Below are 88,110 nucleotides of genomic sequence, written 5' to 3'. Positions count from 1 at the left end.
TTTTTACACAGCCTCAGTCATGGACGGAACCGATAAGCTCCGCCAGCTGAACGCCATCCAGCTGGTTGTTGGCCACATAAGCCGCGACGATATCCGCCGTCAGCTCGATAAGATTCTGCGTTTGCGTGGAATCAACCATTGAATCGGTCCCCTGATCTACCTGGAAGCTAACTTGTGCAACAGAGATTGCAATAGTTATCTTCAATCGCCAAAATAACATCTGCCGGCCGCAGAAATACCTTAATCCTGCTGACCGGCTCGCCAAACCCGAAAAGACATCAAAAGGCCTGGCCGCTTCAGCCGACACTCCGGATACTTCGCGGAAACCACCCTCAGCTGCCGCTGCGATATCCAGCCCAAATAGCGCGCTGGCCTATAGTTAAGCTCACATGGATCGACAGACCCGTTTGTCAGCCGCATCGCCTGCCCGCTTCGTCAAACTGGATATAAGGCATGCCAATACGCAAAAACAATAACGTTTTAATTTTTTCTGAGTATAGATTTGCTTGAAGGCCATCTGTCCCTCGCCATCCGGTGCGGCTTTTTTGGGCAACCTTCATCACAATGAAGCTCGCGCCACCCTCAGCCGCTCTTCCCACAAGCTTGAGCGATCCTGCATCGCGAGATCATCGCAGTTCAAAATTAGCCGATACAATTCATGCGGTTAGTTTAAATCTCACGCGCAGATATTCACATTTGCTCCAGCCTGAAACGCCTGCTTTATGGTCACGTTCATGCTTGACTGAACCACCGCGACGTTCGCGCCGCCCAGGGGCCGTGACGATCATCAAAATTGCGTTGATACGTCGCACAATCTGCGCTTGTTGGGGCAATGAGACGGCTGCGGACAGTCTCGCAGCCCGCGACGCGATGGTTCTCCCAGTGATCCGGCAACGCCAGTGTCTGCGCTTCCCTGAAAAGCTGGCGAGCAACAGGCATTATCCTTCCGCCGGCGCAGTATCCCACGGTCCGGCGGCATACGAATAGTTGCTGGCGCAACATATCAATCTGGGCCCGGCCTGGCCTGGCCATTTTTAGCGCTTTCCATCGGGCCCAACATTGCAGGCTCGCCAGGGCGAGGCCGGAAGCGCTCTGCCGGAGAACAGACGCCGCCTGGCGCTGAAATGCTGGCTGATCCAATAAAACCTGTATTCCCGCAACTCCGATATTTGTAGCAGATCCTGCACCCGGCGATCTGGATTGGCTGCGTGATCCGGTCCGCCTGCCGCGTTGCCACGGCGTCTGGGGCGTTCCGGGGCGGCCCGGGTGGACATTTGCCCCGGCAGGAGCGCGACCCCGGGGACCAGGCTAAAGGCCCAGGCTGCAACAGGCGCGGATCACCGATTGAGGTCACAAAAAACAGCCCGGACGGAAGACCATCCGGGCTGTTTCAGGGCTCATCTCACGCAGCATGCGAGACTGCATGAGATGGCGTTTTCTTCAGCGACTGAGAAAGACGGAAATCCTGTCCAGATGAACCGGATTCTGCTTCAGCTACGCAGCTCAGGACCTGGCGAAGCCGGCAAGACGCTTGTTGATCAGGTCATCGGCCTGGATCATGATCCGGTCGATCAGCTCCTGGCAGGTCGGGATGTCGTTGATCAGACCCGCGACCATGCCGCAGCTCCATGCGCCGGCGTCCATCTCGCCATTCTGCATGATGCGCGGATACACGCCGGCCACTTCAGCAGCGATATCCTCGAACTTGATGTTGGCGCCGAGGGCCTTTTCCTTCTCCAGAAGGCGGTCGACAGCAGCGTTGCGCAGCACGCGCTCGGTATTGCGCAGCGGACGCATGACGAGGCGGGTGTCGGTTTCGGAAGCGGCGAGGATCGCCTGCTTGACGTTCTCGTGCACCGGCGCTTCCTTCGTGGCGATGAAGCGCGTGCCCATGTTCATGCCTTCGGCGCCCAGCGCCAGGGCAGCCACAAGGCTGCGGCCGTCGGCCATGCCGCCGGAGGCGACGAACGGCACCTTCAGTTCTTCCTCGGCGCGGGCCAGCAGGATGAAGTTCGGGATATCGTCTTCGCCCGGGTGACCGCCGCACTCGAAGCCGTCAACGCTCAGGGCGTCAACGCCGAGGGCCTGGGCCTTCAGCGAGTGGCGGATGGTGGTGCACTTGTGGATGACCTTGACGTCGGCGGCCTTGAGCATGTCGACCCACTTGCCGGGGTTGTTGCCGGCGGTTTCCACCGCCTTGACGCCGCCGTCGATGATCGCCTTGACATAGCCTGGATAGTCCGGGGCGTTCACCACCGGCAGGAAGGTCAGGTTCACGCCGATTGGCTTGTCGGTCAGCTTGCGGGCCTTCTCGATCTCGCGGGAGAGATCGTCCGGGGTCCGCTGGGTCAGCGCGGTAATGATGCCAAGGCCGCCGGCGTTGGAAACGGCGGCCGCCAGCTCGGCAAGACCAACAAAGTGCATGCCGCCCTGAATGATCGGGTGCTTGATGCCGAACAGCTCGGTAATGCGCGTCTTCATGGGTGTCTCATTCCTTCCCGCATTGTCCGGCGCGCGGTGTTTCGCCGCCGCCAGCATTCTGTGATCTTCTCTCCGGAGCGTCCCGCAGGCATGCCGCGCAGTCCCGCTTCCAGGCAGTCAGGGCAAGGCGACAGCCGTCTTGCCCAACATGTGTGTTCGCCCAACAAGCGTTCACGCCGGCTGGCGGCTCCCCGCCATCCGGCGCGAGGGCCAGATATCGACGACTACCAGGGTTCAGCCCATGGACGCAGATCCATCTCATGGGTCCAGGCGTCCCTTGGCTGCTGATAGAGCGCCCAATAGGCCTGCGCAACCGATTCCGGATGCATCAGTTGGTCTTCGCCCAGCGCGTCCAGCGCCGCGTCGCCGCCCCGGGCGCTAATGCGCTCGCGCACCCAGGCTGTGTCGACGCCGGAATCGATGACCAGATGGGCGACGTGAATGTTTTGCGGCCCCAGTTCGCGCGCGGCGGACTGGGCGACGGCGCGCAGGCCGAATTTGGCGCTGGCGAAAGCGGCGTAGCCGGCCCCGCCCCGCAAGCCGGCGGTGGCGCCGGTGAGGAAAATCGCCCCCCGCCCATGGCGCGTCAGGATGCGCGCGGCTTCGCGCGTCGCGAGAAAGCCGCTGTAACAGGCCATCTCCCATACCTTGCGGAACACCCGTTCAGTGGTGTCCAGCAGGGGGAAATTGACATTGGCGCCGACATTGAAAATGCAGATCTCCAGCGGGGCGATGGCGTCGGCCTCGGCCAGGAAGGCGGTGACGTCCTGCTCGTCGCGAGCGTCTAGCGAACGGCCGCTGGCGCGACCGCCAGCGGCGGCGATCTCCGCCACGAGGGGCTCAAGCTTCTCGCCATTGCGCCGGCCGGCATGAACGGCGAAGCCCTCGGCCGCGAACTTCCGGCAGATGGCCGCGCCGATGTAGTCGCCGGCGCCGATGACCGCCACGGACGCGTGACGCGGGGATGTGATGGCGGTCATGCGGCGCCCCCCCTGGCTGCGTTCTGGCGGCGGACGATCTCCTCCTCCACGTCGCGCAAACGGTCCTTGCCGAAGTACAGTTCATCGCCGACGAAGAAGCTCGGAATGCCGAAGACGCCGCGCTCCACCGCCTGATTTGTATTGGCCAGCAATTCGTCCTTCACGTCCTGATCGGCGGCGCGCTGCAGCAGACGTCCGGCGGGAAGCCCGGCATCGGCCAGAGCGGCGCGGAACACCTCCGGATCGTCCATCTTCCGCGGGTGTTCCCACATGGCGCTGAACACCGCCTCCACATAGGGCGCGAACACGCCTTCGCGCTGCGCCGCCACGGCGCCGCGCATCAGTTGCAGGGTGTTGACCGGGAAATGAGGATTGAAGCGGAAGCGCGTGATGCCGTGGCGACGGATGAAACGGTCCATCTCGCGGCGCTCATAGTCCATCTTGTTGCGGATGTTGGCGTATGCCTCCGCCGGCGAGCGGTTGCCCGTTGCCCGGAATATGCCGCCGAGCAGCGCGGGCGTGCGGGTGAACGTCACGCCGGTCCGCGCTTCGATATCCGGCAGGACCAAATGGGCCAGCCAGGCGTTCGGGCTGCCAAAGTCAAACAGAAATTCCGGATTGGTCATGGCGCATCCTCCCTGGAAACGCCCTGCGGAAGACATTGCGAGCTTTTCCGGCTCCGCAGGCGCTGACAAAGTTCCAAAAAGGAACTATCGTCAAACTAAGGACTGCGCCGGCGCTGTCAAGCACTCGGGCGCTGCGCCGCCCACGGCAGGGCATCTGGCGGCTGCCGCCACCAGTTTCGCTTCCGGGCGCGCCAGAAAATATGTCAGTGAGCGGGCCATAGGGCGCGCCAGGAGGGATGGCTGATGAAATGGAGAGCGCTGGACGCGGAGCCCTGCTCGATCGCCCGCACCCTGTCATTTGTCGGCGACAGGTGGAGCCTGCTGGTGCTGCGCGACTGCTTCCTGCGCGTGCGGCGGTTCGAGGAATTCCAGCGCCGCCTTGGCGTCACGCGGCATATTCTCGCCGACAGGCTGAAGCGTTTCGTTGATGCGGATATCCTCGCGCGCGTCGCCTACCAGACCAAACCGGAGCGGCATGAGTACGTACTCACCGAGAAGGGCCTCGCCCTCTACCCGGTGCTGATGGCGATGGCGCGCTGGGGCGACGCTTATATGGACGATGGCGCCGGCCCGCCGCTGCGCTATCGTCACCGCCCGTGCGGGCATCATTTCTCGCCGGTGATGTGCTGCTCGGAATGCGGCGAGGCGCTTGATCCGCGCGCTGTGATTGTTGAGCCCGGACCTGGCCTCGATGCTGACGCCACGCGACTTTTGCCGCCGACGCCCCAGAGCGCTCTCAGGAAGGGCGACGCCGTTTCGTGATGAGAACGGCGCGAACGAGCCTGATGCGCCAGGCCCGATGGGTGAGACGCCCTGCGCCAGGCGAAGAGGCGCGCTCTGCCTGCCTGGTTGGGCCCTGTTTTCACCAGGCAAGGCGTCTCCCACCTGGCCCGAAATACGCCAGGGCGCGATCCCAACCCGTGGAACCGGAAAACCGTTCCACGGATGAGGATCCAACCACCTGCAAAGATGTGACGCCCCCGGGACGCGTCGGCGCCCTGCGGCGGGCGTCAGATTACCAGCGGCGGTAGTAACGCGGCCCGTAATAACGCCGGTAGTATGGCCGCGGCGCGTAATAACGCGGACGATAATAGTAGCGGCGCGGCGCGTAATAGGGCCGGTAATAGGGCCGCGGCGCATAATAACGCGGGCCCGGACGGTAGACACAGCCATAGGGGCCGCAAACCGTATAAGCCCGCTCGAAAAGTCCGCCTGGCTCCGCGCCGGCTGCAACCGCAGCCTGAGGGCCCGTCACCGCGGCCTGGGCCTGCGGCCCCATCGCCATTACTCCAAGACCAAATCCGGCGAGCATCGCCAGACAGATCGCAAAACGCCTCATGACCAGTCCCCTTCTCCACACGGCGTCCCAGCCCCGACGCCATGCGTTTCACAGCATTCATTCTGTCGGGGCGAGTCTGCCGCAGTGCGAACGCAGGGGCAATTCATAACGTTCCATTGAAAAATTCAGTTCATGCGACGGAAAGCGGACCGACGACCGGAGCGACAAACCTGAAGACATGCCAGAGACTGGCGCGATCATTGGGATCGCCAACAGAATTCATCGCGCCAGCCAGCCAGTTGCGTCCGACGCTACGTCACGACAACGTGAGCCCGTCAGGCCGGGGTGAAGATGTTGCGGCCGTCCTCATGGCGCACCACGCCCGGCCGGCCGATGCCCTCGCGCGCCTGCAGGTCGCGCATCACCGCCAGGTCCTTCGGCGTGTTGGACAGGAAGCGTTCGCCAGTGGCGAGGCGACCGACGACGATGCCGAAATCCGGATCGGTCTTGCCGTACATGATGGTGTAGGTCTCGATGGTCGCCGGACCGTTGGCCACTTCCACCAGCGGCGCCTTCGGCAGCGCATCGAGCGCGTTCTGCAACTCCGACGGCTTCTGGCGGCGCCAGTGGCCTTCGGTCGGCGTGGTCGAATAGACGCCGAACGAATGCTTGGTGATGTAATTGCCGTTGGCGGTGACCAGACCGAAGCTCGCCGGCTTGCCGCGCACCCGGCGCATCATCTCCGAAATCGAATGCATCACATAGCTGTTGCCGGGGCCGCCGAAGAACGGCAGGCCACCGGTCACAGTCAGGCCGCGCGGGTCGTCTTCCGCAAGCCCCATCTCGGCGCAGGCGATTTCCACGGCGGAGGGGAAGCAGCTGTAGAGATCGAGGAAGTCCATGTCGGCAACGGTCTTGCCGGCCATGTCGAGGGCGATGCGCGAGCCGTTGCGGATCGCCGCCGAGCCAGCGATGACCTCACGCTCCGACAGATACCAGTGGTCGTGCCCGTCGGCGCAACCATGCAGATAGACCCATTTGCTTTCCGGGATGCCGAGTTCGCGCGCGGTCCCAACCGAGGTCATGACCACGGCGGCGGCCTGGTCAATATAGGCGTTGGCGTTCATGAAGCGCGGATAGGGGAAGCCGATCCAGCGATTGTCGCTGGTGATCGTGGAGAGCTGCTCCGCGCTGAAGCCCTCGCGCCGGGTGGCCAGCGGATTGTCCTTCGCCACGGCGGCGAAACCGGCGAACAGCTTGCCCATGGCTTTCAGGTGGGTTTCCGCGTCGCGCCCGCGCTTGCCGCGAATGGCGTTCTCGATCAGCGGATACATGGCGATGGCCGCGCGCATCAGGTGGCGCTCTTCGTAGTCGCTCCAGCCGCGACGCGGATCGCCGATTTCCTCGAAGGCGCCGCCGGGCTCCTCGGCCCAATTGGCCTTCACGTCGCCGCGCGTCGCGCCATACTGGGTGCGCAACGCCTCGCCGCCGACCAGCAGGGCCGCCCGCATTTCGCCGGCGGCGATCTGCTCGGCGAACATGTTGACCAGATACTGGGGCATGTTGCCGCCGTTCCACGTGTAGATGTGGCGGCTGGCGTTGACGCCGAGGCGCTGGGCCACGCTCTTCGGCGGGTTGGCGGAGCGGCCGAAGCTGGTGGCGAAACGCGGCGCCGTGTCGGCGAACATGCGCAGCATGGCCACGGTGTCCACCACCCCCGCCATGCCGGCGGCGCCCGTGTCATCCAGCGCCACGCGCCCGGCCCGGGCAATCAGATCGATGGGGGAGCGCGCGTCGGTAGCCGGCGTCGTCAGATCGGTCACATCGCCGCAACCGACGAGCACCGGGGTTGAAGGATCGATATTGCTGGTCGCCATCTGTTTCCTGCCCTGCAGCTGGACGCGTTTCGCGGGCCAGGCCAGCCTGGCCAGGCCGCGGCGCGCCCTGTTTTGTTGCGCCAGATCAGCCCGCCCTCTTCCAGAGGCGGACCAGATCATCTGACGCCTGTCCAGACGCGATTCCCCAATGGCGGCGAACCGGCCTGCGGCCTCATATGCAAAACTGCATAATCGCAATCCGGGCCCGAGGCGAGAGCGGCGCAGGCGATTGGCCGCATGTCCGGCGCGCATGGCGGCGAAATGTCGGGCTTCAACCAGAAATGTCAGGAAACGAAAGACTGGTGCCGCAGGGGAGGATTGAACTCCCGACCTCACCATTACCAATGGTGTGCTCTACCACTGAGCTACTGCGGCTTTCCGGGGAGCGGCGCGCTTGCGGCAGCCGCGTCCTTCGATGGGCGCTCCAATGCCACAGCGACCGGCGGGGCGCAAGCATGACGAGACGAATGTTTGTGGAATGCGACGTTTTCGCGCTTCCGTCCGTCGCGCCGCGACGTCCCCCGGACGCTGCCTGACGCCCTGCAAAGCCCGCCAGCCGCTGAAGAATCCGGCCTGACGGAACGCCGGCCGGGGCGCGGCGCGAAGCGTTTGTGGTTTTTTGCGAGGACCGGCGGCCCGCGCATGAAAAGGGCGCGACCCGCCCTGCGGATCGCGCCCCATGTCAAAGCACAAACTCAAAACGCGCCTTCACGGCGCGACCGCCGCCCGAAGCGTCTGGTCAGGCCGCCCGGCGCTCCCCCAGAGCAAGCCCCAGCTCGCGCCAGGTGGCGACCATGGCTTCCGTCAACTCGTCGATGAGCGCATCCGAATGATATGGCGTCGGGGTGATGCGCAGGCGCTCGGCTCCACGTGCCACTGTCGGATAGTTGATCGGCTGCACATAAATGCCGTGGCGTTCGATCAGCATGTCGCTGGCCGCCTTGGCGAGCTGGGCGTCGCCAACCATCACCGGCACGATATGGGTGTTGTTGGCCATCACCGGCAGGCCGGCGGCGGCAAGGCGCGCCTTGGTCTTCGCCACCTGGGCGCGCTGCTGGGCCCGCTCGGCGCCGCTGACCTTCAGGTGTTCGATGGCGGCGCGGGCGGCGGCGGCCACCGGCGGCGGCAGCGCCGTGGTGAAAATGAAGCCCGGGGCGTGAGAGCGGATGGCGTCGATCACGGATTCCTTGCCAGCCAGGTAACCGCCGAGGCCGCCAAAACCCTTGGCCAGCGTCGCCTCGATGACATCGAGGCGGTGCATCGCCCCCACCTCTTCGGCGTAGCCGCCGCCGCGCGGGCCATACAGGCCGACGGCGTGCACTTCGTCGAGGTAGGTCATGGCGTTGTAGCGTTCCGCCAGATCGCAGATGGCGTGGATCGGCGAGACGTCGCCATCCATCGAATACACGCTCTCGAAAATAATGATCTTGGCGCGATCAGGCCCCGCCGCCTTCAGCACTTCTTCCAGATGGGCAACGTCGTTATGGCGGAAAATCCGCTTCTCGCCGCCAGAGCGGCGCACGCCCTCGATCATGGAATTGTGGTTCATCTCATCGGAGATGAGCAGCGGCTCCGGCAACAGCTTGGCCAGGGTCGAGATGCCGGTTTCGTTCGATACGTAGCCGGAGGTAAAAACCAGCGAGGCTTCCTTGCCGTGCAGATCGGCCAGCGACGCCTCAAGATCAACGATGGGCTTGGAGGTGCCTGCGATATTGCGGGTGCCGCCGGCGCCGACGCCAAGCGTGCGTGCGCATTCGGCCATCGCCTCGGTGGTAACCTTGTGCCGGCCCATGCCGAGATAGTCGTTGGTGCACCACACTGTCACATCGCGTGCGCCCTGCGGTCCATGCCAGGTGGCGCGCGGAAAGCGCGTGACGTCATGCTCGATGGTTACGAACACCCGGTACCGGCGCTCATTTTTCAGGGCTGCCAGGGCATTCTCAAAATAGTGTTCGTAGTTCATCACGGTCCCGTTCCGCGCTGCCTGCGCGCCTCTGGCCTGCCTTGCGGATCTGGCCGGGCTGCGAATGGCCCTTTTTTGCCGCAAGCACGCCGCCATACAATATGTGACCTTCGGTTTTGAAGCATTCCAGACAAATAACGGCCACGCAAGCGCGACAATCGCCGCAGTCTGGCCAGTTTTCTCGCCTCACAAGCGACGTCGCGACCCGCGACGCCCCTGTCAGGGCACAATTGCCAGCGGGCGTTTGCCAGGAAGCGCTCAGAAGGGAGCGTTTGCAGGAGGGCGTTCGGAAGGAAGCATTACAGGCCCCGCGGGAACCCGGCGCTCCTGATTGTCGTAACGCGCCGGGTTTGACATCGGCCCCGCGCGGCGGGCTCCGGGCTCCGCCAGCGCGTGGAAGGCGCAGCCAGCAACATGAAAGACGCGCCTGGCCCCCGCCATGACTGCTGGCGCCAGCCGGCCAGATTTTGTATGAGGAGGCTGACGGGCGGCCTGGCCTCACCGTCATGATTCATGCATGAATCATGCGGTGTCCCGCGCTTTGCCGGAAGCGCCCGGATCAACCTGAACCTCAACCCGAATGCCAGGGCGCCAGTGAGTAGCGAAGCAGCGACACAACGACAGAAGCGGCTGGCGCAAGCGCTGCGGGCCAATCTGCGCAAGCGCAAGACCCAGACGCGGGAACGCGCCGCCGACTCCCCAAATCCCGCGCGCGATGACGACGCCCAGGCGCCGCAGATGGCGCCGCCATCGCCCGGCCCTCGCGGCGGCTCAGGCGACGCCGGCGCGGATGGCTGAAGCGACGTTGTCGCGCCGGTTGCTGCGCCCCCCGGTTGCCGCACTCCCCGTTTCAATGCGGTTTATCCCCCGTCTGCGCCTCCGGTTCGCGCGCAACGCGCCGCCATATGGCCAGGGGGATGACTGACGCGTCCGGCCGTTGATGTGGCTTTCCGGCGCTTGTGCCGGGGTGCGCCCTCTGCCAAAATTACCCACTCACCAGAATCATCCGGCTACGCGCGCCCGGGCAGAAGGCGCCGACCCGGCAAAAAAGACGCTGCTCTGGCAAGGCGCCCTCTCCGGAACGAGAGAACGCCGACCAGACTGGCCTCGCCCTGGCGGGCGGGGCGGGAAACGCGCCGGGGTCGAAGCCGGTTTTCCACGACGGCGGGACCGGCGCGGCGTTCCGGAGGATGTTCTGGAGACGATTTGCCGGAAACCCGTACGGACGTTTCTGCAACGCTGCCTCTTTTGGAAACGTCCCCATTGGAAACGTCTTCTGGAACCCACGTCCGGCGCCTGGCCGCGCAGCCCGGCGCCGTCACATTTTCGGCCTGTCTGACCTGACTTCAGACCCTGTTGATCACAAGAGGCGGCGTCCCGCCCGGAGCACATAGATGGATCGTATCCGCATTACCGGCGGCGCGACGCTGAATGGCGTCATCCCGATTTCCGGCGCCAAGAACGCCGCTTTGCCGCTAATGATCGCCAGCCTGCTGACGCCGGAGACGCTGGAGCTGCACAATGTGCCCCGCCTCGCGGACGTGCAGCAGTTGCTGCGCATTCTCGGCAATCACGGCGTCGACGCGGCCATCGCCGGCAAGCGGCCGGGCCAGACCTCCGAAACTGGCCAGAGCATCCGCCTGAAGGCGGCGTCGATCATCGACACCACCGCGCCCTACGAGCTGGTGTCCCGCATGCGCGCCAGCTTCTGGGTCATCGCGCCGCTGGTGGCGCGCGCCGGCCGCGCCCGGGTGTCCCTGCCCGGCGGTTGCGCCATTGGCACCCGCCCCGTCGACCTGTTGCTGATGGTGATGGAAAAGCTGGGAGCGAAGGTCGAGATCGAGGGCGGCTATGTGGTCGCCACCGCCCCGTCCGGCGGCCTGCGCGGCGCCCATATCGATTTCCCGAAAGTTACCGTTGGCGGCACCCACACGGCGCTGATGGCGGCGGTGCTCGCCGATGGCGAAACCATCATCGACAACGCCGCCCGCGAGCCGGAGGTGGTCGACCTCGCCAATTGCCTCAACGCCATGGGCGCGCGCATCAGCGGCGCCGGCCAGTCGCGCATCGTCATCCAGGGCGTCGGCAGCCTCGGCGGCGCCAGCCACACGGTGCTGCCGGACCGCATCGAGGCGGGCACCTACGCCATGGCGGTGGCCATGACCGGCGGCGAGGTGCTGCTGGAGGGCGCGCGGCCGGAACTGCTGCAGTCGGCGCTCGACATCATCGTCAAGACCGGCGCAGACATCACGGTCAGCAATGAAGGCATCCGGGTGCGCCGCAACGGCCACGGCATTGATCCGGTGGATGTGACCACCGAGCCCTTCCCCGGCTTCCCCACCGACCTGCAGGCCCAGTTGATGGCGCTGCTGACCCGGGCCAGGGGCACGAGCCGCATCCGCGAAACCATCTTCGAGAACCGCTTCATGCACGTGCAGGAACTGGCCCGCCTCGGCTCGCGCATCCGCCTCGATGGCGATGTGGCCTGGGTGGACGGCGTCGAGCGGCTGACCGGCGCGCCGGTGATGGCCACCGATCTGCGCGCCTCAGTCTCTCTGGTGATCGCCGCCCTTGCCGCCGACGGCGACACCACCGTCAACCGGGTCTACCATCTGGATCGCGGCTTCGAGGCGCTGGAGGCCAAGCTTGGCCGCTGCGGCGCCCAGGTGGAGCGCATCTCCGGCGACTGAAATTTCGCGCTTCTGCTCTTCAAAGAAAAAGGGCGGAGCCAGCGGCTCCGCCCTTTTTTGTTGCCATCAACCGGCCAGGACGCATCCGCGTCACAATGAAACGCGCCGGCAGCCCGGCAAAAACGCGTCGCACAACAACGCCCCGCATCTGAACGTGAGGCGGAAATCCGGATCCGTGCGAACGGATTTCCGCTCTCGCGATGGGGCTTTGCCGGTCAGTAGGCCACGGCGCCGCGCTTGACGCCGAAGCCAGGGATATTGCACTGGCACGGCGCGTTGCGGGGCAGCATCACGCCGGTGGGGCAACTGCCGCGCGACGTGACGCAAACACTGCCGCGCGGCCCGCCGCCGCGGGAATCCCGGCCCCGGTCATAGTCCCGGTCGCGACGGTCGTAATCGCGACCGCGCCTGTCATAGTCGCGATCCCAGTCACGCCGGTCGTAGCCGCGGTCGCGGCGGTCATAGTCCCGGTCGCGGCGATCATAATCGCGGTCGCGCCGGTCGTAGTCCCGACCCCGATCATAGGCAGGCGGCGGGGGCGGGGGCGGACGGAACCCCGGCGGCGGGGGCGGCGGACGGAAGCCGGGCGGCGGCGGACGACCATCATCAGGCGACTGGGCGGCCGCCGTATGCGGCAGCATCACCGCCATCGTCGCCGCCAGCATCACGGCCATCGTTACAGCCCTTGCCGTCATTCTTGCCGCGTGCGCCGCGCGCCCCGTCAACAAACGGAACCTCATGGACATTCTCCTGAACCCTGCCCGCCGCATGATCTGGCGCGGCCTTCCGGGCATCTCTCCTGGCGTTTCAAGCCAGATTGTGGCGCACCCCGGGTTTGCGGGAGGCGCCAGCATCCGCAAATGTTATCAGTCATGATATATGCACAGATCGTTACACGCCGCGCGCCCCCGAACGCCGTTCGCATAAATGTTTCCAGGGGCTGATGCAGACTTTCAACGCCAGCCCGGCAAGAGACCATGAGCCACCTCCCCCCAGACGACAGCATGCCCCTTGGCCTGATGGCGCTCGACGCCGAAGACCTGGCGGTGATTTCCGCCCACGTTCAGGACGCCGTGCTGCGGCCGGCTGACATTACCTGGCGTCCCGGCGATGGGCTGCTGGTGCTGACCTTGCGCCGTTTCGACTGGTCCTCGCCGGCGAAACGGCCGCAACGCCGGCTCAGCGCCCTGCATTTCGGCCGCGTCGCCCGCGTCGTCCACAAGGGCATGGATCCCGCTGCGGAGGCGCTGAATCTGCTGGCAATTTCCTTCGAACCAGGCGAAGCCCCATCTGGCGCCCTGCGGCTGGATTTTTCCGGCGGCGGCGCCATCCGCGCCGAGGTTGAATGCATCGAGGCGCAACTGAAGGATCTGGGGCCGGCGTGGGGAGCCATCCGGCGTCCCGCCCACGAAACCGACGGAGAGCTTTGACATGGTTGACACAGGCCCCACGGCGCTGCGACTGGACGCCCGCCAGGACGGGTTCCAGCATGCTTTCGCCCGCCTGCTCGGCCAGAAGCGCGAAACCTCGGTGGACGTGGACGAGAGCGCGCGCGCCATTCTCGCCGATGTGGCGGCGCGCGGCGACGCGGCTGTCATCGAGCTGACGGCCAGGTTCGACCGGCTGGACATCTCCGGCGGGCGGATGCGGGTGGGGGCCGACGAGATAGCCGCCGCCAAAGCGGCCTGCAAGCCGGAAGAACTGGCCGCCCTCGCCATCGCCCGCGACCGCATCGAGACGTACCACAGCCGGCAGAAGCCACAGGACGACAGCTTCACCGACGCCCTGGGCGTCACCATGGGCTGGCGCTGGACGGCCATCGACGCCGTAGGGCTTTACGTGCCGGGCGGCACGGCCAGCTATCCCTCCTCCGTGCTGATGAACGCCGTGCCCGCCCGCGTCGCCGGCGTGCCGCGCATCGTCATGGTGGCGCCGACGCCGGACGACGCCATGAACCCGCTGGTGCTGGCGGCGGCGGACCTTGCCGGCGTCGATGAGATTTACCGCATCGGCGGCGCCCAGGCGATCGGCGCCCTCGCCTATGGCACGGCCACCATCGCGCCGGTGGCCAAAATCGTCGGACCGGGCAACGCCTGGGTGGCCGCGGCCAAGCGCCGGGTGTTCGGCGCGGTTGGCATCGACATGATCGCCGGCCCGTCCGAAGTGCTGGTGATCGCCGACGACCACGCCAACCCGGACTGGATCGCCGCCGACCTGCTGGCCCAGGCCGAGCACGACGCGGCGGCGCAGTGCATTTTGATTACCAATAGCCCAGGCCTTGCGGACGCGGTGGAAGCCGCCGTGCAGCGCCAGCTGAAGACCTTGCCCCGCGCCGAAATCGCCGCCGCCAGCTGGCGCGACAATGGCGCCATCATCCTGGTCGGCGCCCTGGATGACGCCATTCCGCTGGCCAACGCCATCGCCGCCGAACACCTGGAAATCGAAACCGCCAACGCGGCTGAGCTGGCGGCGCAGGTGCGCAACGCCGGCGCGATCTTCCTCGGTTCGCACACCCCGGAAGCCATTGGCGACTATGTCGGCGGCCCCAATCACGTGCTGCCGACAGCGCGCTCGGCCCGGTTCTCCTCCGGCCTAGGCGTACTGGACTTCATGAAGCGCACGTCGATACTCTCGTGTTCGCCGGAGGCGCTGCGCCAGCTCGGGCCGTCCGCCATCAGCCTCGCAAACTCCGAAGGGTTGGGCGGGCACGCGCGCTCGGTGGCCATTCGCCTCAACCTGTAACGACCAGTGACCTGAGCCAGCAGAACCGGGAAGGAGCCGCGATGTCCGCAGGCGGAGATGCTTCAGGCGAGGTTTCGTCCCGGAACCGGCTGGCCTCGGTCATGCTGGATGAACAGTCGATCGGACGCGGCGCGCCCGAGCAGGAGCATGAGCGCAACGCCGCCATCTGGGACATCGTGGAGAACAACAGCTTCGCGGTGCCCAATGTCGATGCGGGACCCTACGCGCTGGAACTCGCCATGGTCGAGAAGCGGCTGGCGCTCACCGTGCGCCAGACGCCGGATGATGGCGAACCGGCCGGCAGCGGCGCGCTGGTGGCGGCGCATTATCTGTCGCTGACGCCGTTCCGGCGGGTGATCAAGGACTACGAACTGATCTGCAACAGCTATTTTGCCGCCGTGCGCTCCGCCTCGCCACAGCAGATCGAGGCGATCGACATGGGCCGTCGCGGCCTGCACGATGAGGCTGCGGCGCTGGTGCAGGAGCGGCTGGCCGGCAAGCTGACGCTGGATTTCAATACGGCCCGCCGCCTGTTTACACTCATCTTCGCCCTGCACTGGAAGGGCTGAGTTGACCACTGCCCTCCCGCCCGAGGCGCCGGGTCAGGCCGCGAAACCGCGCGTGCAGGCGGTGCTGTTCGTCTGCGCCCTCAACGCCGTGCGCTCGCCGATGGCCGAAGCGCTGGCCCGGCACTATTACGGCAAGAGCATCTATGTGCAGTCCGCCGGGGTGCGAAAAGACGACCTGGATCCGTTCGCCGTCGCGGTTCTGGAAGAGATGGGCGTGGACGCCAGCCGCCACCGGCCGCGAACCCTCGACGAACTTGAGGAATGCGAGGGGCTGAATTTCGATCTGATTGTCACCCTGTCGCCAGAAGCGCACCACGCGGCGCTCGAACTGACGCGCACGCTGGCGGTGGACGTGGAATACTGGCCGACGCCAGACGCCACGGCGGTGCAAGGCTCCCGCGACCAGGTGCTGCAGGCCTATCGCGAGGTGCGCGACCATCTGCAAAAGCGGATCATCGCCCGCTTCCGCGACCAGGTCTGACCGGAACGGCGGCAACGGCAAGGACGCGAAACCGCCGACCCGCCGGCTCAGATGCCGCCGCCGACATCCACTCCGGCGCGGGCCGCCCGCCGGCGTTGGGCCAGCCGGCGCGTCAGCCAGCCAAGGCCGAGCACCAGCAGCACGCCAATCGCCTCAGCCGGAAGTTTCCAGGTCGCGACGGCGTCAGCCCCAAGGGTCTTCACCATCCAGGGATCGGTAATCAGCATGCCGCCGGCCACCCAGCCGAGCAACGCCGCGCCGACCCAGATCAGGAACGGCAGGCGGTCGATGGCTTTCACCAGGATATTGGCGCCGAAAACGATCAGCGGGATCGACAGCGCAAGGCCGAAAATCAGCATGCCAACGTGATCCTGCGCCACGGCGGCGATGGCGATCACATTGTCGAGGCTCATCACGGCGTCGGCGACGACGATGGTCCAGACCGCGCCCCACAGCTTGCCCGACTCGCGGATTTCGCCGTGCTCGTCCTCCTGCCCCCTGGTCAGACCGACGGCGATGCGCAACAGCAGGAAGGCGCCGATGACCTTGAGGAACGGCACCTGCAGCAGCTGGATGACCAGCAAGGCAAAAATCACCCGCAGGATGATGGCGGCGCCGGCGCCGAGGATGATGCCCCATTTGCGCTGGTTGGCCGGCAGCCCCCTGCAGGCCAGGGCAATGACCACCGCATTGTCGCCCGACAGCACAAGATCGATCCAGATGATCTGGAGCGCGGCGATGATTTCAGGCCACCAGGCGGTCATGCAGTATCCTGACGTTGAACGAACCGCGAAATATCGGGATCGGACGCGGCGATGCGCGGGTTTACCCGCAGGAGCCCGGATGCGCAAATAGCGGGCGCGAAGCCAGTTTCGCGGGCATGGCGCCTATCATGGCGCCCATCATCGCGCCCATCGCGCCTTGCATCTGGCGGAAAGGCGCGCATCCGGCCAGGGGGACGTCCCCCCGGGCCTCTGGCGACGCCCCCGCCCTCCCGGGCGCGGCATGGCTGGGCCGCCGCGCCTGTCGCCAGGCGCCGCGGGCGTCAACGCCAGTCGCCAGCAGTCTTCAGTCGCCGAAGGCGCCATAAGCGAGGTTGCGGAAAAGGTGCCGGTACTCCTCCCGCTGGTTCGGGGGAACCTGGATCATCAGCAGTGCGAAGAATTCCTCCTCCGGGTCGATCCAGAAGGTGGTGCCGGCGATGCCGCTCCAGAAGAACTGGCCCGCCCCGCCCGGCGACGGCGCCAGGCCATCGTGGGTGCGCACGGCGAAGCCGAGGCCGAAGCCGTGTCCCGGCGGCAGAAGATCCGAGCCAACCGGCGTGCCTTCGGGCAGGTGGTTGGAGGCCATGAAACTCACGGTCTTGCGGCTCAACAGCCGCGTCGAACCGAGCACGCCGCCGTTCTGGATCATCTGGATGAAGCGGGCATAATCCATCGCCGACGACACCAGGCCGCCGCCGCCGGACTCGAACGGGAACGGCTTCGTCACGTCGAGCAGCTTCACCTCCTCGCCGGTGTCAGGGTCCCGGGACAGCGGTTCGGCCAGCCGGTGGAGCGAACCTTCCCGCACATGAAAGCCCGTGTCGTCCATGCCGAGCGGATCGAAGATGTGCTCGCGCAGGGCGTCGCCCAGGGACGAGCCGGTGACGACCTCAACGATGGTTCCCAGAATGTCGGTGGAGCGGCCGTAGTCCCACTGGGTTCCCGGCTGGCTGTTGAGCGGCAGCTGCGCCAGCGCCTCCGCGTGCTCCATGCTGGTCCAGTTGCGCCGGAAGATGCGGGCGTCGATGTACATCTGCTGCAATTCGGGCATGGCCAGGAATTCGTAGCTGAGGCCCGAGGTGTGGCGCAGCAGGTCCTGCACGGTCATCGGCCGCGCCTGCTCTTCCAGCGTCAGGACGCCGTCGCGCTTCACCGCCACCTTCGTATGGGCGAAGGCCGGGATGTATTTGGCGACAGGATCCGAGATCAGCAGCTGGCCGCGCTCCACCAGCATCATGATCATGGTGGAGACGATCGGCTTGGTCATGGAATAGCAGCGGAACAGGGCGTCGGTCTGCAAAGCCTCGCCCGTCGCCGGATCGCGCATGCCGACGGCGGAGAAGTGCGCCACCTTGCCGAAGCGGGACAGCATGGTCACCGCGCCGGCAAGCCGGCCCCGGTCGACATGATCGCGCAACACGGCGTTGATCCGCTCCAGGCGCTCGATAGAGAAGCCGGCTTCCTCAGGCCTGATGGTGGGCAAATTGCTCATAAACGCTGAAACTCCCGAATGTCCGGCGTCAGGCCGGAGCGATTTTTCACAAGACAACGAAGATTATTTCCAGGCGAAAACCGGCTGTTCCAGCTCATGCACGCGGGTGTCGCGGCCGGCGAGCACCTCGCGGAACTGGTAGATCACCGCCGCCGTCGGCGCATGAATGTGGTCATCGTCGATCCACAACCGGATGACCTGACGCGGGCTTTCCGGAATCGTGACAAAGCTGACGATGTCCTCCCGCGCCACATGCGCCAGGGGGATGAAATGAACCGAGGCCACCTCGGCGGGGTTGGGATTGATGGCGCGCGGATCGCCCGCCCACACCACCACCGGCGTCATGAGATAACCGGAGCGGGTGGGATAATCATCGAGGACGCCAAGCACCGCGTCGGCGCCGAGGGCAAGGCCGATTTCCTCCGACACCTCGCGCAGGGCGGCCTGGACGATGGTTTCGCCCGGATCGCAGCGGCCGCCAGGCAAAGCCCACTGGCCGCCGTGGGAGCGCAGCGTGCGGGCCCGCCGGGTCAGCACGAACGCCAGTTCACCGTCGCCGCGCGGATGCTCAACCACGGTGATCGCCACCGCCGCGCGCTTCAGCCCCGCATGGCCATCATCGTCAGCAAGCCGCTCAAAACCAGAAAACAGCCCGGTCATCCGGGCGCGGACTTCGTCAAAACTCTCTGTCACAGCAAAACTCTCAAATACGCCTGTCGCTTTTCATGACGGCGCGCCAGCCACGCCAAAGCATTTCCGGCAAAGTGAACGCACTTTGCCTGAGAAAACCGCGTCCGGTCGACCAATCAGGGAAAAAACCCTGTTCCGCGTGACCGGATGCTTCCCGGCTGGCGCGCCTGTTGCTCCCGCCGCCCGGCGCGTTTCCACCGGGATCAGACCTTCTCCGGTTCAGGCGCGAACTGGCCGCGCAGGGTTGGCTTGTGCACCTTGCCGGTGGCGTTGCGCGGCAGCGCCTCGACAAAAGCGACGTCGCGCGGGCATTTGAAGCGGGCGAGATGCGCCCGGCAATGTTCGTGAACCTGCAGTTCCGACAGTTGCTGCCCCGGTTTGACCACCACGACCGAAAGGCCGCTTTCGCCCCAGCGCTCATCCGGCACGCCGATGATCGCCGCCTCGGCAATCTGCGGCATCCGGTAGAGCGCGTCCTCCACCTCGGCCGGATAGACGTTCTCGCCGCCCGAGATGTACATGTCCTTCCAGCGATCAACGATATAGAAGAAGCCGTCAGCATCGACCCGGGTCGCATCGCCGGTGTGCAGCCAGCCGTCGGTGAAGGATGAGGCGTTGGCGTCCGGCCGGTTCCAGTATCCTGGCGTGACATTGGGGCCGCGCACCCACAATTCGCCGATCTCGCCCGCCGCCGCTTCGGTTCCATCTTCCCGCATCACGCAAACTTCGGTGTGCAGCACCGGCTTGCCGGCCGATCCGGCCCTGGCGGCCGCGTCCGCCTGGTCGAGCGCCAGCACGGCGGGGCTGGTTTCCGTCATGCCATAGCCCTGCTGCAGGGCGACGCCGCGCTGTTCCCAGATGCGCAGCAGCGGCACCGGCATCGGCGCCCCGCCGACGCCGCCAACCCTCAGGCCCGAGAAATCGGTCTTGTCGAAATCCGGGTGCTGACACAGGAACTGGTAGATCGACGGCACGCCGAACAACAGGTTCAACCCCCATGCCCGCTCATGGATCAGGCGCAAGGTCGCGCCCGGATCGAAGGCGCGCATGATCAGCACGACGCCGCCGGCGTGCAGGGTCGGATTGACGTAGCAGTTGAGCCCGCCGGTGTGGAACAGCGGCAGCACCAGCAATTGCACCGTCGTCTGGTTGACGCCGGCGACAGCGCCAAGGTTGACGCAATTGAAGAACGTCATGCCGTGGGTGATCATCGCCCCCTTGGGGCGCCCCGTGGTGCCGGAGGTGTACATGATGGTCGAGACGTCATCATGGGTGACCTCCGCCCACGCCTGACGGGGCAAGGGCTGGACCGCCGCCAGGGCCGCCTCGTAGCCGGCCTCGAACTGCAGGCTGGCCGGCGTCTGGCACGCGGCCGCGACCTCAAGCGCCGTGGGCGCGAGCTCCGCGTCATGGATCATGACGCGCGGCGCGGCGTCGCCGACAATGTAGGTCAGCTCGGAAACGGTGAGGCGGGTGTTCAGCGGAACGAAGATCGCCCCGAGACGGCCACAGGCGAACTGGACTTCCAGCGTCTCCGGCGCGTTGTGGGCCAGCACCGCGACGCGGTCGCCGGCGGTTACGCCCAAACTGGCGCACAGATACGCCGCCAGCCGGCCAATGCGATCATGCATCTGCGCGTAAGAAAACTCACGACCATCCGCCAGATTGACGACCGCCAGCCGCTCCGGCGTACGCATCGCGTGATGGGCGATCCAGTCGTAATAGCGAACCGTCATACAGCGTTCCTCCAGACCACGTCGGCCGCTCCATCTTGTTCGTTGCCGGGAGCGTGAACCAAGATTTCAACGAAATACATCGCCAGGCAAGGCCCGACGAAAGCCGCAGACTGGTGGCGGCGCAGGCGATGGCCAGCCAGCGACAGGCCATGCGGCGCCAGCCATGCCGCCAGCGCAATGTTCAGACGAAGAGCCCGCTCATGACGCATTTGTTATAACGTCTGGAAGGCTGCACAACTCGCGGGGAGCAACATCAGGTCCGGCGTTCATGCACCCCCAACCGTCCCGCAACAATCTGGCGCTGGTCACGCTTCTCGGCCTGATCTGGGGCCTGAACTGGCCGATCGTCAAATTCGCCATCATCGAATATGGCCCATGGACGACGCGGGCGCTGAGCCTCTCCGGCGCCGCGCTGGTGCTGGTTGTTGCGTCTCTCTGGCGCGGCCAGAGCCTGCGCATCAGCCCGCGCGCGTGGTGGCGCGTGCTGGTTCCCGCCATTTTCGGCATGGCGCTGGTCAATATCCTCAATGCCTGGGCGCAGATGGTGATGGAAACCGGGCGCGCGGCGATCATCGCGTTCTCGATGCCGGTCTGGGCCACGGCAATGGCGGTGTTCCTCCTCGGCGAGCGGCTTGACGCCCGCAAATCCGTCAGCCTGGCGCTGGGCGCCGCTGGCCTGCTGGCGCTGGCGTGGCCGGCGCTGGCCGCCGGCGGCCTCTCGCCCGGGCTGATGCTGGCCTTCGGCTCGGCGCTGTCCTGGGCCTGCGGCGCCGTTTTCATGAAGCGTTTTCCCATCGACGCCCCGCCGCTGACCGCCGCGACGTGGCAGATCGCCGCCGCCGCGGCCATCCTGACGACGGGTATGCTGGTCTTTGAGGGACCGGCAATTCCGTTCCACGGATTGACCAGCGGCTTTTTCGGGCTCGCCTACAATATCGTCGCCGCCCAGGCGATCGGCACGTGGATCTGGTTTGGCGTGTTGACGCGCTCACCAGCCTCCGTCGCCGCCATTGGCACACTGATGACGCCAGGCGCTGGCGTGATCGGCGCCATGCTGATGCTCGGCGAAACCCCCGCCCTCACCGACTGGCTGGGCCTGGCGCTGGTAGTCAGCGCCAGCGCCATCGTGCTGCTGCGCCGTCCGGTCAGCCTGTCCGCACCTGTGACAAAAACGCCACCGCCGCCCTGCCCCGCGCCGGGCGGAAACGCCCAGCTTCTGGCGCCCGCTCAAACCGCACGATAAGGTGCCCCGTCCAACGGTTGAGGCTGGGGGACGCCCCCCAAGCCCGACCGGCCGCCGCTGAGCCAAAAGGCGCGCCGCGTGGGGTGTGACCGCAGTTAACTGCGCCCGCTCTGGAGCTACGCCGCGTCATGCGCCGACTATACCTGCTAGCCGTAACCGCGATCGCCGCCGCTTTGCTGGCGGGGTGTAGCGGGCGCGCCCGGAACGTGCTGCAGCCGGAACAGGGGGCCATCTACCCAGGGGCGACGCCAGTCAGCATGCTGGTGGCCACCACGCGCAGCCCGGAGAATGCCCTCCCTGGCCAGATGTTCACGGGCGAGCGCTCCGATCTGCTCAATTTCGCCGATATCACCATCTCAGTGCCGCCGGCTGGCGCGCGCAAGGTTGGCGACGTGCAATGGCCGCGCCAGCTGCCGGCCAACCCTGCGACGGATTTCACCACCCTGTCCGCCAGGGTTCTGGACCAGTCCCAGGCGATGGCCGTATTCAATCAACGCTTGCGCAAGGAGCGCCAGCGCCGGGTGCTGGTTTTTGTCCACGGCTATAACACCAGCTTCGAGGACGCGGTTTACCGCTTCACCCAGATCGTCCATGATTCCGGGGCGCCGGCGATGCCGGTGCTGTTCACCTGGCCCTCACGCGGCCGCCTGCTCTCCTATGGTTTCGATCGCGAAAGCAGCAACTTCTCCCGCGACGCCCTGGAGAAGCTGCTCGCAGCCCTCAACAGCGATCCGCAGGTGGGCGAAATCGCTATTCTTGCCCATTCCATGGGTAACTGGGTGACGCTGGAAGCGTTGCGGCAGATGGCGATCCGCAACGGCCGCCTCGCGCCGAAGATCAACAGCGTGATGCTGGCCGCGCCAGACGTGGACTTCGACGTATTCCGCCGGCAGATCGCCGCCATTGGCCCGAAACGGCCGCCGTTCGTTATCTTTACCTCGCAGGACGACGAAGCCCTGGCGTTTTCGCGGCGGGTATGGGGACAGACGCGGCTGGGCGCCATCAACCCCCAGGCCGAACCCTATCGCTCTGAACTGAAGCGCGATGATATCATCCTGATTGACCTCACCGGGGTCCAGTCGTCGGATTCCATCAATCACGGCACCTTTGCCCAGTCACCCCAGGTGGTGCAGATGATCGGCAGCAGGCTTGTCGCAGGCCAGGCGCTCACCGACTCTGGCGCGGGGCTTGGCGACAAGCTGGGACGGATCGCGGTTGGCGCCGCATCCACCGTCGGCACAGCCGCCAGTATCGCGGTGTCGGCCCCAATCGCCATCATCGACCCCAAAACGCGCGAGGGGCTCGGCGACCAGTTCGAGATCCTCGGTTCAAACGTGGCGGATACCCTGCCTCTACCCCGTGGGCCATCCTACGCGCCCGCGAGTGCGGTCGCACGCTAACGCGCGGACCGTTCTGACGGGTGCGTCTGGTCGGCCAGCGTGCGCTGAAAACAGGAAATGCAGGGCCGTTGCCGATCCATATTGCCTGGCAACGGCTCTGGGGTATTGACGCGATCTGCCGCCCGGAGAGCTTGCTGGCCCGGCGGTTCGCGCCCCCTTCACCCGACGGCGTCCTTTCCCGGCAATGCCATGGCGACCGTGGCGCAAGGATGGGCTGGGGACCGTCGCGAAATCGCCATGCGGGGCTGGTCCGTTAAGCGTGTGGTAACGCGCGCGCCCCTGATGTGGCCGCATCCGGACGTGGAAGCAGCGTCCCGTTTTGCCGAACCGGGAGATCCGACATGGAAGCCACTATTGCCCGCCGCCAGCCGCGCCTGAAGCGCGCCGCGCGGATCACCGTGCGGTGCGGCGCACTGCTGGCCGTGGCCCTGTCACTGGCTGCCTGCGACAAATGTGGCCGCGCCACGCCGATCAACAAGCCGTGGAGTTCTGCCTGCGAGTCCGGCCCGTCAACCAACTGACGCCAGAGTGGGCGATGGCCCAGACCCCGTCGCGTCTTGTTCGCGCCGTACGGCATCCTGGCGTCTGATCCCGGCGTTTGGGAGTGCGGAAGCGCTAATGGCCGCGCTCTGGCATGAGCCGCTTTTCACCATTGGCGACGCCCAATAAAAAACGGCCCCGAAACGGGGCCGTTTCTTTTTTCGCGCGACGATCAGCGGCAGATGCGGCGCGGACCGTGCGGCGTGTGCTGCACGACGCAATGGGGCGCCCGGCGCGGCGCATGATAGTGGCGCGGCGGTGGCGGCGGCGGCCGGTGGGCATGTGGATGACGGGCGTGTGGACCAGCGACGCGGTAGCAGCGACCGCCCGGCCCCCGATACATGCCAGGGCCACATCCACCCGCAACAGTTGACACCATTGGCGCGCCGGCGGCGCCCGAAGCGCCTGCCAGTGAACCCGCGCCAGCGCCCCCAGGGGCAGCCAGTGCGCCCGACGCCGCCAGCATCGCGCCAGCGATTGCGGCAAGACCGGCGACGCGCGCGCCTGGCAACATTGCAAATGCAGTCTTCATACGAAATCTCTTGCTTGCAGGACCCCGGACCCGACAATTCGTCGCCTTTGCTGGCGAGCGGCCCGGCCCGGAGGCCATTACCCGGTTGGTTGTTGTTGCAGGAGCGCCCGCCAGAGCCCTTTCCGAGCCCAGTCCGGACAAAACAGCCCTGGACAAAACAGCTCTGGCCGGCAGCCCCGCAGGTCTGAAGAAGCCCTGGAGCAGCTCTTGATCAATCTGGATCGCAAACTGCTCCGGTTCTTCCTGTTCTGAGCGAATTCTGATCGATCAGCCGCTTCCGTCTGACCGGAAAGCGCCTTAACGGCAGACGCGGCGCGGGCCGTAAGGGGTATGCCTGACGAAGCAGCGCGGCGGGCCATAGTAGCGCGGCGGCGGCGCATAACGCGGCGGCGGCGCATAACCTGGGCGACCATAGGCGCAACGGCCAGACGGCGTGCGCCAGCCGCCAGGACCGCAGCCCTGCGCAACGTGGGTCACAAAGCCGTCCGCCTGCGCGGGCTGGGCCAGACCCGACGCGGCGGGCATGGCGAACGCTCCCGAGGCGAGCAGCATGGCGCCAGCAAAAGCGCTGGCGGTCAGGGCGAGTTTCATTGTCACTCCTCCGCAATCATTCCGGCAAGGGAAACGCTTGCCCCCTTGATTGGTTGCATCAGACCATCGATTTCCGGCGCAAACGTGGAAAATCGCGGGCTGCTACAGGCAATGACAGAAGCTGTGAATAATAGTTAACAAATTGCTTTCCCATTTTCCCGCAGACATTTGGGCGGGGCGACCGGATTCAGCGCGCACTCATCATGTCAAACCGGTGGCGAATTCTGCCCGACAGACCGCGCATGCCGGATGGAGCCGGACATGTTCGTCCGGTCTTTCACGCCGGCCTCGGAATAACGGACGGGTTGGCCCAGCAAACTCCCTGGCGAACCCACAAAAAACAACGCCGGGCTGGAAGTCAGCCCGGCGTAACAGCGTCCACACGCGAATGTCTCGCGGCAAATCCACGTCTTCGCTGGCGCAAGCCAGACTGGCGCCAGTTGTCAGCCGGCTTTCTTCGCCGCCAGCAGGTCGCGAATTTCAGCGAGCAACACGACGTCGGCCGGCGTTTCCGGCGGCGCTTCCTTCGCCTTCAGCCTGTTGATGCCGCGCACCACCAGAAACAGGATCCAGGCGACGATCATGAAGTTCACGGCCAGGGTGATGAACCGGCCGTAGCCAATGACGGCGCCCTGCTTCTGCGCCTCAGCATAGGATGCGGCGGTGACGTCCTTGCCCAACGCGATGAAGTGATTGGTAAAATCGAGACCACCGGTCACCCAGCCGATGATGGGCATGAAAATATCCGCCACCAGCGAATTGACGATGCCGCTGAACGCCGCGCCGATGATCACGCCGATGGCGAGGTCAACGACATTGCCGCGCATGGCGAATTTCTTGAATTCACTCAACATCCTGCTTTGCTCCTCAAAATCGGCGCGCGATGCCTGGCTGGTCCACGCCCAGCCTTCGGCCCCGCTGACGGCGAGCCCCCGGACCGCAGCATCCTTGCGCCTGCCGAAGTTTGGTCTCACCTTCTTTGCTGGATAACCTGGCAAAGGTTATTGATCGCTACACAAACGCGCGTGCAACCCTCACCTGAGCAGGATAGCCTGGAATTTCGCGTCGCCTGACGTAGCGGGCGCCGACACCCCGGACGACAGGAGTCCCATGCCCGACAGCTGGATGGTGATCGCCGCCGCGTTACTTTATCTGTGTGCGCTGTTTGGCGTCGCGTGGTTTTGCGACCGGCGCGCTGGCGGATGGCTCGACGGCCGGCTGCGGGTGTTCATCTACCCGCTCACCATCGCGGTCTATTGCACGTCATGGACCTTCTACGGCTCCGTTGGCTTTGCCGCCCGCTCCGGTCTCGACTTCCTGATGATCTATATCGGGCCGGCCCTGGCGCTGGTGCTCGGCTCGCGGCTGGTGATGCGCATCATCGCCCTCAGCCGGGCCCAGAACATCACCTCCGTCGCGGATTTCGTGGCGGCCCGCTATGGCAAGAGCCAGAAAGTCGCCGCCGTCGTCGCCCTGATCGCCGTCACCGGATCGGTGCCCTACATCGCCCTGCAGCTCAAGGCGGTTTCGGTTTCGCTCACTACGTTTCTCGCCGCCATCGACGGCAAGACCGCATCGTGGATGGAGTGGATCAGCGTCATGGCCGCCGTGGTGCTGGCGCTGTTCGCCGTGGCCTTCGGCACCCGGCGCGTCGACGCCACCGAGCACCAGCAGGGGCTTGTCGCCGCCATTGCCGTGGAGTCCATCGTCAAGCTGGCTGCCTTCCTCGCAGTCGGCCTGTTCATTACCTATGCGATGTTCGGCGGCGTGACCGACATCGTCGCCCGCGCCGACGCCACCTCGCCCACACGCTTTCTGGAAATGACCTCCAGCCCGCTCAATCTGGCGACGCTGGTGCTGCTGTCCGCCTGCGCCGCGCTGCTGTTGCCGCGCCAGTTCCACATGATGATCGTGGAGAACCGGCGGGTTGGCGACGCGCCGCGGATGGCGTGGATGTTCGCGGCCTATCTGGCGCTGATCAATCTGTTCGTCATTCCCATCGCCCTGGCCGGCATTTCGATGTTTCCCAACGCCGCCGACCGGGACATGACCCTGCTGCAACTGCCGCTGCAGGCTGGCGCTGGCTGGGTGGCGCTGCTGGCCTTCATCGGCGGCCTTTCCGCCGCCACCGCCATGGTGATTGTCGACTCCGTCGCCCTGGCGATCATGATCTCCAATGATCTGGTGATGCCGGTGTTGCTGCGCTGGCGCTCGGCCCGGGCGGCGCGCGGTCTGCACATCCGCTCCGGCATGGGCCCGGTGGTGCTGGGCATTCGCCGCTGCGCCATCGTGCTGGTGATGGCGCTGGCGTGGTTTTACAACGAGAACGCGGCGAATGCGGCCCTGGCGGCCACCGGCCTGCTGTCGTTCGCCGCCATCGCCCAGATCGCGCCGCCGTTCATCGGCGGCCTTGTCTGGCGGCGCGGCACGGCGCTGGGCGCCGTGGCCGGCCTCGGCGTCGGCTGGCTGGCGTGGGCCTGGATGCTGCTGCTGCCGGCCATCGCCGATCCGCAGAGCCTGGGCAGTTCCTTCCTCACCGGCCCCTTTGGCCTGCGCATCATCAACCCGGCGGTGTTGACCGGGGCGGGCCCGGAAAATATCACCCCCGGGGTCCTGTGGAGTCTTGGCCTCAACATTGTCTTCTATGTCACCTGTTCCCTGCTGCGCCCGGCGAGCGCCATCGAGCGTCTTCAGGCCCATGCTTTCCGCTCGCCGGAGCCGCGCATGAGCCAGAGCCCAATGCCGGTGCGCGGGGTCGCCACCTTTGATGACCTGTATGACGCCGTGGCGCGCTATCTGGGCGATGATCGCGCCCGCTCGGCCTTCGACGGGTTCAACGCCACCCGCCAGGAGCCAGCCAGGGGACCGGCCCCGGCGGACATCCAGACCATCCGCTTCGCGGAGCACCTGCTGGCCTCGGTGATTGGCGCCGCCTCGTCGCGGCTGATGCTGTCGCTGCTCAACAGCTCGGACAAGCTGTCGTCCAGCACGGCGATGGCGTTGCTGGACGACGCCTCCGCCGCCATCCAGTACAATCGCGACGTCCTGCAGAACGCCCTCGACCATGCCCAGCAGGGCATCACCATTCTCGATCATGACATGCGGATTCTGGCCTGGAACCAGGCCTTCGTGGACCTGTATGACCTGCCGCCGGATTTCGTCCGCGTTGGCGTCGGCCTCGACGCGGTCGTGACCTTCAACGCCAGCCGCGGGGCCTATGGCCCGGGCCATGTGGACGATCTGGTCGCCGACCGGCTCGCCAGCCTGCTCAACGACGGGCCGCCGGCGCGCGTCAAACTGTTTCCTGGCGAGAGCGTCATCGAGATCCGCTCCAACAAGCTGCCGGGCGGCGGCTTCGTGACGACCTATACCGAAGTGACCCGCGAGGTTGAGGCCGAGGAGGCGCTGGAGGCTGCCTATGCCACGCTGGAGAAGCGCGTGGAAGAGCGGACCCAGGAGCTGATGCGCCTGAATGTCGCGCTGACCAAAGCGAAGTCCGCCGCCGACGAGGCCAACCAGTCGAAAACCCGGTTCCTCGCCGCCGCCAGCCACGACATCCTGCAACCGCTGAACGCCGCCCGCCTCTACGCCGCCGCGCTGGTGGAGCGGCCGGAAGGCGCCGGCGAGGCGCGGCCGATGATCGACAACATTGTCGGCTCCCTCGATGCGGTGGAGGAAATCCTCACGGCGCTGCTCGACATTTCGCGCCTCGACGCCGGGCAGATGCGGGCGGAGTTCTCAATTTTCCCGATCGGCCCCCTGCTCGACCAGTTGCAACGGGAGTTCGCGCCCATGGCCCGCGAGAAGGGCCTGACGCTGAAGGTGTTGCCATCGTCGCTGCATGTGCGCTCGGACCGGCGGCTGCTGCGCCGGCTGTTGCAGAACCTGATTTCCAACGCCATCAAATACACGCCCTCCGGCAAGGTGCTGGTGGGCTGCCGCCGCCATGGCGACCGCCTGCGCGTTGCCGTGGCCGATACGGGGCTCGGCATTCCCGAATCAAAGCAGCGCCTCATTTTCCGGGAGTTCCAGCGGCTGGACCAGGGCATGCGCGAGGCGCGCGGCCTTGGCCTTGGCCTGTCCATCGTCGAGCGCATCGCCCATGTGCTGCACCACAAGGTGTCGCTCAGTTCGGCGCCCGGGCGCGGCTCGCTGTTCTCCGTCAGCATGCCGGTGCGCGAGCCGGTGGCGGCGCCGGAGGTCAACCGCCCCGCGCCTGCGCCGGCCACGCCGCTCACCGGCCTGCGCATTCTCGCCATCGACAATGAGCCGGCGATCCTGGAGGGCATGCGCGCCCTGCTGGAGGGGTGGGGCTGCCAGGTGGCGACCGGCGGCAGCCTTGATGAGGCCAACCGCGTCATCGGCGCGCGCCGCTTCGCGCCGGATATCGTCATTGCCGACTATCATCTGGATGAAGGCGACGGGCTGGAGGCGATCACCCGCCTGCGCTGGCGGCTGGGGCCGGGCCTGCACGCCGTGCTGCTGACCGCCGATCGCTCCCCGGAGGTGCGGGCGGAAGCGCAGAGGAAAAACGCCCACGTGCTGCACAAGCCATTGAAGCCGGCGGCGCTGCGCGCCCTGCTGACCCAGTGGCGGGCGCGGATGGACTGAGGCGGCGCGTCATGCGGCGCCGCCCGCCCCTGGCGCAACCTGTTGACGCCAGACGAGATCTGCCCCCCCGGTTTAGCGCGTTCCCAGGATCAGCGCGATCATGATGGCGGCGAAGCAGACCATCATGATCGCGCCAACGATGACGCTGACCAGCATGCGGGCTGTGATCCAGACGCCCGCGACATTGCCAGCCACGCCCGCGATGCCGGTCGCGCGATCGGGCCGCGCCGCGCCTTCACCGGCCATGGGGTAGCCGCAACCGGGACAGGCCAGCGCCCGGCTGGAAATCTGGCGGGCGCATTCCGGGCATGAAATCAGCGACATGAATCCTCCATTTCGCGCGAACTGACAGTCAGGACCCGGCGCCAATGATGATCTCCACGCGGCGGTTGCGCTGACGCCCCTCCGGGTCATCAGAACCATCCGGCCGGGTATTGGCCGCCGTGGGACGCGCTTCGCCGAAACCCGCGGTGCGCATGCGTTCGGCGTCAATGCCCCGGGCTCTCAGCCAGGCGCCGACGGACGCGGCGCGCTGGCGTGACAGGCCCAGATTGTAAATGTCCGAACCAATGGCGTCGGTGTGCCCCTCGATGCGCACCGGCGCGTCGCCATACGCCTTGAGCAGCTCCGTCACGCGCGCCAGCACCGGCCGGGCGTCAGCACGGATATCGGAGCTGTCAAAGGCGAACAGCACATCGCCTGGCACGGCGATGACGATGTCGCCCTGCTGCTCCCGCGCCCCCAGTTCGCTGAGCAATTGCCGGGCCCTCAGCCGGGTTTGCGGCGCCACCTCGCGGATGCGGAAGGACGAACCCTCCCCCCGGTTTGCCAGGGCAGACGGCTGCGCCCGTTCGCGCCACAGGCTGTGCAGCCCTTCGCGCGGACGCCATGTGCTGGCGCCGATGAACCGCTCGACAATGCGCCCGGCGCCGGCGCCGGACGCCCTGCCCCCACGGATGACGTCATAGTCGGCCAGCGCCGGACCGCAGGAGAAAACCATGGCGGCAACACAGGCCGGCAGGCGAATCCGTCCCCCCATGGGTCAGCGCGCTTCCGCAAGCGACAGGCGCAGCGTCACGCCGGGGGCGTTCAGATCGTCACCCTCATTGCCCGCGTTGAAACTCAGCGCCACCTGCTTCGTCCCATCCGGGATCCGCCCAGGAAACACCAGTTCCGCATCAATGGTCTGGCCATTGGCGATGGTGAGGTAGCGGTTGTCGTCCGGCTGGCGCAGTTGCAGGCGCTGGCCGTCGCCGAGATCAAGCGTGGCGTTGGCCTCATTGAGATTGACGCGGCTGGTGCGGCGACTGTCGAAGGACGCGACCAGATGGACAACGGTCGCGTCCTCGCCCACCACAATCTTCCGCACCTGAATGGTAACGCCGGCCGGAACGCTGGTCTGCCCGCCGGAAACCTTGAAGATCCTGTCGGATGCGGACCTGGCTGACGCGGCCTCCCCCGCAGGAGCCGCAGCGTCGGACTGGGGGCCGGACTGGGCGAGGGCAGAAGCGCCAGACATCGCGCAGGCCAGAGCAAGGACAAGGGTCAATGCACTGGCGGTGCGGGCGCATTTCCGGAGGCTGAAAGCACATGCGGCGGTTTGCCTGGCGACTGTCGGCATCGTCGCGAGCATCATGAAATCACCTTCCCTGTTTGTGCAGCCGGCGGCCGTCCGCCTGCGCCGCGGCGCCGCCGTTCTAACCCGGCCTGCCCCAGAGGCGGGATCAAAATTGCGCCATGGCAAGCGCATGCGCCGCATCCCCCGGACATTTGAACGCGCAACCGGCCGGGCCAAGGGACGAAACAGGCTTTTGTTGCAGGCTTTTATTGAAGCAGCGCGCCCGTCGGGGCGACGCGGCGGCGGCGCGAAAAACGGTTCGCCCCGCCCAGGCAGCGGCCCCTTTGCGGCCGCAAGCGGCGCCCCAGCAAAACACAACGTGATGCAGGCATCACAACCGGCATGTCGTATCGTCACGTCAATCATCACGCCATGGCGCGCCCCCTGCGGAAGCAATCATTACGCATTCAGGATATGGTATGAGGGATTATTTCCATGACATTCAAATATTATATCGATGATCCGCAATACGCATCTCTTGATGTGAGAAGAATTTATTATATTTATAATTACCTGATTCCCAGGTCAGAAGATGATGGATCAGGTGAAGTCGCCTATTATGGCGGCTCCATATACAGCGGACTCTACCAGACCGCCCTTTACATATGGCGCGCCGGGCAGGACAGCAGCCATATCATTGATGAAACGCATTATCTCCCGGATGGCGTCAGCGACTGGTCCGCGCGCTATGAACTGCGAAGCGGCCATGTGGTGCGCATGTCATTCGACCAGCCCCTCAACGATGGCGGGCATCTGGTTGGCAATGGCCTGGTCAACGACGCGAGATCAGCGCCTGACGCCCTTTGGGACTGGATAAACGACAGGGTCATGGCGCAGGTCCGGATCGCCAGCCTCCAGGCCTTCAACGCCGAGGGCGAGCTTGTTCTTCTGCAGACATTCGACGGCAAGGGGGCCCTGCTTTCCGGACGCTGCGACGCCGCGGCGCCGCGCACTGCCTGGCAGCCCGAAAACTATGAGGCCGCGTGCCAGCTCGAGACTGACAGGCCGGGCGTGACCATCGAGCGCGGCGCCTGGGGCCGGCAGAGGATCACCGGCTCCCCCCAGGATGACGAACTGTCTGGCGCCAGCGGTCGCGATGTCTTTGTTGTCGGGCCTGGCTCCGGTCACGACGTCATTCATGATTTTACGCCCAATCAGGACGTGCTCGAAATCGGCGGCGGCCAGATCAGCTTGTGGCGCGAACTGCCCGGGCTTCTGGAACAACGGGGCGACGACGTCGTGCTGACGTTGGCGGACAGCAGCGTCACCCTGAAAAACGTCGCGCTGGCAGACCTCGACGCGGACGATTTCAGCCTGTTTCCCTGACCTGCGACGCTGCATCAGGACGAAAAAAGCCGCGACGGATAACCGTCGCGGCGTCTGCGTTCGGGAGCGCCGAAAGCTGCCTGGCTGCACTGACCAGCCGTCCCGGAGAACCGGCGGCCCGCCTCAGGCAGCGGCCGCGAGCTTCGGATAGTAGGAGCCGCCATCTTTCGCCATCTGGCGAAGCTGGGCGTTGGCGGTGAACCGTTCGCCGTATTTCGCAGCGAGGCGGTCGCACAGGGCGACGAACGCCGCCGCGCCCATGCCGTCGATATAGGACAGCACGCCGCCGGTGAACGGCGCGAAACCGAAGCCGATGATCGAGCCGACGTCAGCCTCGCGCGGATCGGTGACGATGCCTTCCCCGAAGCTGCGCGCGGCTTCCAGCGCCTGGGCGACCAGCAACCGCTGCTTCAGTTCGGTCACGTCCAGCGTATCGGGATCGAGCTTCACCTTTTGCAATTTGGCCAGGCCGGGCCACAGCTGCTTCTGGCCATTTTCGGGATAGTCGTAGAAGCCCTTGCGGTTCTTGCGGCCAAGCCGCCCCTCACCTTCCACCATGGTTTCCAGCAGAGCCAGTTGGTCGGGATCGACCGCGTCGTCGCCGGCCTCCGCCTTCGTGGCGCGGGCGATGCGCAGGCCCAGATCCAGCGCCACCTCATCATTGAGCGACAGCGGCCCCACCGGCATGCCGGCCATGCGGCCGATATTCTCGATCATCGCCGGAGGAACGCCCTCCAGCAACATGCGGTGGCCTTCCTGGACATAGGCGCCGACGCAACGGTTGGCGAAGAAGCCGCGCGCATCGTTGACGACGATCGGCGTCTTGCGAATGGCGCGGACGTAGTCCATCGCCGTGGCCAGCGCCTTGTCGCCTGTCTGCTTGCCGACAATCAGTTCGACCAGCAGCATTTTCTCCACCGGCGAGAAGAAGTGGATGCCGATGAAACTGGCCGGACGCGACGAGGCTTTCGCCAGACCGCTGATCGGCAGGGTCGAGGTGTTGGAGGCGAAGATGACATCGTCGCCGATGACGCTCTCGACCTTCGCGATGACCTCAGCCTTAACCTTCGGATCCTCAAACACCGCCTCGATCACCAGATCACAGCCAGCCAGCGCGGCGTAGTCCGGCGTCGCGGTGATGCGGCCAAGCAAGGTGGCTTTGGCTTCAGCAGTGGCGCGACCCTTGCGCACCTGCGCGTCGATCTGCGCCTCGGCGTGGGCCTTGCCCTTGTCGGCGGCGGCCTGGTCGCGGTCGACCAGCACCACCTCCATGCCGGCCTGGGCGCTGACATAGGCAATGCCCGCCCCCATGAAGCCGGCGCCGACGACGCCGAGCTTGCGCAGCTTCGACTTCTCAACGCCTTTCGGCCGGCGGGCGCCCTTGTTCAGTTCACCCATGGAGATGAACAGCGAGCGGATCATCGCCGCCGCTTCCGGCGTGCGCAGAATGTGGGCGAAGTAACGGCTCTCGACCTGCAGGGCGAGATCCATCGGCAGTTGCAGGCCCTCGTAAACGCTGGCGAGAATCGCCTTCGCCGCCGGGTAATTGTCGTAGGTTTCCTTGCGGTAGATGGCATTTGCGGCCGGAAACACCTGCATGCCGACCGGCGAGAACACCTTGCCCGAAGGATTCCTGAAGCCCTTGACGTCCCAGGGCGCGACGCCCTTGCCGCCGCCAGTAATCCAGGCTTTGGCTTTGGCGATCACCTCGTCCGGAGCCGCAGTTTCGTTGACCAGGCCCATGGTTTTGGCCATCGACGGCTTGATCTGCTGGCCCTTGAACAGGAACTGCAACGCGTCAGGCGTCGCCAGCATGCGGGCGATGCGCTGGGTGCCGCCGCCGCCGGGGAACAGGCCGACCTGGATTTCCGGCAGGCCAACCTTCGTCGCGCCGTCATTGGCCATGACGCGGTAGTGGCAGGCCAGCGCCAGCTCGAAACCGCCGCCGAGGGCGAGGCCGCGAATGGCGGCCGCCACCGGCTTGCCGCAGGTTTCCAGGCGACGGTACAGCTGCGACAGGCGGCGCGTTTCATTGAAGAAGACGCGCATCGCCGCTTCGCTGTCGCCGCCAGAGGCCTGCCGCTCATATTCAAGACGGGCGCCCTGCAACATGTTGAGATCGGCGCCGGCGGAAAAATTGTCCTTGCCGGACGCAATCACCGCGCCCTTGATGGCGTCGTCGCCAGCGATGCGGTCAATCACCGCCGCCAGCTCCTCCATCATCGCCAGGGTGATGACGTTCATGGGGGCGCCGGGCTGGTCCCAGGTGACGAGCGCGACGCCATCTGCGTCGACGTCAATGTGGAATTCCTTGAGACTCATGGACTGTCTCCTGATGCGCTTTCCGGAGCCGGAGCGGGCTGCGACGGAAAGGAATGGCGAGCCGGGAAACTCAGACGCGCTCGATAATGGTGGCGGTGCCCATGCCGGCGCCGATGCACAGCGTCACCAGGGCGGTCTGCTTGCCGGTGCGCTCCAGCTCGTCCAGGGCCGTGCCGAGGATCATCGCGCCGGTGGCGCCGAGCGGGTGGCCCATGGCGATGGCGCCGCCGTTGGGGTTCATGATCGCCGGATCGATGTTGAAGACCTGGAGATAGCGCAGCACCACCGAGGCGAAGGCTTCGTTCAGCTCGAACAGGTCGATGTCGCCAATGCCCATGCCGGCATGGGCCAGCAGCTTCTTCGTCACGTCCACCGGGCCGGTGAGCATGATCGCCGGCTCCGAGCCGATGTTCGCGAAGGCGCGAATGCGGGCGCGCGGCTTCAGGCCAGCCTTTTCGCCGGCCTCCCTGTTGCCAATCAGCACGGCGGCGGCGCCGTCGACGATGCCGGAGGAATTGCCGGCATGGTGGACGTAATTGATGCGCTCGATTTCCGGGTGCGCCTGGATGGCGACGGAATCGAAGCCAGCCATGCCGGCGAGCTGGGCGAACGACGGTTGCAATTGCGCCAGCGACTGCATGTCGGCGTTCGGCCGCATGTGCTCGTCGCGGTCGAGAATGGTGACGCCGTTGAGGTCGCGCACCGGGGTCACCGATTTCGCGAAGCGGCCGTCGGCCCAGGCGGCGGCGGCGCGCTGCTGGCTCTGCACGGCGTAGGCATCCACGTCATCGCGGCTGAAGCCGTATTTGGTGGCGATGAGATCAGCCGAAACGCCCTGGGGCATGAAATAGGATTTGACGGCGATGGCCGGGTCCATCGGCCAGGCGCCGCCCGAGGCGCCCATGCCGACGCGGCTCATGGATTCGACGCCGCCGCCGATGGTCATGTCGTGCTGGCCGGCCATGACCTGGGCTGCGGCGAAGTTGACGGAATCGAGGCCAGAAGCGCAGAAACGGTTGATCTGCACGCCCGGCACGTGATGGCCATAGTCAGCCGCCAGCGCGGCGGCGCGGGCGATGTCGCTGCCCGCTTCGCCAACCGGATCGACGCAGCCCATCACCACGTCGTCAATCAGCCGCGTATCGAGGTTGTTGCGCTCGCGGATGGCGCCGAGCACCGTCGTCGCCAGCTTGAGGGTGGAGCACTCGTGCAGCGAGCCGTCCTTCTTGCCGCGACCACGCGGCGTGCGAACGGCGTCATAAATATAGGCTTCAGCCATGACTGGCCTCCGGAGATGAACCGCGACGCAGTTCCATGTGGCGCAGCCGCGCGACAGGACATGCGTCAGATCAAAACGGTCGGGGGCGCCGCATGGGCGGCGCCCGTGCTATTGCCTGCCTGCTCAGAACGCCTCGGCCGGCAACGCCATGATGGCGTCGGCGCCAGCGGAGATGCGGGCAAGCTGGGCGCCGGTTTCCGGCAGCATGCGCTGGGCGTAGAAATCGGCCAGCGTGAACTTGGCCTCCAGGGCCGGCGTCAGGGTCTCGCCCGCCGCCTTTTTCGCGTGCAGCGCCTTGAGGATTTTCGCCCACATGTAGCCGATGGCCACCAGACCGAGCATGTGCATGTAATCGGTGCTGCCGGCGCCGGCGTTGTCCGGGTTCTTCAACCCGTTCTGCATGAACCACATGGTGGCCTGCTGCAGGTGGCCGGCGGATTTGCCGAGCGCCTTCAGGAACGGGGCCAGGTTCTCATCAGCCTCGTTCTCGCTGACGAACTGCTGCAGTTCGCCGAAGAACGCCATGGCGGCGCGGCCACCGCCACGCGGCAGCTTGCGGCCCACCAGATCCAGCGCCTGGATGCCATTGGCGCCCTCGTAGATCATGGCAATGCGGGCATCGCGGACGAACTGCTCGGCGCCGGTTTCGACAATATAGCCATGACCGCCGAACATCTGCTGCGCCTTCACCGCATTGTCGAAGCCGATGTCGGTAAGCACGCCCTTCAGCACCGGCGTCATCAGGCCGAGCAATTCGTCTGCGGCCTCAGCCGTCGCCTTGTCCGGCGAGCGGTGGGCGACATCGGCCTTCAGCGCGTTCCACAACACGAAAGCGCGGGCGCCCTCGTTGAAAGCGCGGATGGAGAGCAGCGTGCGGCGCACGTCCGGATGGACGATGATCGGATCGGCGGGCTTGTCCGCGGCCTTGGTTCCGGTGAGGGCGCGGCCCTGCAGCCGCTCCTTCGCGTATTGGGCGGCGTTCTGGTAGGCGACCTCGGACTGGGCCAGCCCCTGGATGGCGACGCCGAGGCGAGCCTCGTTCATCATCACGAACATGGCGTTGAGGCCGCGATTTTCTTCGCCGACCAGCCAACCCGTCGCGCCGTCATAATTCATGACGCAGGTGGCGTTGCCGTGAATGCCCATCTTGTGTTCGATGGAGCCGCAGCTGACAGTATTGCGCGCCCCCGGCGTTCCGTCAGGGTTGAGCATGAGCTTCGGCGCGACAAACAGGGAAATGCCCTTGACGCCCTCTGGCGCGCCCTCGATGCGGGCCAGCACCAGGTGAACGATGTTGTCCGTCAGGTCATGCTCGCCGGCGGAGATGAAAATCTTCGTGCCAGTGATGCGGAAGCTGCCGTCCGGCTGGCGCACGGCCTTCGTCTTGAGCAGGCCGAGGTCCGTGCCGCAATGGGGCTCGGTGAGGTTCATGGTGCCGGTCCATTTGCCGGACAGCATGTTGGGCAGCCACGTCTGTTTCAGCTCGTCGGAGCCATGCACATACAGCGCGGCGGCGGCGCCCATGGTCAGACCCGGGTACATGGCGAACGCCATGTTGGCGGACGACGAAAATTCGTTGATGGCGGCGGCGACGGTGTGCGGCAGCCCCTGCCCGCCATATTCCGGGCTGGCGGCCAGACCCATCCAGCCGCCGGCGGCGAATTCGGCGTAGGCCTCCCTGAAGCCCTTCGGCGTGGCGACCGATCCGTCATCGGCGCGGCGGCAGCCCTCCTGGTCGCCGGAGGCGTTGAGCGGCTGCAGCACTTCTTCGCAAACCCGGGCGCCCTCGACCAGGATGGCCTCGACCAGTTCGGGCGAAGCGTCGGCGAAGCCGGGCAGATTGCCATACTGCTCGATGTTGAGCACATCCCGCAGCAGGAACATCACGTCATCAACGGGCGCCTTGTAGGTAGGCATGGGCAACTCCTGAGAGGCGAATGCGTCGCCAGAGCGTCATTGGGTCCGCCGGAACGGCGATACATCGCCCCGCGCCTGAACAGGAACGCCGGGTGCGAGAAGCAGATAGTTTACATATAAACCATCTGGAATTCACCTTAAAGGTTCATCACGACAAAAAGCCGGGGGAGCAGTGGCGGCGCGGGTCGCGCATCGCCGCGAACCACCATCATATATTTGATTAAAATGACCTTTTCCTGCTGACCCAGATTGTGATCCGGCCTCCCTGACTTTAGTCGCATATGATCGCGGTCGCCGTCTGGCGACCGGCAAAACCAGCCGCGCCCGCCCGCCGCGCCAGAAGGGCGCGCGAAACAGAAAAGGCCGCCCTCAGGCGACCCTTCGATCTGTTTCCGTCAAATGAGACAGCCATATGTCGCCGGACCGGGCGACAAACCTGATGTCCGGTCCGGAGGCATCGTCATTACAGCTTGAGGCGGGCGACATGGGCCCGGCTGGCCTCAAGTTCCGCGATTGCAGCTTCAATATCGCGCTTCTGCGTTTCGAGGTGCCGGATCTGCTCGCTGATCTGGTCAACCGACAGCCGCAGGGTCAGGCCATTGGACGCGGCGCCAAAGTCGGCCTCGTTGCGGTCGATCATCCCGGCGATCTCGCCGAGCGTGAAACCCAGTTGCTTGCCCTTGAGAATGATGGCGAGGCGCTCGCGATCCCGATCGCTGTAAAGGCGCACCGCGCCGCGCCGTCCAGGGCGCAGCAGCCCCTTGTCTTCATAGAAGCGCAAGGCGCGCAACGTCACGCCAAAGTCTCGCGCCAGATCGCCAATCAGATAATAACCGGCGGAGATTGCCGGATCCGCAGCATCGCCCGGAGGCTTGCGCGCCATGGATACAACGGAATGACCTGCATGCAGCTGATGAACTACTTCCTGGTTCACAATAATCCTCCCCCCACGGGATCGTGCGATTGATTATCGTTGCTCAAATTTCTGTGAACTGCAACCGCGACGTCATATTCAAGATTGGCTCATGATGAAGCGAGGTCGAGCGATCGTCGTTAACATTTCATTTACTGTCTTTGCAGATAGTGGGCTGGAGCGGCTCCGTATGTAGGCAACATTCTGGAACCCGCACTCAAGATATTGAATTTTCTCGCATTACAGGCGCGTGGCGCGAGCGTCGCACCAGCAGGATGGCGAACCATGACCAAAGCGGCCAGCCAAGCCTCCGCTCCCCGGCGCGACATGCGGCGCATTGACGCAACCATGGGTAGCGCCGACACCCCATCCTGCAACCCGACATCCGGGGACCGCATCGCGGCCCGGTTGGCGCGTTATGCTGATGGCATTTCACCTGTTTCCGGGCTCGCGGGCCGGCGGCCGTCGGCCGGGATTCCGTCTGGCGTTCGCGCCGCGCGCGCCCAGACATTGTCCGCCGAATCCCACCCCCTGCTCGCTGACGCCGAAACCGCCCTGCGCCGGGCCAGCGAGGACACCGCCCGCCGAATCGAGGCGTCGGTCGCCGCAACCCTGGGGGACGCGGTCTCCACCCTGCGCGGCGACATCGCGGCGCAGGCCGGCGGCGGCGAACATTTCGCCATGCTGCAGGCGCGCCTCGACGCTCTGGAAGCCGCAGGCCCCGAGATTGCGCGCTCCATCACCGAAATCATGAATGCGCGTCTTGACGCGGTTGACGACCACCTGGCGGACCTGACCCGCACCCTGACCCAGCACCCCGCCTGGGATCTCGAAACCGGATTTCAGCAGCTTCACGCCGATATTGGGGCGCTGGCGGAAACCGCCAGCCAGAATGCGATTCACCAGATTTCCGCCGACGCCATGCGGCAGATCGTCAGCGACGCCATGCGCGACATGCCGCAACCCGCGCGCCTGGATATCGAAGCCACCGTGACGCTGCCGGTGCTCACGGCGATTGAGGAAGCCGTTGGGCGTTTCATCGCAGCCAGCCCGCAGCATCACGCCGATTCGCCCGTATCGATGCCGCCGGTGAGCGACCTCTCCCTGGCCCACGTCATGCGCGATGAGCTGGCGGCGGCCCAGGCCGGGCACAGCCAGGACATCCGCAAGATGGAGACCCGGCTCGGCGCCTTGCAGGACAGCGTCGCAGCGCTCACCGAGCAATTGCGCGCGGCGCGCGAAGCCACCGAGCGGGCGGACCTCCTTGCCCACGCCAACGCGATGGCTGTCGCCGGCCCCCGCAACGACGTGAGCGCCGCGTCCCTTCAGGTCGCCGCCGCCCATACCGAAAGCCATGGCGCCTACGCGCCCCCGGAGCCGGCCGTTGCGCCAGTTCGCCAGACGTCAACCGGCCAGACCTCGCCCGTCCAGACCTCGCCCGTCCCCGCGTCGCCTGCCCTTGCGTCGCCCTCCGACGCGCCATCGCCGGCGGCAATCAAGTCGCGCCTGATCGCGGCCGCCCGGCGCGCCAACGCCGCCCCCCGCCAGCCCCGACGGGACGTCCGCACCGCGTCAGGCGGCGCAGGCGCCCCTGGCCGCGTCAACAAAACCATGCTTCGCTGGCTGCGCGGCAAGGGCCTGCTGTGGGCGGCGGCCGTCGTCATCGGCGCCGGGGCCATGCCGCTGCTGGCGCCGGCGTTGCGCGCGTTGCCGGATGCAATCCTGCCCCCGGCAGGCGAAGCCGCCCGTCTGCCCGCCGAGCGCGCTCCCGAGAAGATCGGCAGCCACCTGACCGCCTCCGCGCATCCGGCCTCGATTGTTGATGATCCGGCGGCGCTCTACGCCCTGGGCGACCGCATCGCCGAAGGCGCCGCCGTCGGCTCTCCCAAACTCGCCGCCAGCCTGCTCGAAAAAGCGGCCGAACGCGGCCAGGCGCCCGCCCAATACCGGATAGCGCGCCTGTATGAAAAAGGCGCCGGCGTGCCCAAGGACGCCCGCCGCGCCCGCGCCTGGTACGCGCGCGCCGCCGACCAGGGCAATGTGCGCGCCATGCACAATCTGGCTGTGATGTACGCGGATGGCTCGCTGGGGTCGACCGACTACAAGGCGGCCGCATCCTGGTTCCGCAAGGCGGCCGAGCGCGGCCTGGCCGACAGCCAGTATAATCTGGGCGTGTTGCTGGCCCGGGGGCTCGCCGGCGAGACCAACCCGACGGAGGCCTGGACGTGGTTTGACATCGGCGCGCGCTCCGGCGACCAGGAAGCGGCGGCGCGACGCAATGAGGTCGCCGCCGGCCTTGCGCCAGACGCCCTGCAATCCGCGCGCACCGCCGCCGCCGCATGGCGACCCGCGCCCATCAACACGCAGGCCAACGATCCGCCCCCGACCACGGCCAAAACCGGCTCCACGGCCGGCGCGGAGCCCGCAAAGGGCGAACGCCCGGTCTGAGGCCGCCCGCAGGCGCCCTGGCGCCAACGCCGCGCCTGTCAGGCCTTGACGCATGTTGGCGGCGACCAGATCCCTTCACGGCATGTACTGGCGACAATACGCCGGAGCGCGGCTGCGGCTGCGGCCGCGTCTTCGCGCTCCGCGGTCACCCGCAAAAACGGAGCGCCGTTGCCGTTGACATCAGCCGGCCCGTTTCAGGATATGCTGGCGAGAGGGACAACGCCCAGAGGATTGAACATGCCGCCGATCACGCCACGCGGGCTTGAGATCAACGCCGCCGCCGCACGCCCCCTTGACGCCATTGCCCTGGCGCGGACCATGCTGAGATCGGCGCGGGCCGCGGCGCTCGCGACCCTCGACCCCAGCGGCTATCCTTACAGCACCGCGACCAACCTCGCCGTCGATGACGCCGGCAAGCCGTTCATCTATATGGCCAACCTGTCGCTGCACGCCCGCAATATCGAGCTGGACCCGCGCGTTTCCATCACCATCGCCGATATGGACAGGGATTTGCTCACCACGCCGCGCCTCAGCCTGGTCGGGCGCGCCATGCGGGTCATGGATGCCGAATATGAGACGCTGAAGCAGCGCTACATGGAGCGTTTTCCCAAATCAAAGCTCTACCTCGCGCTGCCGGACAGCAGGATCTTCCATATAGAGATAGAGGCGGTGCAACTGAACGGTGGCCCGGCGCAGAACGCCAATTCCGTGACCCCGTTCGATCTGGTTGAAGATCTGGCGCCCACCACGGCTGCATGAGGCAAGCGGCAGCCGGATGCGGCGCAAGCCCCCGGGCAATACAGGACAATCAGGGCCAGCGCCTCCCGGGCGCTGACCGCCGCATAATTTGAGCGGCGGCGTATCGACCAGCCACATTATTCAATGGTTAACTGCCTGGCCCGGAGTTCACCGGTCGCACAGGAGCGCATCATGTCTGTATCCCGCCGCACGATACTTGCCTCTCTCGTCGTTGGCCCGCTGGTCGCCGGCCTGTCCGGCGCGCCAGCGCTGGCGCGCGCGCCAGACCGCACCATCGATGTGCGCGGCCTGGGCGGCGTTGTCGTCGACAGCTTCAATGTGCGCGTGTTGTCCGTTGATCTGCCAACGCGCACCGTGCAGGTGGAGCGCAGGGGACGTCAGTGGCGCGTTACCCTTCCGGAAGAATTCGGCAGCCTGGATGCGCTGCGCCGCCGCGACCGCCTGCAGATTAACCGGGTCGAGGCTGCGCTCGTTACCGTCGCGCCGGCGCAGCGGGGCGCACGGCCTGACATCACGTTCTCCGCCGCGCGCAATGATGGCCTGTTTGGCAACCTCCCGGCGCGCTGGGTTGTGCGCAATGTCACCGTTACGGCAAAATTCGTCAGCTTCGACGCCACCAGGGGGACGGTCAGCTATGAGGGGCCGGAAGGTCCACGCACGGTTCGCGTTGTCGATCCCGCCGTTGCCACGGCGCTCCAGCGGCTGAAGCGCGGCGACATGGTCAACCTGTCGTTCACCGAGGCCACCGAATTTGTTCTGACGCCGCGCCGCTGACGCGGAACGCCGGGAAGCGGCCTGCGCCGCCCTCCCCCGTTTGGCTGCCCATGCCAGGCGGGGGAATTTTCCGGTGAGGCCGGCGGCTGCCGGCGCGAACAAAAGCGGGCATTCATGCCGGGCCGCCAGGTACTGGCGCATCAACGACCTGAAAAGCTCAAACGCAGTCCTTCCCTGGGCATCAGGCGACGGGCTTCTGATCCACGCGGTTCAATATCAGCGACAACGCCGCCGCCGCGCAAACGCCCACGCCGGCAACGACGATCAGAGCCAGGCCAACGCCAACATGCGACATGATGAAGGAAAACGTGAACGGAGCCGCTGCGCTAACGATCAGCCGGACGGACATCACCCGCCCCTGAAGCGCGCCGTAGCCCTGGTGGCCAAACAGCTCCAGCGGCAGGGTTCCGCCAACAATGCTGAACAGGCCGCTGCCGAGGCCGAACAGGGTGGCGAACAACATGGCCACCCAGAATGACGGCGTCGCGATGGTCAGAACAGCCAGCGCAACCACAAGCATAATGGCCGAGGCGATGGCCAGATGCAGTTGCGCCAGGTTTTTCGCGAACACCATGTTGAGCAAACGACTTGCGACCTGCGCCGGCCCGAACAGCGTTCCGGCGGCAACGCCAGCCGCCCCCAGCCCCAACGCCGCGAGCATCGGCAACATATGGATGAGAACGGCGGAGCTGATGAAGCTCTGCAATGCAAAGGCTGTTGTCATCAGCACAAAGCCGGCATTGCGGTCCGCATCCCGCAACCGCCCGCGCTGCGGAACGGACGCCGGCGACGCGCGCCGCGCCGCCGCGCCGCTCTCCTGATCCGGTTTTCGGGACAGCAGAAGGTGGATCGGCAGGCAGACAAGCAGGTGCAGGCCGGCGAAGGCGAGATACACCTGGCGCCAGCCGAGAAAGCCGTGCATCCACGCCGTCAGCGGCCAGAATATCGTCGACGCGAAACCGGCGATCAGGGTGAGGTAAACGATATTACGCTGGGCTGTTTCTGGCTGACGCTGGACCAGAAGGGAAAAGGCCGCGCCATACTGGACAAAAGTGGCGGCGATCTGGGAGGCGACAAGCGCGGGAAGGAATGTCGTGGCCGAGCCGGTCGTCGCGCACGCGACCAGCGCCGCCGTCGCCGCGACTGAACCAAGGGCCATGATCCGGCCGGCGCCGAAGCGGTCCAGCCACCTGCCCGTCCACGGGGCGACGCCGCCGCTGGCGAGCAGGGCCACTGACAGGGCCCCGAAAATCCACTCGCTGGTCCAGCCAAAATCATGGGCCATGGACGGGGCAAGAACGCTGAAGCTGTAATAGAGCGTTCCGTAGCCAATGATCTGGGAAACACCAAGCGCTGCAACATCAACCCAGCGCTTCATGATCAGATGCTCCCGAGCGCGACCCTTGCAGCCAGCTTCTCCGCGGTTTCCTTCCGCTCGCTGTAGCGATCCGTCAAGTGGCCGGAGATATCGCGCGTCAGCAGCGTGAACTTGACCAGTTCCTCCATCACGTCCACCACGCGGTCATAATAAGAGGACGGTTTCATGCGGCCGGCCTCATCGAACTCCTGATACGCCTTGGCGACCGATGACTGGTTCGGAATGGTCACCATCCGCATCCAGCGGCCGAGCACGCGCATCTGGTTGACGGCGTTGAAGCTCTGGGAGCCGCCGCTCACCTGCATGACGGCGAGGGTTCGCCCCTGGGTTGGCCGCACGGACCCCACCGATAACGGAACCCAGTCAATCTGCGCCTTGAGCACGGCGCTCATGGCCCCGTGCCGCTCAGGACTGGTCCACACCTGGCCTTCCGACCACAGGCTCAGTTCCCGCAGCTCCTTAACCTTTGGGTGATCTTCCGGAGCGCCATCCGGCAAAGGCAGCCCCGCCGGGTCGAAGATGCGCGTTTCAGCGCCAAAATGCCTGAGCAGGCGCTCAGCCTCCAGCGTCAGAAACCGGCTGTATGAGCGTTCGCGCAGCGAGCCGTAGAGCAGCAGGATGCGCGGCGGATGCGATGACGGCGCGGCGCGCAGGCGTTCGATGTCGGGCAGATCGAGATTGTCGGCGGCGACATTTGGCATATTCAGCAGCATCAGCGGTTCGTCTTTGCAACAGGCGTGGTTTGGGGCGCGCGCTCGTACCAGCCTCTGGAGCGGTTCACGATCCAGACGACGGACAGCATCACGGGCACTTCGATCAGCACGCCGACAACGGTCGCCAGCGCCGCGCCCGACTGGAAGCCGAACAGGCTGATGGCGGCCGCAACGGCCAGTTCAAAGAAATTGGATGCGCCGATCAGGGCTGAGGGCCCGGCAACGCAATGTTGCTCGCCGGCCATCCGGTTGAGCAGATACGCCAGACCGGAGTTGAAATAGACCTGGATGAGGATCGGCACAGCGAGAAGGCCAATAACCAGCGGCTGGGAGATGATCTGCTCACCCTGGAACCCGAACAGCAGGACCAGCGTCGCGAGAAGGGCAACCAGGGACACCGGCCCAAGCCGCGCCAGCAAACGGTCCAGCGCCGCCTGGCCGCCAGATGACAAAAGTCGCCGCCTGACAACCTGCGCGATAACCACGGGGATGACAATGTAAAGCACGACCGACAGGACCAGCGTGCCCCAGGGAACCGTGATGGCCGAAAGCCCAAGCAACAGGCCCACGATTGGCGCGAACGCCACGATCATGATGGCGTCATTGAGCGCAACCTGGCTCAGGGTGAAATGCGGCTCCCCCTTCGTCAGGTTCGACCAGACGAAGACCATGGCCGTGCAGGGCGCGGCGGCAAGAATGATCAGCCCGGCAATGTAGCTTTCAATCTGGTCCGCCGGCAGCAGCGGGCGAAACAGCCAGCCAATGAACAGCCAGCCAAGCAGCGCCATGGAAAAGGGCTTCACCGCCCAGTTGATGAACAGGGTGACGCCGACCCACTCGCTGGTCCAACCTAAATCGCGGGCCATGGATGGGGCAAGAACGCTGAAGCTGTAATACAGCGTTCCGTAGCCAATGATCTGGGAGACACCAAGCGCCGCGACATCAACCCAGCGCTTCATGTTCAGATGCTCCCGAGCGCGACCCTTGCGGCCAGCTTCTCCGCAGTTTCCTTCCGTTCACTGTAGCGGTCCGTCAAATGCCCGGAGATATCGCGTGTCAGCAACGTGAACTTGACCAGCTCCTCCATCACGTCGACCACACGGTCATAATATGGGGACGGCTTCATACGGCCTGCTTCATCGAATTCCTGATACGCCTTGGCGACGGATGACTGGTTGGGGATTGTCACCATCCGCATCCAACGTCCGAGCACGCGCATCTGGTTAACCGCGTTGAAGCTCTGGGAACCCCCGCTAACCTGCATCACGGCCAGGGTCCGACCCTGCGTTGGTCGCACTGACCCAACTGACAGCGGTATCCAGTCAATCTGCGCCTTGAGCACGGCGCTCATGGCCCCATGGCGCTCGGGGCTGCTCCACACCTGCCCTTCAGACCACAGGCTCAGTTCTCGCAGTTCCTGAACCTTTGGATGATCTTCAGGAGCGCCATCCGGCAGAGGAAGCCCCGCAGGATCGAAAATGCGTGTTTCGGCCCCAAAATGCTTGAGCAATCGCTCGGCCTCCAGTGTCAGAAACCGGCTGTAGGAGCGTTCACGCAGAGATCCATAAAGCAGCAGGATACGCGGGGGATGGGATGACGGGGTGGCGCGCAATCGTTCGATATCGGGAAGGTCAAGATTTGCGGCGACGACGTTTGGCATATTGAGCAACATCAGTGGTTCGTCTCTACTGCAGGCGCGGTCTGGGGCGCGCGCTCGTACCAGCCTTTGGAACGGTTGACGATCCAGACGACGGACAGCATCACAGGGACTTCAATCAGCACCCCGACAACGGTCGCCAGCGCCGCGCCCGACTGGAAGCCGAACAGGCTGATGGCGGCGGCGACGGCCAGCTCAAAGAAATTGGATGCGCCGATCAGGGCTGAGGGACCGGCGACGCAATGTTGCTCGCCAGCGATCCGGTTGAGCAGATACGCCAGGCCGGAGTTGAAATAGACCTGTATCAGGATCGGCACGGCAAGAAGCCCGATGACCAGCGGCTGGGCAATGATTTGCTCACCCTGAAAACCGAACAGCAGGACCAGCGTCGCGAGAAGGGCGACGAGGGAAGCTGGGCCGAGCCGGGCCAGCAAGCGGTCAAGCGCCGCCTGGCCACCCGATGACAGGATCTGCCGCCTGACAATCTGCGCGATGATGACGGGGATGACGATGTAAAGAACCACCGACAGCACGAGCGTGCCCCATGGGACCGTGATAGCCGAAAGCCCGAGCAGCAAGCCAACAATCGGTGCGAACGCCACAACCATGATGGCGTCATTGAGAGCGACCTGGCTCAGGGTGAAGTGGGGCTCACCCCTGGTCAGATTGGACCAGACGAAGACCATCGCCGTGCAGGGTGCAGCTGCAAGAATGATCAGTCCGGCAATGTAGCTTTCAATCTGGTCCGCGGGGAGTAGCGGACGAAACAGCCAGCCAATGAACAGCCAGCCGAGCAGCGCCATGGAAAAGGGCTTCACCGCCCAGTTGATGAACAGGGTGACGCCGATGCCACGCCAGTGACGCCCCACCTCCCCAAGCGCCGCGAAATCAATCTTCAGCAGCATCGGAATGATCATCAACCAGATCAGCACAGCGACTGGCAGATTGACCTTTGCCACCTCCAGGGCGCCGATGGCGTGAAATGCGCCCGGTATGAAATGCCCCAGCGCAATGCCTGCGACGATACAAAGAGCGACCCACAGGGTCAGATAGCGTTCGAATGTGGACACTGGTTCTGCCTCAAGCTGTCGCCACGCGTCGGCCGCGCTCATCCACCACCCGCTCACCGTCCTCCTTGATGAATTCGCCCTGCTGGGGCGGGAGCAGATCCAGAACAGCTTCAGATGGGCGGCACAGCCTCACGCCTTTCGGGCTGACGACAACGGGACGGTTTATGAGAACCGGGTGCGCCATCATGGCGTCCATAAGCTGGTCGTCGGTCAGGTCCGGGTCGCCCAAACCGAGATCCGCATAGGGCGTGCCTTTCTCGCGCAGCAGCGCACGCGCGGAGATGCCCATGCGCCCAATGAGCTGGACAAGCATTTCCCGGGACGGCGGCGTCTTCAGATATTCGATGACATGGGGTTCAATCCCGGCGTTGCGGATCATGGCCAGCGTATTGCGGGACGTCCCACAAGCGGGGTTGTGATAGATGATGATGTCCATTGTCCGTCTCAGGCTGCGCTGTTCCGGGCCGACGTGGAGCCCTCAGACTGGCCGATTGCCGTCAGCTTTGCGCGCAGCGAAGCCTTGTCCAGGCTGGCAACAGGCAACGAAGAGAAAGCTGTAATGCGATTTTTGAGGTGCCGGAACGCGGTTACAAAAGCGGCTTCCTTCTGAAGGTCTGTCCCTTCAACGCCTGCAGGGTCTTCAATGCCCCAGTGAGCAGTCATGGGCTGCCCCGGCCAGACGGGGCACGCTTCACCAGCAGCGTTGTCACAGACCGTAAACACGAAATCCATGACTGGCGCATCGGCCGTTGCAAACTCCTCCCAGCTCTTGGACCGGAAACCGTCAATGGGATAGTCGAAGCTTTGCAACACCTTCAGAGCCAGTGGCTGCACCGCGCCCTTCGGCTGGCTTCCAGCGGAGAAGGCGTGGAAGCGGCCAGCGCCATCCTTCGACAGGATGCTTTCAGCCAAAATCGACCGCGCCGAATTTCCGGTGCACAGGAACAGAACGTTGAAGATGCGATTGGCTGGTTGAAGATCAGACATGAGCACTGTCCATGGCAGGTTCACAAATACAGGTAAGGGCGGCGACAGCCGGGGTGCACACCTCGGGATGGCCCTGACAGCAATCGCGCATCAGGAACTGGATGAGGCCTGAGAGCGCCGTGTATGACGCGCTGTATATGATCGAGCGACCTTCCCGGCGCGACTGAACCAGACCCGCATGCTCCAGATGGCTCAGGTGAAACGACATGCGCGAGGACGACGCTCCGTCCATCGCTTCACCGATTGCGCCCGCTGCCATTCCATCAGGACCGGCCTGAACAAGGAGGCGCACTATGCGGAGTCGAGTTTCCTGCGAGAGCGCGGAAAACGCATCCAGCGCCTGCTTGTCGTTCATCGAATCAATCCTTCAATAGATATTGAATAATTGATTACACGACGTCCGGGTGAAACGCTAGGGGAAAAACAGGCTAGATTCCGAGGTATCTTGCCGAGCTATCGTTGGGGCGAGCATGCAGATATTTGCCCGTGGTAGCGACGGACGCATGCCCCAATCGTGTCCTTTACCAAGTGAATGGGCGCGCCACGGTCCAGGCTGTGGCTGGCGTGGCAATGCCGTAACCAGTGGGCTGACGTCTCCGGCGGCAGGCCGGCGCGATCCGCCGCCTTCACGATGCGATGGACCTGCGTCACCATTAGGGGGGCCCGGCCTTTGCGAGATTCAAACACCGCGCCGTCTGGATCGGTGTCTGACGGGCGCGGCCCCTCCAGTTCGCGCCATGTCCGGCTGCTCAGAAGAACGACGCGCGTTTTCCCGCCCTTGCCGTGAACGGTTACTCGGGATTCTTTGGCAGATACGCACGAACTAGGGCCTCCCTCATCTCATCGAGCGGCTTGTTGTTACCAAATTTATTCTGCAAATCTTTCAACGTTTTATCCGAAATTGCACCACTGCCGCGCGCAGATGTCGCAAGAATAGCTACAATTCCCTTCATATAATCTAAGTTCGCATTCTGCGTTTCAATTATGTACTTAAGAGCATCAATTTCGCGCTCCAACGCAGCCTTCTGCATATCGCTCATTACTTCAAAGCTGGCATCAAGCCGGTCGATGATTTCCGCGTTAAGTGAGCGCTTGCTCTCAACAGCTGCAGCTTCCAGCCGCTGCTTCATCCCTTCCGGAACCCTAAACTTGAGCTGGTGATCATCGCGAGCCATACAATGCGTACCATAGTGGTTGATATTAAGTCCCACAGTGGTAAGATACCACGGTGGTTATGAGATAGGGATATCACGGGACCAATGATTCAGGAACCGGAGCACAGCGTGCAGATCCATGTGCGGATCCCGGTTGCGATTGCTGCGAGAATTCGCGAGCGCGCCACCCGCAACAGGAGGTCAATGAATGCTGAGATCCTGGTGATCTTCGAGCATGTCCTCGAAGCTGAAACCGCCAGTCGACACCTTGTTGATGAAGCTGCCGGCGGAGCAGGAAGTTCTCCGTCCAAATTAGACGCGACATGCCGCTGACCAATCTGGAGCCGTCCACATGACCACCGCTGCAGCGAGCCGCAAACCAACTCCAGCGCGACATGCCGCCCTGCCCCCGACCTTGCCCCCAAGAGGCCTCTCCCGTGACGAGGCCGCCGCCTACATCGGCATATCTTCCCGGATGTTTGACGACCTGGTGCGCGACGGGCGTATGCCAAAGGCCAAGCGGATCAATGCAAGGGCCGTCTGGGACAGGAAGCTTCTGGACCGTGCCTTTGACGAATTACCGGGATCTGGAGAACCTGCGTCAGACGACGGCTGGGACAACGTGGACTGACATCGGAGGCCCGGAATGGTGAGGAGGCTGCCGAAGTATTGCGTCGAGGATACCGATAGGTACGGGAATATCCGCATATACTTCCGTAAAGCCGGGCATCCGAAGACGCGCCTGACGGGCATTCCATGGACCGATGAGTTCATGGAGCAGTACAAGGCGGCCCTCCAGGTTCAGAGGCCGGATTGCATCGCGTCAGACCCTGCAAGGGGCCTGCCCCAACCGGGCACGTGGCGCTGGCTATGCGTCGAGTATTTCCGCCGGTGCGCGACCTATCTCCGCATGGACCAGACAACGCGTGAGGCATACCGCCGAATTCTCGAAGGTACGTTCGAAGAGCCAATAAGCACGCAAGGCAATGCCAGCGGCCTGAAGTTTGCCGGCCTCCCCGTTACCCGCATGACGACGAAACACGTCCGCGCACTGCGTGACCGCAAGATAGAGGCGCCCGAAGCTGCAAATTCCCGCGTGAAGACAATCCGGTCCGTATTCAAATGGGCGCTGGATGATGAGCTTGCCTCGACCAACCCCGCTGCCGCCGTAACTTATTTCAAATCCAGCAGCACCGGCCACCACACGTGGACAGTGGAAGAGGTTCGCAAGTTCGAAGAAACGCACCCTATCGGAACCAATGCCCGGCTGGCCATGGCGCTGATGCTCTATGCCGGGGTCAGGCGGTCGGATGCTGTGAGGCTTGGCAGGCAACACCTTGTGGATGGATGGCTGAGATTTACCGCCTTCAAGAACCGCAACCGCTCGCCGGTATCCATCGAGTTGCCGGTGCTCCCCGAGTTGCAGCGGGTGATTGATGGCAGCAAGACGGGGAACCTGACGTTCCTCATTACCCACCAGCACCGCCCCTACACAGCCAAGGGGTTCTCCGGGCAGTTCCGAAAATGGTGCGATGACGCGGGGCTAAATCACTGCTCCGCGCATGGGGTCCGCAAGGCCGGAGCGACCATCGCCGCAGAGAACGGCGCGACCGAAAAACAACTCATGGCCATCTTCGGCTGGTCCGAGGCAAAAATGGCTGCGCATTACACACAGAAAGCACAGCGCCGGAAGCTCGCGAAGGCCGCGATGGGCTTGATCCGGGTGGAAGAAAACTAGTACATGGAAGTCCCACTTTCCGGACGATTCCGGTTCGGTGGGACAATTCGGGCGAAAACAGCAATGTTTTCAATGCCGAATTTCGCGGGCGTAGTTCAGTGGTAGAACGACAGCTTCCCAAGCTGTATGTCGAGGGTTCGATTCCCTTCGCCCGCTCCAATTTTCTCAAGCGATGCAATTAGTTGTCGGCAGGGCCCTGGTAGTGGCGCTCCCGATCGCGCTCCCTGTATTCCGATCCCGTCTTGCTCCTGGCGCTCCAATGGGCAACGCGCAGGTTCAGCACCTTCCGTGATGTGCCGATGACGCCGCGCAAGTATCCCCCCGTTGTCGATACCTGTGCGTCCCTGCCGAACCTGCCGCGCACACCCGGGGCTTTGCCAAACCCGATGCGTCAGGAGCATTGGCCGGATGAAGCAACGGGTTCGTGAACGCAATTTCGCACGGCCATACGCTTGTGCTTGCTATTGGCAAGCAACCAGTTGCCTTTCTGGTAAACAACCGCGAATAGCGTCAATTATCTCAAAACTGCTGCCGCGCGTCTGTTCTTGTCTTGACCAACCCGACATTCAACTGCGTAAACTGGGTTTCCAGCCCCCTCACAGGGCGCGGCGCGGCGACACGCCGGATAGCCTCGGGCTTTTTCACCAACAACCATAAGGGGAACGTCCATGGATCTCGGCGCGCTCATCAAAAACCGGCATGTCTTCATCACCGGCGCCTCCGGCGGCCTTGGCGCGCATTTTGCCCGCCTGTACGCGTCATGCGGCGCGACGGTCACCGTCGCGGCGCGCAGCGTCGAGAAGCTCGCGGCCCTTGTCGACGAATTGCAATCACAGGGCGCGCGCGCGCACGCTGTGCCGCTTGATGTGACCAGCGAAGCCTCCATAGCCCAGGCGTTTGCCGCTGCGGAAGCGGCGCAGGGGCCAGTGGATGTAGTGATCAACAACGCCGGCATTGCCCGCCCGTCCATGGCCATGGATCTGTCGGCCGGGGATTTCGATGACGTCATGAACACCAATCTGCGCGGCGTCTGGCTGGTGTGCTCCGAGGCGGGGCGCCGCTGGAAGGCGGCTGGCCGCGGCGGCGCCATCGTCAACATCGCCTCTATTCTTGGCTTCCGCGTCACTCACGCCGTGCTGCCATATACGGTATCCAAGGCGGCGGTCGTGCAACTCACCAAGGCCCTCGCGCTGGAATGGGCGCGCCATGGCATCCGCGTCAACGCCCTGGCGCCGGGCTACATTCTCACCGACATCAACCGCGAATTCTTTGAAACAGAACCGGGACAGGCCATGATCCGGCGCGTGCCGATGCGTCGGCTGGGCAGGGAAGCCGAACTGGATGGCGCCGTTCTGCTGCTGTCCACGGACGCAGGAAGCTGGATGACCGGCGAGGTGATCGTTGTCGATGGCGGCCATCTGGTCTCACATCTTTGAGAGAAACGGGGGCAGGCCCCTGGCTCTTTGAGCCCGCATCAGCCCGCGCAGATCAGGCTGGCGCCTGGAGCCCTTCCCGATCAAAACGGATCGGAAGGGCGCCTGGGTCCTCTATTTTGGGCCGGTCCTGACCGATCAGACGCTTCCGTCTGATCGCAAAGCGCTCTGGCCAGCCTGCCCCCCTGGAATCCCTCCCGATCGGTCGAAGCTCCGCCGGCTTCGCCAGAATTGCCGCAGCGCGCCCATCAGGTTCACTCCCGGCCAGGCCAGGCCGTTGCGCAGCGCAGAACAGGCTGCGCCCGGGAAAGCCGCCGCGGCCACAGACTCCCTCTCCGCAGACCACGCCGACACACGCCAAATTCTGGCCGAACCCGCCTGCATCTGGACGCCGCCACTCCTACTCGTCGGAACCGACGATAGCGCAGGCTCCCCCGATCAGTAGACTTGTATTCGGGACTGCGCCTGACAGGGGCGAACAGCACTGTGCGTAAAGAAACCAGGAACGGCAATATGAGCGGTCACATGGGAGGAGATGTCGCGCGGATCCGTCGTATTTTGACGACCGAGAGCGGCATGCCAAAGACAAAACGGGCTTCAGAACTGGACCGTGAATCCCGTCTGCTGCTCCACGCCGTGAATGGAACCTTTCCGCTTGTCGGCCGGACCATCAACCGCGAGCGCGTCTCCTCGTTCCGTCGCGCCTGGGCGGCTCTGGCTTCGGCTTTCGGCCGTCGCATCCCCCTGGCTGGCCTGGATGAGCGTCAGATCCGCGGGCCGGACGGCAATGCCATTCCGCTGCGGATATATACGCCGGACGGCCCGCCCGGCCTGAAGCCGGCATTCCTGTGGTGTCATGGCGGCGGCTTTGTCGTCGGCGATCTCAACACCAGCGACGGCATCTGCCGGGCCATCGCGCGCGCCTCGGGCGCCATTGTCATCTCCGTGCGTTACCGGCTGGCGCCGGAGCATGATATTTATGCGGGCCGCGAAGATTTTCTGGCCGCCCTGAACTGGATTCACAAGAACGCCAAAGATCTCGGCATCGACGGCAACCGGCTTGGCGTGGGCGGCGACAGCGCCGGCGGCAACATCAGCGCCGCGGTCGCGCAGGAAAACATCCGCAGGGGCGGCCCCCGGCTCTGCCTGCAGGCGCTGGTCTACCCGGCAACCAACCTGGCGATGGATTTTGAATCCAAAGACGAGAACGCCAAAGGTTTTCTGCTCACCGCCAATTTCATGGACTCGCTGCGGCCATTGATCGAGCGCGGGGAAGACATGATGGATCCATGGCTCTCCCCAGCCCACGCCGACAGTCTGGCCGGGTTGCCGCCAGCGGTCGTCATTACCGCCGGCTTTGACCCGATCCGTGACGACGGCCTGCTTTATGCGGCGCAATTGCGCCGGGCTGGCGTTCCGGTTGAATTGCTACACTATTCTGGCCAGTTCCATGGCTTCTTCAACTTCGACGCGGTGCTGGGCGCGGCGCGCGACGCCCAGGAGCGTGTTGGCGTCGCCCTGCGCGATGTCTTCGCTGGTGAAGCTGCGCCGGACCGGACGATCGAAATTGCCGACAACCATCCGCGGTTTGATGCACGCCTGTCAAAAGACCTGATTACGGGGATGATGCTGGCCGGCCGTTCAATCCGGCAGTGGAACAGTTATGCGCTGCGCAGCCTGTCGCCGGAAACAGCCTACGCCGCCGCCAGCTTCCTGCGCCCCCTCTGGGCGCCAGCCGCCATGGCCCGTCGCAGCATCTCGGGCTGCATCAATGTTCTCAACGCCCAACAGAGCTACCCACCCCAGGCGGGCGCGCCGTCCGCCTGACTTTACGGAGACCAGGCAGCAATGAATACGACGACTCCTCCCCTCGATCCGTTCGAGATGTGGCGCCAGATCATCAATAAATTCGAGACCGGCATCAATTCGATGGCCAACAACAGCATGAATTCGGAGCAGTTCACGCGCGCCCTGCAGCAATTCAGCCAGGTCTCGACTGGCATGCAACAGACTTTTGAAAAGGCGCTGGACGGCTATTTCAAGGCCGTGCGCCTGCCAAGCCGCAGCGACGTTCTCGCGCTTGAAGAACGGTTGCAGCGCATTGAGGACAAGCTGGACGCGGCCCTGCCCGACAGCGCCGGAGCGGCCGAGTCCCGTCCGGATCGCACGCGCAAGCCAGGCGATGCGTCCGCCAGCGCCAGCAAACCCGGCTGATCTGAAGCGTTTTCCAGCCAGGCGGCAACGTCTGGTCGAACGGAAATCGCTCAGGACAGGGAAAGCAGGAGCCGTTGCCGGTCCAGACTGACCGGCAGCGGCTCCAGAACCGCCCTGTGTTTCTGACGTCAACACCGAAGACCCACGACGGCCCTGGCGCTCCCTCGCCAGGGCCGAACGGGAGCCTGCGCGCCATGGCCTTTCCTGCGCGGGTGATCCGCGCGGCCCGCGCCGCCTGTAAAACTGGAGACATATCGTGACCACCAAGCCTGTTCTGGACCCATTCGAGATGTGGCGCCAGATCATCAACAAGATCGAAGCCGGCGCGAATACGATTGCCAAAAACACGCCAAACTCAGAGCAGTTCGCGCGTGCATCGCAACAATTCACACAGGTTTCGTCCGGCATGCAGCAGAGTTTCGGAAAGGCGCTCGACAACTACTTCAAAGCCGTTCGCGTTCCGGGTCTCGCCGACTTCGTCGCGCTCGAAGAACAGATGCAGCGCCTCGAATCCAAGGTCGATGACCTCCTCGCCGCTGTGAACAGACAGGCCGGCGCCGCCAAACCTGCGGCGGACAGCGGCGCAGGCGCGACAACCCCGCCTCCCACAAACAAAGGAGCCTAGGCCATGACGGCGTCCCAGGCTGCACAAGCGGAAACCTCGTTCGCCGATCGCATGCGCGTGGAAATCGACCGGGCGATCCAGCGTAATCTGAAAGGGTTCGGCTATCTCGGCTCCCCGGCGCCTGCTGTGGGCCAGACGCCGAAAACCATCATCCATCGCCGGGGCACCCTGAGCCTTTACCACTACAAACCCATGGTGAAGGAAGTCTATCGTGTCCCGGTGCTTCTCGTCATGGCGCCGACCAACAAGGCCTTTGTGTTCGACCTTGCCCCGGGCCAGAGCCTGATCGAGTTTCTGCTCAAGCGGGGCCATGACGTCTATGTCATGGACTGGAACGCGCCGACCGGCGAAGAGCGTTATCTGAAGATCGACAATTACGTTCTGGACTTCATTCCGGACTGTATCCAGCACGTCCAGAAGCATTCGGGCGTCGACGAGATTTCGCTGGTGGGTTACTGCGCCGGCGGCGTGCTGGCGACAATCTACGCCGCGCTGCATCCGGATGGCCCGCTGAAGAACCTCGTCTGCTTCACCTGCCCGGTCGATACGCGCGGCATGACCCTGTTCCGCCAGTGGACCGATGCGCGGCACTTCGACATCGACCGGCTGGTGGACACCCTCGGCATCATTCCTTCGGAAATGATCACCGCCGGCTTCGACATGCTGCGTCCAGCCGCCCGCATCACCGGCCAGATCCGGCTGTGGGACAATTTGTGGAATGATGAATACGTCACCGCATTCCGCCGGATGGAGCGTTTCGGCAACGAAAGCCTGCCCCTGCCCGGCGAATACTTCCGCCAGTTCATCAAGGAGTTGATGCAAAGGAACGCGCTTGCAGAGGAAAAACTGGAAATTGGCGGCAAGCGCGTGCTGATCAGCAACATCAAGGTTCCGCTGCTGCACATCATGGCGCAGTATGATCACATCGTGCCGCCCGTCTGCGGAAAACCGCTGATGGAACAGGCCAGTTCAAAAGACAAGGAAGAGATCATCCTGCCAGGCGGCCATGTCAGCCTCATTGCGGGCGCAAACGCAGTCAAGCGCATGTGGCCGCGACTGGATCAATGGCTGGAAAGGCGAGCAACATGAACGATACGCCACGCACCTATCCGCGCACGGTGAACTGCAACGGCACGACCGTCGAGTTGCGCCTGATGCGGCCGGACGACGCGGACGCCCTGCGGGCGTTCGTGGCCACCCTGCCAGAGCACGACCTGCTGTTCCTCAACCGCGACATCACCCATCCCAAGGTCATCGACGCCTGGGGTGAAGCGATTGCGGCCGACCGGGTCAAGAGTCTGGTCGCGGTGGAAAACGGCGTCATCGTGGGCTGCACGGCCATTGTCGTCCATGACCTGTTCTGGTCGCGACACGTGGGCGAACTGCGCGTTCTCACGTCGCCGCGCCTGCGCGGCGTGGGCCTCGGCCGGCTGCTGATTCAGGAATGCTTTATCCAGGCGCTCGAGATGGGCCTCTCCAAGCTGTGCGTGCAGATGACCGTCGACCAGCAGGCGGCCGTCGCCAGCTTCGAGGGGCTTGGCTTCCGGGCCGAGGGCGTATTCCGCAACCATGTGCGGGACCGGAGCGGCGCCATGCATGATCTGGCCATCCTCAGCCACGACGTCGGCGAGGCCCAGGCGCGGATGGCGGCCTTCGGCATGATGGACCAGCTCAGCTGATCCCCGCCCCTCCCGCCCACGGCCGGGAGGGGCAGCCTTCTCTCAGGGAAACTGGGGCTTTCCCGGGAGTTCTGTTGCGGGATACGAGATTGGGGACGGCGCAAAGCGACCGGACCGGGAGGTAGCGCAAAGAGACTGTGCAGAGAGATCGCGCCGAGAGGCAGCGCACGACGCTGGCGCCTTGCCATGGAGCCAGGCTCACCTGTTGGCGCCGTGACCAGCGCGACAGGGCGCGCGCGACCAAGGCCCGCGCGACCGGAACGCGCCATTTTATTTGATCTGGCATCAATGCCCAGATCGTCATCGACCCCACCACTGCACCTACGTTTCGCGATTATCTTATGATCTGCAGCCGCCGCCCAATCGCGACGGCCTCTGTCCGGCTTCTGGCGTTAAATTTGCTGTTGACGTTACGCAGATGCGTGCGGACCGTGCTGTCCGAGATAACAAGTTTCTTTGAGATCGCCGAATTCGAATGGCCGTCGGCCACGAGTTGCAGCACCTTTATTTCCTTCTGGGTCAGAGCCTCCATGGGCGGCGCGCCGCCCGCCTCCGGCGCGGCGACGGGCCCGAATGCCCGCAGCAACCGCTGGACATACGACGCCAGGGCAGCGTCACAACTTCTCGCCGGCATGTCTTCCATTGACGCGTGAAACAACCCGACGAGTTGCGCCAGCCTGCGCCCCTCATCAAGCAGCAGGCGCATGAAGCCCTCACGGGCGGCGTGCTGGAGGACGCCCGCAAGCGTCTCCATCGCGGCCGGCAGGTCGCCGCTCCGCTGCAGCGCAAGACTTTTCAACGCGCGCAGGCGGGTTGCGCGCAGCAGGCGGCGCTGATTGAGCGCGGCGGCGATTTCCCGCTCCAGCGCCGGGAGCGCGCTGGTTGCATCGCCGAAATGGATCTCCCACCGGAGCCGCGCCAGCTCCAGATACTCAATTTCCTGGGCCGGCAAATGCTGGCGGCCGATACGCTCCCAAACCGGCAGGGCCGCGGCGCGCTCCAGTTCGCCAAACGCCGCCTGGGCGTCATCCTGCAACAGATGCAGCCGGCTGCGCTCCAGCTTGGCGCTGGCGACGAAGCGGGCGTTCTGGCGGCGGTGGCCAATATTTTCCAGGCCAGCAACGAGGTCGAACGCCCGCGGAATGTCATGCTGCATGAACGCGATCCGCGCGGCGATGACATGGCCAATAATGGTGTGATCCGGCAGGGCGAGCGTACTGATGAGGGGCAAATGCACGCCCAGCAACTGGTCCGCGCCCTCCAGATCATTCATCTCATAAAGCGCTGCGGCGTAAAGTGCGCCGGCCCAGACATTACCCTTCGCATAGCCGTGGGAGGGGGCGCCCGTTGTCTGCGCCGCGCTGCGAAACCGGATGACCGCCTCCTGCAGCCGGCCGCGCTGCAGGCAAAGCATGCCCTCAAGCGCCTCCGCGAACATGTGGTTGAAAATGCCGGCCCCCTGATGGCGGCGGGCCTCATCCAGCATGCGCTGCGCCTCCCTGTCCTCCCCGGCGAACATGAAAACATTGGCCATGACATTGCAGAGAATGGTGTCGGCGAAACGGTCGCCGGTGGGCATGCGCGCCAGCCCTTCCACCCCCGCGGCGCGGGCCTCGTCAAAACGGTCCTGCATCGCCAGGATGGTCGGATGCAGCGCATTGCGATGCGCCATGATGCTGGGCTCGTCCGCATCCGGGCGCGCTGACCTGGCCAGCTCATCCGCAGCAACCCAAGGACCGCGGGTGAACAGCGTGGCCCAGACGGACATGATCTCCAGTTCGGTGTGCTCGCGCAGCATTGACGGGGGAATGGCCCGGAACCAGCGGGCCAGCAGACCCATCCGGCCGTCTTCAAGCAACCGGCGCGCATTTGGCCGCAAAAGCGACATGGCGAGCGCATAATCGCCGCCCTCAATCGCATGATCGATGGCGGGGACAGGTCGCTGGCGCTCCGCATACCAGCGCGCGGCCGCCAGATGCAGCGTCGCGATGGTTTCAATACTTTCAAGTACGAGGCGGGACTGCAGGTAGTCAGCAAAAAGCGTGTGGTATCGCCACGCCTGCTCCTGACCTGTTGCGGGCAGCAGAAACAGTCCCTGCCTGTCCAGCGAGCGCAACATGGCCTGCGCATCAATATCCGGCAGCAGCGCCTGGCAGATTGAGACATCGAGCTGCTTCAGGATGCTGGTGTGAAGCAGGAACCGGCGCGCGTCCTCCGGCTGGCTCGCCAGCACCTCTTCCGTCAGGTAGTCGGCAATCGCCCAGGCCGAGCCGGAGAACCGCTCGACGAAATCCCCCCCATCGCCCTGCCGCTCGATGGAGATCGCCGCCAGGCACAGGGCGACAACCCAGCCTTCGGTCTTTTCGTGCAGACGCCGGACGGCGTCATGCGACAGTCCCGGCAGGCAGCGCAGGCGAAAATACTGCTCCGTCTCCTCACGGGTGAAGCGGATGTCATCGGCGTCCAGCTCGAGCAGCATCCCGAGTCCGCGCAACCTGGCAAGGCCGAGACGCGGGGCGGTGCGCGCGCCAATCACGATGCGGCCGCCGCGCGGCAACCGCTCAATGACCGAACGCAGCAGGGCCAGAATGGTCTCCTCGTCGATCAGGTCCATATTGTCGATGAAGATGGCGAACGGCACGCTGGAGCGGAGCAGCCATTCCAGCACCCGCGCCGAGAATGGCTCCCGCTCTCCAGCCGCGCTCAACTGGCGTACAGCCAGCTCCATGCACGCGACAAATTGCCCTGGTTGATTGTCGGATCGCTCCAGCGTAATCCACGCGGTGTTTACGCCTTGCGCCGCCAATGCCGCGCGGCATTGCAGCATGGCGGTGGTCTTGCCAAAGCCGACTGGCGCCTGGAACAGGACCAGGCGCGCATCGCTCGCAGCGCAAACCCGATCGCAGATCCGGTTGCGAACCACCTGTGTGGCGACAAGTGCGGGTGGCGTCATCTTGGCGGCTTGTGTAGCCGAGATGGGTCTGCCTGCAATTGCCTCCAGTTCCAGCTGTCGATTGACCAACGTCACGAAAGCCGCACTCCTCCCGCCTGACGTTCCCTGGCGGCTGGTCGTTCGCGCCAGCCTTTCCTGAAACGATACTCCAATAGCCAGCCGGCGCAATGGGCGGCAGTTGTCCGTCGCAACTGCGTCTGTGCATGGGGCTTTCATATCAGCCCGAACCAGACCCCGACGCTGCTGGCGCGCCCGCGCCCTGCAAAGTTCAAGCCGGCTTTACGCATGTCCCTGTGCGGCATGCCTTGCGTCGCGCGGGCCGCGACATAACCCATGCGCCTTGCGTGCTGGTGTTTTGCATGCTGGTGTCTTCGTGCTCGTGTCTTGCGTGCCGGCGCATCCGTCTCTCCGGCGCATCCGTCCCCCCGGCCTTTGGCGCCGTCACGCCAGCGTCATGCTCCTGCGCCACTTCCTGCGCCATCTTTTGCGCCACCAGGGATTGCCATGCATTTCCGGCTGGTGCGTTGTGAGCCTGCGGCCAACCTGGTGCCGCGCCGTTTCGCCCTCCCCGGATGCCATTACTCCCGGCCAACGCCGGCGCCTGTGTCCTTTCAACCAGGCGCGCCGCCATACGGATAGAGTCCTTGCGCTACGCCATCTACTTCACTCCGGCGCCCCAGAGCCTGCTGCACCAGCGGGGCAGCGCGCTGCTGGGCTACGACTGTTATTCCGGGATCAGGACGCCGCCAGAAGGCCCCGCCGGCATTCCCGCCGCCGAACTGGCCGCCAGCATTCAGGAGGCGTGGAAATATGGCTTCCACGCCACCATCAAGCCCCCATTCAGCCTGAGAAGCGGAACCGGCGCCGGACAGTTGCAGGCGCGGCTCGCCGATTGGGCGGCGGACACGGCGCCGGTCCACATCGGGGCCATGCGGGTTGCCGGCCCAGGCGACTTTGTCGCCCTGGAGCCGGAGACGCCGTCGCTGGCGCTGCAAATGTTCGCGGCGGAGACGGTGGCCTGGTTCGACGACTTCCGCGCCCCACTGACGCCCGCCGACCTCGCCAGGCGACCGCCGGACAGCCTGCCGCCGCGCCAGCGCGCCCTGCAGCAGCGCTGGGGCTATCCTTATGTCTTTGAAGCGTTCCGCTTTCACATGACGCTCAGCGACGCCCTCCCCGACGACCGGTTGGCGGCGTGGCGGACAGCCCTGGGCGCCTGGTTCGGCCCCCTGGACCTGACCATCGACGCCCTGACCCTGCTTGCGCAGAATGAACGCGGCGGCCCGTTCCGGGTCGTCTCACGCCATGAGTTGACCGGCTGAACGGCTGACCGGAAAGCTGGGGCAGGGCCGGCGCGGCGCGCGTTTCCGGGCCTGGCCATTCATTGCAGAAGCCGTCGCTGCAACGCGGGGTCGGGAATGGCGCACATGTCGCCGCGGCCAAACCAGGCATAACGGTTGCGGGCGAGGCGCTGGTATAGCCAGACGCGCCCCGGCCCCGGCAGCAGCGCAAAGACCCCCGCCAGCCGCGCCCAGCCGCCGAAGCGGCGGCCGGCGTGGATCACCGCGTCGAGATCGCGGTGGGCGAGACCGCCATCAATAAACAGCCAGGTGGACGGGTCGCGCGCATCCAGGCCGTAGTGCGCCAGCAGCGCCCCGCCGAGCGACGACTGGACCGCGCAGATGCGCACCTCGCCGCTACGGTCGAGACGGTTGATCATCCGGGCGCCCCAACTGCACAGGGCGCAACTGGCGTCCATCACCGCCAGCGGCCGGGAGGCGTCGAATTCCGGCACGGCTGGGTCATCAAGAAACGAAAAAGGCGCGCGCATGAGCTTCCCCTGAGCCGCTCCGGCGGCTTTCTCCAGAAGTTGCGTACGCGCAAGCATAGTGCCCCGGTCACAGGTTTCAAACGGAAACGGACAGCCGGGGCGACCAGGAGCGCCTCATATATCCCAGTCGCTCACCGGAACGATGCGCACGCGGCCGATGGAGCGCTTGTCGAGGTTCAGAACCTCCATGCGCAGACCGTCCGCCTCCAGGCTCTCGCCCGCCGCCGGCAAATGGCCGAGCCGGGTCAGGATATAGCCGCCGAGGGTGGAGTAGCGGTTGGATTCATCCACCAGATCGCGCTCCAGGGCGCCGCTGAGCTGGCGGATGTCGATGAAGCCGTCAACGATCCACGAGCCGTCGTCCTGGCGCTCCAGCACCGCCGCTTCCTCGTCCATGTCCGGGAATTCGCCGGCAATGGCCTCCAGCACGTCGGTGGGCGTGGCAATGCCCTCCAGCGAGCCATACTCGTCCACCACCATCACCATCTGCACCGGCGAGCGGCGCATCTGCTCCATCACCTTCAATACGTCGGTGGTCTCGGGAACCACGACCGGCTGGCGGGCCACGCGGGCCCAGTCGACGGGCCGGCCGTCCACCAGCAGATTGAGCAACTCGCGCGTGACGGCCACGCCGGCGAAGTCGTCGACGCCGCCGCGGGCCAGCACGACGCGGCTGTGGGTCAGCCGGCGGATGTCGGCGAGAAGCTGCGCGTCGCTCCGGTTCAGGTCCAGCCATTCCACTTCATTGCCCGGGGTCATGATGGAACTGACCGGCCGCTCGCCGAGGTCAAGCACGCCGCGGATCATCTCCTTCTCTTCCTGACGGAACAGATTGCCGCGGGCGGCCTGGCCGGCGATGACGTCGACGGTTTCGCCAAGCGGCTGCTCGCCGACGCGACCGCCCAGCATCCGCAGCACCGCTTCGGAGGTGCGCTCGCGCAGATCGCCGGTGGAGATCAGTTTCTCGCGATTATGGCGTCCGAGCTGGTTCGCCGCCTCGATAAGCACCGAGAAGCCGATGGCCGCATAAAGATAGCCCTTGGGGATATGGAAGCCGAAGCCCTCCACCACCAGGCTGAAACCGATCATCAGCAGGAAGCCAAGGCACAGGATCACCACCGTGGGATGTTTTGCGACGAATGCCATCAACGGGCCGGACGCCGCGATCATCACCGCCATGGCGATACACACGGCGACGATCATCACCCACAATTCATTGACCATGCCAACGGCGGTGATGACGCTGTCGAGCGAGAACACCGCGTCGAGCACGACGATCTGGACGATAACCTGCCAGAAAACCGCGTGTACGACCTTGCTGGCCCCGGTCTTGTGGTCGCCCTCCAGCCGTTCGTGCAGCTCCATGGTGCCCTTGGCGATCAGGAAGACGCCGCCAAGGATCAGGATCAGGTCCCGACCCGAGAACGAATACGCCCCCACCGAAAACAGCGGCGCCGTCAGCTTGACGATCCAGGAGATCGAAAACAGCAGGCCGATGCGCATGATCAGGGCGAGCGACAGGCCAACCAGCCTGGCGCGGCTGCGCTGCTCCGGCGGCAGCTTGTCGGCCAGAATGGCGATGAACACCAGGTTGTCGATGCCCAGAACGACTTCGAGAACGACAAGGGTTGTGAGGCCGACCCAGATATGTGGATCTGCGAGAAACTCCATGACCATACCCTGATTAAACGACTGTCGGGGACAGCGGGCGCGGCGATCCGCCCGGTGCGCCGCCGCTTCCCCATTCCCGCGCCCTGCCCGGCTGCTCAAACGGCGCGCCTGCGGCATCGCTGGCGCGGCGGAGCGTGAAGGCGGCGGGCATCATCCGCGCCGCATGCGCGTCCGGAGCCCCCAACACAACTCGGCGGCCTGACGCGCGGGCCAACGCACAAAAAGCCCCTGACCGGACATCCGGGGGGCGTCTTTGCGGGACTGGAAGATGTGTCGGGAAGAAAATGCTGGCTTCCGGCGTGGAGGCCAGCCCTGTTCGGTACGGACTTTCGCCTGTACTGTCGCCTTCATCTGGCATTGTGCGCGTTCATTCCCAACATTGATGGCTATTGCGGCGGCAATCTATCACGCCCTGCAATCTTGTGAAAGAATTCCCCAAGACCTGTGTTTTTCCCCAGGCCCGGCGTCGTGCTCCAGGCTCCGCGCCTTGCTCAAGCTTCCGCGTTTTCCGGCGCCGCCCCCTTCCCGACGCCATTGCATGGGGCGCCATGTTGACGACGTGATAAAAATGAATATTGGTTCATTATTCATTTTTATCCCCCGCCTGGCGTGGCGGGGCAAGCGGCCAACGCCCTTGTGGGGCGACGCCCGCCACAAACGACCGCGCAGGGATAACGGACAATAATGGATCAGTTCGCAGGAAACGCCCGGCTGGGCGACCATCTCAGGGACGGCGACATCCGCGTGCTGCTGATGGTGCTGTATCACATGACCGGCGACGATCGCTGGCTGAAGCCGCCATACGCGCCGCGCCGCGACGTGCGGCTGATTCCCGACCCTGACGCGGGCCTGCCGCCGGATATCCAGGACGAGATCCGCGCGGCGATCATCGACGCGTTCAGCCGGCCGGACGCCCGGCCCGCCATCCCGGCGCCGGACGACGCGACGCTGCTGAAGATGATGGACGCCACCCTGGGCGAGCGGGTATCGCCGGAATACGCGCCGCTGATGCAGGAAGAGATGGGCTTTGTCTCGCGCGACGTGACCTGGCGGGCGCAACCGGACGCGGAGACCCTGCGCCGCCGGCATGTGCTGATCGTCGGCGCCGGCGTTTGCGGCGTGGCGCTGGGCGTGACGCTGGGCCGGCTGGGCATTCCTTACACGATCATTGATCGCAACGCCGACATCGGCGGCGTCTGGTACATGAATCGCTATCCAGGTTGCGGCGTCGATACGCCGAACCACTCCTATTCGTTCTCCTTCGGCGCGGCCTATCCGTGGAGCCGCTATTTCGTCCAGCGCGACGAACTGTACGACTATATCACCGGCATCGCAGACGAATTCGGCGTGCGCCAGCATTTCCGTCCGCGCACCGGGCTGACCGGCGCGCGCTGGGATGAGGCGCGCCATGTCTGGATGGCGACGCTGGAAACGCCGGACGGCGAGGAGACCCTGGAAACGCCCTGTCTGGTCAGCGCCATCGGCCAGCTCAACGACCCGTCGCGGCCGCCGTTCAAAGGCGAGGAAGCCTTCCAGGGGCAGATCCTGCACTCCACCGCCTGGAGCGACGACCTGGACGTGACCGGCAAGCGCGTGGCGATCATTGGCACCGGCGCGACCACCATGCAGATGGCGCCCAGCATCGCCGGCAAGGTTGCGGCGCTCGACATTTACCAGCGCACGCCGCAATGGGTGCGGCCAGTCAAGGGCTACGCCGACCCGATCAGCGACGGCGCCCAATGGCTGCTGGCGCATCTGCCGTTTTACGCCAAATGGTTCCGGTTCAACATGTTCTGGCGTTATGGCGACGGGCTGCTGCCGTTCCTGAAGATCGACCCGGAGTGGCCGCACCCGGAGCGGGCGGTGAACAAAACCAACGACCGCCACCGCCAGGAACTGGCCGACTTCATCCAGGCCGAGCTGGCCGGCCGGCCCGACCTGATCGCCAAATGCACGCCAGACTATCCGCCCTATGGCAAGCGCATCCTGCTCGACAATGGCTGGTATCGCATGCTGACCCAGCCGAACGTGGCGCTGGTGACGGACGCCATCGACCATTTCGACGCCACCGGCGTCGTCACGGCTGACGGAACCTCGCGCCCGGCCGACGTCGTGGTGGTGTCCACCGGCTTCCGCGTCACGGAAATGGCGGCGAAGCTGAACCTCACCGGCCGCGACGGCGTGACGCTCAAATCATTGTGGGGCGAGGACAACCCGTCGGCCTACCTGGGCATCTCCGTGCCAGGCTTCCCCAACTTCTTCAACATGCTCGGCCCGAACACCGGCCCGGGTCATGGCGGCAGCGTCATCTTCCAGTCGGAATGCCAGAGCCGCTACATCGCCTCCTGCATCGTGCAGCAGACCGAAGCCGCCGCGACCGCAGCCGAAGTGCGCCAGCAGGCGCATGACGCCCACGTGCAGGAAATCGATGACCTGCACCGGGACATGATCTGGTCGCACCGGGGCATGACCACCTATTACCGCAACGCCGCCGGCCGCGTGGTGTCGGTGATGCCATACCGCTTTGTCGATTACTGGCGCATGACCCACGACATGGACCCCGACGCCTATGAGTTCGCGCGGACGGGTTGAGGAGGGGCCGCCTCGACGAACAGGCCGCCCATGCCGATGAGACGCAGATAGACGGAGACCATCCGCTCCGCGTCCACATCGCTGCCAGGCGACTGCAACAGCATGGCCATGTAGTCCTGCATCCCCATCAGCAGATAGCCGAGCACCGGGATGTCCTCCCGGGAAAACCGGCCCAGCTCGTTCAGGTTCAGGCTGCGGCCGAGCGCCTGGCCATAGCCGGCCAGATAGGCCTCCAGGTGCCGCGCATAGGCGCGCGGCGCATGGATCTCCGCCTCGTGAAAGATGCGGATGAAGCCGGGGTTGAGCCGCAGATAATCGAAGTAGGCGCAGATGCGCTGCCGCTCGCGCTCCAGCCCGGTGACGCCGTGGGCGACGTTGGCGCGCAGGTGGGCGATCAGCCGCTCGCCGGCAATAGGCAGCAACTGGTCGAACAGGTCCTGCCGGCTGTCGAAATAATTGTAGAATGTGCCGTTGGCCACATTGGCCAAAGCGGTGATTTTGGTGATCGACGCGGCGGCGTAGCCCTCATTGCCCACCACCTGGATGGCTGCGGAAACGAGGGCTTCCAGCGTGTCGCTCTGCTTTTCCCGCCGTGTCCGCTTCCGCGTCTCTCCGCTCAACTCACTCTCCGCCTGAAACCAGCGCGCGGGCCGGCGCTGGCCGAGTTATAGAGCGTTTTCCGGCCCCCTGGATACCGCTTCGCGTCAGATCCAGTGCGCGCGGAACGCCAGACGCACGGATTCACCGGAGCATGTGGAAGGCACGGCGCGGCCAGGCCCGGCGTTTCGCGCATTCATACCAGAATGCGAAGATGCTGACGCGTCCGCATTCTGATTTGCTCAAGCGCCGCACGGGCTTCCCCAGTGCCCGGTGAGTCAGGCTCACCGGGCACTGGTATCAGTCGCGCTCCGCCCGCCGGTCGTCTTCGGCCCTCCCAAGTCGCCAGTAAGCGGCGGCGATCATGTCGCGCCTGTCGAAGCCGAGCTCATCGCGCCAGAAGGCCCGGATGGCCCGGGCAGCTGTGTGCTCGGTCCCGGCCATGGCGTAGACGCGTCCGGAGCCGGCGGGTGGGCGAATGGCGCGCACGGCGTCGGTCAGCGCGGTCGTTTCACCAGCCGCGGCAGCCCCGCGATGCAGCCAGCGCAGCTCGATATCCGCCGCGTAATGCAGCGGCTGCTCCTCGCTGGCGTCGGCCACTTCGACAAGAGCGACGCCGCGCGTCGTCGCCGGCAGGTTTTCCAGCAGCCGCGAGATCACCGGCAGCGCCGTTTCATCGCCGGCCAGCAGCACCCAGTCAGCCTCGGGCGCGGCGCGGCCCACGGGACCACGCACGCCGATCAGGTCGCCGGGTCTTGCCCGCGCCGCCCAGCGCGAGCCGACGCTTTCCGCCGGATCGCCATGCAACACGAAATCAACGTCCAGGGTTCCAGCAACTGGATCGACCTGGCGCACGGTATAGGTGCGCAGCCGCGGGCGCCGCGCTTCCGGCGGCCACACCGGCAGGCCGTCGGGCCCCGGGGTTGGCCATTCCGGCTGCGCCAGCCCTTCGGGCGGGATCAGCAGATGCAGGTGCATGCCGCCGGCGGCAAACCGCCCCAGATCGCGCCCTGCAAGGGTGACGCGGCGCATGTGCGGCGTCACGTCGACGATGCGGCGCACGGTCATCTCGCGAAAATTGGGGAAGACGCGGGCGTCGGCGCCGTCTCCGGTCCAGACGATGGCGGGACGCTCATCCCCGGCAAGGGCGATGATCTGGCTGGCCATCAGGCTCTTGAGGGTCGACAGCGCGCCTTCGTCCGGCGCCCGCAGGGTAACGACCAGACCAGATGGGGTTTCGCGCAGCGCGGCTTCGCCGGAAAACAGACTGGCGGTGACCCCACCCTCGTCCCGGCGGACAGAGGCGGCGCGGCCATCAAACAGCGCGAAAACGCGATCGATCAACGCGCCAGGGGCAGAGACGCTGACGCGCGTCTGGGCCTCGCAGGCAAAGGCTGCGGGCAACTCCCGGGTTTGCAGGGACATGCTGGATCTCCGGATGTGCAGACATCAACGACGCCATGCGCCACAGAGCCGCCGGACAAATCCTGATGAACAGCATTGCCAGCGCTCCTTGCGCCAGCGGGGTAGCCAATCGGAGATAATGTTTCAAATACTATGTTTTTTATTCTTTCTCATTCCAGAATATAAACAAGAACCCTTACAAAAAACTTGCCTCATCCCCTTCCGATTGTTCGATGCGCTGACATTGCCGCGCGCAAAAATAGTTTCGCAAAAAATCCGGGAACAGCGCGCCTCCCTATCGCGGGAGCGTTGCGCCGGGACTTTCCCGGCCGCAACGCCGTATGTCAGGCCGCCGCTCAGGAGCCCCGGAACACCGGCTGGCGCTTTTCGACGAACGCCGCGGCCGCCTCGCGATGGTCGGCCGTGCCGCCGGAGCGGGTGTGATTGATCGCCTCATTGTCGAAGCAGGCTTCGAGCGATGCGGTTTCAGCCATGTTGATGTTGTGCTTGATGTAGCCGAGCGTGACGCGCGGGCCATGCGCCAGCTTCAGGGCGTAGGCCCGCGCCGCTTCGACGAATTCGGCGTCATCCACCACCTCGTTCACCAGGCCAAGGCGCAGGGCGTCATCAGCGGTCAGCAGCGGCGAGGTGAAGTAAAGCTCGCGGGCTCTGGCGCTGCCGACAAGGCGGGTCAGAAAATAGGTTCCGCCGAAATCGCCGGACAGGGCCACCTTGGCGAAGGCCGTGGTGATTTTCGCCGACCGCGTGGCGATGCGCAGATCGCAGGCCAGGGCCAGCGACAGGCCGGCGCCCGCCGCCGCGCCATTGATGCCGGCGATCGTGGGTTTGCGCATGTCGTGCAGCAGGCGCGACGCTTCCATCCAGCCGCGCAGGCTCCAGGCGCGATCATCGGTCGAAAGCTCCCGGCCCTGGCCGCTGGCCATGGCCTTGACGTCGCCGCCGACGCAGAACGCCGGCCCGGCGCCGGTCAGCAGCACCGCATGGGCGTCCACATTGGCGGCGGCGCGCGCGGTGGCGGCCACCAACCCTTCGCACAGGGCCGGATTCAGGGCATTGCGATTTTCGGGGCGGTTCATGGTCAACGTCAGCAGCCGGTCCTCAAGCTGCTCGATGACGACATCCGACATGGTGTTTCCTCCTGATGCTTTCCGCTGGTCCGGCGGCCCGCAAGGTCGTCGCGGTCGCGCCGCCCGTTATTGTCGCGGAACGTCATTGGTCCCGCGCCATGGCCGCCGCGTCAACCACCGCAGCCACGCCGCGCGGCGCGGGCGCCAGAAAGGATTTGCGCCCGCAACGGGCCGCTTGCCTTCCCGCCGGCGCCGCATCAGCATTGCGCCCCAGGCTTTCAGTGAGGGAATCCGGTGGACACGGAACAGGGCCTTCTGCGCCTTTCGACTGGCGTTACATTCATCGTCGCCGCGATCGGCATCATTTTCGGCCTGCTCTCTGGCTCCTATGCCGTGATTTTCGATGGCATGTACGCCCTGACAGACGCGATCATGACCATGGTCGCGCTCATCGTGGCCCGGCTGATCGCCACCTCGACGGCGTCGGAGCCGGGCAACAACAATCTGGTGAAGCATTTCACCATGGGTTTCTGGCACCTGGAGCCGATGGTGCTCGGCCTGAACGGCATCCTGCTGACCGGCGCGGCGATCTACGCCTTCATCAACGCCATCGGCAGCATCATCGACGGCGGGCGCGAACTCGCCTTTGGTCCCGCCATTGTTTACGCGGTCATCACCCTGCTGATCACGGTGTCGATGGCGCTTTTCGAACACCGGCGCAACCGGACGATCCAGTCCGACTTCGTCGCCCTCGACGTCAGGTCATGGCTCATGTCGTCGGCGCTCACGGCGGCGCTGCTGGTGGCGTTCACCATAGGCTTTTTCATCCAGGGCACAGCCATGGAATGGTTGACGCCATACGTCGACCCGGTGGTGCTGGCGCTGGTGTGTCTGGCGATCATCCCCGCCCCGGCGGGGACAATCCGGCAGGCGTTCTCGGAGATCCTGCTGGTGACGCCCACCGATCTGAAGCAGCATGTGGACACGGTTGCGGAAACAGTCGCGCGCCGCCACGGCTTCGTTTCCTGGCGCTCCTATGTCGCGAAGGTCGGGCGTGGACGGCAGATCGAGCTGTATTTCATTGTCCCGGCCAACGACCCGCCGCGCATGCTGCGGGAGTGGGATCGCATCCGCGATGAAGTCGGGACGATGATCGGCGACGACACGCCGGATCGCTGGCTGACCATCGCCTTCACCACCGACCCCGAATGGGCTGACTGACGCCCGGACCCCGCTGCTCAGGTGGCGAGGAAGGCGCGCTGGCCGCCCTGAACGACCAGTGCGGTGAGATGGCCACTCTTCACCGCCCCCGTATCGACGCCGATGCGGTTGGCGCGCACCACAGGCTGGGAGCTGATGGTGTGGCCGTGCACGATTACTTTCGCGTGAAGTTGTTCGGTCTTGAGGAAAGGCGCGCGGATCCACATCAGATCGTCCAGGCTCTGGCGATCAAGCGCCACGCCGGGGCGGACGCCCGCGTGACAGAAGAAGAAATCGCCAAAGCTGACGGAATGCGCCAGCCCTTCGAGAAGCTGCCGGTGGGCGTCGGGAAACGCCGCCCGCAGGCGGGCGTGATCCCGCGACAGGGCGTCCGGGTCATCGGCATAATCCCAGAAATTCATGTCAACGCCGTAGGATCTGGCCGTTTCGGCACCGCCGTGATTGGCGAACACGCCCCGCAGGTCTGGCTGGTCAAGAAATGCCAGAAACGCGGCGTCGTGATTGCCAGCCAGCATGATGCGGCGCGGATCCCCCCGCAGCGACGACAGAATGTCGAGCACGCCCCGGCTGTCGGGGCCACGATCGACATAGTCGCCAAGATAGATCACCCGCCAGTCGGCGGCGCCGGCGCGCCTGATGTCCTCATCGATCAGCGCATGCATCTGCTCCAGCAGGTCGCGGCGGCCGTGGATATCGCCGACGGCGTACAATCGCAGTCCGTCCGGGCCGCGCGCCTGTGGCAGCGACACTGTTCCGGCCGCGTCTTCGCTCTCACCGTTCAAGCAACTGGTCCTTTCATGCATCTGGTTCTTTCGTGCGTCTGGTCCTGCCATGCGTCTGGTCTGGCATCCGGTTTTCACGCCGCCTCCGGGACGGCGCGCGCCCTGTCGGGGGAACGGCGTTCGCCTGGCGTGATGCGCCCGTCGCCGTCGAAATTCCTCCCCAATGTGCGCGCCAGAATGCCGGCTGGACGGGAGACATGGCCATGATGCGCGAACCGGTCAGACCCTGGCGCCCACAAGGCAGACGGGCGGGGCATGCCGGCGGGACATGCTCACGCCGGTCCTTCATGCTGGCCGGCGCCGGCCTTGCATTGTGTGCAGCCAGTCCGCCCCTGGCCAGTCCCCCGCTGGCGATGGCGGGGACGATCTATCCGGTCAGCCTCAGCGACGCTGAATGGCGCAGGAAGCTGACGCCGCAACAGTATGACATCCTGCGCAAGTCCGGCACCGAACCGGCGTTTTCCAGCCCCCTGAACAATGAGCACCGCGCGGGCGTTTTCAGTTGCGCCGGCTGCGACCAGCCGCTGTTCGATTCCAGAACCAAATTTGACAGTGGAACGGGCTGGCCAAGCTTCTGGAAGCCGCGCGACCAGGCCGTCGGCGAGGAGCAGGACCGGTCATTCGGCATGGAGCGAACAGCGGTGCATTGCGCCCGTTGCGGCGGCCATCTGGGCCATGTCTTCAGCGACGGCCCGGCGCCGACGGGGCTGCGATATTGCATGAACGGGCTCGCCCTTGCCTTCCGTCCCACGACGTCCTGACCAGGCGGACACGGTGGAGTGCGCATCATGAAGCGGTTGTTTCATTGTGGTTTTGTCACGGGAGCGGCGGCGTTACTGGCTGTCGCGGCGGCGGCGCCGGCCGGGGCGCGGGAGGGCGTGGCCATTCCCCCGCCGGCGCTGGACGAACCGGCGCCAGCCAGCGACCGGATGGCGACCGCCGTGTTTGCCGGCGGCTGCTTCTGGGGCGTGCAGGGGGTGTTCCAGCATGTGCGCGGAGTGGCCAACGCCGTCTCCGGCTACGCGGGGGGCGGCGCCGCCAGCGCCAACTATGAGGCGGTGGGCAACGGCGACACCGGCCATGCCGAGGCGGTGCGCATTACCTACGACCCCAGGCAGATCAGCTATGGCAGGCTGTTGCAGATCTATTTCTCGGCGGCGCACGACCCGACCCAGAAAAACCGTCAGGGGCCGGACGTGGGCTCACAATACCGCTCCACGGTGTTCGCGCAGACCCCCGATCAGGCGCGGCTGGCGAAAGCCTATGTGGCGCAGCTGGACGGCGCCCGCGTTTACGGCGCGCCGCTGGCCACCACCATCGAGAGCGACAAACCGTTCTATCCGGCGGAGAAATATCATCAGGACTACATGACCCTGAATCCACGCGCGCCCTATATCGCCTATTATGACCTGCCAAAGCTTGACCAGTTGAAACGGCTGTTCCCTGATCGCTACCGGGAGCAGCCCGTGCTGACATCGCAAGCGGGCGTCCAGTGACAGGAACATACGGGAGTTGCGCCATGGAGCCAGGTTTCACCGTCAGCGGTCGCATCGCGCGCCCGGCCAGCGCCGTCTTCGAGGCCGTTGTCGATCCTGAGCAGCTTTCAGCCTATTTCACCACCGGCGGCGCGCGGGGGCGGCTGGAGCCCGGCGCGACCGTGACTTGGGATTTTCATGATTTCCCAGGCGCCTTTCCGGTGCATGTCATCGACGTCGACAGGGACCGCCGCATTGTGCTGCGCTGGGACGCGGCGGAAGGCGCCGCGACGCCCGACGCCTCTGGCGCGCGGCTGACAACGGTGACCATGACCTTCGAGCCGCTGGATGATGACCGCACCCTGGTGCGGATTGCCGAAACCGGATGGTCCGAAACGCCGGAGGGGGTCAGGGCGTCCTACGGCAATTGCGAAGGCTGGACCGGCATGCTGTGCGCCATGAAAGCCTGGCTTGAGCATGGCCTCCGGCTGCGCGAGGGGTTTTACCGTTGATCCCTGCTCAAACCGGAGCGCGCGCAATCGCTCCTGCGGCTTTTTCCGCCCGGGCGCGGATCACCTCCAGCACCACGCCGTGGAAATCGTTGAGAAAAATCTGCCCCCACCAGTCGCAGTAAGCGTTGATGGGCGTGGCGATGCGGTATTGGGTCGTCAGGGTCAGCCGGGTGCGGCCGCCGGGGAGCGGCTCCAGCCGGTACGCGCCATCGGCGATTTTCAGATAGGCGCGGTCCAGCCTGATGTGCGCCTCGATGGCGCGCGGGATCGATTCCGGGCCGAAGCGGAAGGTCCATGACAGGGCGCGGTTTTCCTCCCAGCCGGTGACGATTTCCTGGAACGTGACGCCGCCGCTCCAGCGCAAATGGCGCACGGCGCCAACCCCATGCCCCTCCAGCCGGGCGTCGACCGGCTGGGGAACGCCGGCGACGCTGTGGCTAAAGGTGCGTTTCAGCTCCTGCGGGGCGATCTGGGGGATTTCGACCGTATGGCGCCAGACCTCCTGGGGCGGCGCGGCGATCTCGATGACGCTGGTCACCCGCCCGTCCCGCTCCGGCGCCGGCAGCATCGGCTCGATCGGCAGGCCGATCAGCGGCAGCACCACCAGCAGGCTGGCCCCACGCGGCGAGCGCCAGGCCCGCAGCGCCAGCGTGGCCAGGGCCGAGCCCGCGGCCGAAGCCACCAGGAAAACCGGCATGGCCATGACGACGCAAATGCCGCCCTCCTGGAACAGCGCGACGGAGAGGAGAACCAGCGCGGCGATAATCGCCCAGCCGATGCAGATGTGACGCCAGATGCTGCCCTGCCCGCGCGGATCAGCCAGAACCGTCATGACGCTGGCGATGCCCATCGGCATCAGGATCAGGCCGGAGATGGCCGGCAACACCTCCCGGTCGCCTGACCAGACCAGAAGATAGATGATGAGGCCATAGACCAGCGCGCCGACGGCGGCGGGCGCCAGACGCTCGCGCAAACCAGGCGGAGTTGAAGATTCTGGCGGAACGGCAGGTTCAGGCGGCGCGGCGGGTTCGGACTGGGACACGAGGACTTTCCGGAACGACGGGATGAACAGGCGGCGCGGGAACAGGCATCCTGGCGTTTGGACCGCGCGTCATCGGCCGCGTCAACCCTGGGGCGCGCCATTCCCTTCCGGCGGAACATGCTCTATCGACAAGGTCGAACCCATTGGGCGGAACCCATTGGAGGCGGAACCAGATGGAGCGGCGCGCGCGTCCGTCATCCGTCCGGGCGCCCCAGGGGGCAACCCGCTTTTCACGAAATCACCCTGGAGCGGGATGCGTTCAGGCTGAACCGCATCTCCGCTCCAACGCTTTGGTTTCGCATGATTTCTCACGGACAGGCGACATCCGCCCGTCCGCATCATGCCCTATCGCTGGAACTGTTCCGGGCCCGCCATGACGGACACACCGCGCGACACGATCGCCACGCGCATCAGCAAGGCGCTGGCCGACCGCATCATCTCGGGCGAGCTGGCGCCAGGCGCGCGGCTGCGTCAGGACCATGTGGCGGAAGAATTTGGCGCCAGCCACGTGCCGGTGCGCGAGGCGTTTCGCCGGCTGGAGGCGCAGGGGCTGGCGGTGAGCGAACCCCGGCGCGGCGTGCGCGTCGCCGGCTTCACCGTCGATGAGGTGCGGGAAGTCGCCGAAATGCGCGCGGCGCTGGAGGTGCTGGCCCTGCGCCACGCCGCGCCCAACCTGACCCCAACGATTCTTGACGCCGCCGAGGAAGCCTCCCGCGCCGGCGACCGCGCCCCGGACATGCACGCCTGGGAAGAAGCCAATCGCAATTTCCACACGCTGATCCTGACGCCCTGCCGCATGCCGCGCCTGCTCGCAGCCATTGAGGATCTGCACCTGGCCAGCGCCCGCTTCCTGTTTTCCGGTTGGCGCTCGGAATGGGAGGCGCCGACCGACCGCGACCACCGGGCGATTCTTGCCGCCCTGCGCGCTGGCCACGTGGAGCTGGCCGCCGCCATTCTGGCGCGCCATGTGCAATGGGTCGGCCCACGCGGCGCCCGCGCCGCATTACCCCGCAAGGCGAAGCCCGGCGGCTCCGCCTCTGGCAGGTGATTTTGCCGGAAGCGCGAAACTTTACCGGAAGTGTTTCGACAGCTTCAGGCTCTGGCCCTGGTAATTGGAGCCGCCCTCGCCATAGAGGGTCGCCGGGCGCTGCTGCATGCGCTCATAGACCAGGCGACCGACGATCTGGCCGTCCTCGATAATGAACGGCACGTCGCGCGAGCGCACCTCCAGCACCGCCCGGGCGCCGACGCCGCCAGCGGCGCTGTGGCCAAAGCCCGGATCGAAGAAGCCGGCGTAGTGGACCCGGAACTCGCCGACCAGCGGATCGAAGGGCGTCATCTCGGCCGCAAAGTCAGGCGGAACGGTCACGGCCTCGCGCGAGGCGAGGATGTAGAACTGGCCGGGATCAAGGATCAGGGCGCCAGAGCCATCGGCGTGCAGGGGCTCCCAGTAATCGGCGACGGCGCAGGCGCCGATGCGGTCCACATCCACCAGGCCCGTGAAGCGCCGGGCGCGATAACCGATCAGCCCGTTGTCGCCAAAGCCCGAGAGATCGACGCTGACGGCGACGCCGTTCTGGAACGAGGCGGCGGCCTGGTCCACCACCGGCTCGCGCGCGTGCAGCGCCGCCAGCTCCGCGTCGGTGAGGCGCGAATTGCCGGAGCGGAAGCGCACCTGGCCCAGCCGCGAGCCGGCGCGCACCAGAACCGGAAAGGTGCGCGGCGAAATTTCCGCATACAGCGGGCCGTTGTAGCCGGCGGGGATAATGTCGAATTCCTCGCCCTGATCGGTGATCAGCCGGGTGAAGACATCAAGGCGGCCGGTGGAGCTTTTGGGGTTGGCCGAGGCGGACAGGCCAGGCGGCAGCGCCAGCCCCTCCTGAATTTCGGCGATATAGACGCAGCCGGTTTCCAGCACCGCGCCCTGCTCCAGGCTGAAGCGGTGCAGCGCCAGCTGCTCCAGCCGCTCACGCACCGGGCGGCGGCCCGGCAAAAAGCTGGCCCGCACCCGCCACACCGTGGCGCCCAGCCGCAAATCGAGGCTGGCCGGCTGGACCTGACCCGGATCAAGCGGCTGCTGGACGCGCACCACGCCGGCGTCGGCCAGTTCACGAATGGTCTGGGCCGGCAGGATGCCGACAGGCTGTTTGCTGTCCACTGTTGGCCGCCTCATCAGGATCGCCGCGGGCGCGGCTCTTCACAGGCGCATACCATGGGCGTATGCGCGCGTCACCCGCCAGCGAATCGGTCGCCGCGCCCATCACCCGGAGAAACCGCCATGACTGCGCCGCAACCGGCCCACGTATACAAGATTTGCCCGCGCGACGGCTGGGAGGCGGCGCAGGCGGCGGGCGTCTTCGCCGGCGCGGGCATTGATCTGGTCGACGGCTATATCCACCTGTCAACGGCGGAGCAGGTTCGCGAAACCGCCCGCCTGCACTTTCATGGCCAGCAAAACCTGGCGCTGCTGGAGGTGGAAACCGCTGCGCTGGGCGCGAACTTGCGCTATGAGGCGAGCCGGGGCGGCGCGCTGTTTCCGCATCTTTACGGCCCCCTGCCCGTCGTCGCCGTGCGCCGGACATGGTTTTTGACCAATGACGCCGCTGGCGCACCCCTGATACCGGAGCTTTGACGTGACGTTCGGACTGTTTGAAGAGCTGGCCCGCAAGGCGATGTTCAACCTCGACCCGGAAACGGCGCATGGGTTGACCATCCGGGCTCTCACGGCCCTGCCGCTCCGCGCGCCGCCGCCGAACGACTCGCGCCTCGCCGTTTCCGCCTTCGGGCTGGACTTTCCCAATCCGGTTGGCCTCGCCGCCGGTTTCGACAAGAACGCCGAAGTTCCAGACGCCATGCTGGGCTACGGCTTCGGCTTCGTGGAGGTCGGCACCATCACGCCGAAGCCGCAGCCGGGCAATCCAAAGCCGCGCATCTTTCGCCTGACGCAGGACCGCGCCGTCATCAACCGGCTTGGATTCAATAACGCAGGTCACGCGGCGGCCCGCGCCCGTCTGCTGGCCCGCGCCCGCGACGCCGCCGGGGCGCGCGGAATTGTTGGCGTCAATATCGGCGCCAACAAGGACGCGACGGACCGCGCCGCCGATTATGTCGCCGGCGTGCAGGCTTTTGCCGATGTCGCCAGCTATTTCACCGTCAACATCTCCTCGCCCAACACGCCCGGCCTGCGCGATTTGCAACATGAGGCGGCGCTGGACGACCTGCTCGGCCGGGTGCTGGAAGCGCGCGACGCCATCGCCGCCAGGGGCAAGGCGCGCCGGCCGGTGCTGCTGAAAATCGCCCCGGACCTGTCGCTGGACGAGCTGGATGGCATCGTCGCCGTCTGCCGCCGGCGCGGCGTCGACGGCATGATCATTTCCAACACCACCATCGCCCGGCCGGAAACCCTGCGTGATCGCGATGTGGCGACGCAGCAGGGCGGCCTCTCCGGCATGCCATTGCTTGGCCCCTCAACGCGCATGCTGGCCAACGCCTGGCTGCGGGTGGAGCGCGCCTTCCCGCTGGTCGGCGTCGGCGGCGTCGACAGCGCCGACAGCGCCCTCGCCAAAATCCGCGCCGGCGCCACCCTCGTGCAACTGTATACGGGGATGATCTACAAGGGGGCCCACGTCGCCACGGCGATCAATCGCGGCCTCGCCGACCGCCTCGGCCGCAGTGGCGAAACCCTCGCCGCCCAGGTCGGCGCCGACGCCGCGGACGTGGCGCGGGAAGCAGCCTGACCGGATGGAAAAAACAAACCCCGCATCCTTCACGGAAGCGGGGTTTTCATCATCGGCGAGCCAGCGCCGGAAGGCGCATTACGCAAGGCGCGTTACTTGCGGAAGTTCATGATCCGCAAGATCAGCCAGATCGGCGCCACGACCATGGCGCCGTAGACAAACCACATGCCCACGTCGCCAAGCACGGCAAAACCATTGGCGATCAGGCGGCGAACAAAGCGCGCCACGCTCTCATAGAGCCCAACTGGCGTGATATCGAGAAACGCCATCGCCGCGCCAACCAGCACGGACAGGAAGACGAGGCGCGCCAGCACCGATATGGGCGAGCCGCCCAGAAAACCCGAAACGCCGCCACGGCCTTCAGCCATTGATCTTTCCCTTCAAGCCTTTCCGCCAGCCCCGCGCCGAACCCCGGCCGTTACGCCGGCGCGCCGGTTGTCCATGGCGCGGCGGCCATGCGGGCGGCGACGATCACCGCCTGGGTGCGGCTTTCCACGCCCAGCTTCTGCAGGATCGCGGACACATGCGCCTTGATTGTGGCCTCGGAGACGTTGAGCTCGTAGGCGATCTGTTTGTTGAGCAACCCTTCCGACAACATCATCAGCACGCGCACCTGCTGCGGCGTCAGGCTGGTCAGGCGGCGGGCAAGATCGGCCGCCTCGCGATCTGGGGCGGATGACATGTCAACGTCCGGCGGCGTCCAGGTGCCGCCGGCCAGCACCGCCGCCAGCGCCTCGCCCATGGCGTCCACCGACAGCGATTTCGGCACGAAGCCGGAGGCGCCGAATTCCATGCACTTGCGAATAACGCCTGGATCGCCTGCGCCGGACACCACCACCACCGGCACGCCCGGATGCTGGGCCCGCAGGTACAGCAGGCCGGAAAACCCCTGGGCGCCGGGCATGGACAGATCCAGCAGCACCACATCCGGGTCGTCGCCGCCATTCATCGCCGCCGTGGTCGCAGCGAAATCACCTGCCTCGACGATCTCCGCCTGAGGCATTATCCGCGCGATCGCCTGCCGCAAAGCGCCCCGGAACAGGGGATGATCGTCGGCAATGACAATGCGTGACGTAGTCTGCTCGATCACGAAATGGCTCTTTAGGCTGGTCATCGCGGGCATACGGGCCTGGTCCATGCACTGGAAACAGACGCGCCTGATGTCTGTCTAGCACGACCGGGCGCCATCACGCCAACCCCTCGCGACAACGCCCGACAGCAGCAGCCGGCGCCGCCGGCTTGACCATCCGCGCCCCATGCGCCAGGGAAAGCGCGTTGCAATCTCCGGAGCCACGTCTCCGGCCCCGCGCCCCACCGCTGGCGGCCGCCGGGAAAAGTCCGGGACGGCCCGGCCCTTTTGACAGGAGGGGCCAATGGCCTGGGCGTATCTTTTTGTCGCCGGACTGCTTGAGATTGTATGGGCTTATGCCATGAAAGCCTCGCACGGCTTCAGCCGGCTCACCCCCAGCATCATCACCATCGTCGCCATGATCGCCAGCTTCACGCTGCTGGCCTGGGCCATGCGGACGCTGCCGCTTGGCACCGCCTATATGGTGTGGACCGGCATCGGCGCGGCGGGCGCCTTCATCGTCGGCGGGCTGTTTCTTGGCGAGAGCCTCACGCCGATGCGCCTGGTCGCCGCCGGGCTGGTGCTGTCCGGCCTGGTGCTGATGAAGCTGGCGGAAGGCTGAGGCGCCGGCGCCGGCCGGTATTCAGAACCGCGCCGGCTCATAGCCTTCATCCAGATATTACATACAAAAATTGGACAATACGCTGCGAACGTGGTTTGCCCTGCGCGAGGACGCCTTCCCGACGCGGTGGGCTGCAAGCAAACCGGAGGCCGCCATGTCAGGCGACGAATACGTTTATGATGAAGCAACGGGCGAATGGATCAGCCCTGACGAAGCGGCGGCGCGCCAGCCTGCCGGCGGCGGCCGGGTGGTGCGCGATTCCGCCGGCAATGAACTGTCTGACGGCGACAGCGTCATCCTCATCAAGGATCTGAAGGTCAAGGGCGCCAACCAGACCCTGCGCCGGGGCACGGTGATCAGGGCCATCCGCCTCACCAACGACGACCAGGAAATCGACTGCCGGTACGAGGGCATTCGCGGCCTGGTGCTGCGCGCAGAGTTCGTCAAGAAACGCTGACACCCTGCCAAACGCTGAACTGCCAGCAAACGCCGGCTTGCCGGCGTCCGTTTTGGCGCGAAAGCCGTTCAGGCGGCGCTGCGCCTTGCTCCAGCGCCCTGGCGCGACCTGACGCCGGGGGCTGGCGGCGCGTAACCCACTACCGCCGCAGGATGCTCCGCAACGCCGGTGGGCGGGACAATATTTCCGCCCGACACATTTCTGCCGGCCTGCAATCGCGTAGACATGCGCAAGAAGCATGGGCAGACAATTCGCACGCGCAAGAAACAGCTTCGTATGCACTGCGCGCAGCTTCTCGCCAGCCCCACCGCCTGTGCAGAAAATGCCTGACAGTTCCGTGTGTTGACGGGGTGTATGCACGTCTGTAGTCTGGAAATATTATATTAAATAACAAATAACTATCTGGGAGAGGAATCAATGATCCGGATACCGGCTCTGAAAGTGCTGGCGGCCGCCGCTGGCGCCTGCCTGATCGGCGCACTGGCCGCCCATGCCGCCGATGACTGGCCGCGCAAGGAAATCACCCTCATCAACAATTACCCGCCGGGCTCGGCCACCGAGCTGACGGCGCGCGCCATTGCCCGCAGCATCGAAAAGACCATTGGCAAGCCGGTGATCATCAAGGCGGTGCCGGGCGGCGCCGGCCAGCTCGGACCGGCGGAACTCGCCCGCAGCGCACCGGACGGCTACACCATCGGCCTCGTCGGCTCGTCGTCCTATCTGACCGCGCCGCACATGATGGACATGCCGTTTGACGCCTGGAAGTCGTTCGACCTGATCGCCCAGGTCGCCGAGCTGCGCTACGGCCTTGGCGTACGCAAGGATTCGCCGATCAAGAGCGTTCAGGACGTTATCGACCAGTCGAAGAAAAAGCGGCTCACCTACAGCTCCACCAGCCCGAACAATGTGCTGCCGCTGTTCCAGATGGCCAAGCTGAACGGCGCCAATCTGCGCTGGGTGACGTTCGCGGGCGGCGCGGAATCCGTGCTTCAGGCGGTCGGCGGCCACGTGGACCTGACCCTGCAAAGCGCCACGGAAATGAAGCCGCAGATCGACGCCGGCAATTTGCGCCTGCTCGCATCGACCTCGCCGGAGCGCTGGCCCGATTACCCCGACGTCAAGACCCTGCGCGAACTTGGCTTTGATTACATCAGCTTCGGCCCGATGGGTTATGCCTTCCCCAAGGGCGTCGACCCCAAGGTGCGCGACAAAATGGAGAAAGCCTTCGAGATCGCCCTGAAAGACCCGGAGGTTCAGGACCAGCTCAAGAAACTTGGCGTCGCGCCCTCCTACCGCACCGGGGCCGAATTTTATGATCACATGAAGAAGATGGAGCCGCTGTTCATCCAGATCCTGACCGAAGCCGGCATGAAAACCCGGTGAGGCTCAGGGATGACAATTTCCGGAGCGCGGTGGACCGCGCTCGGCCTGTTCTGCGCCGCGGCGGCGGCGTTCTGGCAGGCAACGAAACTGTCGCGCTGGGGTTTTGACGGCCCGGGGCCCGGCCTCTATCCCCAGATCATCGCGGCGATCTGCATGGCGCTGGCGCTGCTCGTGCTGGTGCTGGACAGGAACGATCCGGCCCCCGTGGCCACCGATGACGATGAAGCGGTGGCGCGCTACGACCTGGCGGGCCCCCAGGAACGGCGCACATTTCACATCTATCTGCTGGCGCTGGCCGTGCTGGTGGCCGGATGCTGGTTCGCCGGCTTCATCGTTACCTCGCTGGCCGTCACCATCCTCACCATGCGCTTTGCTGAAGGGATCAGCTGGCGCGCCACGCTGGTCACCGCCGCCATCATCGCCTTGTCGGGGGTCACCCTGTTCGGCTGGCTGTTGCAGGTCAGCCTGCCGGAAGGTCCGGCCGATCTGGCGTTCCGCGCCCTGCTGCGTCAGGGAGGGCTGCTGTAATGGAAGGTCTGCTCGGCGGTTTCGCCACCGTCTTCCAGCCGGCGACGCTGATGTACTGCTTCATCGGCGTGTTTCTTGGCACCATTGTCGGCATTTTGCCCGGCCTTGGCCCGCTTACCACCATCGCCCTGCTGCTGCCCATCACCTACAAGATGGACGTCACCTCGGCGATCATCATGCTGTCGGGCATCTATTATGGCGTGGCCTACGGCGGCACCATCACCTCGGTGCTGATGCGCATCCCGGGCGAGGCCTCGTCGGTCGTCACCTGCCTCGACGGCTATGAGATGGCGCGCAAGGGCCGCGCCGGGGCAGCCCTTGGCATCGCCGCCATCGGCTCGTTCGTGGCCGGCACCATTGGCGTCGTCGCCGTTTCCTATCTGTCGCCGCCCCTGTCGCGCTGGGTGCTGGCCTTCGGGCCGGCGGAATACGCCATGGTGATGCTGGCGGGCCTGTCGCTGGTCACCTATTTTTCCAGCGGCTCGCGGCTCAAGGCGCTGCTCATGGCCGGCTTCGGCCTGCTGCTGGGCGCGGTCGGCTCCGATCCGCTGGCGGCGGCGCCGCGCCTGACCTTTGGCATATTCCACCTCACCGGCGGCATTGATCTGGCGCCTCTGGCCATCGGCCTGTTCGGCATTTCCGAAGTGCTGTCGATGGTGCTGCGCAAGAAAGAAAAGATACAGGTGCTGGCGCCGCCGTCCTCACTGCTCGGCTTCATGCCGAACCGCGAGGAAGCGCGGCGCTCGGTGGGGCCGGTGGCGCGGGGCACGGTGCTGGGCTTCATCGTCGGGCTCATTCCCGGCGGCGGCGCGGTGCTGGCCACCTTCCTGTCCTATGCCGTGGAAAAGAAGCTGTCGAAGCACCCCGAACAGTTCGGCAAGGGCGCGGTCGAGGGCCTGGCGGGTCCGGAATCCGCCAACAATTCGGGAACGGCGGGGGCCTTCGTGCCGCTGCTGTGCATGGGCGTGCCGGCCAACGCCATCACGGCGCTGCTGCTCGGGGCCTTCATGATCCATGGCGTCGCGCCTGGCCCGACGATCATGGAGCGGCAGCCGGAACTGTTCTGGGGCGTGATCGCCAGCATGTATGTCGGCAACGTCATGCTGCTGATCCTCAACCTGCCCCTGGTCGGGCTGTTCGTGAAAATCCTCGACGTGCCCCGCGCCTGGCTGGCGCCGGTCATCCTCACCGTCTGTCTGATCGGCGTCTATTCCACCAACAGCGCCGCCATGGACGTGCTGCTCGCCGTGATGTTCGGCGTCATCGGCTACATCCTGCGGCGCTACGGCTATGACCTGGGCATCGTCATTCTCGCCTATGTCCTTGGGGTAATCTTCGAGCGCTCGGTGCGCCAGGCGCTGGCGATCTCGGACGGCGATCTGGGCATCTTCGTTTCCAGCCCGCTGACCATCACCTTCGCGGTGATCACCGCCGTGCTGGTGGGCCTTGCCTTTGTGCCCAGAAAGCGCGCGCCAGGGCCGGCGGACGCCGCCATCGCGGCAGCGGAGGCATCGCAACTCAAATAGGCCGGCCAGCAACGGCCAGCGCCAACATCACGGGCGGCGCGCTTCCGCCATGGAGCGCGCCGCCCGTCATTCCATGTCCGCAAGTCATTCCATCTCAAAGCGAAGCCCCGGCGATCCGCGCGCGCCAGAACGCGGCGCGCTCCTTCAGCTGCGCGTCGCGCGCCCAGCTCTCCTCACAGGGCTCCAGCCGCTCCAGCACCTCGAAGGTAAAAACCTCGGGGCCGTGCGCCCGCCAAGCCGCCTGCAGGGAGCGGTTGGGATGGGAGCCCTGCCCGAGCGTGAACCAGATGCGGTTCCGCACCCGGTCCACATCCGGCCAGCCGCCGACCCATGCTTCACCAGTGGCCGCGCACCGCACCGCGAAAATTCCGGCGTCGACATCGCGTTTCTTCCAGGCCTCGATCGCCTGCTTTTTGTCCAGTGCGCTCATGCCGCCGCCCCTCATCGTCACGTCATGGCCGGCTTCGCGCCGAAGCGGCCTTGCGCTCTATTATTATACGGGTATAAATAGCGCAATATTTTTATCTGGGTGAAATTTATGAGCGACAATGACGATAACCCATGCACGGCGTTCGCCGGCTCCCGCCTGCTCTGTTCAGGCCCGCTGGCCGAGGTGGCGGCGCGGGTTCGCGAGGCATGGCAGGCCAACCCGGCGGACACGGTGCTGACCTTCAGCGACAAAACGGGAAAGCTGGTGGATATTGACCCGCGCGGCGACGGCGAAATGGCTGCTGAAACGCCAAAGCGCGGGCGCGGCCGGCCGAAGCTGGGGGTGGAGCCGCGCGAGGTTACGCTGCTGCCGCGCCATTGGGAATGGCTGGGGCGCCAGCCCGGCGGGGCGTCCGCCACCCTGCGCCGGCTGGTCGAAGCCGCCCGCAGGCAGGCAGGCGCCAGCGACGATGCGCGAGCGCGGCGCGAGGCCGCCTATGCGTTCATGCACGCCATGGCCGGCGACCTGCCGGAATATGAGGAAGCGATCCGCGCCCTGTTCGCTGGCGATGCGGCCGGGCTGCGGGCGCGCAGCCGGGCCTGGCCCGCCGATATCGCCGGGCACGCCCTGCGCCTTGCGGGCCAGGACAACAGGCCAGAATAACGGCCATCGCGCCTGCCCCTGAACCGGGGCGCCGCGCCCATGGCCGCTGGCGCGGCGCCCCGCTATCGTCAGGTCATTTCGTCGTGTAGCCGCCATTCACCAGGATGGTCTGGCCAGTCATCCACCAGCCGTCCGAAACGAGAAAGCGGATCCACGGCGCGATGTCCTCGATATGGGTGAGGCCGGTGGGGGTGAATGCCGACAGGGCCGCCGCCGTCTTGTGATAGGCCACCGCATCCGCGCCTTCGGCCGGGTAGAAGAACGGCGTATCCATGGGGCCAGGGCCAATGGCGGTAACGGAGACGCCGCGCGCGCCAAATTCCTTCGAGGCCGCCCGGGTGAAGTGTTCGACCGGCGCCTTGGTTCCGGCGTAGCTGGAATAGAACGGCGTGTAGGCGCCCAGCAGCGACGTCACCAGGGTGCAGATCTTGCCGTTGTCATTCACATGCCGGCCCGCTTCCTTCAGGAAGAAGAAGGCCGCCTTGGCGTTGACGGCGCTCATCTCGTCGTATTCGGCCTCGGTGATCTCCACCATGGGCTTCTTCAACACCTTGCCGACCGTGTTGATGGCGATATCCGGCCGGCCCACGGCGGCGACAGCATCGGCGAACAGCTTCGCCACCGCGCCGGCAGTCGTGAGATCCGCCTGCAACGCCACGGCCTCCGCGCCCGCCGCGCGCACCTCCGCCACCGTAGCGTCGGCCTCCGCCCTTGAGCCGGCGCTGTTGTAGTGAATGACAACGGCCCGGGCCCCATGGGCCGCCAGATCACGGGCGACGAGGCCGCCCAGGTTCTTGGCGCCGCCGGCGATCAGGACGGTTTTTCCGCGAATGCCGTGATCTGTTGTTGCAGGACTGGTCATGGCCCGGTCTCCAGACAATGCGCGACTGCGTCAGGCCGCCGCTTCCATAGCAACAACCTAAATATCCACATTGTCAGATAAACCTGCATATTCTGACATCAGCTGTCAGAGTATCTGAACAGTCTGACGGAGACGCCGGTGGATCGCATCGACCAGTTTCGCATTTTCGCCCGTGTGGTGGAGGCGACCAGCTTCACGCGGGCGGCCCAGTCCCTCGGGCTGCCGCGCTCCACGGTTTCCGCCGCCGTGCTCGGACTGGAAATGCGCCTCAACGCGCGCCTGTTGCATCGCACGACGCGGAAGGTCTCGCTCACCCAGGACGGGCGCTTGTTTTATGAACGCTGCCTGCAACTGCTCGCCGATGTGGCGGAGGTGGAAGATCTGTTCAGGCCGTCCGCTGGCCCCAAGGGCACATTGCGGATTGACGCGCCAGGCCGCATCGGCCGCCTCATCATTGCCCCGGCCCTTCCCGGGTTTCTGGAGCAATATCCTGGCGTCAACATCACGCTTGGCGTCACCGACCGCGCGGTGGATCTGATCGCTGACAGCGTCGACTGCGTGGTTCGCGTTGGTCCGCAGCGCGACTCCGGCCTGATCGCCCGCCCCATCGGCGCACTGCCGCTGATCAATGTGGCGAGCCCCGCATACCTCGCGCGTCATGGCGCGCCAGCAACGCCGGCTGACCTTGATGGCCATTTCGCGGTGAATTACGCCTCGCCATCAGGCGGGCGGGTCGAGGCGTGGGAATGGATCGACAATGGCGTCCAGCACGCCCGCCCCATGGCGGCGCGGGTCACCGTCAACAACGCCGAGGCTTCCATCGCCTGCTGCCTGGCGGGCCTCGGCCTGATCCAGATTCCGGCCTATGACGTGGCGCGCCATCTGGCGGCTGGCGAGTTGGTGGAAGTGATGCCGGCCTGGCGGCCCGAGCCGCTGCCCATCATGCTGCTCTATCCCGACCGGCGCCATGCGCCGCATCGCCTGCGGCTTTTCGCCGACTGGCTCGTGGCGCTGCTCAGGCGGGAAGCCCTGCCGCCCCCGTGACGGTGGCGCGTCCCGGCGAGGGTGACGCAACAGGGCTCCGCCGCAACGCGATGAACCTTATCAAATGGCCAGCTTTTCCGCCGGCGCCTCAATGGCTATGGCCAGCCCGGCCGGCCGCCAGTCGCGCGCGATCCTGGCGCCGAGCGCCACGGCCAGCCCCTGCTCAAGACGGCTGCCGAAACCGGCGGTTCCGGGGTTCGCGGCGACAGGCCCGCCCTGTTCGCACCACCACAGGCGCACCACTCCGGCTTCCACGGCAATCCGCAGATCGAGAAAGCCTCCTGGCGCGGACAACGCGCCATATTTGGCTGCGTTGGTGGCGAGTTCGTGCATCAGAAGCGCCAGGTTGGTCAGGGCGCGCGGACCGACAGGCGGGTTGTCGCCGGAAACGGCGATGCGGCCGGCGCCCTGGTAGGGCTCCAGAATGATCTGGAGAAGGGCCTGCAGATCGGTGGCGCTTTTTTCCCGGCCATCGTCACGCCAGGCTGTCATGGTGATATCGTGCGCGCGGGCAAGCGCCGCCAGGCGCGACTGGATAATTTGCGGCGCTTCGGCCGGATCGCGCGCAGAACGCACGCTGAACGATACGATCGCCGTAGCCAGGGCGAACAGGTTCTTCACCCGGTGATGCATCTCCCCAAGCAACAGCTCCTGCTGCTCCTGGGCGATGCGCCGCCCGGTGATGTCGCGGGCGATTTTGGAAGCGCCGACAATAACCCCCTGACGGTTGCGAATGGGCGAAATCGTCAGGGAAATGTCGACACGCGCTCCATCCTTGCAGCGGCGCACCGTTTCAAAATGCTCGAAGCGCTCGCCGGCGCGGATGCCAGCCAGGATCAGCGGCTCCTCGTCGAGGCGATCCTCCGGGATCAGCATGGTCACCGGCCGGCCAATGGCTTCTTCAGGGGTGTAGCCGAACAGGCGGGCCGCGCCGCAATTCCAGCTGCGGATCACCCCATCGAGATCCTTGCTGATGATGGCGTCGTCGGAGCCCTCGACAATCGCGGCGAGCCAGTCGCGCGGGTCTGGCGCATTGGCGTGCTCATCGCCGTCCGGGGGAGGCAGCGTCGGGGCGCCCCGGATGGCGCGCAGGGACGGCCCGTATTCCCGTGCGTCCGCCGCCATTCCATCAACCGCATCCGCCATGCCATAGCCCTTTCGTGGCCTTCTGCGCCGGCTGGTTTGCGTGCTCCAGCCCCCCTGGAAGGGAGACTGCCACAGGGGCGTCTGGCGCGCGAAGGTTAAAAAACGCCTCCGGGCCTTTGACATGCGGCCAGGGCATCGCTCCCGGCGGTGACGCATCGTCAAAATGCAGGCCACCGGTCGCCGG

82 protein-coding genes, 2 tRNA genes and 2 pseudogenes are annotated in these 88,110 nt (G+C 65.4%); 41 read left to right on the top strand and 45 right to left on the bottom strand.

Translation table 11 applies throughout. The features are described 5' to 3' along the window. Positions 1 to 1,503: 1,503 nt before the first annotated feature. The 3 genes from ACERNI_RS12205 to ACERNI_RS12195 all read right to left on the bottom strand — a co-directional run bounded on the left by ACERNI_RS12205 (position 1,504) and on the right by ACERNI_RS12195 (position 4,087). A complete protein-coding gene (locus ACERNI_RS12205; protein WP_448833554.1) occupies positions 1,504 to 2,481 on the bottom strand; it encodes an NAD(P)H-dependent flavin oxidoreductase in 978 nt (325 codons plus the stop codon). Positions 2,482 to 2,705: 224 nt separating this feature from the next. Next, the gene (locus ACERNI_RS12200; RefSeq protein ID WP_448833553.1) at positions 2,706 to 3,461 is read right to left on the bottom strand and encodes an SDR family NAD(P)-dependent oxidoreductase; all 756 of its coding nucleotides are present in this window, start codon (positions 3,459 to 3,461) and stop codon (positions 2,706 to 2,708) included. After that, positions 3,458 to 4,087, bottom strand: coding sequence for a DsbA family protein (locus tag ACERNI_RS12195; RefSeq protein WP_448833552.1), 630 nt, complete (start codon positions 4,085 to 4,087; stop codon positions 3,458 to 3,460). Before ACERNI_RS12195 ends, ACERNI_RS12200 begins: the two co-directional genes overlap by 4 nt. A gap of 243 nt (positions 4,088 to 4,330) precedes the next feature. Between ACERNI_RS12195 and ACERNI_RS12190 the strand changes: the two genes are divergently transcribed. After that, positions 4,331 to 4,849 carry a winged helix-turn-helix transcriptional regulator gene (locus tag ACERNI_RS12190; protein ID WP_448833551.1) on the top strand — a complete coding sequence of 173 codons (519 nt, stop codon included), beginning with the start codon at positions 4,331 to 4,333 and terminating at the stop codon, positions 4,847 to 4,849. Positions 4,850 to 5,102: 253 nt separating this feature from the next. Here ACERNI_RS12190 and ACERNI_RS12185 read toward each other — a convergent pair whose 3' ends face one another. From ACERNI_RS12185 to hemA, 4 genes are all read right to left on the bottom strand, one after another. Next, entirely contained in the window at positions 5,103 to 5,426 is a 324-nt protein-coding gene (locus tag ACERNI_RS12185) for a hypothetical protein (protein WP_448833550.1), read from the bottom strand. Positions 5,427 to 5,701: 275 nt separating this feature from the next. Beyond that, on the bottom strand, positions 5,702 to 7,243 hold the full coding sequence (locus tag ACERNI_RS12180) for an acetyl-CoA acetyltransferase (protein WP_448833549.1): 1,542 nt from the start codon (positions 7,241 to 7,243) through the stop codon (positions 5,702 to 5,704). 300 nt (positions 7,244 to 7,543) lie between these two features. Next, positions 7,544 to 7,618 (bottom strand) — tRNA-Thr (locus ACERNI_RS12175). 364 nt (positions 7,619 to 7,982) lie between these two features. Beyond that, positions 7,983 to 9,206 (bottom strand): 5-aminolevulinate synthase, encoded by a 1,224-nt coding sequence (hemA, locus tag ACERNI_RS12170; protein WP_448833566.1) that lies wholly within the window; start codon positions 9,204 to 9,206, stop codon positions 7,983 to 7,985. Positions 9,207 to 9,800: 594 nt separating this feature from the next. Between hemA and ACERNI_RS12165 the strand changes: the two genes are divergently transcribed. Both ACERNI_RS12165 and murA read left to right on the top strand, forming a co-directional pair. Beyond that, on the top strand, positions 9,801 to 10,004 hold the full coding sequence (locus tag ACERNI_RS12165) for a hypothetical protein (protein WP_448833548.1): 204 nt from the start codon (positions 9,801 to 9,803) through the stop codon (positions 10,002 to 10,004). 596 nt (positions 10,005 to 10,600) lie between these two features. Next, positions 10,601 to 11,896 (top strand): UDP-N-acetylglucosamine 1-carboxyvinyltransferase, encoded by a 1,296-nt coding sequence (murA, locus tag ACERNI_RS12160; protein ID WP_448833547.1) that lies wholly within the window; start codon positions 10,601 to 10,603, stop codon positions 11,894 to 11,896. 215 nt (positions 11,897 to 12,111) lie between these two features. Here the strand turns inward: murA and ACERNI_RS12155 are convergent, their stop codons facing one another. Continuing rightward, on the bottom strand, positions 12,112 to 12,636 hold the full coding sequence (locus ACERNI_RS12155) for a hypothetical protein (RefSeq protein WP_448833546.1): 525 nt from the start codon (positions 12,634 to 12,636) through the stop codon (positions 12,112 to 12,114). Between the two features lie 237 nt (positions 12,637 to 12,873). On the opposite strand from ACERNI_RS12155, the gene ACERNI_RS12150 reads away from it, so the two are divergent. The 4 genes from ACERNI_RS12150 to ACERNI_RS12135 are packed head-to-tail and all read left to right on the top strand — an operon-like array spanning position 12,874 to position 15,688. After that, entirely contained in the window at positions 12,874 to 13,326 is a 453-nt protein-coding gene (locus tag ACERNI_RS12150; protein WP_448833545.1) for a DUF2948 family protein, read from the top strand. A 1-nt stretch (position 13,327) separates the two neighbouring features. Next, the gene (gene hisD, locus ACERNI_RS12145) at positions 13,328 to 14,638 is read left to right on the top strand and encodes a histidinol dehydrogenase (protein ID WP_448833544.1); all 1,311 of its coding nucleotides are present in this window, start codon (positions 13,328 to 13,330) and stop codon (positions 14,636 to 14,638) included. 41 nt (positions 14,639 to 14,679) lie between these two features. After that, the gene (locus ACERNI_RS12140) at positions 14,680 to 15,207 is read left to right on the top strand and encodes a UPF0262 family protein (protein ID WP_448833543.1); all 528 of its coding nucleotides are present in this window, start codon (positions 14,680 to 14,682) and stop codon (positions 15,205 to 15,207) included. A gap of 1 nt (position 15,208) precedes the next feature. Then, entirely contained in the window at positions 15,209 to 15,688 is a 480-nt protein-coding gene (locus ACERNI_RS12135; RefSeq protein WP_448833542.1) for an arsenate reductase ArsC, read from the top strand. A gap of 47 nt (positions 15,689 to 15,735) precedes the next feature. On the opposite strand, the gene ACERNI_RS12130 is transcribed toward ACERNI_RS12135, so the two are convergent. The 4 genes from ACERNI_RS12130 to ACERNI_RS12115 all read right to left on the bottom strand — a co-directional run bounded on the left by ACERNI_RS12130 (position 15,736) and on the right by ACERNI_RS12115 (position 20,370). Then, a complete protein-coding gene (locus ACERNI_RS12130) occupies positions 15,736 to 16,452 on the bottom strand; it encodes a TerC family protein (protein WP_448833541.1) in 717 nt (238 codons plus the stop codon). 304 nt (positions 16,453 to 16,756) lie between these two features. Next, on the bottom strand, positions 16,757 to 17,944 hold the full coding sequence (locus tag ACERNI_RS12125; protein ID WP_448833540.1) for a serine hydrolase domain-containing protein: 1,188 nt from the start codon (positions 17,942 to 17,944) through the stop codon (positions 16,757 to 16,759). Between the two features lie 63 nt (positions 17,945 to 18,007). After that, a complete protein-coding gene (locus tag ACERNI_RS12120) occupies positions 18,008 to 18,604 on the bottom strand; it encodes an NUDIX hydrolase (RefSeq protein WP_448833565.1) in 597 nt (198 codons plus the stop codon). A 233-nt stretch (positions 18,605 to 18,837) separates the two neighbouring features. Next, positions 18,838 to 20,370 carry an acyl-CoA synthetase gene (locus ACERNI_RS12115; protein ID WP_448833539.1) on the bottom strand — a complete coding sequence of 511 codons (1,533 nt, stop codon included), beginning with the start codon at positions 20,368 to 20,370 and terminating at the stop codon, positions 18,838 to 18,840. Between the two features lie 268 nt (positions 20,371 to 20,638). Between ACERNI_RS12115 and ACERNI_RS12110 the strand changes: the two genes are divergently transcribed. From ACERNI_RS12110 to ACERNI_RS12100, 3 genes are all read left to right on the top strand, one after another. After that, entirely contained in the window at positions 20,639 to 21,613 is a 975-nt protein-coding gene (locus tag ACERNI_RS12110; protein WP_448833538.1) for a DMT family transporter, read from the top strand. A gap of 128 nt (positions 21,614 to 21,741) precedes the next feature. Then, positions 21,742 to 23,013 carry an alpha/beta hydrolase gene (locus ACERNI_RS12105; RefSeq protein ID WP_448833537.1) on the top strand — a complete coding sequence of 424 codons (1,272 nt, stop codon included), beginning with the start codon at positions 21,742 to 21,744 and terminating at the stop codon, positions 23,011 to 23,013. A gap of 341 nt (positions 23,014 to 23,354) precedes the next feature. Beyond that, positions 23,355 to 23,534, top strand: a complete 180-nt coding sequence (locus tag ACERNI_RS12100; RefSeq protein ID WP_448833536.1) for a hypothetical protein — start codon at positions 23,355 to 23,357, stop codon at positions 23,532 to 23,534. A gap of 848 nt (positions 23,535 to 24,382) precedes the next feature. On the opposite strand, the gene ACERNI_RS12095 is transcribed toward ACERNI_RS12100, so the two are convergent. Both ACERNI_RS12095 and mscL read right to left on the bottom strand, forming a co-directional pair. After that, on the bottom strand, positions 24,383 to 24,676 hold the full coding sequence (locus ACERNI_RS12095; RefSeq protein ID WP_448833535.1) for a GCG_CRPN prefix-to-repeats domain-containing protein: 294 nt from the start codon (positions 24,674 to 24,676) through the stop codon (positions 24,383 to 24,385). A 443-nt stretch (positions 24,677 to 25,119) separates the two neighbouring features. Further along, entirely contained in the window at positions 25,120 to 25,530 is a 411-nt protein-coding gene (gene mscL, locus ACERNI_RS12090; protein WP_448833534.1) for a large conductance mechanosensitive channel protein MscL, read from the bottom strand. Positions 25,531 to 25,786: 256 nt separating this feature from the next. On the opposite strand from mscL, the gene ACERNI_RS12085 reads away from it, so the two are divergent. Further along, positions 25,787 to 29,287 (top strand): PAS domain-containing hybrid sensor histidine kinase/response regulator, encoded by a 3,501-nt coding sequence (locus ACERNI_RS12085; RefSeq protein WP_448833533.1) that lies wholly within the window; start codon positions 25,787 to 25,789, stop codon positions 29,285 to 29,287. Between the two features lie 72 nt (positions 29,288 to 29,359). Here the strand turns inward: ACERNI_RS12085 and ACERNI_RS12080 are convergent, their stop codons facing one another. The 3 genes from ACERNI_RS12080 to ACERNI_RS12070 are packed head-to-tail and all read right to left on the bottom strand — an operon-like array spanning position 29,360 to position 30,806. Next, complete coding sequence (locus tag ACERNI_RS12080; protein WP_448833532.1) at positions 29,360 to 29,611, bottom strand: hypothetical protein; 252 nt, start codon at positions 29,609 to 29,611, stop codon at positions 29,360 to 29,362. 28 nt (positions 29,612 to 29,639) lie between these two features. Further along, positions 29,640 to 30,326: an OmpA family protein gene (locus ACERNI_RS12075; protein WP_448833531.1), complete on the bottom strand. Its 687-nt coding sequence runs from the start codon at positions 30,324 to 30,326 to the stop codon at positions 29,640 to 29,642. Between the two features lie 3 nt (positions 30,327 to 30,329). Further along, on the bottom strand, positions 30,330 to 30,806 hold the full coding sequence (locus ACERNI_RS12070; RefSeq protein ID WP_448833530.1) for a hypothetical protein: 477 nt from the start codon (positions 30,804 to 30,806) through the stop codon (positions 30,330 to 30,332). A 534-nt stretch (positions 30,807 to 31,340) separates the two neighbouring features. Between ACERNI_RS12070 and ACERNI_RS12065 the strand changes: the two genes are divergently transcribed. Next, positions 31,341 to 32,231, top strand: coding sequence for a hypothetical protein (locus ACERNI_RS12065; protein WP_448833529.1), 891 nt, complete (start codon positions 31,341 to 31,343; stop codon positions 32,229 to 32,231). A 123-nt stretch (positions 32,232 to 32,354) separates the two neighbouring features. Here ACERNI_RS12065 and ACERNI_RS12060 read toward each other — a convergent pair whose 3' ends face one another. From ACERNI_RS12060 to ACERNI_RS12045, 4 genes are all read right to left on the bottom strand, one after another. Next, the gene (locus ACERNI_RS12060; RefSeq protein ID WP_448833528.1) at positions 32,355 to 34,553 is read right to left on the bottom strand and encodes a 3-hydroxyacyl-CoA dehydrogenase NAD-binding domain-containing protein; all 2,199 of its coding nucleotides are present in this window, start codon (positions 34,551 to 34,553) and stop codon (positions 32,355 to 32,357) included. Positions 34,554 to 34,623: 70 nt separating this feature from the next. Then, entirely contained in the window at positions 34,624 to 35,832 is a 1,209-nt protein-coding gene (locus ACERNI_RS12055) for an acetyl-CoA C-acetyltransferase (RefSeq protein WP_448833527.1), read from the bottom strand. A 123-nt stretch (positions 35,833 to 35,955) separates the two neighbouring features. After that, complete coding sequence (locus ACERNI_RS12050) at positions 35,956 to 37,749, bottom strand: acyl-CoA dehydrogenase C-terminal domain-containing protein (RefSeq protein WP_448833526.1); 1,794 nt, start codon at positions 37,747 to 37,749, stop codon at positions 35,956 to 35,958. Between the two features lie 463 nt (positions 37,750 to 38,212). Then, positions 38,213 to 38,632: a MerR family transcriptional regulator gene (locus tag ACERNI_RS12045; protein ID WP_448833525.1), complete on the bottom strand. Its 420-nt coding sequence runs from the start codon at positions 38,630 to 38,632 to the stop codon at positions 38,213 to 38,215. Between the two features lie 540 nt (positions 38,633 to 39,172). Between ACERNI_RS12045 and ACERNI_RS12040 the strand changes: the two genes are divergently transcribed. The 3 genes from ACERNI_RS12040 to ACERNI_RS12030 all read left to right on the top strand — a co-directional run bounded on the left by ACERNI_RS12040 (position 39,173) and on the right by ACERNI_RS12030 (position 42,643). Beyond that, entirely contained in the window at positions 39,173 to 41,110 is a 1,938-nt protein-coding gene (locus ACERNI_RS12040; protein ID WP_448833524.1) for a tetratricopeptide repeat protein, read from the top strand. Between the two features lie 237 nt (positions 41,111 to 41,347). Beyond that, entirely contained in the window at positions 41,348 to 41,869 is a 522-nt protein-coding gene (locus ACERNI_RS12035) for a pyridoxamine 5'-phosphate oxidase family protein (protein ID WP_448833523.1), read from the top strand. 171 nt (positions 41,870 to 42,040) lie between these two features. Beyond that, a complete protein-coding gene (locus ACERNI_RS12030; RefSeq protein ID WP_448833522.1) occupies positions 42,041 to 42,643 on the top strand; it encodes a hypothetical protein in 603 nt (200 codons plus the stop codon). A gap of 181 nt (positions 42,644 to 42,824) precedes the next feature. On the opposite strand, the gene arsK is transcribed toward ACERNI_RS12030, so the two are convergent. The 10 genes and pseudogenes from arsK to ACERNI_RS11980 all read right to left on the bottom strand — a co-directional run bounded on the left by arsK (position 42,825) and on the right by ACERNI_RS11980 (position 49,623). Beyond that, positions 42,825 to 44,021, bottom strand: a complete 1,197-nt coding sequence (arsK, locus tag ACERNI_RS12025) for an arsenite efflux MFS transporter ArsK (protein WP_448833521.1) — start codon at positions 44,019 to 44,021, stop codon at positions 42,825 to 42,827. Positions 44,022 to 44,023: 2 nt separating this feature from the next. Next, positions 44,024 to 44,734: an arsenical resistance protein ArsH gene (gene arsH, locus ACERNI_RS12020; RefSeq protein WP_448833520.1), complete on the bottom strand. Its 711-nt coding sequence runs from the start codon at positions 44,732 to 44,734 to the stop codon at positions 44,024 to 44,026. Next, positions 44,734 to 45,567: pseudogene (arsB, locus tag ACERNI_RS12015) on the bottom strand (ACR3 family arsenite efflux transporter); the annotation flags it as partial. The pseudogene arsB (ACERNI_RS12015) and the gene arsH (ACERNI_RS12020), both read right to left, overlap by 1 nt. Positions 45,568 to 45,695: 128 nt before the next feature. Beyond that, positions 45,696 to 46,406: an arsenical resistance protein ArsH gene (gene arsH / locus ACERNI_RS12010; RefSeq protein ID WP_376885223.1), complete on the bottom strand. Its 711-nt coding sequence runs from the start codon at positions 46,404 to 46,406 to the stop codon at positions 45,696 to 45,698. After that, positions 46,406 to 47,461, bottom strand: coding sequence for an ACR3 family arsenite efflux transporter (gene arsB, locus ACERNI_RS12005; RefSeq protein WP_448833519.1), 1,056 nt, complete (start codon positions 47,459 to 47,461; stop codon positions 46,406 to 46,408). The genes arsH (ACERNI_RS12010) and arsB (ACERNI_RS12005) overlap by 1 nt, the downstream gene beginning before the upstream one ends. Positions 47,462 to 47,471: 10 nt before the next feature. Beyond that, positions 47,472 to 47,897 (bottom strand): arsenate reductase (glutaredoxin), encoded by a 426-nt coding sequence (arsC, locus tag ACERNI_RS12000; RefSeq protein ID WP_448833518.1) that lies wholly within the window; start codon positions 47,895 to 47,897, stop codon positions 47,472 to 47,474. Positions 47,898 to 47,905: 8 nt separating this feature from the next. Then, positions 47,906 to 48,448, bottom strand: a complete 543-nt coding sequence (locus ACERNI_RS11995; protein WP_448833517.1) for an arsenate reductase ArsC — start codon at positions 48,446 to 48,448, stop codon at positions 47,906 to 47,908. Further along, positions 48,441 to 48,803, bottom strand: coding sequence for an ArsR/SmtB family transcription factor (locus ACERNI_RS11990; protein ID WP_132009113.1), 363 nt, complete (start codon positions 48,801 to 48,803; stop codon positions 48,441 to 48,443). Before ACERNI_RS11990 ends, ACERNI_RS11995 begins: the two co-directional genes overlap by 8 nt. A gap of 98 nt (positions 48,804 to 48,901) precedes the next feature. Then, a pseudogene (locus ACERNI_RS11985) lies at positions 48,902 to 49,207 on the bottom strand (tyrosine-type recombinase/integrase); the annotation flags it as partial. A 32-nt stretch (positions 49,208 to 49,239) separates the two neighbouring features. Then, the gene (locus ACERNI_RS11980) at positions 49,240 to 49,623 is read right to left on the bottom strand and encodes an Arc family DNA-binding protein (RefSeq protein ID WP_132009110.1); all 384 of its coding nucleotides are present in this window, start codon (positions 49,621 to 49,623) and stop codon (positions 49,240 to 49,242) included. An 84-nt stretch (positions 49,624 to 49,707) separates the two neighbouring features. Here ACERNI_RS11980 and ACERNI_RS11975 point away from each other — a divergent pair, with 84 nt between their 5' ends. From ACERNI_RS11975 to ACERNI_RS11930, 10 genes are all read left to right on the top strand, one after another. Next, the gene (locus ACERNI_RS11975; protein WP_132009107.1) at positions 49,708 to 49,935 is read left to right on the top strand and encodes an Arc family DNA-binding protein; all 228 of its coding nucleotides are present in this window, start codon (positions 49,708 to 49,710) and stop codon (positions 49,933 to 49,935) included. Positions 49,936 to 49,954: 19 nt separating this feature from the next. After that, on the top strand, positions 49,955 to 50,233 hold the full coding sequence (locus ACERNI_RS11970; RefSeq protein WP_132009104.1) for a helix-turn-helix transcriptional regulator: 279 nt from the start codon (positions 49,955 to 49,957) through the stop codon (positions 50,231 to 50,233). 15 nt (positions 50,234 to 50,248) lie between these two features. Further along, positions 50,249 to 51,340 carry a tyrosine-type recombinase/integrase gene (locus ACERNI_RS11965; protein ID WP_448833516.1) on the top strand — a complete coding sequence of 364 codons (1,092 nt, stop codon included), beginning with the start codon at positions 50,249 to 50,251 and terminating at the stop codon, positions 51,338 to 51,340. A gap of 84 nt (positions 51,341 to 51,424) precedes the next feature. Then, a tRNA-Gly gene (locus ACERNI_RS11960) sits at positions 51,425 to 51,499 on the top strand. 509 nt (positions 51,500 to 52,008) lie between these two features. Further along, complete coding sequence (locus tag ACERNI_RS11955) at positions 52,009 to 52,776, top strand: SDR family NAD(P)-dependent oxidoreductase (RefSeq protein WP_448833515.1); 768 nt, start codon at positions 52,009 to 52,011, stop codon at positions 52,774 to 52,776. A 522-nt stretch (positions 52,777 to 53,298) separates the two neighbouring features. Then, complete coding sequence (locus ACERNI_RS11950; protein ID WP_448833514.1) at positions 53,299 to 54,600, top strand: alpha/beta hydrolase; 1,302 nt, start codon at positions 53,299 to 53,301, stop codon at positions 54,598 to 54,600. A gap of 21 nt (positions 54,601 to 54,621) precedes the next feature. Continuing rightward, positions 54,622 to 54,987, top strand: a complete 366-nt coding sequence (locus ACERNI_RS11945) for a hypothetical protein (RefSeq protein WP_448833513.1) — start codon at positions 54,622 to 54,624, stop codon at positions 54,985 to 54,987. Between the two features lie 256 nt (positions 54,988 to 55,243). After that, positions 55,244 to 55,612: a hypothetical protein gene (locus ACERNI_RS11940; RefSeq protein WP_448833512.1), complete on the top strand. Its 369-nt coding sequence runs from the start codon at positions 55,244 to 55,246 to the stop codon at positions 55,610 to 55,612. 3 nt (positions 55,613 to 55,615) lie between these two features. After that, a complete protein-coding gene (locus ACERNI_RS11935; protein WP_448833511.1) occupies positions 55,616 to 56,701 on the top strand; it encodes a PHA/PHB synthase family protein in 1,086 nt (361 codons plus the stop codon). Beyond that, a complete protein-coding gene (locus ACERNI_RS11930; RefSeq protein ID WP_448833510.1) occupies positions 56,698 to 57,291 on the top strand; it encodes an N-acetyltransferase family protein in 594 nt (197 codons plus the stop codon). The genes ACERNI_RS11935 and ACERNI_RS11930 overlap by 4 nt, the downstream gene beginning before the upstream one ends. A 334-nt stretch (positions 57,292 to 57,625) precedes the next feature. Here the strand turns inward: ACERNI_RS11930 and ACERNI_RS11925 are convergent, their stop codons facing one another. Beyond that, positions 57,626 to 60,244 carry a LuxR C-terminal-related transcriptional regulator gene (locus ACERNI_RS11925; RefSeq protein WP_448833509.1) on the bottom strand — a complete coding sequence of 873 codons (2,619 nt, stop codon included), beginning with the start codon at positions 60,242 to 60,244 and terminating at the stop codon, positions 57,626 to 57,628. Between the two features lie 644 nt (positions 60,245 to 60,888). On the opposite strand from ACERNI_RS11925, the gene ACERNI_RS11920 reads away from it, so the two are divergent. After that, positions 60,889 to 61,566 carry a DUF1045 domain-containing protein gene (locus tag ACERNI_RS11920; protein ID WP_448833508.1) on the top strand — a complete coding sequence of 226 codons (678 nt, stop codon included), beginning with the start codon at positions 60,889 to 60,891 and terminating at the stop codon, positions 61,564 to 61,566. Positions 61,567 to 61,625: 59 nt separating this feature from the next. Here the strand turns inward: ACERNI_RS11920 and ACERNI_RS11915 are convergent, their stop codons facing one another. After that, positions 61,626 to 62,075: a thiol-disulfide oxidoreductase DCC family protein gene (locus ACERNI_RS11915; protein ID WP_448833507.1), complete on the bottom strand. Its 450-nt coding sequence runs from the start codon at positions 62,073 to 62,075 to the stop codon at positions 61,626 to 61,628. Between the two features lie 114 nt (positions 62,076 to 62,189). After that, positions 62,190 to 63,746: a TerC family protein gene (locus tag ACERNI_RS11910; protein WP_448833506.1), complete on the bottom strand. Its 1,557-nt coding sequence runs from the start codon at positions 63,744 to 63,746 to the stop codon at positions 62,190 to 62,192. A gap of 684 nt (positions 63,747 to 64,430) precedes the next feature. Here ACERNI_RS11910 and ACERNI_RS11905 point away from each other — a divergent pair. Then, complete coding sequence (locus tag ACERNI_RS11905) at positions 64,431 to 66,338, top strand: flavin-containing monooxygenase (RefSeq protein WP_448833505.1); 1,908 nt, start codon at positions 64,431 to 64,433, stop codon at positions 66,336 to 66,338. Here ACERNI_RS11905 and ACERNI_RS11900 read toward each other — a convergent pair. The 3 genes from ACERNI_RS11900 to ACERNI_RS11890 all read right to left on the bottom strand — a co-directional run bounded on the left by ACERNI_RS11900 (position 66,314) and on the right by ACERNI_RS11890 (position 69,487). After that, entirely contained in the window at positions 66,314 to 66,958 is a 645-nt protein-coding gene (locus ACERNI_RS11900; protein WP_448833504.1) for a TetR/AcrR family transcriptional regulator, read from the bottom strand. The genes ACERNI_RS11905 and ACERNI_RS11900 overlap by 25 nt on opposite strands. A gap of 277 nt (positions 66,959 to 67,235) precedes the next feature. Beyond that, positions 67,236 to 68,360 carry a DUF2218 domain-containing protein gene (locus ACERNI_RS11895; RefSeq protein ID WP_448833503.1) on the bottom strand — a complete coding sequence of 375 codons (1,125 nt, stop codon included), beginning with the start codon at positions 68,358 to 68,360 and terminating at the stop codon, positions 67,236 to 67,238. 335 nt (positions 68,361 to 68,695) lie between these two features. Beyond that, positions 68,696 to 69,487, bottom strand: a complete 792-nt coding sequence (locus tag ACERNI_RS11890) for an enoyl-CoA hydratase (RefSeq protein WP_448833502.1) — start codon at positions 69,485 to 69,487, stop codon at positions 68,696 to 68,698. A gap of 234 nt (positions 69,488 to 69,721) precedes the next feature. Here ACERNI_RS11890 and ACERNI_RS11885 point away from each other — a divergent pair, with 234 nt between their 5' ends. Further along, positions 69,722 to 70,648: a cation diffusion facilitator family transporter gene (locus tag ACERNI_RS11885; RefSeq protein ID WP_448833501.1), complete on the top strand. Its 927-nt coding sequence runs from the start codon at positions 69,722 to 69,724 to the stop codon at positions 70,646 to 70,648. 17 nt (positions 70,649 to 70,665) lie between these two features. Here ACERNI_RS11885 and ACERNI_RS11880 read toward each other — a convergent pair whose 3' ends face one another. After that, a complete protein-coding gene (locus tag ACERNI_RS11880; RefSeq protein ID WP_448833500.1) occupies positions 70,666 to 71,430 on the bottom strand; it encodes a metallophosphoesterase family protein in 765 nt (254 codons plus the stop codon). A gap of 353 nt (positions 71,431 to 71,783) precedes the next feature. Here ACERNI_RS11880 and msrB point away from each other — a divergent pair, with 353 nt between their 5' ends. Genes msrB through ACERNI_RS11865 form a run of 3 tightly spaced genes read left to right on the top strand, consistent with a single transcriptional unit; the run spans position 71,784 to position 73,417 of the window. After that, entirely contained in the window at positions 71,784 to 72,191 is a 408-nt protein-coding gene (gene msrB / locus ACERNI_RS11875) for a peptide-methionine (R)-S-oxide reductase MsrB (protein WP_448833564.1), read from the top strand. Positions 72,192 to 72,218: 27 nt separating this feature from the next. Next, positions 72,219 to 72,926 carry a peptide-methionine (S)-S-oxide reductase MsrA gene (gene msrA, locus ACERNI_RS11870; protein WP_448833499.1) on the top strand — a complete coding sequence of 236 codons (708 nt, stop codon included), beginning with the start codon at positions 72,219 to 72,221 and terminating at the stop codon, positions 72,924 to 72,926. Positions 72,927 to 72,949: 23 nt separating this feature from the next. Beyond that, a complete protein-coding gene (locus ACERNI_RS11865; RefSeq protein WP_448833498.1) occupies positions 72,950 to 73,417 on the top strand; it encodes an SRPBCC family protein in 468 nt (155 codons plus the stop codon). Positions 73,418 to 73,424: 7 nt separating this feature from the next. Here ACERNI_RS11865 and ACERNI_RS11860 read toward each other — a convergent pair whose 3' ends face one another. Further along, positions 73,425 to 74,459 carry an SRPBCC family protein gene (locus ACERNI_RS11860; protein WP_448833497.1) on the bottom strand — a complete coding sequence of 345 codons (1,035 nt, stop codon included), beginning with the start codon at positions 74,457 to 74,459 and terminating at the stop codon, positions 73,425 to 73,427. Positions 74,460 to 74,832: 373 nt separating this feature from the next. Here ACERNI_RS11860 and ACERNI_RS11855 point away from each other — a divergent pair, with 373 nt between their 5' ends. Then, complete coding sequence (locus ACERNI_RS11855) at positions 74,833 to 75,507, top strand: GntR family transcriptional regulator (RefSeq protein WP_448833496.1); 675 nt, start codon at positions 74,833 to 74,835, stop codon at positions 75,505 to 75,507. A gap of 21 nt (positions 75,508 to 75,528) precedes the next feature. Here ACERNI_RS11855 and ACERNI_RS11850 read toward each other — a convergent pair whose 3' ends face one another. Further along, complete coding sequence (locus tag ACERNI_RS11850) at positions 75,529 to 76,617, bottom strand: 2'-deoxycytidine 5'-triphosphate deaminase (protein ID WP_448833495.1); 1,089 nt, start codon at positions 76,615 to 76,617, stop codon at positions 75,529 to 75,531. Between the two features lie 120 nt (positions 76,618 to 76,737). On the opposite strand from ACERNI_RS11850, the gene ACERNI_RS11845 reads away from it, so the two are divergent. Next, on the top strand, positions 76,738 to 77,091 hold the full coding sequence (locus tag ACERNI_RS11845) for a DUF952 domain-containing protein (RefSeq protein ID WP_448833494.1): 354 nt from the start codon (positions 76,738 to 76,740) through the stop codon (positions 77,089 to 77,091). A 40-nt stretch (positions 77,092 to 77,131) separates the two neighbouring features. Then, complete coding sequence (locus tag ACERNI_RS11840) at positions 77,132 to 78,196, top strand: quinone-dependent dihydroorotate dehydrogenase (RefSeq protein WP_448833563.1); 1,065 nt, start codon at positions 77,132 to 77,134, stop codon at positions 78,194 to 78,196. 92 nt (positions 78,197 to 78,288) lie between these two features. Here the strand turns inward: ACERNI_RS11840 and ACERNI_RS11835 are convergent, their stop codons facing one another. Together ACERNI_RS11835 and ACERNI_RS11830 are read right to left on the bottom strand one after the other, a co-directional pair. Beyond that, positions 78,289 to 78,564: a DUF6460 domain-containing protein gene (locus ACERNI_RS11835; RefSeq protein ID WP_448833493.1), complete on the bottom strand. Its 276-nt coding sequence runs from the start codon at positions 78,562 to 78,564 to the stop codon at positions 78,289 to 78,291. A gap of 50 nt (positions 78,565 to 78,614) precedes the next feature. Next, positions 78,615 to 79,310: a LuxR C-terminal-related transcriptional regulator gene (locus ACERNI_RS11830; RefSeq protein WP_448833492.1), complete on the bottom strand. Its 696-nt coding sequence runs from the start codon at positions 79,308 to 79,310 to the stop codon at positions 78,615 to 78,617. Between the two features lie 259 nt (positions 79,311 to 79,569). Between ACERNI_RS11830 and sugE the strand changes: the two genes are divergently transcribed. The 5 genes from sugE to ACERNI_RS11805 all read left to right on the top strand — a co-directional run bounded on the left by sugE (position 79,570) and on the right by ACERNI_RS11805 (position 83,781). Next, a complete protein-coding gene (sugE, locus tag ACERNI_RS11825) occupies positions 79,570 to 79,887 on the top strand; it encodes a quaternary ammonium compound efflux SMR transporter SugE (RefSeq protein WP_448833491.1) in 318 nt (105 codons plus the stop codon). A 154-nt stretch (positions 79,888 to 80,041) separates the two neighbouring features. Beyond that, positions 80,042 to 80,344, top strand: coding sequence for an alkylphosphonate utilization protein (locus ACERNI_RS11820; protein WP_448833490.1), 303 nt, complete (start codon positions 80,042 to 80,044; stop codon positions 80,342 to 80,344). 417 nt (positions 80,345 to 80,761) lie between these two features. Beyond that, positions 80,762 to 81,727 (top strand): Bug family tripartite tricarboxylate transporter substrate binding protein, encoded by a 966-nt coding sequence (locus ACERNI_RS11815; RefSeq protein WP_448833489.1) that lies wholly within the window; start codon positions 80,762 to 80,764, stop codon positions 81,725 to 81,727. Between the two features lie 9 nt (positions 81,728 to 81,736). Further along, positions 81,737 to 82,255: a tripartite tricarboxylate transporter TctB family protein gene (locus tag ACERNI_RS11810; RefSeq protein ID WP_448833488.1), complete on the top strand. Its 519-nt coding sequence runs from the start codon at positions 81,737 to 81,739 to the stop codon at positions 82,253 to 82,255. Continuing rightward, a complete protein-coding gene (locus ACERNI_RS11805; protein WP_448833487.1) occupies positions 82,255 to 83,781 on the top strand; it encodes a tripartite tricarboxylate transporter permease in 1,527 nt (508 codons plus the stop codon). The genes ACERNI_RS11810 and ACERNI_RS11805 overlap by 1 nt, the downstream gene beginning before the upstream one ends. Positions 83,782 to 83,875: 94 nt before the next feature. Here ACERNI_RS11805 and ACERNI_RS11800 read toward each other — a convergent pair whose 3' ends face one another. Continuing rightward, entirely contained in the window at positions 83,876 to 84,211 is a 336-nt protein-coding gene (locus tag ACERNI_RS11800) for a GIY-YIG nuclease family protein (RefSeq protein WP_448833486.1), read from the bottom strand. Between the two features lie 108 nt (positions 84,212 to 84,319). On the opposite strand from ACERNI_RS11800, the gene ACERNI_RS11795 reads away from it, so the two are divergent. Next, a complete protein-coding gene (locus ACERNI_RS11795) occupies positions 84,320 to 84,874 on the top strand; it encodes a DUF2239 family protein (RefSeq protein WP_448833485.1) in 555 nt (184 codons plus the stop codon). Positions 84,875 to 84,947: 73 nt separating this feature from the next. Here the strand turns inward: ACERNI_RS11795 and ACERNI_RS11790 are convergent, their stop codons facing one another. Beyond that, positions 84,948 to 85,736 carry an SDR family oxidoreductase gene (locus ACERNI_RS11790; protein WP_448833484.1) on the bottom strand — a complete coding sequence of 263 codons (789 nt, stop codon included), beginning with the start codon at positions 85,734 to 85,736 and terminating at the stop codon, positions 84,948 to 84,950. 138 nt (positions 85,737 to 85,874) lie between these two features. On the opposite strand from ACERNI_RS11790, the gene ACERNI_RS11785 reads away from it, so the two are divergent. Beyond that, positions 85,875 to 86,780, top strand: coding sequence for a LysR family transcriptional regulator (locus ACERNI_RS11785; RefSeq protein ID WP_448833483.1), 906 nt, complete (start codon positions 85,875 to 85,877; stop codon positions 86,778 to 86,780). 60 nt (positions 86,781 to 86,840) lie between these two features. On the opposite strand, the gene ACERNI_RS11780 is transcribed toward ACERNI_RS11785, so the two are convergent. Further along, entirely contained in the window at positions 86,841 to 87,926 is a 1,086-nt protein-coding gene (locus ACERNI_RS11780; protein WP_448833482.1) for a PAS domain S-box protein, read from the bottom strand. Positions 87,927 to 88,110 lie beyond the last annotated feature (184 nt).

The sequence above is a fragment of the Camelimonas sp. ID_303_24 genome, from assembly GCF_053543495.1.
Note: the sequence above shows the minus strand (reverse complement) of the source record. Positions and strands in the feature narration are given on the sequence as shown.

Excerpts from the sequence above, each read along its gene's own strand:
- ACERNI_RS12205 (WP_448833554.1), bottom strand. The coding sequence starts at position 2,481 with ATGAAGACGCGCATTACCGAGCTGTTCGGCATCAAGCACCCGATCATT.
- ACERNI_RS12200 (WP_448833553.1), bottom strand. The coding sequence starts at position 3,461 with ATGACCGCCATCACATCCCCGCGTCACGCGTCCGTGGCGGTCATCGGC.
- ACERNI_RS12195 (WP_448833552.1), bottom strand. The coding sequence starts at position 4,087 with ATGACCAATCCGGAATTTCTGTTTGACTTTGGCAGCCCGAACGCCTGG.
- ACERNI_RS12190 (WP_448833551.1), top strand. The coding sequence starts at position 4,331 with ATGAAATGGAGAGCGCTGGACGCGGAGCCCTGCTCGATCGCCCGCACC.
- ACERNI_RS12185 (WP_448833550.1), bottom strand. The coding sequence starts at position 5,426 with ATGAGGCGTTTTGCGATCTGTCTGGCGATGCTCGCCGGATTTGGTCTT.
- ACERNI_RS12180 (WP_448833549.1), bottom strand. The coding sequence starts at position 7,243 with ATGGCGACCAGCAATATCGATCCTTCAACCCCGGTGCTCGTCGGTTGC.
- hemA (WP_448833566.1), bottom strand. The coding sequence starts at position 9,206 with ATGAACTACGAACACTATTTTGAGAATGCCCTGGCAGCCCTGAAAAAT.
- murA (WP_448833547.1), top strand. The coding sequence starts at position 10,601 with ATGGATCGTATCCGCATTACCGGCGGCGCGACGCTGAATGGCGTCATC.
- ACERNI_RS12155 (WP_448833546.1), bottom strand. The coding sequence starts at position 12,636 with ATGAGGTTCCGTTTGTTGACGGGGCGCGCGGCGCACGCGGCAAGAATG.
- ACERNI_RS12150 (WP_448833545.1), top strand. The coding sequence starts at position 12,874 with ATGAGCCACCTCCCCCCAGACGACAGCATGCCCCTTGGCCTGATGGCG.
- hisD (WP_448833544.1), top strand. The coding sequence starts at position 13,328 with ATGGTTGACACAGGCCCCACGGCGCTGCGACTGGACGCCCGCCAGGAC.
- ACERNI_RS12140 (WP_448833543.1), top strand. The coding sequence starts at position 14,680 with ATGTCCGCAGGCGGAGATGCTTCAGGCGAGGTTTCGTCCCGGAACCGG.
- ACERNI_RS12130 (WP_448833541.1), bottom strand. The coding sequence starts at position 16,452 with ATGACCGCCTGGTGGCCTGAAATCATCGCCGCGCTCCAGATCATCTGG.
- ACERNI_RS12125 (WP_448833540.1), bottom strand. The coding sequence starts at position 17,944 with ATGAGCAATTTGCCCACCATCAGGCCTGAGGAAGCCGGCTTCTCTATC.
- ACERNI_RS12120 (WP_448833565.1), bottom strand. The coding sequence starts at position 18,604 with ATGACCGGGCTGTTTTCTGGTTTTGAGCGGCTTGCTGACGATGATGGC.
- ACERNI_RS12115 (WP_448833539.1), bottom strand. The coding sequence starts at position 20,370 with ATGACGGTTCGCTATTACGACTGGATCGCCCATCACGCGATGCGTACG.
- ACERNI_RS12110 (WP_448833538.1), top strand. The coding sequence starts at position 20,639 with ATGCACCCCCAACCGTCCCGCAACAATCTGGCGCTGGTCACGCTTCTC.
- ACERNI_RS12105 (WP_448833537.1), top strand. The coding sequence starts at position 21,742 with ATGCGCCGACTATACCTGCTAGCCGTAACCGCGATCGCCGCCGCTTTG.
- ACERNI_RS12100 (WP_448833536.1), top strand. The coding sequence starts at position 23,355 with ATGGAAGCCACTATTGCCCGCCGCCAGCCGCGCCTGAAGCGCGCCGCG.
- ACERNI_RS12095 (WP_448833535.1), bottom strand. The coding sequence starts at position 24,676 with ATGAAACTCGCCCTGACCGCCAGCGCTTTTGCTGGCGCCATGCTGCTC.
- mscL (WP_448833534.1), bottom strand. The coding sequence starts at position 25,530 with ATGTTGAGTGAATTCAAGAAATTCGCCATGCGCGGCAATGTCGTTGAC.
- ACERNI_RS12085 (WP_448833533.1), top strand. The coding sequence starts at position 25,787 with ATGCCCGACAGCTGGATGGTGATCGCCGCCGCGTTACTTTATCTGTGT.
- ACERNI_RS12080 (WP_448833532.1), bottom strand. The coding sequence starts at position 29,611 with ATGTCGCTGATTTCATGCCCGGAATGCGCCCGCCAGATTTCCAGCCGG.
- ACERNI_RS12075 (WP_448833531.1), bottom strand. The coding sequence starts at position 30,326 with ATGGGGGGACGGATTCGCCTGCCGGCCTGTGTTGCCGCCATGGTTTTC.
- ACERNI_RS12070 (WP_448833530.1), bottom strand. The coding sequence starts at position 30,806 with ATGTCTGGCGCTTCTGCCCTCGCCCAGTCCGGCCCCCAGTCCGACGCT.
- ACERNI_RS12065 (WP_448833529.1), top strand. The coding sequence starts at position 31,341 with ATGACATTCAAATATTATATCGATGATCCGCAATACGCATCTCTTGAT.
- ACERNI_RS12060 (WP_448833528.1), bottom strand. The coding sequence starts at position 34,553 with ATGAGTCTCAAGGAATTCCACATTGACGTCGACGCAGATGGCGTCGCG.
- ACERNI_RS12055 (WP_448833527.1), bottom strand. The coding sequence starts at position 35,832 with ATGGCTGAAGCCTATATTTATGACGCCGTTCGCACGCCGCGTGGTCGC.
- ACERNI_RS12050 (WP_448833526.1), bottom strand. The coding sequence starts at position 37,749 with ATGCCTACCTACAAGGCGCCCGTTGATGACGTGATGTTCCTGCTGCGG.
- ACERNI_RS12045 (WP_448833525.1), bottom strand. The coding sequence starts at position 38,632 with ATGGCGCGCAAGCCTCCGGGCGATGCTGCGGATCCGGCAATCTCCGCC.
- ACERNI_RS12035 (WP_448833523.1), top strand. The coding sequence starts at position 41,348 with ATGCCGCCGATCACGCCACGCGGGCTTGAGATCAACGCCGCCGCCGCA.
- ACERNI_RS12030 (WP_448833522.1), top strand. The coding sequence starts at position 42,041 with ATGTCTGTATCCCGCCGCACGATACTTGCCTCTCTCGTCGTTGGCCCG.
- arsK (WP_448833521.1), bottom strand. The coding sequence starts at position 44,021 with ATGAAGCGCTGGGTTGATGTTGCAGCGCTTGGTGTTTCCCAGATCATT.
- arsH (WP_448833520.1), bottom strand. The coding sequence starts at position 44,734 with ATGCTGCTGAATATGCCAAATGTCGCCGCCGACAATCTCGATCTGCCC.
- arsH (WP_376885223.1), bottom strand. The coding sequence starts at position 46,406 with ATGTTGCTCAATATGCCAAACGTCGTCGCCGCAAATCTTGACCTTCCC.
- arsC (WP_448833518.1), bottom strand. The coding sequence starts at position 47,897 with ATGGACATCATCATCTATCACAACCCCGCTTGTGGGACGTCCCGCAAT.
- ACERNI_RS11995 (WP_448833517.1), bottom strand. The coding sequence starts at position 48,448 with ATGTCTGATCTTCAACCAGCCAATCGCATCTTCAACGTTCTGTTCCTG.
- ACERNI_RS11990 (WP_132009113.1), bottom strand. The coding sequence starts at position 48,803 with ATGAACGACAAGCAGGCGCTGGATGCGTTTTCCGCGCTCTCGCAGGAA.
- ACERNI_RS11980 (WP_132009110.1), bottom strand. The coding sequence starts at position 49,623 with ATGGCTCGCGATGATCACCAGCTCAAGTTTAGGGTTCCGGAAGGGATG.
- ACERNI_RS11975 (WP_132009107.1), top strand. The coding sequence starts at position 49,708 with ATGATTCAGGAACCGGAGCACAGCGTGCAGATCCATGTGCGGATCCCG.
- ACERNI_RS11970 (WP_132009104.1), top strand. The coding sequence starts at position 49,955 with ATGACCACCGCTGCAGCGAGCCGCAAACCAACTCCAGCGCGACATGCC.
- ACERNI_RS11965 (WP_448833516.1), top strand. The coding sequence starts at position 50,249 with ATGGTGAGGAGGCTGCCGAAGTATTGCGTCGAGGATACCGATAGGTAC.
- ACERNI_RS11955 (WP_448833515.1), top strand. The coding sequence starts at position 52,009 with ATGGATCTCGGCGCGCTCATCAAAAACCGGCATGTCTTCATCACCGGC.
- ACERNI_RS11950 (WP_448833514.1), top strand. The coding sequence starts at position 53,299 with ATGGGAGGAGATGTCGCGCGGATCCGTCGTATTTTGACGACCGAGAGC.
- ACERNI_RS11945 (WP_448833513.1), top strand. The coding sequence starts at position 54,622 with ATGAATACGACGACTCCTCCCCTCGATCCGTTCGAGATGTGGCGCCAG.
- ACERNI_RS11935 (WP_448833511.1), top strand. The coding sequence starts at position 55,616 with ATGACGGCGTCCCAGGCTGCACAAGCGGAAACCTCGTTCGCCGATCGC.
- ACERNI_RS11930 (WP_448833510.1), top strand. The coding sequence starts at position 56,698 with ATGAACGATACGCCACGCACCTATCCGCGCACGGTGAACTGCAACGGC.
- ACERNI_RS11925 (WP_448833509.1), bottom strand. The coding sequence starts at position 60,244 with ATGACGCCACCCGCACTTGTCGCCACACAGGTGGTTCGCAACCGGATC.
- ACERNI_RS11915 (WP_448833507.1), bottom strand. The coding sequence starts at position 62,075 with ATGCGCGCGCCTTTTTCGTTTCTTGATGACCCAGCCGTGCCGGAATTC.
- ACERNI_RS11910 (WP_448833506.1), bottom strand. The coding sequence starts at position 63,746 with ATGGAGTTTCTCGCAGATCCACATATCTGGGTCGGCCTCACAACCCTT.
- ACERNI_RS11905 (WP_448833505.1), top strand. The coding sequence starts at position 64,431 with ATGGATCAGTTCGCAGGAAACGCCCGGCTGGGCGACCATCTCAGGGAC.
- ACERNI_RS11895 (WP_448833503.1), bottom strand. The coding sequence starts at position 68,360 with ATGTCCCTGCAAACCCGGGAGTTGCCCGCAGCCTTTGCCTGCGAGGCC.
- ACERNI_RS11890 (WP_448833502.1), bottom strand. The coding sequence starts at position 69,487 with ATGTCGGATGTCGTCATCGAGCAGCTTGAGGACCGGCTGCTGACGTTG.
- msrB (WP_448833564.1), top strand. The coding sequence starts at position 71,784 with ATGGCGGGGACGATCTATCCGGTCAGCCTCAGCGACGCTGAATGGCGC.
- msrA (WP_448833499.1), top strand. The coding sequence starts at position 72,219 with ATGAAGCGGTTGTTTCATTGTGGTTTTGTCACGGGAGCGGCGGCGTTA.
- ACERNI_RS11865 (WP_448833498.1), top strand. The coding sequence starts at position 72,950 with ATGGAGCCAGGTTTCACCGTCAGCGGTCGCATCGCGCGCCCGGCCAGC.
- ACERNI_RS11855 (WP_448833496.1), top strand. The coding sequence starts at position 74,833 with ATGACGGACACACCGCGCGACACGATCGCCACGCGCATCAGCAAGGCG.
- ACERNI_RS11845 (WP_448833494.1), top strand. The coding sequence starts at position 76,738 with ATGACTGCGCCGCAACCGGCCCACGTATACAAGATTTGCCCGCGCGAC.
- ACERNI_RS11840 (WP_448833563.1), top strand. The coding sequence starts at position 77,132 with ATGTTCAACCTCGACCCGGAAACGGCGCATGGGTTGACCATCCGGGCT.
- ACERNI_RS11835 (WP_448833493.1), bottom strand. The coding sequence starts at position 78,564 with ATGGCTGAAGGCCGTGGCGGCGTTTCGGGTTTTCTGGGCGGCTCGCCC.
- ACERNI_RS11830 (WP_448833492.1), bottom strand. The coding sequence starts at position 79,310 with ATGACCAGCCTAAAGAGCCATTTCGTGATCGAGCAGACTACGTCACGC.
- sugE (WP_448833491.1), top strand. The coding sequence starts at position 79,570 with ATGGCCTGGGCGTATCTTTTTGTCGCCGGACTGCTTGAGATTGTATGG.
- ACERNI_RS11820 (WP_448833490.1), top strand. The coding sequence starts at position 80,042 with ATGTCAGGCGACGAATACGTTTATGATGAAGCAACGGGCGAATGGATC.
- ACERNI_RS11815 (WP_448833489.1), top strand. The coding sequence starts at position 80,762 with ATGATCCGGATACCGGCTCTGAAAGTGCTGGCGGCCGCCGCTGGCGCC.
- ACERNI_RS11810 (WP_448833488.1), top strand. The coding sequence starts at position 81,737 with ATGACAATTTCCGGAGCGCGGTGGACCGCGCTCGGCCTGTTCTGCGCC.
- ACERNI_RS11805 (WP_448833487.1), top strand. The coding sequence starts at position 82,255 with ATGGAAGGTCTGCTCGGCGGTTTCGCCACCGTCTTCCAGCCGGCGACG.
- ACERNI_RS11800 (WP_448833486.1), bottom strand. The coding sequence starts at position 84,211 with ATGAGCGCACTGGACAAAAAGCAGGCGATCGAGGCCTGGAAGAAACGC.
- ACERNI_RS11795 (WP_448833485.1), top strand. The coding sequence starts at position 84,320 with ATGAGCGACAATGACGATAACCCATGCACGGCGTTCGCCGGCTCCCGC.
- ACERNI_RS11790 (WP_448833484.1), bottom strand. The coding sequence starts at position 85,736 with ATGACCAGTCCTGCAACAACAGATCACGGCATTCGCGGAAAAACCGTC.
- ACERNI_RS11780 (WP_448833482.1), bottom strand. The coding sequence starts at position 87,926 with ATGGCGGATGCGGTTGATGGAATGGCGGCGGACGCACGGGAATACGGG.